Below are 94,180 nucleotides of genomic sequence, written 5' to 3' on the forward strand. Positions count from 1 at the left end.
CCGACTCAATCCGTTCATCGTGATCACCCTGGTCTCCGTTGGCCTGGCACTGCTGGCCGGCATGCCGCCGTCCGGGGTGGTCGGTGCGTACGAGGCCGGTGTCGGTAAAACCCTGGGGCACATCGCGCTGGTGGTGGCGCTGGGCACGATGCTCGGCAAGATGATGGCCGAGTCCGGCGGCGCCGAGCAGGTGGCGCGGACCCTGATCGACCGTTTCGGCGAGAAGAACGCGCACTGGGCGATGGTCTGCATCGCCTTCCTGGTCGGGTTGCCGTTGTTCTTCGAGGTCGGTTTTGTGTTGCTGGTGCCGATCGCCTTTACCGTGGCGCGGCGCGTCGGCGTGTCGATCCTGATGGTCGGTTTGCCAATGGTCGCCGGGCTCTCGGTGGTGCATGCGCTGGTGCCGCCGCACCCGGCGGCGATGCTGGCGGTGCAGGTCTATCAGGCGTCGGTGGGGCAGACGTTGATGTACGCGATTTTGATCGGCATTCCGACGGCGATCATCGCCGGGCCGCTGTACGCCAAGTTCATCGTGCCGCGCATTCAGTTGCCGGCGGAAAACCCGCTGGAACGGCAGTTCCTCGAGCGTGAACCGCGCGACAGCCTGCCGGGTTTCGGCATCACCATGGCGACCATTCTGTTGCCGGTGGTGCTGATGCTGATCGGCGGGTGGGCCAACCTGATTTCCACGCCGGGCAGCGGTTTCAATCAGTTTCTGTTGTTCATCGGCAACTCGGTGATCGCGCTGTTGCTGGCGACCTTGCTGAGTTTCTGGACCCTCGGTATCGCCCAGGGTTTCAACCGCGAATCGATCCTCAAGTTCACCAACGAATGCCTGGCACCCACCGCCAGCATCACCTTGCTGGTGGGGGCCGGCGGCGGGTTGAACCGGATTCTGGTGGATGCCGGGGTCACTGACCAGATCGTCAGCCTGGCCCACGAATTTCACCTGTCGCCGCTGCTCATGGGCTGGTTGTTCGCCGCGCTGATGCGCATCGCCACCGGGTCGGCGACCGTGGCCATGACCACGGCGTCGGGCATCGTGGCGCCGGTGGCCATTGGTCTGGGCTATCCGCATCCGGAGTTGCTGGTGCTGGCGACCGGCGCCGGGTCGGTGATCTTTTCCCACGTCAACGACGGCGGCTTCTGGTTGATCAAGGAATACTTCAACATGAGCGTCGCCCAGACCTTCAAGACCTGGACCGTGCTGGAGACCATCATTTCGGTGGTCGCCTTCGCGTTGACCGTGGGTCTTTCTTACCTGATTTAACCGGAGCCACCTGCCATGGACATCCTCTATCAGATCCGCGCCCGTCAGGATTCCTTCAGCGCCGGCGAAGGACGCATCGCTCGGCTGATGCTCGACGACGTAGGATTTGCCTCTGCCGCCAGCCTCGACGAGCTGGCGCTGAGAGCGGAAGTCAGCACCGCCACGCTGTCGCGCTTCGCCCGCACCGTGGGTTGCCGCGATTTGCGCGACTTGCGTCTGCAACTGGCTCAGGCCAGCGGCGTCGGCAGCCGCTTTCTCGACCCGGCGGGCACACCCGATCAGTCGGCGTTCTACGGGCAGATCGTCGGTGATATCGAGTCCACTTTGCGCCAGCATCTGTCGGCATTCGACGAGTCGCGTTTCGCTGATGCAGTGAAACTGCTGGGCAAGGCGCGGATGATTCATGCGTTCGGCATGGGCGGTTGCTCGACCTTGTGCAGCGATGAACTGCAGGTGCGGCTGGTGCGATTCGGCTACCCGATTTCGGCGTGCCACGACCCGGTGATGATGCGCGTCACCGCTGCCAGCCTCGGCCCCGAACACGCGGTGATTGTTTGCTCGCTGACCGGCATCACCCCTGAGTTACTCGAAGCCATCGAGCTGGCGCGCAGCTACGGTGCACGCATTCTCGCCATCACCCGGGCCGACTCCCCGCTGGCGCAATTGGCCGATGTGTTGCTGCCGCTGCAAGGCGTCGAAACCTCGTTCATCTACAAACCCACAGCGGCGCGCTACGGCATGCTGCTGGCCATCGACGTGCTTGCCACCGAGCTGGCGCTGGCCAATCCTGAAGATAATCAAGAACGTCTGCGGCGGATCAAGCTCGCCCTGGACGATTACCGCGGCGGCGACGATCACTTGCCGCTGGGAGACTGACATGATGTACGACACGCTGATTCGCAACGCCCTGATTATCGATGGCAGCAACACCCCCGGTTACCCCGCCGACGTGGCGATTCTGAACGGTCGCATCGAGCGCATCGGCGACTTGCACGACGCCAGCGCTACCGAAGAAATCGACGCCGCTGGTCGCGTACTGGCGCCGGGTTTCATCGATGTGCACACCCACGACGACACGGTGGTGATCCGCCAGCCGCAGATGCTGCCCAAGCTCAGCCAGGGCGTGACCACTGTCATTGTGGGCAACTGCGGGATTAGCGCTTCGCCAGTGAGTCTCAAAGGTGATCCGCCAGACCCGATGAACCTGCTTGGCACCTCGGCGGCCTTTGTTTATCCGACATTCAGCGACTATCGCGCGGCGGTCGAAGCAGCGAACACCACGCTGAATGTCGCCGCACTGGTGGGGCATACCGCGTTGCGCAGCAATCACCTCGACGACCTGTTCCGCACGGCCACGCCGGATGAAATCAGCGCGATGCGCGAGCAACTGCGCGAAAGCCTTGAAGCGGGCGCGTTGGGTTTATCCACAGGCCTGGCGTACGCCAGTGCCTACTCGGCGTCCACCGATGAAGTGATGCAACTGACCGAAGAACTGACGGCATTCGGTGCGGTGTACACCACCCATTTGCGCAGCGAATTCGAGCCGGTGCTGGAAGCCATGGACGAGGCTTTCCAGATTGGTCGCCACGCGAAATCACCGGTGATCATTTCCCACCTCAAATGTGCCGGCGCGGGTAACTGGGGACGCAGTCCGCAACTGTTGGCATCGCTCGAAGAGGCGGCGAAAACCCACCCGGTGGGCTGCGATTGTTATCCCTACGCGGCGAGTTCTTCGACCCTGGACCTCAAGCAAGTCACCGATGCTCACCGCATCACTATTACCTGGTCGACGCCGCACCCGGAACTGGGCGGTCGCGACCTGATGGACATCGCTGCCGAATGGGGCGTGCCGCTGCTTGATGCCGCTCGTCGACTGCAACCGGCCGGCGCGGTGTACTACGGAATGGATGAGAACGACGTAAGAAGCATCCTCGCGCATCCGTTGTCGATGGTCGGCTCTGACGGACTGCCGGAAGACCCGTTTCCGCATCCGCGCCTGTGGGGCGCATTCCCACGGGTGCTCGGACATTTCAGTCGCGATGTCGGGCTGTTTCCGTTGCACACGGCGGTGCACAAAATGACCGGGTTGTCCGCGGGGCGATTCGGCTTGAAGGAACGGGGCGAAATCCGTGAAGGGCATTGGGCGGATCTGGTGTTGTTTGATCCTGCGACCATTCGCGATGTCGCGGATTTCAATGATCCGCAACGCGCGGCGGAAGGCATCGACGGTGTGTGGGTCAACGGTGTGTTGAGTTACAGCGAAGGCCAGGCGAACGGCAGAAGGGAAGGTCGGTTTCTGGCGCGGGAAGGGGATTTGCGCGCGGGTTTTCATTGATCTTTTGAACTGTTTCACATGGTGGCACATTGCAATTAAAGAAAGCCGTCGCCAAGCCGAAGCGCTGACACTAGCCCAACTACACTCTGGGCCTTTCCAGTCTGGGAGCAACTCCATGAGCTTCGGTAAAACCACCCCGATCCTGCGGATTTTCGACGAAAATAAAGCCGTGGAGTTCTACGTCGACTTCCTCGGTTTCAAGATCGACTGGCAGCACCGTTTCGAGCCGGATTTTCCGCTGTACCTGCAAGTCTCCCGGGGTGAATGCGTGCTGCATTTGTCGGAGCATCACGGTGACAGCACACCCGGTTCGGCGTTGCGCATCGAGACGGATGAGCTGGAGGCGTTTCAGCAGCAATTGCTGGCCAAGGAATACACGTTTTCGCACCCGCAGATTCAGGCAATGCCATGGGGCAGCCAGGACATGACGATTGCCGACCCGTTCGGGAATCGGTTGGTGTTTACCAATGCGATTAGTGTTTGAGACTGGGTTAACACCGAATCACTCGGTTGTTGGTTAGATAGCCTTCGCGAGCAAGCCCGCTCCCACATTGGATCGGCGTCGACCACTTAACCGTGGAACGACGCAGAACAATGTGGGAGCAGGCTTGCTCGCGAATGGACCTTTCACTCACCGCAAAAGTGAATGTCAGACGCGGAAGTGGCTGACCATCATCTGCAACTGATTACCCAACCGTGCGAGTTCAACACTGGATTTAGCGGTTTCATCGCTGGCGGCGGCGGTCTGTTCGGACACGTCGCGTACGTTGATGATGCTGCGGCTGATCTCTTCGGCCACGGCGCTTTGCTGTTCGGCGGCGGCAGCGATCTGCTGGTTCATCGACTGGATGTTGGACACCGTGCGGGTGATGTTTTCCAGTGACACACCGGCCTTGCGGGTCAGGGCGACGCTGCTGTCGGTGAGGGCGCGGCTGTTGTTCATCACCGTCGACACTTGTTGCGTGCCGTTTTGCAGACCGGCCACCAGGCCTTCGATTTCCTCCGTGGATTTTTGCGTGCGCTGGGCCAGGCCACGGACTTCGTCCGCCACCACGGCAAAACCTCGACCGGCTTCACCGGCGCGGGCCGCTTCGATCGCTGCGTTGAGCGCCAGCAGGTTGGTCTGTTCGGCCACGGCCTTGATCACGTCCATGACGCTGCCGATCTTGTCGCTTTCCTGTTGCAGCACGCTCATGGCTTCGGTGGACCGCGCCACCTCGCTGGCCAGGCGTTCGATCTGGGCGATGGCTTCGTTGACCACTTTGTCGCCTTCGCGGGCTTCGCCGTCAGCGGCGGCCGCGGCTTGCGAAGCTTCTTCGGCGTTGCGCGCGACTTCCTGAACGGTGGCGGTCATCTCGTGCATGGCGGTCGCCACCTGATCGGTCTCGATCTTCTGGCTGTTCACGCCGGCGCTGGTTTGCCCGGTCACGGCCGACAGTTCTTCGGCAGCGCTGGCGATCTGGGTCACGCCGTCGCGGATGCCGCTGATCAAGTCGCGCAGAGTCACGCCCATGCGCGCGATGCCTTGCTGCAACACACCGAGTTCGTCGCGGCGAGTCACCTTGACGTCCTGGGACAGGTCGCCGCTGGCGATACGTTCAACCACGGCCAACGTGTCGCGCAGCGGGCCGGTGATCTGACGGGTGATGATCACGGCGGCAATGACGCCCACCAGCAACGCCAGCAAGGTGCTGATCAGTTGCAGGGTGCGCGCTTGTGCGCTTTCGGCGTCACGGCGGTCGAGCTGGATCTGATACAGCTGCTCGCTGAGGGTTACGATGGCGGCGCCCTCATCAGTCATTTCCTTGCGTGCCTGCACCGCATCGCTGCTCGCGGTTTTATAGGCCTGCAAAGCACTGCGGTAATTGCTCAACGCCGTTTCCAGCTGACGCAGGGCGTCCAGCTGCGTGTCGGCGAAATACACATTCAGCTGTTTCAGGCTGGCGATGGCTGCGCCCAGTTGGCCGACGGCTTTCTGCTCGGTCTCGGCGTTGGTGGTCGCGGTGTAGCCACGCACTTCGTAGCGTGCCAGCAGGAACGCTTCCTTGGCGGCCGTGATGGCCTGGAACTGTTCGAAGCGCTGGTCGCTCAGTGGCATTTGCTGCACGTGGGTGCTGATGGCGTTGATCAGCGTGTTGGCAGTTTCCGCGTTGGCACCCATGGTGTCGCGGGCGCTGTTACCGGTGCGGTAGGCGCTGCGCATTTTGTTCAGGGACGTTTTGTAGGCCTCGATGACAGTGCCTTGCTCATTGAGCAGCTTGAGGTTTTCCGGACTCTTGAATTTCACCAGCAGTGCTTGTTGCTGGGCAGAGAATGCGTCAAGGGTGGTCTGCACGTTCTGTGCGGCGGTTTCGTCGCCGTTGGTCAGCATGTATTGCAGGCGAACCACGCGCAGTTTGGTCAGGCCGGCATTGAGCTGGGTGATGTCGCTCATCCAGTTGCTGCGGTCAATCAGGCCGCCCAGGCTTGTCCAGCCAGTCAGGGCGAGGACGCAGGTCAGTGCCAGGACCAGGCCAAACCCCAGGCCCAGTTTCATGTTCACACTGATGTTGCCGAACCAGCTATTCATCAAATTCCTCCAGGAACGTTGCGCTTTAGGTCGTCGGTTGGCTGGAAGATTGTTGTTTTTGGTAGCCAAGGATATGTAGCAGGTCTGTATCGGCAGCAATCACGAGAGCTGAAAGGATTTTGTCGGAGCGATGTGTAACAAGGTTTTGGAGGGCGGTTTAAGCTTTTTTTCACATCGGTTTCACCCCTCGCCAACGCCAGGCTCTCTACCCTCGCGGCATCGAATCAAGTGATGCATGCCGGTGAGGCGGCCTGATGTGGAACTGAGACTGAGTCTGTTCGGGGTAACGCGCTCGATTGATCTGAGCCGTTTTGCCCGCTATCGAAATACTGCGGTGGTGCTGGCCTCCGTGCTGCTGGTGGTTCCGCTGACGGTCTGGCTGTTGCGGCCTGCCGCTGTGCCAGACCTGGCCCACGGCAATGTGGCCGGCGCCCAGGCGTTACTGACCGGTTGGGCCAAGGGCGACCTGATTGTGCTGGTGCGTCATGTCGAGCGCTGCGATCACTCCAAGGCCGCGTGCCTGACTGGCAATGACGGCATTACCGATCGCGCCCGCAGCGTTGCGGTGAGTGTCGGTGCGCAGTTCGAACAGTTGGGGCTGGACAAGGCAGACATCTACAACAGCCCGATGATTCGTACTGCACAGACCGCCAGCTATATGTTCAACAAGGTTGCTGCCAATGAAGACTGGTTGATCAGCTGCAAGGGCACGATGCTGCGCGATGCCCTGGCGCACAAAGTGGCGGGTCGCAATCTGATTCTGGTGACTCACAGCGAATGCATGGCGCAGATTGAGAAAGACCTCAAGTTACCGGCGGCCACCCTAGGCTACGGCGCCTCTTTGTTTATCTCCGCCGCAACACCACAGGTACCGAAAATGCTCGGGTTCATCGAAGCTTCCGACTGGCGCTCGGTGAGCAGCCTGTGAGTATGTCTATGCGCTTTTACTGCCTTAACTTCGGTATTCCGCTGGCCTGCGCAGCCGCGGTTTTCCTGTTGTTCGACATGACAAAAATCGACATCGCGTTCAGCAATCTGTTTTTTGATCCGGTGACCCAGACCTTTCCGCTCGATCAGGTTCACTTCTTTGAAAAGCTCACCCACAAGTGGGCGCGCATCATTCCAAACTGGACCGCTGAAATTGCCTTGATCGGCGCGATGCTGTCGTTTGTCTGGCCGCTGATCAACACGCAAAAGTATCCGCGTCTGAGTCGTTTCCTGGAGCAGAGCAAGGCTGCCCCGGTGCTGCGATTTGCCCACGACCATCGTCGGGATTTTCTGTTTGTGGTGTTCGCGTTTGCCATTTGCACCGGCGTGATTCATTTCCTCAAGTCGCACACCAGCGTGTATTGCCCGATTGAAACGACCCTCTACGGCGGGAAAATTGCCCACATGGAGTGGTACAGCAACTTCCAGCTGTTCAGGGAAGCCGGCGATGGCCGCTGCTGGCCGGGCGGGCACGCTTCGGGCGGGTTCACCATGCTTGCGCTGTACTTTGTTGCTCGCCGTTATCGCTGGCGCTATTCGAAAGCGCTGATGTACGGCTCGCTGCTGCTCGGTTTCGTCTACGGCACGACACGGGTTTTGCAAGGCTGGCACTACATGTCCCATACCTTCTGGGCCGGGATCTTCGTGTGGCTCGCGTGTTTGCTGACCGCGTTGGCGTTTTACGGGCGAGCGCGCCTGGAGCTGCCGGTGCTGCAAAAGCACGAATCGCCGGTGGTTTTAATTCAGTCGACCAGCCTTTCCTGAAGGCAAAAAAAAGCCCGCGGGAGGGCGGGCAAACCGTAGTTTCTTGAATGAGCGAGGGCAATGTACCGGTTGGCGAGGTGCAGGGTGGTGAAGAAAAATTCATGTGGCGCAAAGGCCTTCCACGCTTTTAGCGCTGCGAACGATTATTGGCTTTTTATCCACTCAACAGTAGGTCATACAAAGTGAAACCTTCTGTAGAGTCGTTGGATATGCATTCCCATTCAAAAAAAGCGCTGACCACAACCGAGAGCGCTCAGGACATTGGCGTCAAGATGTAACGTGGAGATGAACAGCATCCGACGCTAAATCCTGTGCGACTCCCCCGACATCACCGTATGCCTGAAATGATGCTACCTAAGCATTACACCCATTGCCCCCGACCGGTCCTGCGATGACCTTGCCGTCAGGTCTGTGATCAACGTCGGTTGCAGCCCTGCGTCGAACGACGCAAACCCCGCCGCCAGGCAGCAAGTCTCGGTCTGAAGACCGCACACCAGCACGCGTTCCACTTGCAAACCGGATAGATAGTCTATGGTTCTGGCGATGGCGCGTAGCCGTGTTTGATGAAAATGCGATCAGCCTGGATCAGGCTTTCATCGTCTGACGCGGGGTGCCAGCCGAGCTGTTTCTGGAAAGATGTCCTGGGCTCGGCTTGGCGTTCCACGGTCGCGACGCTCGGCAGGGTGCCGACAGGAGCAGTGTCGCATGAGTCGTTGTATGTTGACGTGTATTTATTAAATGTCGTCAATTAAATGGCGATTTTTCATGAGTGTTCACCGAGCGACGAGAGATGAGACAAACTATTGACAGTATCCTCTCGATCTCACATTATCGGCGCCGCGTTAGTGGCCTAGCGCCATAAAATCGACGTTGGTACAACAAGCCCCATCCATGATGTTGAACCTTCGAGATTCGGGCGATGTCGCAGTCTCTAGAGTGATGGGCTAAATGCCATCATCCTCGATCAATGATCTACTGAGCTACCGTTTTTGCGGGCGTTACATATGACGTGTCCGTTTGAATCTTCAGGAAGAAACTTCATGCTTGATGGGCGAATACTGGTTACCGGCGGTGCAGGGTTTATTGGGTCACACCTTGTGGAAGCTTTGCTTGGCAAAGGCTACAAGGTTCGCGTATTGGATAATTTGTCGACCGGAAAGGTCGGCAATCTGCCGGTAGGTAATGCCAATCTGAACCTCGTTGTCGGCGATGTGGCGGACGGTGTTGCTGTAGAACAGGCCATGCGTGATTGCACCGCAGTCGTGCATCTGGCGGCGGTGGCCTCGGTACAAGCGTCGGTAGATGATCCGGTCGGCACCCATCAAAGCAACTTCGTCGGCACGCTCAACGTGTGCGAGCACATGTTGAAGTCCGGGATCAAACGCGTGGTATTCGCTTCCAGCGCGGCCATCTATGGCAACAATGGCGAAGGCTCGGCGATTGACGAGGACACCCCCAAGTCCCCGCTCACGCCTTATGCCAGCGACAAACTGGCCAGCGAGTATTACCTGGACTTCTATCGCCGTGAACATGGCCTGGAGCCAGTGATCCTGAGGTTCTTCAATATCTTCGGCCCGCGCCAGGATCCTTCGTCGCCGTACTCCGGCGTGATCAGCATTTTCACCGAGCGGGCCATGGCGCAGCAGCCAGTGGCGATTTTCGGCGATGGCGAACAGACCCGTGATTTCGTTTACGTTGAAGACCTGGTGAGCATTCTCGTGCAAGCAGTGGAAGCGAGCGAGCCGAGCCCCGGCGCGGTGAATGTCGGGCTGGGTCGTTCCACCAGCCTCAACGACCTGATCACCGAGTTGGGGAGCGCCACCAGCAATCCTTTGACGGTGAATTATCAGGCTCCGCGTCAAGGCGACATACGCCATTCGCGCGCCAATAACGCTCGCTTGCTGGAGCGTTTCAAGCTCCCGGCACCGACCTCGATCGGCAACGGTTTAGCGCAGCTTTTACGTAGCTTGTAACCCGCCCGCTCCTCATGTCCGACGTTGAGTAGTATCGGTTCAGTCATTTCAAGAGTGAATTATGGAAATCGTTTTTCGCAGGACGCGTGCCCGCGCGATTGCCAAGCGGCTGCTGGCGGCACTGGCACTTTTCGTGAGCGGACCAGCCGTCCAGGCTTCAGCATTGCCGTCACCTTCCAGCGTGGTTTTTTGGTACGCCGACCAGCCCCCATTGCCCGAGCTGGCTCAGTTCGATTGGGCTGTGGTCGAGCCGGGGCATATGACGGCGAGCGATGTCAAAACCTTGCGCAAGCTGGGCAGCCATCCGTTCGCTTATGTGTCGGTGGGCGAGTTCGATGGCAACAAGGCGGCCATCGACAAGGCGGGGTTGCGTGATGCGGTCAGCCCGGTGCGAAACGACTCCTGGAACAGTCAGGTCATGGACCTCTCCACGCCGGCTTGGCGCGAGTATTTGCTCGGCCGCGCCAAGGCGTTGCAGGCAGAAGGTTATGACGGTCTGTTTCTCGACACCCTCGACAGTTTTCAATTGTTGCCGCAAGCCTCACGGGAAGCGCAACGGGTCGCCCTCGCCAGTCTGCTGCGCGAACTGCACAAGCGTCAGCCGACGCTGAAACTGTTTTTCAATCGCGGATTTGAAGTGTTGCCCGAGCTTGAGGGTGTCGCGGCAGCGGTAGCCTTTGAATCCATGTATGCCGGCTGGGATGCTGCCGCCAAGCGTTATCGTCCGGTGCCGGAGGCCGATCGCCAGTGGCTGCTGGGCGAGTTGCAGCCGTTGCGTGCCAAAGGCATCCCGCTGGTGGCGATCGATTACTTGCCACCTGAGCGTCGTGACGAAGCGCGCAAGCTGGCCAAGCGTCTGCGTGAAGAAGGTTTCATCCCCTTCATCAGTACGCCTGAACTGGACTCGATGGGTATCAGCAACATCGAAGTCCAGCCGCGTCGAATCGCGCTGGTTTATGACCCGCGCGAAGGTGACTTGATCCGCAACGCCGGGCACACACTACTCGGCGGTTTGCTTGAGTACCTCGGTTACCGGGTCGACTACCTGGCCGCCGATGCGCTGCCGGACCATCGTTTCAGTGGCATGTACGCCGGCATCATCACCTGGATGACCAGCGGCCCGCCGCAGGACAGCCCGGCATTCAACCGTTGGCTCGGCAAACGTCTGGACGAGAAAGTGCCGCTGGTGTTTTTCGCCGGTCTGCCCATTGAGGACAAGGTCGTGCTCAAGCGTCTGGGCTTGAATCGCGCGGCGCCCCCGGGCACTCAAGCGTTGACTGTCACCTATCAGGACAAGTCGCTGCTCGGAGCGTTCGAAGCACCGGTGCAACCCCGATCCCGTGACCTGACCGCTGTTTCAGTGCTGCCCAACGGTCCGAAAGCGGCGTTGCTGCTGACCGGTGAAGGTGGTCAGACATTCACCCCGGTGGCAGTGGCCGAGTGGGGCGGTCTGGCCCTTGCGCCCTATATCCTCGAAGTGAACAACGAGCGCAGTCGCTGGATTCTCGATCCGTTCGCGTTCCTGCAAGCCAGCCTGCGTTTGCCGGTACAACCGCGTCCGGATACCACCACGGAAAATGGTCGCCGTATCGCTACCGTGCACATCGATGGCGACGGTTTCCCGTCCCGCGCCGAAGTTCGCGGAACGCCCTACGCCGGCAAACAGGTGCTCGACGACTTCATCAAACCCAATCCATTCCTGACCTCGGTGTCGATCATCGAAGGTGAAATTTCACCGCGGGGGATGTTCCCGTTCCTGGCTCGCGAACTGGAGCCGATTGCGCGTGAGCTGTTTGCCAACCCGAAAGTCGAGGTCGCGACACACACCTTCAGCCATCCGTTTTTCATGCAGCCGGAATTGGCCAGCAAACGCGAGAATTTCAACCCGGAATACGGCTTGAAAATGGCGATACCGGGGTACGACAAAATCGATTTTCGTCGCGAAATATTTGGCTCGCGCGACTACATCAATCAGCAGCTCACCACCCCTGAAAAACCGGTGAAGTTGGTTTTTTGGCCGGGCGATGCGTTGCCGTCGGCGGCGACCATCAAACTGGCCTATGACGCGGGTCTGAAAAACGTCAACGGCTCCGAGACCAAGCTGACCAAGTCCAACCCGTCGCTGACCGGTTTGAATCCACTGTTGCGTCCCACCGAAGGTGGTTTGCAGTACTACGCGCCGATCATCAACGAGAACCTCTACACCAATCTGTGGAAGGGTCCGTATTACGGTTTTCGCGATGTGATCGACACCTTTGAACTGACCGACGGCCCAAGGCGGCTGCGCGGTCTGCACCTGTATTACCACTTCTATTCGAGCACCAAGCAGGCCTCGATCAAGACGATGAACGAGATCTACGGGTACCTGCGCGAGCAGCACCCGATGTCGCTGTGGATGAGTGATTACCTCGATCGTTTGCACGGTCTGTATCAGGCCAGTCTGGCGCAAACGGCCGACGGTGCCTGGCAGGTTCGAGGGATGGACGGGTTGCGTACCTTGCGCCTGGATCCGCAAATGGGCTGGCCGGATCTGCTGCGCTCGCAAGGCATTGCCGGTGTCCGGGATTTGCCGCAGGGGCGCTATGTAGCGTTGAGCAGCGACCACGCGCTGCTGGTCTTGCGTCCTGATCGTGACGACAGACCTTCGCTGGAGGAGGCCAATCTGCCGTTGGTGGACTGGCGTTATCTGGATGACCGTCGGGTGAGCTTTGCGTTCGCCGGACAAGTCGATCTGACCTTCTCGGTGCGTTCGGCAAGCGCCTGTCGGGTTGAAGTGGATGGACAACGTTTCGCGGGCAAGGCATCGGCCGGTCTGTGGACTTTTCAATTACCAATGATGCAGGTGAGTAATGGTCAGCTCCTCTGCGACTAAAACCAAAAGCAGTCGATTGCTCAATCCTTGGGCATTGGCGGTGGTGGCGACCGCCGTCGGTGGTCTGCTGTGGGCGACCTTCCAGCAAGAAGAAGTGTTCCAGCCTGATGGCCGTGAGCCGGATGCCGTCTCGGCCAACTACGCCGAACTGCTGTTGACCGCTCACCCGGATGACGATCACTTGCGTCTGCAATTGGTCGATCTGTTGATCCGCCTCGGCGACTACGCCAAAGCGCGTCAGCACCTGGAAAACTGGCCTGCACCGATACCCGATGTGCAGGCCTATTATCGGCTTGAGCTGGATGCACTGGAGGCTGCGCAGGGTCATGATCCTGCCGTGCAAAAAGCGTTGGTGGAGCGGTTGAAAGGTTTCGATCACCGCCAGTTGCCGGTGCCGCAATTGCAGAACCTGGCCAAACTGGCGCTGGCTCTGCAAGCCCCGGCTTTTGCTGCCAGCGTCTATGACGAAATCGCCAGTCGTGATCCCGGGCAGCGTACCGAGTCCCTTAAATCCGCTGCCCAGTGGTATCTGGCGGGCGAACAACCGGGGCGTGCCGCAGAAATTTACCTTGAGTTGAAAAAGGACAGCCAGCAACCCGCCGAGCGTCTGGAGTACTCGCGACTGGCGTTCAACAGTTTGTTGGCCTCAGGGCAAGGTGATCAGGCGGTGCAAGTGCTCGCCGATGAGCTTGACCAGCTCAAGGATCCGCAGGCTGATGCGGCCTGGCTGGAACAGGGGGTTGATGTCGCCGTTGCCAGCAAACGTTTTGATCTGGCGCAGCAGTTCCTTCAGCGGTGGCGCGTTTTGCAGCCGGATAACCCGAAAATTCTCGAGAAGGATTTCGCTATGCTCCTGGCCCTTGGTGATTTGCCGGGTGCCTGGGAGAGCGGTCAGCAACTGCTGCTGGAACATCCTGATGATCCGTCGTTGCTGGAGCAGATGGCCCACCTTGGCGAATGGCGCGGCGAGAGTGAGGCCGCTCTGGATTACTGGATTCGTTTGCTGAAACTGCGCGAAGACCCGCAAACCCGTGAGCACGCCTGGCGTCTGGCGAGCCAGCAGTTCGACTTTGATCGATCGATCCCGTTGCTGGGCGACATCATGAACCAGCGCGCGTTGACCGACGTTGAACTCGATGCGCTGATCTACGGCCATGAGTCGCGAGGCACTCCGAGTCAGGCCGAAGCCTGGCTGCACGCTTACTTGCGCAAATACCCGAAGCACCGCCTGGCGTGGACGCGATTGCTGCAAAACCTGGAAAATACCGGGCAGTATGCGGTCAAGGCCAAGGTCTATAAGGACTATTCGAAACGCTTTGCGCTGACCACCACCGAGCGCGTCGATTGGGTCGACACCTACCTCAAGCTGTTTGATAACCAGGCCGCGTGGCAGGTGTTGCAGGTCGATAACCGCACGATCACTGATCAGAATTACTGGCGTTCCCGAGCCGCTCTGGCCTGGGACCTGGAACTCGACGAGGAGCTGCGCATTTCCCTGGAGAAAATGCTGGCACTCAAAGGGTCGCTCAACAGCGGCGACGAGAGTCAGTTGATAACGCTATATCGCACCAGCGATCCGCAGCGTGCCTTGGCATTGATGGTCGACAGCTGGAAGCGTACGAAGGACCCGCAGCGTCTGGTCGAGGCCTTGCAGCAAGCCCAGGAATTGCAGGATTGGCCGCAAGTGGTTGCGCTGCTCAAGGACGCCGAGCAATACCCCGAGGCTTATGAGCAAGCTCAGGTTCTGGCGGTTCGCGGAGCCTTGGCGGTGCAGCAGGGGCAAGTCGATGAAGCGCAGCGTTTGTACTTGTTGGGCTTGTCGCGCTACCCCGGCGACAATCTGTTTCGCGAACGCTTGATGTGGCTTTACATCGATCAGGGCAATACCGCTGCGCTCAAACCATTACTGACTCAGTGGAAGACACAGGCTCGCGAAGACCGGATCTTGTGGCTGCCGTTCGCCAGTGCCAGTCAGATGCTCGGCCGAGACAGCGAAGCGTTGGCCTGGTACCGCATGTACCTCAAAAGCAGTCCGAATGACTGGCTGGTGCAGGCTGCCTATGCCGATGCGCTCGACACCGCGGGGTATCAGGACGCCGCCCAGCGTCTGCGTTTGAAGTTATTGCGCAGCCCTGAGGGTGAAGACATCCAACCGACGTCCCAGCGTTACGCGATCTGGTTGCGTCTGATGTCCAGCAGCTATTCGCCAGGCAAGGCGCAGCAAGAAGTGCTGAAGTGGAAAGACGGTTCGCCAGCGATGCTGCAACTGTGGTTCGAGCGATTGCTGGCGCGTCTTGACGCGACAAACCAGGAATCGCAGAAAGACCAATGGCTGGAATGGGCGCGTGGCCAGGGCTTGAAAGTCGACCGCTATGAGCAGATTCAGCAGGCGCTGCGAAGCCGCAACAAGGCACAGGTCGAAACACTGTTGGCCAGTAGCGATCTGAACCCGGCGCAGCGGGCCCAGGCCCTCAGTCGACTTGGGCGCGTCAACGAAGCGCTTGATACCAACCTGTCAGCGCTCGGTGACGAGCAACCCGAGGCCGTGCGCGACCAACTGCGACGTCAGGCCGTGGAAATTCACGAAAGCACGCCGCAAGGTGCGCTGCTGTCGTGGCAGGACCAGGATTTTGGCGGTATTGCGTTCAACGCTCCGCGCCTGCAAATTGCCCACAACCTGGGTGACAAGTGGTACGCCGATCTTGAGCTGGAGCAGGGCACTTACGACGGCGACGACGTACATTCATCGAAAATCGGTGAGGAGCGTAACGCGGCCCTGACCCTGATTCGTCCGGTGGACAACGGCAGTTACAAGCTGTTCGCCGACACCAGTCAGCGCAAGGACGACGACCGCAATGGACTGGGCCTTTCCCGGACCTGGCAGTTGGGCGTCAGTGATGAACTCGAAACCGGTCTGGATTGGCACCGTAAAAGTGAAGACAGTGGCTTGATGCGCGCTTTCGGTCAGCAGGACCGTGTCTGGGTTGGAGGTCGTCATGGCCTGACCGCTCGTGATCAGTTGAGCTGGGAAGTCGCCCGCAGGTCATTCTCCACGCGTGCCGGCGACTCGCTGGGTAACGGCGAGGCACTTAAGCTGGAACTCAATCACACGCTGGAATTCGCCGGTCCCAACTGGACCGTGCGCAGCGGAGTCGACTACCAGCACAACAATGTGAATGACCGCAGGCTGGATTATCTGTCGAGTCGCAACGACGGCCCGGTGATCGTGCCCGATCAGACGCGAGATCCTGAAACCAACGAACTCGACCCCACCGATACGGAAACCGTCATGGGCAGCGACTTGCTGCAAAGTCGCTACGGCCAGCTCTATGTCGGTACGTCCTGGCGTCGCGGCATACCCGGCGCACTGGTTCGCACCAAGCCGCAATACACCTGGCTGGTGGATGTGACGGCAGGCTGGCAATGGCTGGATCAAACTTTTAACTACGGCATCAATACCGGGATCGGTTTTGAAGTGCTGGGTGATGACGAACTGGCCCTGACCTTCGGCTACCAATCCGCGCCACAAGGCGGGGATGGTCAGTCCGGCGGAACACTGGGTGTGAGCTACGGCGTGCGGTTTGGACGCTGATCATGGAATGTCTACGGAGAAAAACTATGCAAGCAATTCGTAATCTGGGCCTGGCGCTCGCCGTCCTGTTCGTCGCCGGTTGCGCCAGCTTCACCGATGAATCCAGCCCGAACCTGCCGCGCAATGCGCAGTGGGGCATCGTGCCAATGATCAACTATTCGCAGACGCCGCAGGCCGGTGAGCGCAGCGAGCAGATCCTGCTCAGTGTGCTCAGCAGCCACGGCTTGCAACCGCGGGTTTACCCGGTCAGCACCCAGGGCGAACAAGCGCTGATGGATGACAACGAGCGTCTGGCTGGCGCCCTGGAATGGGCACGTGAACAGAAACTCGATTATGTGATCGCCGGCAGCGTTGAAGAGTGGCAGTACAAGAACGGCCTGGATGGCGAGCCCGCGGTGGGCATCAGCCTGCGGGTACTCGAAGGCAGCAGCGGTCGGGTACTCTGGAGCAAGAGTGGCGCACGTGCCGGCTGGTCCCGTGAAAGCCTCGCGGGCACCGCTCAAACGGTGCTCGACAAACTTGTCGGCGCCCTTCGGTTCGAGTGATCGCAATGAATTCTCCCCACATGGATTACAGCCTGGCGCCTCAAGCCAGCGGCCCGGTGTCTTGGCTGGAAACGTTTCTGGTCACCGGCGCGGCCATCGGCCTGGGCTTGTGGCTGACCCCTGAAGACCCGTTGCAGGTACACGGCGGGTTCCCCTGGCCGATCCTGGCGCCGCTGCTGCTGGGCGTGCGTTACGGTTTTGTGCGCGGCCTGTTCAGCGCCAGCCTGCTGGTGCTGGCGATGTTCGCCCTGCGCCGCAGCGGACTCGAAGGCTACGCCCAGATCGATCCGTCATTCATTGTCGGCGTGCTGGTTTGCGGGATGCTGGTGGGTGAGGTTCGCGATCAGTGGATGCGGCGCCTGGAGCGGCTGCAGATGGCCAACGAATATCGTCAATACCGTCTCGACGAATTCACCCGGGCGCACCAGATTCTGCGGGTCTCCCACGACCTGCTCGAGCAGCGCGTGGCCGGTAGCGACCAGAGCCTGCGCAGCTCCTTGCTGGGCTTGCGCGAAAAATTGCGGGTGATGCCGGACTCGGGCGATGCGTTGACCGCGCTGGCAGACCCGATCACGTCGATGCTTGGGCAGTACGGCGCGTTGCGCGTGGCCGGTCTGTACGGCGTTGACGAGCGTGAAGAAAATGTCTTGCCTGACGCGTTGGCAACGATCGGCGTGATGGGGCCGTTGGGCACCGAGGACGGTCTGGTCAAGCTGTGCCTGGAGCGCGGCGAACTGGTGAGCGTGCGTCAGGAGTTGATTGATTCCGGCACCTCGGCGCAGTTCTCATCGTTGCAGGCGTGCATCCCGTTGATCGATGCCGAGGGTCGTCTGCTGGCAATCCTGGCGGTTCGGCAGATGCCGTTCTTCGCCTTCCAGGATCGCACCCTGAGCCTGTTGGCGCTGCTCGCCGGGCACATCGCCGACCTGTTGCGCCGTGACCCGCATGTGTTGCAACTGCCCGACGCCGATGCCCAGCAATTCACCCTGCAGCTCAAACGCTCGCTGGTGGATGTCGAGAAACACGCATTGCCGGCCGGGTTGTTTGCCTTTGAAATGACCCGTCCCAACGACGAGCTGACGCGTCTGCTGGAGCGCAGCCAGCGCGGTCTCGATCTGCACTTGCCGGTGCGCAACAATCGCGATCATCAACTGTTGCTGGTGCTCTTGCCGTTGACCAGCCCGCAGGGCACCGAAGGTTATCTGGCGCGTATCAACCTGTTGTTGCATGAGCACTTTGGTATTGAAAGTGACATGGCGAGCCTGGGGGTGCGGGTGATGCCTTTCAATCTGGAGCCTGGTTGTGAACGCGACGGGCTGCGTAATTTCCTGTTCAACGAGTGTGGCCTGAATGATCAGCAAGTGGCTGTTTAGCGGAGCCTTGTTGTTAGAGGCGGGCAGCTGGGCCAGTTTGTGGCTCGCGGCGCCCGAGTTACAACAATTGCTGGTGTTCACCTTAAGCCATGGTCTGGCGTGCGCGCTGTTGTGCGGCGCGGTGTGGCTGTTGTTGCCGGCACGCTACCGTGCGCCGTTGCCCTGGAGCCCTCTGTTCATTTTCAGCCTGGCGTTCTTTGTGCCGGTGATCGGCACGATTGGTGTGGTCGCGTCGATCTTTCCGGCGCTGTACCTGCCGCGCAAACGCGACAAGCAAGCCTGGCAAGCCGTCGGTATTCCGAGCCTGCCGTATCGCGCGCAGCAGCAATTGCATTCGCCGATCTTTGCCGATGGCGGTTTGCAGGATGTGCTGCGCCATGCGCCCGATCCGGATCAGCGTCTGGCCGCGTTGCTGGCCACGCGACGCATGCCGGGCAAGGAAGCGGTGCCGATCCTCAAACTGGCGCTGGGCGATCCCAGCGACGACGTGCGGCTATTGGCGTACTCGATGCTCGACAAGCAGGAAAGCGACATCAACCTGCGTATCCAGATTGCCCTGGGGCAACTGAGCGGCGCCAATGCCAAAAACGCCGGTACGTTGCATGGCACGCTGGCGCGTTGGTACTGGGAGCTGGCGTACCTCGGCCTGGCGCAAGGCAGCGTGCTTGAACACGTGCTCAATCAGGCCAGCGAACACGCCACGCAAGGGCTTGAAGCGGGCGAGGGCGGCGAGCTGTTCTTGCTGGCCGGGCGCATTGCGCTGGAGCGAGGTGATATCGAGCGCGCCGAAATGCTCTTGCATCAGGCCCAGGACAACGGCATGGGCGCTGCTCAGGTGTTGCCGTTCCACGCCGAACTGGCGTTCGAGGCCGGTCGTTATCACGAAATTCCCGGGTTGCTCGAGAAGCTTCCCGAGAAAACCCGCCAGCGGCCACCGCTCGCTGAGCTGGTGAGGAGCTGGACATGAATCACAAGGAAGCGGCGCCGACGGCCGACATCTGTCTGCTGCTCGAAGGCACCTGGCCTTACGTGCGCGGCGGTGTATCGAGTTGGATTCACCAGATGATTCTTGGCCTGCCGGAGCTGACCTTCTCGGTGATGTTCATCGGCGGCCAACGTTCGGCCTACCCGTCGCGGCGCTATGAAATCCCCTCGAATGTGCTGCACATCGAAGAGGTGTTTCTCGAGGATGCGACCCATCCGACCAACACCCGCGGAACGCCGCGGGAGGCTGACCCGCAGCAGTTGCTGGATCTTTATCGTTTCCTGCACCACCCGGACGCGCCGGAGCCCGAGCTGGGGGAGCGCCTGCTCGACTGCATCGCGCAGGGCCGCATGACCCTCGACGACGTGCTGCGCAGCCGCGCCAGTTGGGAGGCGTTGAGCGAAGGGTATCGGCTGCATTGCGCCGACCCGTCCTTCGTCAATTATTTCTGGACCCTGCGTTCGATGCAGTCGCCGTTGCTGATGCTCGCCGAAGCGTCACGTAAAATGCCGCGAGCGCGGATGCTGCATTCGATTTCTACTGGCTACGCCGGGTTGCTGGGGTGCATCCTCAAGCAGCGCTGGAACTGTACCTACTTGCTCAGCGAGCACGGGATTTACACCAAGGAACGCAAGATCGACCTGGCCCAGGCCAGCTGGATTGCCGAGAGTTCCGGGCAGGCGCTCAATCGCAGCCTCGACGCCGGCTCGGGTTACATCCGCACCTTGTGGGTACGCTTCTTCGAACGCATCGGTCAACTGACCTACAACAGCGCCGACAACATCATCGCGTTGTATGACGGCAACCGTCAGCGGCAAATCAAGGATGGCGCCGACCCGACCCGCACCCAGGTCATTCCGAACGGCATCGACCTGCCGCAGTGGACCGCGGCACTGGAATCCCGTGCACCCGGCATTGCGCCCGTGGTGGGCTTGATCGGGCGTGTGGTGCCGATCAAGGACGTGAAAACCTTCCTGCGGGCCATGCGCGGTGTGATCAGCGCCATGCCGGAGGCTGAAGGCTGGATCGTCGGTCCCGAAGAGGAAGACCCGGAATACGTCAGTGAATGCCGCAGCCTGATGGCCAGCCTGGGTCTGGAGGGCAAGGTGCATTTCCTTGGTTTCCAGCGCATCCAGGAGATCCTGCCGAAACTTGGCCTGATGGTGCTCACCTCGATCAGCGAGGCGCAACCGCTGGTGATCCTCGAAGCCTGGGCCGCCGGTACGCCGGTGGTCAGCAGCGACGTGGGTTCGTGCCGAGAATTGATCGAAGGCGGCAGCGCCGAAGACCGCGACCTCGGCCTGGCCGGCAAAGTGGTGGCGATTGCCGATCCACAGGCCACCTGCGCCGCGATCCTCGAACTGCTGCGCAGCCCGCAGCGCTGGCAGGCCGCTCAGGCCAGCGGCTTGTTGCGGGTCAATCGTTACTACACCGAAGCCTTGATGCTGCAGCGTTATCGCGACTTGTATCAAGCAGCCATGGAGAACAATTAAATGGCCGGCATTGGCTTCGAACTGCGCAAGATCCTTTCGCGCGACTCCTACACCGCGACCTTGCACGCCTACATATATGCCGGTCTGATCAGCTCCGGACCCTGGGTGTTATCAATCATCAGCGTGATGCTGGTGGGGATCATCAGCCTGGGCATTGTGATACCCAACACACTGGTGGGGCAGTTTCTGGTGACGGTGACCTATCTGATGGCCACCTCATTGATACTCACCGGTGGCTTGCAGCTGTTCTTCACCCGGTTCGTGTCCGACCGATTGTTCGAGCACCAGTACGAGCAGATCCTCCCCAACTTGTTAGGTATCCTGTTGCTGGTCACGCTCTCTGCCGGCGTGCTGGGCATCATCGTACTGGCCGTGTTGTTCGATCAACCGCTGATCTACCGGGTGCTGGTGCTGTCGAATTTCGTGGTGCTGTGCAACTTGTGGCTGGTGATCATCTTCCTGTCGGGGATGAAGGCCTATAACCGCATTCTGCTGGTCATGCTGGTGGGCTACACGCTGATGGTCGCCAGCGCCTATGTGCTGAGCTTCCTGAAGCTACCGGGCTTGCTGCTGGCGCTGTTGATCGGGCACAGCACGCTGCTGTTTCTGTTCCTCTACGACATCCTGCGCGAGTACCGTGCGGAGAAACTGATCGCCTTCGATTTCCTCGATCGTCGCCACGTTTTTCTCAGCCTGCTCGCCACCGGTTTCTTCTACAACTTCGGCATCTGGATCGACAAGTTCCTGTTCTGGTTCAACCCCGGCACCTCGAACATCGTCATCGGTCCGCTGCGCGCGTCTATCCTGTACGACCTGCCGATCTTCCTCGCCTACCTGGCGATCATCCCGGGGATGGCGGTGTTCCTGGTGCGCATCGAAACCGATTTTGCCGAATGGTATGACCGTCTGTTCCGGGCGATCCGCGAGGGTGAAACCTTGCAGCACATTAGCTCGCTGAAAACCGAGATGACCTTGTCGATCCGTCAGGGCCTGCTGGAAATCTGCAAGGTGCAGGGGCTGACGGTGGTGCTGTTGTTCCTGTTCGCACCGCGTCTGCTGGATTGGCTGGGTATCTCCAGCTACTACTTGCCGCTGTTCTATATCGACCTGATCGGCGTCAGTATTCAGGTGGTGTTCATGGCTTTGCTCAACGTGTTCTTCTACCTGGACAAGCGCACGGTGGTGCTGGAGTTGTGCGTGCTGTTTGCGGTGTTGAACGGGGCGCTGACCCTGCTGAGCATGTACCTCGGCCCAAGCTTCTTTGGCTATGGGTTCACGCTGTCGTTGCTGGCCTGTGTACTGCTCGGGCTGCACCGATTGTCCACGGCGCTGGAAGACCTGGAGTACGACACCTTCATGTTGTCATCGCGCTAACGGTACTTGCGGGTATAAAAAAGAGGCACTGGCGATCATCGCCATGTGCCTTTTTTTTTCGCTTGATGGCTTCCGACTGACGTCACTTGAAAGGCCAAGGTACGCTGCTAACCTTGTCGTGCCACCGGTGTCGGCAGTGAGCTGTCACTGGCCAGCGACATACGATTTGCCAGTCGCGAAAAAGCCATTCTCTCGCAATGGGAAATCGGCGCCGCGCTGGTGCCGGGTGGTGGCCCCATGGCTCGACTGCCGCGGCTGATGAAGCGTGGGCGCGCACTGGAAGTGCTGCTCACCGGCAACGATATCGATGGCGACCTCGCGGAACGCTATGGCTATGTCAATCGTGCGCTACCCGATGCTGCACTCGACGCGTTCGTCGACACCATGGCCCGGCGTATTGCCCGGTTCGACAAGCAGTCGATCACCGACATCAAGCGCCTCGTCGACGCTTCCAGCTTGCCACCGAACGAGGCCATCGCTGCCGAATGGGACGGGTTCATCGGCTCGGTGAAACGTCCGGCGGCGCAGCAACGGATCAAACAATTGATGGAGCTTGGCTTGCAGAAAAATGCGGATATTGAAAAACGCCTGGCGTATCACACCGGCACCCTCGGTGACTGATCAAAACGATCTCGTCTATCAGGAGTTACTGTCATGAGCACTGCATTGGAAACCGTTCTCTACACTGCAAAAACCCACACCGTCGGCGGCCGCACGGGCACCGGCAAATCCAGCGATGGCGAGCTGGACGTGAAATTCAGTTCCCCCGGTTCAGGCAAACCGGGGACCAATCCGGAGCAACTGTTTGCACTGGGTTATTCAGCCTGTTTCATCGGTGCGATACAGGTCGCCGCCGGGAAACTGAAAGTCAAATTGCCCGAGGACACGTCGGTGGATGCCGAGGTGGATCTGGGCAAAACCAGTGGCGGGGATTTTCAGTTGGCGGTCAGGTTGAACGTCAATATTCCTGGCCTGGAGGAGGGCGTGAAACGGGAGTTGGTTGAGGCTGCGCATCAGATCTGCCCGTATTCGCGGATGACGCGCGACGGTGTGAAGGTTGAGTTGAAAGTCGTTTGATCGCTGGATAAAAAATCCAGGCAACAAAAAAGCCGTGAAGCTTCGATTTCTCGATGCTTTACGGCTTGGTTTTACTGAGTCAGGCAGGCCATGGCCTTGGTGATAAGGTGGCGCAATTGAGTCCCCCACTCTGGCGATCAAGTCAGACGGGGCCAGCACAAATTGTTCGCTTTTAACCAATACGCCTACAACTTGAACGTATTTACCACGTTTTTGAGTCGCCCAGCTTCTGAATCCAATTCTGCACAGGCTCTGAGGGTAGAGCCAAGATTGTCATTGGTCTGGCGATTCAACTGGCTGATCTCATGCACATCCCTTGTCAGTTGATCGACGGCTGTTGTTTGCTCTTCAGTCGCGGCAGCGACTGTAAGGCACATCTCATCAATCTCACCGATTTTCGAGACTACTTTCACAAGGCTGGCCCCAGCCTGTTTCGCGACGAGCACGCTTTGGCTGCCGATTTCATTGCTGTGCAGCATGGTTCGGGAAGCCTGGGCGCCGCCGGCCTGTAACGCTTCGATGACCTGGCGAATTTCTTCGGTCGCATTCTGGGTATGATGGGCAAGGTTTCTCACTTCGTCCGCCACAACGGCAAAGCCGCGTCCCGCCTCTCCGGCTCTGGCCGCCTCGATAGCCGCATTCAGGGCCAGCAGATTGGTCTTTGCGGAAATAGTCGAAATGACCTCCAGGACTTTTCCGATGTTGATGGTTTTGGCGTTGAGCTCTTCGATCTGCGAGCGGGTCAGTTCGATATTTGCCTGCAGGTCGCTCATGGCTGTGACTGTGTTCTCGACCAGTTCGCAGGTCGACTCGATCTGCAACCTGGCACTGGAAGCACCTTTGGACGCCGCCGAGGCGCTGGAGGCGATCTCCTGCGCTGCTGCGCCCAGCTCTTCAATTGCGGCAGCCACGCTCGTGGTGTAACCCGATTGGTGTTCCGATTTTTCCATCGAGGAGTCGGACGCCGACAGTACCCGGCGAGTCGCTTCACCCAAGGCATCCGTCGTCGAGGATACTTCGCTGATAGAAGTGTGGATACGATCGCTGAAGCGGTTGAAGCTCATGGCCAGTTGCCCGAATTCGTCCTTCGACAGGATCGACAATCTACGGGTCAAGTCGGCATCGCCTTGGGCGATATCTTCCATCGCGTGGCTGATCGAATGCAGGGGCCTCATGAGCACGCGAATCAGCAGCCCGAGCATCAGCAAAGTGGCCAGGCCCGCAACAGCCGTCGCGATGATCGCGGAGTTGCGGAACGCGGAGACACTGGCCAGGGCCGCTTGTTTGTCGAGCACGATACCGATGTACCAATCCTGCGAAGGCAGGCCGTTGACCGCTGAGAACAGGGTGAATTTGCTGCCATCAACCGACGTGGCTTCGACCAGCCGGTCGCTCAGGGTCAAGGTGTTGCCCGGAAACATATCGGCCAGGGTTTTACCTATCAGCGCCTGGTCAGGGTGAACCAGGATCTTGCCCTCCTTGCTCACCAGAAAGGCGTAGCCGTTGCCATCGAACGCCTGGGCATTGAGTGTTTGCGAGATCGTCTCGATTTTCAGGCTGGCGCCCAGTACCCCGAGTGTTTGCTGCCCGGAAGGGATGGCGACCGCCTGGGTAATGATCCGGTAATCGATCCCTGCGCCTACGTAAGGTTCGGTCATCGCGGCTCCGTTGGCGATAGCGTCCTTGTACCACTGGCGCTGTCGGGCGTCGTAGTCCGCAGGCATTTCCCGTGGCGGATAGATCTGAAGCTTGCCATCACGGGTGCCGGCATACGTGGCAATGAACTGTTCCATAAGCACTTGGTTTTGTAATGTGGCCTGGACGTTTTCGGCCGTAGGGTTGTGCCCGATAAACTCGGCGACGCTTTTCATCAGAATCAGCCGGCCGGTCAGCCAGCTCTGGATGTCATGCGCCATGGAGGCTGCGAGGGCGCGTGTGTTTTGTTCGATTTTCTGCGCGTTGTCTTCGCGCAGGCGAATGTCATTCAACACGGAAAATGAGCAAAACACCGTCATGATCACCAAGGAGGCGATCAGCAATATCTTCTGATTAAATTTGAGATGTCCCATCGTTCACTCTCCGGGTTTGAATCGGTACACCACGTATTCAGGCTGAGGATTCCGGGGTTGGATTATCAACCCCGGGGCCTTGTTACTTGCGAACGCAATTGCCTCCTTGTAAAAAAACGGAGCTGTCAGTTATCCGAAGTTTGCTTTGTTGTACCTGTTAAAACATCGCGTCAGGATAAAAGCGCCCCTGCGGCAGCCAACTTCATGGCGAACCAAATACTTTGACTTGCGTTATTGGTTGGTAAATTTGTCAGGCGTCCAGCACAGGTTGTGGCTGAAAGTTGTCTGGGTGTTTGGCCGTTACCACAATGCCAAGGTGTAACTAAGGATCAGGCGTGTTTCATCCAGGTCATTACCAAAGTTTGACCTGACGGTTGCGTTTCTGACTTTCAGGCCGACGTTTTTCAGCGAACCTGACTGTATGACATAACCAATGTCGGTGTTGCGCTCCCACTCTTTACCGGTGTTGTTGCCGGCGACCAACGCATTGTCTCCCTGGACATAACGACTCATGAACGTCAGCCCCGGGAGGCCCAGCGCGGCGAAGTTGTAGTCATAGCGCAGCTGCCAGGAGCGTTCCTGGGTATTGGCGAAGTCATTGATCTGGACGAAGTTGACCAGGTACGGATCGCTATTGGCAATGTAGGGGAAGGGGTCGTCACCGCTCATGCGTTGATAGGCTGCGGTGAATACGTTGGAGCCCAGGGTGTAGGACACCAGGCCGTTCGCTGCCCGGTTATCAAGGGGGCGAAAGTTGCCGTCGTCGGTGCTTTTCGAATAGCGCAGGTCGAACTTCAGCGACTGTTGCTCGGCGAGGGGGATCTCGTAGACCACACCACCAAAGTACTGCCGATAGACGTTTTCCAGGTTGCCGTAGTACAGGCTGGTGCTCAGGGCCTTGTTGAAACTGTAGGTGCCGCCGGCAAAGCGAAAGTCATCGCTGACGCCGCCAATGCGGTTACCCGTGAAGTCTTGATAATTTGAAGAGCTGTTGAACTTGATTTGCTCCAGCTTGCCGCCTTGCAACATGAGCTTGTCGATGTCCTTCGAAGTCAACAGTGCGCCTTCGAACGTCGCCGGCAGTAAGCGCGTGTCATTGCTCGAGACCACGGGCGTACGGAAGGCGAGTGAGCCGACCTTCAGAATGGTTTCCGATACCTTCGCCTTGGCCGTCAGCTCGAGTTTGGAGTATTCGTCCTGTGAGCCTCGGCCGTTTTTCGAACCAAGGTCCGCCGGCAACAGGCCCGTGCCGCCGGAACCATCACCGCCGTCAAGCTTGATACCGAGCATGCCGACAGCGTCGACGCCCAGGCCCAGAGTACCTGCGGTATAACCCGACTCGAATCGCAACATGGCTCCCTGCGCCCACTCCGCCGCAGAGTCACGTTGGGCGGTGGGCGGTCCGTTACGAAAGTCACGGTTGAAGTAGAAGTTGCGCAGTTCAACGCTGGCCTTGCTGTCGGCAATAAAATCTGCAGATGCCGTGAGTGGGAAAATTAATGCGCAAGTACCCGCGACAGCGAAAGTCGTTTTGATCAACATGCTCTTTATGCTCCAGATAACGGCAGATCTATTGGTTGAGTTTTATCGTTATTTTGAGTGCGCAGTTACATCTACAGTTTTCTGCAGGCAGCACGCGGCAACGGAGTTATTACCCCGTTGTGCGTACTACCGGCGAAAAGAAGAGTGTTTAAATCAATTAATGGTCTTGATGCGGCCAATCACGGAGGCGGCTTCAAAATAGTCACCGGCCTGTTTGGCGATCTGCACCTGACCTTCACAAGGTGCCAGAACCGAGGTTTCCATTTTCATGGCCTCTACAACCGCGATCACTTGCCCGACGCTCACCGACTCGCCGTCTTCGACGACCCAGGTATGCAGATTCCCCGCTACGGGTGTCAGTACCGCCTGTGGATCAGAGACCTCGGAGGGGGCCGTGCTTTCGCTGACGGTGTCCGCTGCGTTCAGGCTGACGCCGCGCAGCAGCGCAGCCGGAAGGCCGAGTTCGTGGCGCTTGCCGTCGATCTCGACAAACGTGCGCAGGATGCCAGGGTCGGCCGATACAACGGCACGTGGGGCGAGAGTGATCTGTTCGGCGAAATCGGTCTCGATCCAGCGCGTGTGTACGGCGAATTTATCGGCACCGGTGAAGTCGTCATGGTCCATCACGGCTCGGTGGAACGGCAGCACCGAGGCGATGCCCTCAATGTTGAACTCAGCCAGCGCGCGCCGGGCGCGGACGATAGCCTGTTCGCGGGTGGCGCCGGTGACGATCAGTTTGGCCATCATCGAATCGAAGGTACTGGGCACTCGCGAGCCGCTTATTACACCGCTGTCCAGACGCACACCCGGGCCAGACGGTGGCAGGAAATCAGTAATATGACCGGGGGTGGGCAGGAAGCCCTTGCCCGGGTCTTCCGCGTTGATGCGAAATTCGAAGCTGTGGCCACGCGGGGTCGGCGTCTTACTGAAGGACAACGGGAAACCGTCGGCGATCCGCAGTTGTTCGATCACCAGGTCAACCCCAGTAGTCTCTTCGGTCACCGGGTGCTCGACCTGCAAACGGGTATTGACCTCAAGGAACGACAGGGTGCCATCCTGGCTAAGCAGGAACTCCACCGTGCCGGCACCGACATAGCCGGCTTTGGCGCAGATATCCTGAGCAGATTGATGAATACGCTGGCGCTGTTCGTCACTGATAAAGGGCGCTGGCGCTTCCTCCACCAGCTTCTGATTTCGCCGCTGCAAGGAGCAGTCCCGCGTGCCGACGACGACGACTTTGCCGTGCTTGTCGGCGAGGATCTGCGCTTCGATGTGCCGAGGACGGTCGAGGAACTGTTCGACATAGCATTCGCCACGACCAAAGGCCGCTTCCGCTTCGCGCACGGCGGAGGCGAACAATTCAGCCACTTCATCCATGCGCCAGGCGACTTTCATGCCGCGTCCGCCGCCGCCAAAGGCCGCCTTGATGGCAATCGGCAGGCCATGTTGTTCGGCAAAGGCCAGTACTTCGGCGGCGCTTTCTACCGGGCCAGGCGTACCGGCCACCAGAGGCGCACCGACCAGTTGGGCAATTTTCCGCGCCTCGACCTTGTCGCCGAGCACGTCGATGGTCTCCGGATTGGGACCGACCCAGATCAACCCTGCGTCGATCACCGCCCGGGCGAAGTCGGCTCGTTCAGACAAAAAACCATAGCCGGGGTGCACGGCATCGGCGCCGCTGCGTTTGGCGACGGCGATCAGTTTGCCGATATCCAGGTAGGTCTCGGTCGGGCGCTGGCCATTCAATGAGTAGGCTTCGTCGGCTTGGCGCACATGCAGGGCGTCGATGTCCGCGTCGGCATAGACGGCGACAGACTGCACGCCGTAGTCGCGGCAGGCGCGGGCGATGCGGACGGCAATTTCACCACGGTTGGCAATCAGTAATTTTTTCATGGAAGTTTTTTCACATCGGCAGTTGAAGAAGAGGCTTCCGTAATGGCTTGAATCTCTTTGAAGCCGTCCAAAGGGTTGAAGCGAATCTGCGCATTGACAGGGATCTGGCCAGCCAGGTCGAGATGGTAGCTGGCGACTGCGGCGATCACCGGATAGCCTCCGGTCAACGGGTGATCGGCGAGAAACAGAACCGGTTGGCCGCTGGCCGGAACCTGAATGGCCCCGACGGAAGTGCCTTCGCTGGGCAACTCTTGGTGGTTGATGCGATCCAGCGGGGTTTCACCGGCCAGACGAATACCGACGCGGTTGGACTGTGAGGTGACGCGCCAGAGTTGGCTGCTCAGGCGCTGGATAGCTTCTTCGGTAAACCAGTCGGTGCGCGGCCCCATCACCACGTCAAGGGTGACGATGTTAGCCGCCGTCGGTAGTTCAAAGGCCGGGGCTTCGTTCAGCGATACGCTGGTGCCGGTGGTCAGTGTGGCAAAGCCCAGTCGGTCGCCGACGGCGAGCGCCGGGGGCCCAACCTGGGCCAGTGTGTCTGTGGACAGACTGCCAAGCACCGGCGTGACTTCAAAGCCGCCTCGAATCGCCAGGTAGCTGCGCAGCCCCGCCAGAGGTGAACCCAGGCTGACACGGTCACCCACATCCAGCTCGATGGGCTGGTAGTTGCTTGCCTGCCATTGCAGGCCACTCGCGTTGGTAATGGTGACCGGGGTTTGCGCTCCGGTGACGGCGATCAAGGCACGGCCATGGCAAACGAAGGCCAGGCCGCCGAGTACCGATTCCACACAGGCCATGTCCGAGCGGTTGCCGACAGCGCGGTTGGCTGCCCGCAGGGCGCCCAGGTCCAGCGCGCCGGAACGGGATACGCCTTGGCCGGTCTGGCCGGGACGGCCCATATCCTGCAGTACGCTGTGCAAACCAGGGGTCATGATTTCCAGATAGGCACCGGTGGGTGTAGCGGCACTTGCCGGTACCGAGGGGGCGGGCAGGCCGCCCGCCGGGAGCGGGCCAGCATCGGTGAACCGCACTTTGTAGCCTGGGCGCAGCAAGGCCGATTCAGCGCGGTTCAGGTCCCACATCTGCAAAGGCGTTACGCCGATGATCTGCCAACCACCGGGGCTGGCTTGCGGATAAACACCGCTGAACTCCCCCGCCAGAGCAACCGCACCTGCGGGTATGCGGGTGCGTGGAGTTTGTCTGCGAGGCACCTGGAAATCGGCACCGCCGGTGAGGTAGGCGAAGCCCGGAGCGAATCCGCAAAAGGCCACGCTGTAGTCATGGGCGGTGTGGCGTTGGACCACCTCGGCGCGGCTGATCCCCAGCAGCGTGGCGACCTCGTCGAGGTCTTCACCATTGTAGTGGACGGGAATTTCCACCCGGCGATGCTCGATCGCGCGGCGCTGGCTCAGGTCCTGGCCAGCGATACAATCAACGAGCGCCTGCTGTGTAATGGCGCTGGGGCGAAACTGGATCAGCAGGGTTCGTGCGGCAGGAATGATTTCTTCCACGCCCGCAATAGGCTCCGCGATCAGGGCGTCGAACAACGCCAGGGTCTCGTCCAGGTCTTTCAATTCGACGAGCAGGGCGTCCAGGTTGACCGGTAGAAAGCGCACGGGAGACTCCTAGACGTGGTAAGTGCTGTCGGGCACATCGGTGATGAACATGTGGCCGGGCGCATGAGTGATCGCAAAGGGCACACCCGAAGCCGCTACCGCAGCCTGTGGCGTCACACCGCAGGCCCAGAAAACTGGAACCTCGCCAGGCTCAATGCGCACGGCGTCGCCAAAATCGGGTCGGCTCAGGTCCTGTATGCCCAGCAGCGCAGGCTCACCGATGTGCACCGGGGCGCCGTGGACGGAGGGATAACGCCCGGAGATTCCACTGGCCTCTGCCACGCGATCGGGCGGGATCGGGCGCATGGACACGACCATTTCACCCTGTAGGCGTCCCGCCGGACGGCAGGCGCGATTGGTACGGTACATGGGCACGTTGCAGCCATCTGCGATATGCCGCACTTCGATGCCCGCTTCTTGCAAGGCGGTTTCAAAGGTAAAGCTGCAACCAATCAAAAACGCCACCATATCGTCGTGCTCAGCCCAGGCTTGGGTGGCGTCGCTGACTTCCTCGACCATTTTTCCGTCCCTCCAGATGCGATACAGGGGGATATCGGTGCGTAGGTCTGCGCCTTCAGCCAGCAGTGTTCTCGGACTGCCCGCATCGCTGACGTCGAGGACCGGGCAAGCTTTCGGATTGCGCTGGGCGTATAGCAGAAAGTCGTAGGCCCATTCGCGCGGCAAGGCGATCAGGTTGGCCTGGGTCATGCCCGGGGCGATACCGGCTGTGGGGGTTACCAGTCCGCCACGATAGGTTTTGCGTGCTTCCTGGGCGGCGGCAATGGCCGACTGGCGGGCGCGGGCGAAAGCATTCATGGACGATCTCCAGCAAAAGGCCGCAGGGACAGGTTGGCGTGCTCCAGGACTCGGCGCAGTTCGCGAGCCATTTCCACGGCAGCGGGACTGTCGCCATGAACACAGATTGAGTCAGCCTGGATTCGGGTTCGACTGCCATCAATGGCCTCGATGGTGCCGTCTTCGACCAGGCGGAGCATGCGTTGGGCCACTATCTGGGGATCGTGCAGCACGGCCCCCGGCTCGCGTCGTGAAACCAGGGTGCCTTGCGGTGTATAGGCACGGTCGGCGAAGGCCTCCGCGACACACTGCAAGCCCTCGTTACGCGCCAACTCAATCAGCTCGGAGCCGGCCAAAGCCACCAGTATCAGCGTGGGGTCGATGGCGCGGATAGCGGCGATCACCGCCAGCGCCTGGCGGCGGTCGTGGGCGATGGTGTTGTACAGGGCGCCGTGGGGCTTCACATAGCGCACCGAGGTGCCCGCGGCCTTGGCCAGGCTTTGCAGCGCGCCGATCTGGTAGATCACGTCGGCAGTCAACTCATCGCTGGCCAGGTCCATGTTTCGTCGGCCAAAGCCCACTTTGTCCGGGTACGCGACATGGGCGCCGATGGTGACGTTTTTGGCTGCTGCGGCTTTCAGTGTCCGCAGGATGCCCGCCGGGTCTCCGGCATGAAAACCGCAGGCGACATTGGCGCTGGTCACGATATCGAGCATCGCGCCATCGTCGCCCATGCTCCAGGCGCCGAAGCTTTCGCCCAGGTCGCTATTGATATCTATCGTTGGCATTCACGTGACTCCTTTTTCGTTATCAGGCTCAGACGACGTTGAGGAAGGCAAAGATCGGCCCAACGGATTTGAATGCCATGTACCAGGTCAGCATGCAGGTCAGGACACCCAGCACCAGGAGCCAGCGTGGGTAATGGTAACCGCCCATGAGGTCGGATCGGCGCCAGCCGACGTAGATGAAGATGCTCAGGCCGATTGGCAATATCAGGCCGTTGAAACCGCCTGCGAAGAGCAGCAGTGCGGCAGGAGCAGTACCCATCAGAACAAAGATCAGCAGCGATAGGGCGATGAAGACTGTGGTGGCGCGGTTGCGCCCCTGCTCAGTGATGTTCGGCTTGAACACGGTGATAAAGGAGATGGAGGTGTAAGCGGCGCCGATCACGCTGGTGATACTGGCAGCCCAGAGGATGAGACCGAAGATGCGCAGGCCGATCTGCCCGGCCGCTGCCTGGAAGGCTTGTGCGGCCGGATTGGCGCCCTGACCCGAGGTGTCGATGACTACGCCGCTGGCAACAACGCCGAGGATGGCGAGAAACAGGATGTAGCGCATGAGGCCGGTGACCAGGATGCCGCTCAGGGCTGCTTTGGTCACTGCCTGGAGGTTTTCTACCCCGGTAGTACCGCGGTCCAGCAGTTTGTGAGCCCCCGCATAGGTGATGTAACCACCCACCGTGCCTCCGACAATGGTGGTAATGGTGGCGAAGTTGATCTGGTCCGGAAGTACGGTCTGGTAGAGGGCTTCACCCAGTGGCGGGTTAGAGGCAAAGGCTACGAACAGCGTCAGGCCAATCATCACCAGGCCCAGCACGACGATCAGCCGGTCGACCGCCAATCCGGCGCGGTGGGAGAGGAAGATGCCGATGGCCAGCAGGGCGCTCAGACTGCCGCCCCATTTTGCATCAAGCCCCATCAGCGCGTTCAGACCCAGCCCGGCACCGGCGATGTTGCCGACGTTGAATACCAGCCCGCCGAAGATCACCAGCACCGCTAGCAGGTAACCACTGCCTGGAATCGCTTTGTTGGCCACATCTGCGGCACGCATTCGGGTCAGGGAGACGATACGCCATACGTTAAGTTGAACCACGAAGTCGATCAGAATCGACGCCAGGATACCGAACGCAAATGCCGCCCCCATCTTGGCTGTGAACGTGGCGGTCTGGGTGATGAATCCAGGGCCGATGGCAGAAGTCGCCATCATGAAAATCGCGGCGATCAAAGAAGCGCGCCGCGCTTTTGTAAACTCTTGAGTGGTCTGTGTCACGGCATCCACGGCATCATTCCTAGGGTGAGAGATACCTTGACAGAGCAATGAGCATGCCAAGAGTCAAGCAAACACCGCGAAATGTAGGTGTATCAATGCTTCTTTGTTGAACAATCCAATTCTCATGGTTGAGCTAACCGCACCAAATTGTTACCTCAGCCTATAAAAGTGCTACTTAATGAAGCGCACCACACGTTTCGTCCTTGTGCCATGCACTGAGCTCTGATGGAATAATGGAGCGGTTTTTCTCACCTTGGATTTTTTATGAATGACGCCTCTCCCGCTCTTCCTCGAACACTGGGAGAATCCATCACCCAAGAAATACGCAGAATGCTGGTCGAGGGTGAACTCGTGCCCGGCCAACGCCTTTCAGAAGCCGCACTGGCCGAAAACCTGGACATTTCGCGGAACACCTTGAGAGAGGCATTCAGAGTCCTGACGCGTGAAGGGTTGCTCAAACACGAACCCAACCGTGGAGTAACAGTTGCGGAGCCTGACATGGCGTCGATTATCGACATCTACAGGGTGCGCCGTTTCATCGAATGCAAGGCAATCGCCCAAGGTTACCCCCAACACCCAGGCACCCTGCACATGCAAGAGGCCGTCGAATTAGGCGTCCGCGCGCGCGAAGCGAAAGACTGGGTAGCGGTCGGCACTGCTAACATGATGTTCCACAAATCAATCGTCGAACTGGCTGACAGTCCGCGCCTGCTCGTTTTTTATGGGCAGATATCGGCTGAATTGCGGTTGGCCTTTGGTCTGCTCAACGATCCCCAATTCCTGCATTTGCCGTTTCTCGATATGAATGCTTCGATACTTCGATGCGTTGAGGAAGGCCGCTCAGACGAGGCGACTATTATGCTGGATGCCTACCTGGTCCAATCGGAACGAACTGTCTTGGCAGCCTATGAGCGCAGCAGGAACCGATAGTCGACTGGATATGCGGTGCAGGTAGGCCTGTAGCACATCACTCTCGGCGTCCGATTATTTACGAGGTTTTGATAACCGGGAATTCCAAACCGCCTGGAACTCAAAAACCAGGAAAGCCCCGCGCAGCCCTGCCCCCCCCTGTAATCACTGGATTTCAGGCACAAAAAAAGACGTCCGTGGACGTCTTTTTTGTTGAAGTGGTGGAGCCGGGGGGATTTGAACCCCCGTCCGCCAGTACTCCGCTGTCGGTACTACATGCGTAGCCGTGTCTATTAAGTTAACCCTCAGCGACCCGACGGGCAGGGTGCTTTGGGCGAGTTGTGTAAGTTTTAGCCGCTTCGTCCACAACGTACTGCACGGCGATTCTGTTCTATATGACAATCACTTTGGGTTTACAGACATCCCCTGATGATTGCTGGACCCGAAGGTACCAGAAGGGAAGGGCTAAGGCTGCTTACGCAGCGAGAGCGTATTCCCCGTAGGTTTCGTCATTGGCAACTATAGAAAGTTGCAACAGTGGATTTACGAGTTCTGTTACCAACTCGGCATGCACCTAAAGTTTCGCAACCGGCGTCGAATCCTAAACGGCCCCGAGCCTGTTGCTCTGTGAATCGAAGTGAGCAACAAGCATGCGTAGTGTACGCCAACGTGGCTCAGAAGGCCACCCGATGCTTGGCGCGAGTGATCATGGGTTGGGATCTTTGCTCAGTTTGCCAGTGACAATGCCTGGGTGGCCTCGGTGACGCATTTTTTGTCGTCCCCGGTAGCTTTTGAAGCTTCGGCGCTGGCCAGCAGTCTTTTGATCTCCATCGTGGTGTTGTCAGGGCTCGCCGGCAGTGCATTCACTTTGGCTCTGAGCTGTTGCAGCTTGCTCGTACACAGGTCGTTGTCCGCTGCAAATACGGGAGAGGACAACAGTGCAGCAGAAATGAGCAAACCAGCGATCGCGGTACGTTTCATGGATATTTCCTTGTCCGGGTAGTCTCGGTGCTGCCTTAGGGAGGGGCTCGGCCGAAGTCGAAAAACAAGCGACGATTGATCGGCCCTACTTAAAAGACTACGACGCGGTGCAGGAATTCGCTTTTCACCCAAAGGCTATGGAAAAAAGGTCGATGCATGCCCAAACCCCAGAAGCAACAAAACCCGCAGTTGGCGGGTTTTGGCTTGTTTCGCATGGGGTGGAGCCATCCTGAGCGCTCTCTGGCCTGTTGCTCTGTGAATCTTAATGAGCAACAAGCCTGCGAGTTGAACTCCAAGAAAGCCCGCCCGAAGGGTGGCATTGTGCCGGGTTATTTATCGCCTTTGTTCGCGTTCTTGATTTGCTGGATAGTTTGTTCGGTCTCGGCGATGCAATCATTTGTCCCTTCCTTGGTGCCCTTTGCCTGATCGGCTTGGGCTTTCTTGACGCTCGCCATAACCTGATCAGCCATCTCCGGAGGAGTCTGGGCCTTGGCATTTTCGATGGTTTTCAAGTTGACCGCACAGAGGTCTTCTGCGGCAAACGAGGGGGACGCCATCAGCGAGACAGTAACGAACAGACCTAACAGTACAGAACGTTTCATGAGTATCTCCTTGAACTGACGGTCCAGGCATTTGCCGGCCATCAGAACGGGCTGCCGAGTTTGGGTAAGGCCCGGCAATGTCCGGGCTTAATCAGTGGACTGCGGCTGTGCATCAGGGTTCTATTTTTCTTCAGAGGGTCCTCGCCCGGGTGACTCGGTCCACCAGATAGACCAGCCCGTGGTAGTCAATTCCACCGTGTTGTGTCAGACCGATCTCACAGGTGCGACTGGTGGAAATCCCTTCGCTGCACTGCTGCACCGCATCCTTGAGCGTGCGCAGCGAATGGGCGTTCAGCTCCGGTGTGGTAAAGCCTTTGTCGCCGGCAAATCCACAGCAGTGAATACCTTCGGGAATGACCACGGATTTGCTGCACTTGCGCGCCAGATCGATCAGTGCCTGACTTTCCCCCAGGTGCTGAGTGCTGCACGTAACGTGCACCGCGATTGGCGTGTCCTGCGGTGTGAATTCGAGCCTGTCCATCAAATGCGTACGGATGAAACGCACCGGATCGTACAAGTCCAGTCGAACATCACCCAGGTCCTGAACCAGGCGCAGCGTGCAAGGGCTGGTGTCGCAGTAGATCGGGTCGAGCCCGCCACGGCTGGCGTGCAGCAACGCGCCAATCAGCTCCTGGCGTTTGTGTTCGGCTTGCTCGGCGTAGCCCTTGGAGGCGAACGGCTGACCGCAGCAGAGGCTGTCCTGATTGTCCGGAAAAACGACCTGGTAACCGGCTTTTTCCAGCAGGCCACGGGTTTTGTCGTACAGCGACATTTGTTCTTTATCACCCGCCGCAGGTCCCATCACCCGCGAGACGCAGGCCGCCAGGTACACCACTCGCGGACGCGCATCCGTCACGGTCGGGCTGAAGCGAATGGCCTTTTCCGGCTGCGGCATGGCATTGGTCCATTGCGGGACGTGACCTTTGGACAGCTTCGTCAGCGTCGCCGAAAGTTTCGCCAGGCGTGGCGCACCCAGCAGCATGCGCGCGCCATTGGCCACATGCAGGGTGAAACGTGCACCTTGCAGTGCGGTGGCGAAATTGCCTTCAAGCCAGTTGGCGGTTTTCGTATGCGTCGCCTTACGGCCGCGAAGCTTTTTCACCAGCTCGCCAGTGTTGATTCCTACAGGGCAACGTTGTGCGCACAAGCCGGTGGCGGCGCAGGTGTCGATGCCTTGGTATTCGTAAGCGGCTTCGAGTTCAGTGGTGTCCACGCCTGAACGTTTCTTCGCCTGAATATCCCGCCAGATCACGATGCGCTGGCGCGGGCTCAGGGTCAGGCCTTTCGAGGGGCAAACCGGCTCGCAGAAACCGCACTCGATGCACTTGTCCACAATCTCGTCGGCGGCCGGCAGCGGTTTCAGATGTTTCAGGTGGATCTGCGGATCGTCGCTGAGCACCACGTCGGGATTGAGAATGCCATTAGGGTCGAGCAGGCGTTTGAGCTGCCACATCAACTGGTAGGCATCGCTGCCCCATTCCAGTTCGACGAAGGGCGCCATATTGCGGCCGGTGCCGTGCTCGGCCTTCAGCGAACCGCCGAATTCCACGGCGACCAATTGCGCGACGTCATCCATGAACGCCTGATAGCGTGCGACTTCTTCCGGGTTGTTGAAGCCCTGGGTGAAGACAAAGTGCAGATTGCCTTCCAGGGCGTGTCCGAAAAGAATCGCTTCGTCGTAGTGATGTTTGTCGAACAGCTCGATCAGACGGTTTACGCCGATGGCCAGTTGTTCCACCGGGAACGTCACGTCTTCGATGATCACCGTGGTGCCGGTTTTGCGCACCGCGCCGACGGCGGGGAAGGTGTCCTTGCGAATCGCCCAGAGACGAGCGTTTTCCACGGGGTCTTCGGTGAAATCGACCTGTTTTTCCACCGGGAATGAGGCCAGCGACGCCATGATTTGCGCCAGTTGCTCGTGCAGCAAAGTGGATGACGCGGCGCGAGATTCGATCAGCAGGGCGCAGGCATTGTTCGACAGATGCTGTACGAAAGCCGGCATGCCGGGTTTGTTCTGCACCGAGCGCAGACTGCGGCGGTCCAACAGTTCCACGGCCGACACCGGTTGGCTTTTCAGCACGGTGACGGCGTTGCAGCAGGTTTCCACATCCGGGAACACGATCAGCGCCGAGGCCTTGTTCGGGTGGTCGATCACGGTGTCGTAAGTCACGGCGCTGATGAACCCGAGCGTGCCTTCGGAACCCACCAGCAAGTGGCTCAAGATATCCACAGGCTCATCGAAATCCACCAGGGCGTTGAGTGACAGGCCAGTGGTATTTTTCAGACGATATTTGTGGCGAATTTTTGCGGCCAGTTCGGAATTGGCGCGGGTCTCGCGGCCCAGTGCCGCCAGACGATCAAGCAGCGTTGCATGGCTCTCGCGAAACGCCGCGACACTCGCTGCATCTTCGGTATCGAGGCGGCTGCCGTCGGCGAGCACCAGGCGAATACCGGCCAGCGTGTGATAGGTGTTTTGCGCCGTACCGCAGCACATGCCGCTGGCATTGTTGGCGACAATGCCACCGATTTTGCAGGCGTTGATCGACGCCGGGTCGGGACCGATCTTGCGCCCGAACGGTGCCAGCCACGCATTGGCCTGCGCGCCGATCACGCCCGGTTGCAGGCGAATTTGCGTACCCTGACCGCGGATTTCTCGACCGTTCCAGTTATCCCCAAGCACGATCAGCACCGAATCGCTGATGGCCTGGCCGGACAGGCTGGTGCCGGCGGCGCGGAAGGTCACCGGGACTTGATCCCGTTGCGCCAGTCCGAGCAGTGCCACCACTTCGTCTTCGGATTCGACACGAATCACCAGTTTCGGAATCAACCGGTAGAAACTGGCGTCGGTACCGAAGGCCAATGTCGACAGCGGATCATCGAAACGTCGCTCTTGGGGGATCAGTTTCTGCGCATCTCGCAGGAAAGCCGCCGGTAGATTCATTGGTCCTCCAGGATCAAAACCACCAGGTCTTTCGGGCCGTGGGCGCCGTAAGCCAGGACTTGCTCGATGTCGGCGGTCTTCGACGGGCCGGAGACCAGCAACGCGTTGGTCGGCATGCCTTGCGCCCACTTGAACTCCTGTTGCACCTGATAGAAGTTGTCGCGGATTTCACTGGCCTTGAGCAGGGCGAAATGCACCGGCGGCACCAGGCTCATCAAGCGCGGTTCTTCCCGCGTCGGCCAGAGAATCAGACTGCCTGTGGCGGCGATTGCTCCGAGGGTCGCGGTCAGACTGGCAGGTGTGTCGTTGAACAGTTCGGCTTTCCATTCTTCAACCGGACGGTCGTAGGATTTAAGCGCGGGCAGGCCAGAATTGTTCGCCCAGTGCTGAGCGATACGTTGACCATGAGGCGTAGTCGGCGCGATCAACAGGCTTGGCAATTGGCGATCGCGCAGCAATTGCGCCAGCAGCGCTGGCCAACCGTCGCCTGATGTCAGATGGATTTCGGTGTGCACCGCTTCCATCAGTTTGCGCAACTGCGGGATCCGTTGCTCGGGTGCATAGGTGTAGGGCGCGGTCACCAGTTCGACATTGAATTCGTCAGGCACGGGCGTGGTGCCAGTCAGGCTGTTGCGTAACTTGGCGAGGATATTTCGTTTGGCGCTCATCAGCGGTCTCCCTGTTTGGCCAGATGCTCGCGGGCCATGTCGTGCAGTGAGCGGGCAGCGGGTTTCGGGGCACTGTGGTTTTGCGTCCACGGGCCGACGTTACTCGGGGCGAGGCTGCGCAGGCGCGTGGCGACAAAGCCGAACAGGCGATACAGCGTCGGCGAGCTGTTGAGTTTCGCCCAGGCATTCCAGATAAAACGCTCCTTGCGCGAATACTTGCTGCCTTGGCCGCGCATGACTTGATGCGGACTGTCCGGGGCTTTGACGTTCTCTTCCCGTAGGCGGCGCAGCAACGCAGGGATAGGAATTTTTACCGGGCAGACTTCTCCGCAAGCACCGCACAGCGAGGACGCACTCGGATGATCCGGCACTTTCGCCAGGCCGACCATGTGCGGGGTGATGATTTTTCCGATAGGCCCAGGGTAAACCTCCCCATAGGCGTGGCCGCCAATTCGAGTGTAGACCGGGCAATGATTCATACAGGCGCCGCAGCGGATGCAGTTCAGGGTCTGGCGCAATTCGCTGTCGGCAAAGGCTTGGCTGCGACCGTTGTCCAGCAGCACAAGGTGCACTTCATGTGGGCCATCGCGTTCATCGTCCTTGCGTGGGCCGGAGATCATGTTGACGTAAGTGGTGATCGGCTGGCCAAGGGCCGAGCGGGTCAGCAGCGACAACAGCGGCACCACGTCACGCAGGTTTTCCACGACTTTTTCGATGCCGGTGACGGCGATGTGCACCGGCGGCACGGTGGTGGTCATGCGGCCGTTGCCTTCGTTTTCCACCAGCAGCAGGGTGCCGGTTTCGGCCACGGCGAAGTTGACGCCGGAGACGCCGATGTCCGCTTCGAAGAATTTCTGCCGCAAGACTTTGCGACCGATCTGAATGAGTTGGTCAACGTCCTTGGTGTATTCCACGCCAAGTTTGTCGTGGAACAAGGACGCGACCTGACCGGCGTTCTTGTGGATTGCCGGCATAATAATGTGTGAAGGCTTCTCGTGGTCGAGCTGGACGATGTACTCGCCCATGTCCGACTCCAGGCATTCAATGCCCTGTTCAGCGAGGAAATGATTCATCTCCATCTCTTCGCTGACCATCGATTTGCCCTTGATCACTTGCCGCCCCTCGTGAGCGCGGATGATCGAGAGGACGATGCCATTGGCTTCGTCCACCGTTTCCGCCCAGTGCACTGTCACACCGTTGCGGATCAGGTTCTGTTCAAGCTGCTCGAGCAGGTCGGGCAGCTTCGATAACGCACGGGCGCGGACACCATTGCCCAGCGCGCGCAAATGTTCTCTTTCATGGGCATCGCTGAAGGACGTTGCCCGTTTTGTCATCAGTGAATCCATCGCAGTGCGAAAGTTGTTTCGCAACTGCTTGTCACCCAATGCCGTGTGAGCGCGGGTGCGGAAATCTTCTTCTACGGCAACCGTAGGAATAATCGCGGAAGCGTTCATTGGCCGCCTCCGGTTCGCTGCCAGAGGAAACTGGCCAGATGCTGACCGCGCAACGCTTCCTTCTGTTTCTCCAGCGAGCCGTTGATGTTCATCAGGCAACCGCAGTCGGCACTGAGTACCTTGTGCGCACCGGATTCCTTCAACGACCGAGTCTTGTCAGCCACCATCGCCCCGGAAATGTCTGGCATACGGACGCTGAATGTCCCACCAAAGCCACAGCATTCACTTTCATGGCCATGGTCGACGCGTTCCACGTTGTCCAGCTGCGCCAACAACTCGCGGCCGTGCAGGTGGGTGTTCATCTCACGACGTGCCGAGCACGAGGTGTGTAACGCCACTTTTACCGGCTCGCCGCTGTCCTTGAGCTGCACCTTGCAGACAAACAACAGAAACTCGGCCAACTCATAAGTCCGGGCGGCCAGCGCCTGAACCTGTTTCAGTGTTTGCGGCTCGTCCTTGAACAAGTCGGCGTAGTGTTCGCGCAACATGCCGGCACACGATCCCGACGGCACCACCACTGGATAGTCGCCAGCGAACAGCGCCAGTTGCGCGCGCGCCACGGTCCGGGCCTGGTCGGTGTAACCGGAGGTGTAGGCCGGTTGCCCGCAGCAGCTTTGTCCTTGCGGGTACTCGACACGAATGCCTTCGCGTTCCAACAGGTGAATCGCATCCATCCCGGCTTCCGGGTAGAACAAATCCACCACGCAGGTCCCGAACAGGTAGACCCGTGACGGTTTTTCGCTGGGATATTGCCGAGGCTCGGGCAGGGGCGGGGCGACGCGGGTCGCGTTCGGCACTGCGTTGTAAAAAAGCTCGCTCATCAGGCGTGTCTCCGGGTGGGCCCGGTTATCCGTCCGCTGAGGCTGCCGAATATAGAGAGTGATTCTTTCAGCAGCCTTACAGACCGGGTTGTGGATAGCTGACGCCGGAATCGTGGTCCGGCGTCGGTTTTTGCTGTTTATCTTGTAGGACTTAGTGCACCAGCATGCCGGTGAACCAGTAGGCCTGAGCCAGGGTGATCAAGCCGACGATCGTTGCAAAGAACAGGCTGTGCTTGAGGGTGAAGCGGAACAGATCCGACTCCTTGCCCACCAGTCCGGTCGCGGCGCAGGCCACGGCGATCGATTGTGGCGAGATCATCTTGCCGGTTACGCCGCCGCTGGTGTTCGCCGCGACCAGCAAGGTGTCGCTGACGCCGATCTGGTGTGCGGTGGTCGCTTGCAACGAACTGAACAGCGCGTTGGACGAAGTATCGGAACCGGTCAGGAACACGCCCAGCCAGCCGAGGAACGGCGAGAAGAACGGGAACGCCGCGCCAGTGCCCGCCAGTACCAGGGCCATGGTCGACGACATGCCCGAGTAATTGGTGACGAAGGCAAACGCCAGCACCATGCCGATGGACAGAATTGGCCAGCGCAGCTCGTAGAAGGTTTCTTTTAAAGTGGTAAGACCAGTTTTGAGGTTGATCTTCAGTACCAGCATCGAGATCAGCGCGGAGAAGAAAATCGCCGTGCCGGTCGCGGAAATCGGATCGAGTTTGAACACGGCTGGAATGGCGGTTGGCGCAGTCACGATCGGTGCAACCTTGATCACCATTTGATCCAGGTGCGGGATCGCGAAGTTGAACACCCAGCTGTACATCGAGCCGCCAGCGGCAAACATTGCCTTGAACGGTTTCAGGGTCCAGATGGTGACCAGCACGGTGAGGATCAGGAACGGCGACCACGCTTTGAAGATTTCACCGAAGCTGTAAGGCGAGGCCACGGTTGTGCGCGGCTGGCCGAAACCACCGGCGCTGGCAGTCACAACGGAGGCCGAGACCGCGCCAGCGATGTGTTGGCCCGCAGCGCGTTTTGGCTGCCAGACTTTCAGGAACAGCGTCAGGGAAATCAGGCTGGCCAGGGCCGAGGTGATGTCCGGCAGCTCAGGGCCGATGAAGTTCGACGTGAAGTACTGGGTGATGGCAAAGCTCAAGCCAGCGACCAGTGCTGCCGGCCAGGTTTCCCGCACACCGCGCAGGCCGTCCATCATGAACACCAGCCAGAACGGCACGAACAGCGACAGCAACGGCAGTTGGCGGCCGGTCATGGCGCCGATCTTGAACGCATCGATGCCGGTCACTTGCCCGGCCACGATGATTGGAATCCCCAAGGCACCAAAGGCTACCGGCGCAGTGTTGGCGATCAGGCACAGGCCTGCGGCGTACAGCGGGTTGAAGCCCAGTCCCACAAGCAGTGCGGCGGTAATCGCTACCGGTGCGCCGAAACCGGCTGCACCTTCAAGGAATGCACCGAAGCAGAAACCGATCAGCAGCACCTGCAAGCGCTGGTCGTCCGTGATCGACAGGACCGAGCTGCGAATCACCTCGAACTGACCGCTCTTGACCGTCAGTTTGTAGAGGAAAACTGCTGCCACGATGATCCACGCAATCGGCCACAAACCGTAGGCGAAGCCATACCCGGCGGCGGCGAATGCCATGTCGACCGGCATCTGGAAAGCGAAAATCGCGACTGCAATGGACAAAGCCAGCGTGATGCTGCCGGCCACGTGTCCTTTGAGCCGGAACACGGCCAATGCCAGAAAGAAAAACACGATGGGAATGACGGCCGCGAGCGCGGAAAAGCCAAGGCTGCCGAGCGGGGTATAGAGCTGTTGCCAGGTTTGCATATGGGGTGGCCCCTAATTGTTGTTGGTCATGCACTGTCAGCGTTCTTGGGTAATTGGTAATACCAATTTACAATCGCTGTTCGCTAGGGTAAAAGCCTTGTAGGCGGTGTGTCAATTTGCCGCCCTAAAACTTTTGTCGAACAAGCGCTCTGGCTCCCGAGTGATGCGCTCGAACAAATGCTGTCGGGTAGGTGCTGGCACAGCGCCGATAGGCCAGAATAGAGAGCCCGGCGAGCCGTCGGGATCGTGGAGATTTGAGTTATGGGGTTTGATCAAATTCGTCAGCGCCGTTTGTCTGACGATATTGTCGAGCGGCTCGAGGGGATGATTCTCGAGGGCACGCTGAAAGCAGGTGAGCGCTTGCCGGCAGAGCGCGCGCTGGCCGAGCAGTTCGGCGTGTCACGCCCTTCGTTACGCGAAGCGATTCAGAAACTGGCGGCCAAGGGCTTGCTGGTCAGTCGCCAGGGCGGCGGAAACTACGTAGTGGAATCACTGGGTACGACCTTCAGTGATCCACTTCTTCATCTGCTGGAAAGCAATCCCGAGGCCCAGCGTGATCTGCTGGAGTTTCGCCACACCCTGGAAGCGTCCTGCGCCTATTACGCTGCGCTGCGTGCCACGGATGTCGATCGCGAGCGGCTGACCGCAGCCTTTAATGAACTGCAGGATTGCTACACGCGTCACGATGAGGTGAGTCGGGCGGAGGAGGGCGCGGCGGATGCAAAATTTCACCTGGCCATCGCCGAGGCCAGTCACAACGCGGTGTTGCTGCACACCATTCGCGGGCTGTTCGATCTGCTCAAGCGCAACGTGGTGACCAACATCGGCGGTATGTACAAACAGCGCACTGAAACCCGCGACATGCTGATCACGCAGCACCGGGAGTTGTACATGGCGATTATCGAAGGAAGGGCGGAGCAGGCGCGAGAAGTCTCAAGCCGACACATTTTGTATGTGCAGGAAGTGCTGGAAGAAGTGCGTCAGGAAGTGCAACGCATGGCCCGGGCGGAGCGGCGCAAGGGGATGTAATTTAAAAAAAACAAAAGATCGCAGCCTTCGGCAGCGCCTACAGGGAAATGCGGATCCCGGTGTAGGCGTTGCCGAAGGCTGCGATCTTTTCGCTAGCGCCGCAACGTTCAGGCAGAAAGATTACTCTTCCTTGCCCTTGTTGCGCACCGCACGTTGCAGCTCGCGACCGGCGTCGCGTTCGCGTTCGGTGTCACGCTTGTCATATTCCTTCTTGCCCTTGCCCAGTGCGATCTCGCACTTGACCATGTGCTTGCTCCAGTACCAGGACAGGCACACGCAGGCGTAACCTTTTTGCTGCACGGCGGCGGCCAGCTTTTCCAGCTCGCGGCGGTTGAGCAGCAATTTTCGGGTGCGCGTCGGGTCAGCAATGACGTGGGTGCTGGCGGTCGTCAGTGGCGTAATGTGGCTGCCAAGCAGCCAGGCTTCGCCATCCTTGAGCAGTACATAACTGTCAACCAGCTGTAGCTTGCTCGCCCGCAGACTTTTTACTTCCCAGCCGGCCAGGACCAGACCAGCCTCGAACCGATGTTCGATGAAGTAATCGTGTCGCGCCTTTTTATTTTGCGCGATGGTCCCTGTTGGGTGTTTCTTCTGTTTAGCCATAGGGGCGGCATTATAGGGAGTTGCAAGCGAGTCGGCTACGGTGACGCAGCGTGCTTGAGCAGGTTGATTGAATCCCGGACAATGCGCCCTCTTTTTTCAATGCTGGGACGTGGTAACGATGTCGACAGACAAGGTTTCTGTCCACGGCAGTTGGGCTAGCCGCTGGGTCTTCATACTCGCCGCGACCGGTTCGGCCGTGGGCCTGGGTAGCATCTGGAAGTTCCCGTACATGGTCGGGGTCTACGGCGGCGGTGCGTTTGTGCTGATGTTCCTGGCCTGTATCGCACTGATCGGCGTGCCGGTCATGCTGGCGGAAACCCTGATCGGCCGGCGTGCCCGGCAAAGTCCCGCCAACGCGTTGAAGGTGCTGGCGCTGGAGGCGGGGCATTCGGGCAAGTGGTCCTGGGGTGCGTTCGCCGGGATGATCACAGCGCTGCTGATCCTGTCTTTCTATAGCGTTGTCGGCGGCTGGTCGCTGGATTACATCATCGACATGGGGCGCGGTGATTTCCAGGGTGTAACGCCTGATCAGGTCGGCGCGTACTTTGGCAAGGTGATCGCCGATCCATGGCGCCTGACACTTTGGCACACGATTTTTATGCTGCTGTCCGCCATTGTGATCGCCAAAGGCGTCGTTGCCGGGCTTGAACGCAGCCTGCGGATCATGATGCCGTTGCTCTTTGTGATGATCCTGGTGCTGCTGGGTTACAGCATGACCACCGGCCATTTCATGGAGGGCGTGCATTTCATGTTCGACTTCCACCCGGAAAAAGTCCTCGACGGTTTGTTGCCCGCCATGGGGCATGCGTTCTTCTCCCTCAGCGTAGGCGTGGGTTCGATCATGATCTACGGCGCTTACATGCCGAAAGACTCGTCGATTTCAGGCACCGTCGTCGGAGTAGCGCTGCTCGATACCTTTGTTTCTCTCGTGGCCGGCCTGGCGTTGTTTCCCATAGTGTTTGCTGCCGGCCTGAATCCGAGTGAAGGCCCTGGCCTGATGTTCGTCAGCCTGCCATTTGCCTTTGGCAACGTAGCGTTTGGCCAGTTGATGGGCGTAGTGTTCTTCGTGCTTGTAGCGATTGCGGCCTGGAGTTCGGCGATTTCGTTGCTGGAGCCGATGGTGGCTTACCTGGTTGAGCGTACTAAAGTCAGTCGCGCCTGGGTGACGTTCTGGCTGGCATTCACATGCTGGTTCGTCGGTCTTGGGACTGTGTTTTCCTTCAATATCTGGAAGGAAGCCAAGTTTTTCGTGAACGAAGGCGGGATGTTCCATCTCTATCAATGGGGTGCGGCCGGCGGCCTGGATTTCTTTGGCGTGATCGATTTCTTCACCTCGCGGATCATGCTGCCTCTCGGTGGTTTGTGTTTCGTGGTGTTTGCGGGCTGGGTGATGGGGCGTGAAGCGGTGCGCGACGAGTTGTCGATCCGCAGCCCCATGCTGTTCAATCTGTCCCTGTTTTTGATGCGCTATGTAGCGCCCATCGGCATTCTCGTAGTGTTTGCCGCCCAGCTGTGGAAGTGACGCTGACATGACGACACACATTCAACGTTCGGCCCTGCTGCCGTATCCGGCGCAAGCGCTGTATGACTTGGTCAATGACGTGGCGCGTTACCCGGAGTTTCTGCCGTGGTGCTCGTCGGCCGAAGTCCTGGAAAGCTCTATCGAGCACATGCGTGCAAGCGTTGGTGTGGCCAAAGGTGGCCTCAGCCAGCATTTCGTAACGCGCAACACGCTGGTGCCCGGGCAATCGATCGAAATGAATCTCGAGGAAGGTCCGTTCACTCAGTTGCACGGCATCTGGGTGTTCAAGGCGTTGACCGACAAGGCCTGCAAGATCAGCCTGGACCTTTCGTTCGACTATGCAGGGCCGATTGTCCGCGCAACGTTGGGGCCATTGTTCAATCAGGCGGCCAATACGCTGGTGGATGCATTCTGCCAGCGCGCCAAGCAGATGCATGGTTGAGGTCGTGATCGAAGTCGAGGTGGTGTATGCCGCCGTTGATCGTCAGGTGCTTCTAAGTGTGACCGTGCCAGCGGGGACGACAGTGCGGGCGGCTTTGCTGGCGTCGGGGGTAGATCGCGAGTTTCCTGAGCTGGACCTGGCTGAATGCCCTGTGGGGATATTCGGCAAGGTGGTCATCGATCCTGATACTCGTCAGCTACAGGCGGGGGATCGCATCGAGATTTATCGACCGCTGCTGGCCGATCCGAAAGAGGTTCGCCGGCTTCGTGCCGCCAAGGCTGCCGAGGCCAAAGCGCGGAATCAGTGATGTGCCAAACGGCAGACAATAAAAAACCCGGACATTCCGGGTTTTTTATTGCGTCGCAAATTATTGCGGCGAGGTTTCCAGCGGTTCTGGCGTCGGGACCGGTACGGTTTCTACGCCGTCTACGTCCTTCTGGATCTGATCCAGCAACGAACCCGGCTTGACCGGTTTTTCCGGTTTCGGCTTCTCGGCGTTTTCTGCAGGTGCGGTCACGGTAGTGCCGCTGTCCTTGCCGAGAATGGCTTCGTCCCGGCTCACGCCTGGCATGAAATCACCGGAGAGGCTGACAAGTTGGTCATTTGGGTTGAAGATAACGCTAATGCGTTCCTGTTGGCGTTCACCGCCACCCGGTTGCAGGCTATACAGATAATCCCAGCGATCGGCATGGAACGTGTCGGTCAGCAGAGGGTTGCCCATGATAAACCGTACTTGCCGACGGGTCATTCCCGGGCGTAACTGGTCTATCATGTCCTGCGTGACGACATTGCCCTGCTGGATGTCGATTTTGTAAACCCCGGGGAATGAACAACCGGCGAGTGCGAGCAGTCCCACAAAGGTGAAACTGGTTAGCAAGAGCTTGGTGTTTTGCATCGGTGGGCGACTTCCACTATCTTGGCTGGGACAACGTAAACGCCGATCATACCCGCATTAAGAGAAGCTGCGAAGCAGCATCGCGAGAAAGCTGACCATGGTTGAAAATAGCGAACTACGCAAAGCCGGCCTCAAAGTGACCCTTCCACGGGTCAAGATTCTGCAAATGCTCGATTCCGCCGAGCAACGCCACATGAGTGCCGAGGATGTTTACAAGGCGCTGATGGAGGCTGGTGAGGACGTCGGTCTGGCCACGGTTTACCGTGTACTGACCCAGTTCGAGGCAGCTGGCCTTGTGGTGCGGCACAACTTCGACGGAGGCCATGCGGTCTTCGAGCTGGACGACGGCAAGCATCACGACCATATGGTCAACGTCGAGACCAGTGAAGTGATCGAATTCTTCGACGAAGAAATCGAGCGCCTGCAGAAAGCGATCGTCGACAAGTATGGCTTCGAGATGGTTGATCACAATCTTGTGCTGTACGTGCGCAAGAAAAAGTAAGCATGTCGCGCGAACTTCAGGTTCGCGAAACGAGCGAAGGCGACCCCAGGGTCGCCTTCGTGCTTTCTGCCGGCCTTAGATGTTTTGCGGCCTTCGCTGGTTGGCACTCGGCCTCCTGTAGGCGCCGGCTTGCTGGCGATGGTCGTTGACGATAACGCGTAGGATCTGATTAAACGCGGCGCATCCATCGCCAGCAAGCCGGCTCCTGCATGTCTCGCGTGCGAAGCTTAGATTTTTGCGGTAACGACCATTTTTTTCGCGTGGGCCAGGGATTCCTTGGTCAAGTCGATGCCGCCCAGCATCCGTGCGACTTCTTCGACGCGATCATTCTTGCTGAGCTTGGAGACGGCCGTGTGGGTCGCATCCTCGCCACGCACCTTGTGCACAAATAGATGCTGATGACCCTGCGCCGCCACTTGTGGCAAGTGAGTCACCGTCAACACCTGCCCGCGCTCGCCAAGGCGACGCAGCAGCTGGCCGACAATCTCCGCAGTCGGTCCGCCGATACCCACGTCCACTTCGTCAAATACCAGTGTCGGTACGCGTGAGGTCTGCGCGGTGATCACCTGAATCGCGAGGCTGATCCGCGAGAGCTCGCCGCCCGAGGCTACTTTTGCCAAGGCTTTCAAGGGCTGGCCGGGGTTGGCGCTCACCAGCAGCTCTACCTGTTCGAGCCCGTTGGGTAGCAACTCATCGCTGCTGTTGGGGCGCAGTTCGATGGTGAAGCGACCTCCGGGCATGCCCAGTCGCTGAATTTCCTGCTCCACGGCGCTGGCCAGACTGCTGGAGGCTTGATGGCGCAGGTCGCTGAGTTCTCGAGCCTTCTCCTGGTAATGGCGAGCATAGGACGCCAGCTCATCGCTCAGTCGTTCGATGGATTCGTCGTTCGCATTCAACGTTTCGATTTCATCCAGCAACCGCTGCTGCATTTCGGCCACTTCGGTGGGCTGGATGCGGTGTTTGCGCGCCATGGTGTAGATCGCATCGAGGCGTTCTTCCAGGTATTGAAGACGCGCCGGGTCCGCATCGAAGTTGTCGAGAAAGCGATTCAGCTCGCCCACGGCTTCTTCAACCTGGATCTGTGCACTGGTCAGCAAACTGCTGGCTTCGCCCAGCGCGCCAATCGAGTTGTTCACGCTCGACAGCCGATTCAGGCTGGCGGTCAGGGCATTCAGGACATTGCCGGAATCACTTTCGCTGCACTGCTCGACCACTTGTCGGCAGATTCCCAGCAGGGTTTCGGCGTTGGTCAGGTTCTTGTGTTCCTGCTCCAACTGCTCCAGTTCGTTTTCGCCGAGGCCGAGGTTTTCCAGCTCTTCGAGTTGATAGCTCAGCAATTGATGGCGTGCGCGCTGCTCATCGCCGGAGTTGGACAGGCGCTCCAGCTCCTGACGGGTCTGGCGCCAGCGCTGGGCGGCAAGCTGAACCTGACGGGCAAGGTCGGTGGCACCGGCATACTCGTCGAGCAGGCGTCGGTGAGTGTCGGTCTTGAGCAGGGATTGGTGTTCGTGCTGGCTGTGGATATCAATCAGTAGTTCGCCCAGGGACTTGAGATCACCGAGCGGGCAGGGCGTGCCGTTGATATAGCCGCGCGAACGTCCTTCGGCAGTGATCACCCGGCGAAGGATGCATGGGCCATCGCTTTCGAGGTCGCGCTCGGCCAGCCAGGCACTGGCTTCAGGAATGTCGACCAGGTCGAAGGTGGCCAGGATGTCGGCCTTGTCGGCACCGGGGCGGACGACGCCACTGTCGGCGCGATCGCCCAGAGTCAGGCCCAGGGCGTCGAGCATGATCGACTTCCCGGCGCCGGTTTCACCCGTGATCACGCTCATCCCGCGATCGAGTTCGAGATCGAGATGTTCGACGATGGCATAGTTGTGTACGGACAGGTGCACCAGCATAAAGGCCGCTCCCAGGCTTTAGGTCTGGTTATTTATACAGTGTTTTATTTGCGCCTGACAATGCCCTCGCTTAGCTCGATTTGCTTGATCCGACGAAATCGTTAGCCCATTGAGGAATGACAATGCAGCTGTTTTTTGTAGGGTTAATCATAACGAGCCCCTTGAAGCTGATTTTTGCGGCCCCATATACCGGGACAGAAGCGCGAGTTGAGCTCGCGGACGAAATTGAAAGGAGAAATCTATGGCTGACGAACAGACAGTGGATACGCAAAATCTAGACGCCGATCAGGCTGCCCAGGACTCGGGTGGTGATCTGGCGGCCCGTGTACAAGTGCTCGAAGAGCAACTGGCTGGCGCCCAGGATCAGGCTTTGCGTGTAGCAGCTGATCTGCAGAACGTCCGCCGCCGCGCCGAGCAGGATGTAGAAAAAGCGCACAAATTCGCCCTGGAAAAATTCGCAGGCGATTTGCTGCCGATCATCGACAGCCTGGAGCGTGGCCTGGAGTTGTCCAGCCCGGACGACGAAAGCATCCGTCCAATGCGCGAAGGCATCGAGCTGACCCTGAAAATGTTCCAGGACACCCTGAAGCGTTATCAGCTGGAGGCGATCGATCCGCATGGAGAACCGTTCAACGCCGTTCAACATCAGGCAATGGCCATGCAGGAAAGCGCCGACGTCGAGCCGAACAGCGTGCTCAAGGTGTTCCAGAAGGGCTATCAGCTCAACGGTCGTCTGCTGCGCCCGGCCATGGTCGTGGTCAGCAAGGCCCCTGCGCCAGTTTCGCCTTCTATTGACGAGCAGGCTTGAAATTAGCCGCAAGGCCCCCATTTAGAAGTCAAGCGTTTAAGTGCTACCGCAGTTAGCCACCACTGCTGCGGCAACCAAATCCAAAGTTTCGGGAGAGTGAACATGGGCAAAATTATCGGTATCGACCTGGGGACTACCAACTCCTGCGTCTCCGTGCTTGAAAACGGCGTAGCCAAAGTAATCGAAAACGCTGAAGGCGCGCGTACCACGCCGTCGATCATCGCTTACGCGAACGATGGCGAAATTCTCGTTGGCCAGTCGGCCAAGCGTCAGGCTGTGACCAATCCGCACAACACCCTGTATGCGGTGAAGCGTCTGATCGGTCGTAAGTTCGACGAAGAAGTCGTACAGAAAGACATCAAGATGGTCCCTTACAAAATCGCCAAGGCTGACAACGGCGACGCGTGGGTAGAAGTCAACGGCCAGAAAATGTCGCCGCCACAAATCTCGGCTGAAATTCTGAAGAAAATGAAGAAGACCGCCGAAGACTACCTCGGCGAGCCAGTGACCGAAGCGGTGATCACCGTTCCGGCCTACTTCAACGATAGCCAGCGTCAGGCGACCAAAGACGCCGGCCGCATCGCGGGCCTGGACGTTAAACGTATCATCAACGAACCGACCGCAGCCGCTCTGGCTTACGGTATGGACAAGGCGAAAGGCGATCACACCGTGATCGTTTACGACTTGGGCGGCGGTACTTTCGACGTTTCCGTGATCGAAATCGCTGAAGTCGATGGCGAGCACCAGTTCGAAGTATTGGCCACCAACGGTGACACGTTCCTGGGCGGTGAAGACTTTGACATTCGTCTGATCGACTACCTCGTCGACGAATTCAAGAAAGAAAGCGGCATGAACCTCAAGGGTGATCCGCTGGCCATGCAGCGCCTGAAAGAAGCCGCTGAAAAAGCCAAGATCGAACTGTCCTCGAGCATGTCGACCGACGTGAACCTGCCGTACATCACTGCAGACGCTACCGGTCCTAAGCACTTGAACGTGAAAATCTCCCGCGCCAAGCTCGAAGCGCTGGTAGAAGACCTGGTTCAACGCACCATCGAACCTTGCCGCATCGCTCTGAAAGACTCCGGCATCGACGTTGGCGCCATCAACGACGTGATCCTGGTCGGCGGTCAGACCCGTATGCCATTGGTTCAGAAGCTGGTGACCGAGTTCTTCGGCAAAGAAGCACGTAAAGACGTGAACCCGGACGAAGCCGTTGCCATGGGTGCTGCCATCCAGGGCGCCGTATTGGCCGGTGACGTGAAAGACGTTCTGCTGCTCGACGTCAGCCCGCTGACCCTGGGTATCGAAACCATGGGTGGCGTGATGACCGCGCTGATCGAGAAAAACACCACGATTCCTACCAAGAAATCGCAAGTGTTCTCGACTGCCGACGACAACCAGGGCGCCGTGACCATTCACGTGCTGCAAGGCGAGCGTAAGCAAGCCGCTCAGAACAAGTCCCTGGGCAAGTTCGACCTGGCCGAGATTCCACCAGCACCACGTGGCGTGCCACAAATCGAAGTGACCTTCGACATCGACGCCAACGGCATCCTGCACGTCGGCGCGAAAGACAAGGCTACCGGCAAGACTCAGTCGATCGTGATCAAGGCCAACTCCGGTCTGTCCGAGGAAGAGATTCAGCAGATGATTCGCGATGCTGAAGCCAATGCCGAGGAAGACAGCAAGTTCGAAGCGCTGGCAGCAGCCCGCAACCAGGGCGATGCACTGGTTCACTCGACTCGCAAAATGGTCGCAGACGCTGGCGATAAAGTGACTGCTGAAGAGAAGACTGCAATCGAAGCTGCCGTGGTTGCCCTGGAAGCCGCCGTCAAAGGCGACGACAAGGCTGCCATCGAAGCCAAGGTTGAAGAGCTGTCGAAAGTCTCCGCTCCAGTGGCGCAGAAGATGTACGCCGAACAGGCCCAGCCTGCTGAAGGCGCTGCACCGCAAGGCGAATCGGCTGAGAAGGCCGACGATGTTGTCGATGCCGAGTTCGAAGAAGTCAAAGACCACAAGTAAGTTAGTGGTCGCCCGGTTGACTGCCTTAAGGCGGTGACTGGTAGGATGTCGCCGCGCGGGAGCTTGCTCCCGCGTTGGCGTGTCTGGAGTACACGAATTTTTACAGCATGCGACAGCGTTCGTGTGTTGGCGGTATGGCCGAAGATGCTCCTGCTTTTCGAGCCGACAGTACTGCAATGAATCAAAGACCAGGATCGTTGAATTGACGTGAGTTGGGTCCGGGCCTGTATTGGGGCTCAACGAGTTTGACGAGGCTCAGGAGAGGTTTGTCGAACGTCCTTAAGAGTGCAAAGACTTATGGCAAAGCGTGACTATTACGAAGTATTGGGTGTTGAGCGTGGCTCGAGCGAAGCGGACCTGAAGAAGGCCTACCGTCGCTTGGCGATGAAGCACCACCCGGACCGTAATCCCGATGACAAAGCGTCGGAAGAGATGTTCAAAGAGGCCAATGAGGCCTACGAAGTGTTGTCCGATTCCAGCAAGCGCGCGGCGTACGACCAGTATGGTCATGCCGGTGTCGACCCAAGCATGGGTGGCGGCGGTGCCGGGTTTGGCGGTCAGAATTTCTCCGACATCTTTGGCGATGTCTTCAGTGATTTCTTCGGTGGCGGTCGCGGCGGTGCTCGTGGCGGCGCCCAGCGCGGCAGCGACCTGCGTTACACCCTGGAGCTGAATCTGGAAGAAGCGGTGCGCGGTACCACCGTTAACATCCGCGTTCCGACACTGGTCAACTGCAAGCCATGCGATGGCTCGGGTGCCAAGAAAGGCTCCTCGCCGGTCACCTGCCCGACGTGCGGCGGTATCGGTCAGGTCCGCATGCAGCAAGGTTTCTTCTCGGTGCAGCAGACCTGTCCGCGCTGCCATGGTCAGGGCAAGATCATTTCCGATCCGTGCACTTCCTGCAACGGTGACGGTCGCGTTGAAGAGTACAAAACACTTTCCGTGAAAGTGCCGGCCGGTGTCGACACGGGTGATCGCATTCGTCTGTCCGGCGAAGGCGAGGCGGGTGCTCAGGGCGGTCCGACTGGCGACCTGTACGTGGTGATCAATGTGCGCGAGCACGCGATCTTCCAGCGCGATGGCAAGCACCTGTTCTGCGAAGTGCCGATCAGCTTCGTCGATGCGGCGCTGGGTGGCGAGCTGGAGATTCCGACCCTCGATGGGCGGGTCAAACTGAAAATCCCAGAAGGGACTCAGACCGGCAAACAATTCCGTGTGCGCGGCAAAGGTGTTGCGCCCGTGCGTGGTGGCGGTGCCGGCGACCTGATGTGTCGTGTGGCGGTCGAAACCCCGGTCAACCTGGGGCGTCGTCAGCGCGAATTGCTGGAAGAGTTCCGCAGTTCTCTGGCGGACGATAACAGCCATTCGCCGAAAACCACCGGTTGGTTCGAAGGCGTGAAGCGCTTCTTTGGCGACCTGTAAGGAGTGAGCATGCGACGTATAGCTGTGATGGGCGCTGCTGGCCGCATGGGCAAAATCCTGGTCGAAGCCGTGCAGCAGCGCGCGCCGCTGACCGGCCTGACCGCTGCCATCGTGCGCCCCGGCAGCACGCTGATTGGTGTGGATGCCGGTGAGCTGGCTTCGTTGGGGCGTATCGGCGTACCGCTGTCCAGTCATGTGGAAGCGGTGGCTGAAGAGTTCGATGTGTTGATCGACTTCACGCTCCCGGAAGTCATGCTGAAAAACCTGGCGTTCTGCCGTAAGGCAGGCAAGGCCATGGTGATCGGCACGACCGGTCTGGACGCTGCGCAGAAGCAGTTGCTGGTTGAGGCGGGCAAGGACATTCCTATCGTGTTCGCGGCCAACTTCAGTGTCGGGGTGAACCTGTCGCTGAAGCTGCTCGACATGGCTGCTCGTGTGTTGGGCGATGATGCGGATATCGAAATCATCGAGGCTCACCATCGGCACAAGATCGATGCACCTTCAGGCACGGCCCTGCGCATGGGTGAAGTGATTGCCAGTGCGCTGGATCGTGATTTGCAGAAGGTGGCGGTCTACGGGCGTGAAGGTCACACCGGTGCGCGTGAGCGTGAAACGATCGGTTTTGCGACTGTGCGCGGCGGGGATGTGGTGGGTGATCACACAGTGCTGTTCGCCTGTGAGGGGGAACGCCTCGAAATCACGCACAAGGCGTCGAGTCGCATGACATTCGCCAAGGGCGCGGTGCGTGCGGCGTTGTGGCTGGACGGTCGCGAGCCTGGTCTTTACGACATGCAAGACGTGCTTGACCTGCGTTAAGATGCACCCGAAACCGGGTTCCAGCCCAGCGTTGGACCCGGTTTTATTACGCCAAGCGACGTCCTGTCGCATTCTCCGGCCTTTAAGGCTCATTGGCGGTAGACCAAAAATGCCTTTTTCTGTAAGCTACAGCTTTAGTGTGTCCACTAAAAGCGCGCAGAATAATTCAGTGAAGAAGCGGGGTGACGTGTCCATACGTCACTCCGCTTTTTTACAACCTGCGATCGCCCTTTCAGGCTTTATTTACGGGAGGTCTTCTTGACTAAGCCAGCCATACTCGCCCTTGCTGATGGCAGCATTTTTCGCGGCGAAGCCATTGGAGCCGACGGTCAAACCGTTGGTGAGGTGGTGTTTAACACCGCAATGACCGGCTATCAGGAAATCCTTACCGATCCTTCCTACGCCCAACAGATAGTTACCCTGACTTACCCGCACATCGGCAACACCGGCACCACGCCGGAAGACGCCGAGTCCGACCGCGTCTGGTCCGCTGGCTTGGTTATCCGCGACCTGCCGCTGGTTGCGAGCAACTGGCGTAACACGATGTCCCTGTCCGACTACCTGCAAGCCAACAACGTTGTGGCCATCGCCGGTATCGACACCCGCCGCCTGACGCGCATCCTGCGTGAAAAAGGCGCGCAGAACGGCTGCATCATGGCCGGTGACAACATTTCCGAAGAAGCCGCCATCGCCGCCGCTCAGGGTTTCCCTGGCCTCAAAGGCATGGACCTGGCGAAAGTCGTCAGCACCACGGAGAAGTATGAGTGGCGTTCGACTGTGTGGGATTTGAAAACCGACAGTCACGCGACTATCGAAGCCTCCGAGCTGCCGTACCACGTGGTTGCCTATGACTACGGCGTCAAGCTGAACATCCTGCGCATGCTGGTCGAGCGCGGTTGCCGCGTGACCGTGGTGCCGGCTCAAACGCCTGCTGCTGACGTGCTGGCGATGAAACCGGACGGCGTGTTCCTGTCCAACGGCCCTGGCGATCCGGAGCCTTGCGACTACGCGATCCAGGCGATCAAGGATGTGCTGGAAACCGAGATTCCGGTCTTCGGTATCTGCCTCGGTCACCAACTGCTGGCCCTGGCCTCCGGCGCCAAGACCCTGAAAATGGGGCACGGCCACCACGGTGCCAACCACCCGGTCCAGGATCTGGACAGCGGTGTGGTGATGATCACCAGCCAGAACCACGGTTTTGCGGTAGACGAAGCGACCCTGCCAGCCAACGTTCGCGCGATTCACAAATCGCTGTTCGACGGCACCCTGCAAGGTATCGAGCGTACCGACAAGAGCGCCTTCAGCTTCCAGGGTCACCCTGAAGCCAGCCCTGGCCCGAACGACGTAGCACCACTGTTCGATCGCTTCATCAACGAAATGGCCAAGCGACGCTGATCGCTCGCTTTGATGCAGCAAAGCCTGAGGGTGGTCCCGACACCGGCGACCCCTCAGGCTTCACAGATTGAACAAGACGGCTTGCCGACTGACCTGCGGATTTGAGTGACAAACCCATGCCAAAACGTACAGACATTAAAAGCATCCTGATTCTCGGCGCTGGCCCGATCGTTATCGGCCAGGCCTGCGAATTCGACTACTCCGGCGCCCAGGCCTGCAAAGCCCTGCGCGAAGAGGGTTACCGCGTCATCCTGGTGAACTCCAACCCAGCGACCATCATGACCGACCCGGACATGGCCGACGCCACCTACATCGAACCGATCAAATGGCAGACCGTTGCCAAGATCATCGAGAAAGAGCGTCCGGACGCGCTGCTGCCAACCATGGGTGGCCAGACCGCCCTGAACTGCGCCCTGGATCTGGAGCGCGAAGGCGTCTTGGAGAAGTTCGGCGTAGAAATGATCGGTGCCAACGCCGACACCATCGACAAGGCTGAAGACCGTTCGCGCTTCGACAAGGCCATGAAGTCCATCGGCCTGGATTGCCCGCGTTCGGGTATCGCCCACAGCATGGAAGAAGCCAACGCAGTGCTCGAGAAGCTGGGCTTCCCGTGCATCATCCGTCCGTCCTTCACCATGGGTGGTACAGGTGGCGGTATCGCTTACAACCGTGAAGAGTTCGAAGAAATCTGCGCCCGTGGTCTGGATCTTTCGCCAACCAAAGAACTGCTGATCGACGAATCCCTGATTGGCTGGAAAGAGTACGAGATGGAGGTTGTCCGCGATAAGAAGGACAACTGCATCATCGTCTGCTCCATTGAAAACTTTGACCCGATGGGCGTGCACACCGGTGACTCGATCACTGTTGCGCCGGCACAGACCCTGACGGACAAGGAATACCAGATCATGCGTAACGCCTCCCTGGCGGTACTGCGCGAGATCGGCGTGGAAACCGGTGGTTCCAACGTCCAGTTCGGCATCTGCCCGGACACTGGTCGCATGGTGGTCATCGAGATGAACCCGCGGGTATCCCGTTCCTCGGCCCTGGCTTCGAAAGCCACCGGTTTCCCGATTGCACGGATCGCTGCAAAGCTGGCGATCGGCTATACCTTGGACGAGCTGCAGAACGAAATCACCGGGGGCGCTACTCCGGCGTCGTTCGAGCCGTCGATCGACTACGTCGTCACCAAGCTGCCGCGTTTCGCCTTCGAGAAATTCCCGAAAGCCGACGCACGCCTGACCACTCAAATGAAGTCGGTCGGTGAAGTCATGGCCATCGGCCGGACCTTCCAGGAATCCCTGCAGAAAGCCCTGCGCGGCCTGGAAGTTGGCGTTTGCGGCCTCGACGAGAAGCTCGACCTGAGCAATCCGGAAAGCATGAGCATCCTCAAGCGCGAACTGACCGTGCCGGGCGCCGAGCGCATCTGGTACGTGGCTGACGCATTCCGCGCCGGACTGTCGGTCGAAGACATCTTCGGCATGAACATGATCGACCCGTGGTTCCTGGTACAGATCGAAGATCTGATCAAGGAAGAAGAGAAGGTCAAGACCCTGGGTCTGGCCAGCATAGACCGCGACCTGATGTTCAAGCTCAAGCGCAAAGGCTTCTCGGACATGCGTCTGGCCAAGCTGCTGGGCGTGACCGAAAAAGCTTTGCGTCGCCACCGTCACAAGCTGGAGATCTTCCCGGTCTACAAGCGCGTTGACACCTGCGCGGCCGAGTTCGCCACCGACACCGCCTACATGTACTCGACTTACGAGGAAGAGTGCGAAGCAGCGCCGTCGGGCCGCGACAAGATCATTATCCTTGGCGGCGGTCCAAACCGTATCGGCCAGGGCATCGAGTTCGACTACTGCTGCGTACACGCGGCACTGGCCCTGCGCGAAGACGGTTACGAGACCATCATGGTCAACTGCAACCCGGAAACCGTTTCCACCGACTACGACACCTCCGATCGCCTGTACTTCGAGCCAGTGACTCTGGAAGACGTGCTGGAAATCTGCCGGGTCGAGAAGCCGAAAGGCGTGATCGTCCAGTACGGCGGCCAGACCCCGTTAAAACTGGCTCGCGCCCTGGAAGAAGCCGGCGTGCCGATCATCGGCACCAGCCCCGACGCCATCGACCGTGCCGAAGACCGTGAGCGCTTCCAGCAGATGGTTGAGCGTCTGAACCTGCGTCAGCCGCCAAACGCCACCGTGCGCAGCGAAGACGAAGCGATTCGTGCCGCTGCCAAGATCGGTTACCCGCTGGTGGTGCGCCCGTCCTACGTACTGGGCGGCCGTGCGATGGAAATCGTCTACGAAGAAGAAGAGCTCAAGCGCTACCTGCGTGACGCAGTGAAAGTGTCCAACGACAGCCCGGTGCTGCTCGACCACTTCCTCAACTGCGCCATCGAAATGGACGTGGATGCGGTCTGCGACGGCACCGATGTGGTGATCGGCGCGATCATGCAGCACATCGAGCAGGCTGGCGTTCACTCCGGTGACTCCGCGTGCTCCCTGCCGCCGTACTCGCTGCCTGCCCACATCCAGGACGAGATGCGCGAACAGGTCAAGAAGATGGCCCTGGAACTGGGCGTGGTCGGCCTGATGAACGTTCAGTTGGCGCTGCAAGGCGAAGACATCTACGTCATCGAAGTCAACCCGCGCGCTTCTCGTACCGTGCCGTTCGTGTCCAAGTGCATCGGTGTTTCCCTGGCGATGATCGCAGCACGCGTCATGGCCGGTAAAACCCTGAAGGAAATCGGCTTCACCAAGGAAATCATTCCGAACTTCTACAGCGTGAAAGAGGCGGTGTTCCCATTCGCCAAATTCCCTGGCGTGGACCCGATCCTCGGTCCAGAGATGAAGTCCACCGGTGAAGTGATGGGCGTGGGCGACACCTTCGGCGAAGCATTTGCCAAAGCTCAAATGGGTGCCAGCGAAGTGCTGCCGACCGGCGGTACCGCGTTCATCAGCGTGCGTGACGACGACAAGCCACTGGTTGCAGGTGTGGCCCGTGATCTGATCAACTTGGGCTTCGAAGTGGTCGCCACTGCCGGTACTGCCAAGCTGATCGAAGCCGCAGGCCTGAAAGTGCGTCGTGTGAACAAGGTGACCGAGGGGCGTCCGCACGTGGTCGACATGATCAAGAATGACGAAGTCACTCTGATCATCAACACCACCGAAGGTCGTCAGTCGATCGCTGATTCCTACTCCATTCGTCGTAATGCCTTGCAGCACAAGATCTACTGCACCACCACCATTGCTGCTGGCGAAGCTATCTGCGAAGCGCTGAAGTTCGGTCCCGAGAAGACCGTGCGCCGCTTGCAGGATCTACACGCAGGATTGAAGGCATGATCAAATACCCAATGACCGTCAAGGGCGCTAAAGCCCTGGAAGAAGAACACGCTCATCTGACCAAGGTCGTTCGTCCGAAACTCAGTCAGGACATCGGTACGGCCCGCGAGTTGGGTGACTTGAAGGAAAACGCCGAGTACCACGCTGCCCGCGAGCAGCAAGGTATGGTCGAGGCGCGGATTCGTGACATCGAAGGCCGGATTCAGAATCAGGTCATCATCGACGTCACGACCATTCCTCACACCGGCAAAGTGATCTTCGGCACCACCGTTGAAATCGCCAACGTCGAAACGGATGAGCGCGTCACTTACCACATCGTGGGTGAGGATGAGGCTGACTTCAAACTCGGCAAGATTTCGGTAGGTTCGCCATTGGCCCGCGCCTTGATTGCCAAGGAAGAGGGGGATGTGGTCGCCGTGAAAACGCCAGGTGGCGTTATCGAGTACGAGATTGTCGAAGTTCGCCACATCTAACCGCAGGCGCCCGCTTCGTGCGGGCGCGATGCTTTGGAAGCTGACTCAGATGTTGTGGGTCGGTGGCCTGTGGCTGTTGCATATCGGTCTGCTGCCGGTGCTGGGCCGAATTGGCCTGGCGCCGCTGCTGATCGACGAAATTGCAGGCATGCTGAACTCGCTGATGGTGGGGTTCGCCGCAGCGTGCGTGATTTTTCAGGCTTTGGTGCTGGTTCAGGCCGAGGGCCTTGCCAGTCTATGGCGCGATATTCGTGGGCAACTGCTGATGATGGTGCTGTATGCGTGCGCGATGTATGTCGCGGTGCGTGTCGGTTGGCCGGATGCGGTGCGTTGGCAGGTGTTCAGTTATCTGGTTCTGGGTTTTTCCGGGTTGGTGCTGGTGTTGCAGCCCGTGCCGGGATGGAGTGGCAGGGTGCGCGAAGCACACCCTTGACCCTTGCCATCATTTGAAGCGATGGACGTTCGACAGCTGCTTGTTGACGCTGAAGTTCTTGCGGTAAATCAGTGCCATCTTGCCGATGACCTGAACCAGATCCGCTTTGCCGGCCTTGCAGAGCTCTGCAATGGACGCCAGGCGCGATTCGCGATCGAGGATGTTGAGCTTGATTTTGATCAGCTCGTGATCCGCCAAAGCGCGTTCAAGTTCGGCTAACACACCTTCAGTCAAACCGTTGTCAGCCACAATCAACACTGGTTTCAGATGGTGGCCAATGGATTTGTACTGTTTCTTCTGCTCTTGAGTGAGCGGCATAATCTGACCCTTTAGTCTGGATTCTGTAAAATGGCGGCCATTTTACCCGAGGGTTCGTGGATCCGCCCAATTAATCACGACCCTTATCATCGAGGTGCCCAATGGCGCGTTCCAAGACAAGCCTTGGTTGGCTGAAAAGACATGTCAATGATCCCTATGTGAAGCAGGCGCAGAAGGATGGTTACCGCTCGCGTGCGAGTTACAAGCTTCTGGAGGTCCAGGAGAAATACAAACTGATCCGTCCGGGTATGAGCGTTGTCGACCTGGGGGCGGCGCCTGGCGGCTGGTCGCAGGTCACTAGTCGGCTGATCGGCGGTCAGGGTCGTCTGATCGCCTCGGACATCCTGGAAATGGACAGCATTCCGGACGTGACTTTCATCCAGGGTGACTTCACCCAGGACGAAGTGCTCGCTCAGATCCTTGAAGCCGTGGGTAATTCGCAGGTGGACCTTGTGATTTCCGATATGGCCCCCAATATGAGTGGTACGCCTGAGGTGGATATGCCAAAAGCCATGTTTCTATGTGAGCTGGCGCTTGATCTGGCGGCTCGGATACTCAAGCCGGGTGGTAATTTCGTGATCAAGGTGTTTCAGGGCGAAGGGTTTGATGCTTATGTGAAGGACGCTCGTCAGAAATTCGACAAGGTCCAGATGATCAAGCCGGACTCGTCCCGTGGCAGTTCCCGCGAGCAATACATGCTGGCTTGGGGCTACCGCGGCCGTAGTGAGTAAATCGAGGTTTTTTTGCGGGTCGATAGGATTTTCGTATTTCGTCCCGTGAGCATTAGCGAATATTGTGTAGAAAGTGTTTCACAAAGGGTTACAGACGGCGCCTGCCAGAGCCGTAGGTAATGTAGTAAGTTAGGCCGGTGAATATCATGCGAAGCGCGCGCCATTAGCGGAGCTTGCTTCAGAGGGTAGTTAATTGAACGATATGGCAAAGAATCTGATCCTGTGGTTGATCATCGCGGCTGTCCTGGTGACGGTGATGAACAACTTCTCCAGCCCTAACGAGCCGCAGACCCTCAACTATTCCGACTTCATCCAGCAGGTCAAGGATGGCAAGGTCGAGCGCGTAGCCGTTGATGGCTATGTGATTACCGGTAAGCGCAACGATGGCGACAGCTTCAAGACCATCCGTCCCGCTATCCAGGACAACGGTCTGATCGGCGACCTCGTGGACAACCACGTGGTAGTCGAAGGCAAGCAGCCTGAGCAGCAAAGCATCTGGACTCAACTCCTGGTCGCGAGCTTCCCGATCCTGGTGATCATTGCCGTGTTCATGTTCTTCATGCGCCAGATGCAGGGCGGCGCCGGAGGCAAGGGCGGGCCGATGAGCTTCGGCAAGAGCAAGGCGCGCCTGCTCTCCGAAGATCAGGTGAAAACCACTCTGGCTGACGTTGCCGGTTGCGACGAAGCGAAGGAAGAAGTCGGCGAACTGGTCGAATTCCTTCGTGATCCGGGCAAGTTCCAGCGTCTGGGTGGTCGCATTCCCCGTGGCGTGCTGATGGTCGGTCCTCCGGGTACCGGTAAAACCTTGCTGGCCAAGGCGATTGCCGGCGAAGCCAAAGTGCCGTTCTTCACCATTTCCGGTTCCGATTTCGTCGAAATGTTCGTCGGCGTCGGTGCCAGTCGTGTTCGCGACATGTTCGAGCAGGCCAAGAAGCACGCGCCATGCATCATTTTCATCGATGAAATCGACGCCGTCGGTCGCCATCGTGGTGCCGGCATGGGCGGTGGTCATGACGAGCGTGAGCAGACCCTCAACCAGTTGCTGGTAGAGATGGACGGCTTCGAAATGAATGACGGCATCATCGTCATTGCCGCAACCAACCGTCCGGACGTACTTGACCCTGCGTTGCTGCGTCCGGGCCGTTTCGACCGTCAGGTCGTGGTCGGTCTGCCGGATATCCGCGGTCGTGAGCAAATTCTCAAGGTCCACATGCGCAAAGTGCCAATGGGCGACGACGTTGCTCCGGCGGTGATTGCTCGTGGTACGCCTGGCTTCTCCGGTGCTGACCTGGCCAACCTCGTGAACGAGGCGTCGTTGTTCGCTGCCCGTACCGGCAAGCGCATCGTTGAAATGAAAGAGTTCGAGCTGGCCAAAGACAAGATCATGATGGGCGCAGAGCGCAAATCCATGGTCATGTCCGAGAAAGAGAAGCAGAACACCGCTTATCACGAAGCAGGCCATGCCATTGTTGGTCGCGTCGTGCCAGAGCATGATCCGGTCTACAAGGTGTCGATCATCCCGCGCGGTCGTGCGCTGGGTGTGACCATGTTCCTGCCGGAAGAAGATCGTTACAGCCTGTCCAAGCGTGCATTGATCAGCCAGATCTGCTCGCTGTACGGCGGCCGTATCGCAGAAGAAATGACCCTGGGCTTCGACGGTGTGACCACTGGTGCCTCCAACGACATCATGCGTGCCAGCCAGATTGCGCGGAACATGGTGACCAAGTGGGGTCTTTCGGAAAAACTCGGTCCGTTGATGTATGCCGAAGAAGAGGGCGAAGTGTTCCTCGGTCGCGGCGGCGGTGGTCAGAGTGCAAGTTTCTCCGGTGAGACAGCCAAGCTGATCGACTCCGAAGTACGCAGCATCATTGATCAGTGCTACGGCACGGCCAAACAGATCCTCACGGATAACCGTGACAAGCTCGACGCCATGGCCGATGCCCTGATGAAGTATGAAACGATCGATGCTGATCAGATCGACGACATCATGGCGGGTCGTACGCCTCGCGAACCTCGCGACTGGTCGGGCGGCACCGGTTCTTCCGGAACACCTCCGGCAGTGCAGGATCCGCGTCCAGAAACACCGATCGGCGGTCCGGCTGCTGACGTTTAAGGTTTGAAATGACTTTTGTTCAGTCCTCGACCCGGTTGCCTTGCGGCAACCGGGTTCTTGATTTGGCCCAGACGCATGTCATGGGCATTCTCAATGTCACTCCTGATTCCTTTTCCGACGGCGGCCAATACAGCCAGCTCGATGCGGCCTTGCGCCACGCTGAGGCAATGGTGTTGGCTGGCGCGACGCTGATTGATGTCGGCGGCGAATCGACCCGGCCCGGTGCCAGGGCGGTTTCGCCCCTCGAAGAGCTGGAGCGTGTAGCGCCGATCGTTGAGCGCATCAATCGCGAGCTGGATGTGATCATCTCGGTCGATACCTCTACGCCAGCCGTCATGCGCGAAACCGCGCGGCTGGGGGCGGGTTTGATCAATGACGTCCGCGCGTTGCGCCGAGAAGGCGCACTGGACGCGGCGGCGGACACCGGTTTACCGGTCTGTCTGATGCATATGCTTGGTGAGCCGGGCGACATGCAGGACGATCCGCATTATCAGGACGTGACCAAAGAGGTGGGCGAGTTTCTCGCCGAGCGAATGGCGCAGTGTGCATTGGTCGGAATTCCGGCTGAGCGGATCATTCTGGACCCGGGTTTCGGCTTCGCCAAAAACTTGCAGCACAATCTAAGTTTGTTCAAACATATGGAAGCCCTGCATGTCTTCGGGCGCCCTCTGTTGGTCGGGGTTTCGCGCAAGAGCATGATAGGTCAGGCCTTGAATCGCCCGGTCGGAGAGCGACTGCATGGCAGCTTGGCACTCGCGGCGCTGGCTTCATTCAAGGGTGCGCGTATATTGCGCGTCCATGATGTGGCCGAAACCGTCGATGTGGTGCGAATGATCGCTGCAGTGGAATCAGCCGAATAAGAATGATGGAGTACTTATGACTAAGAAATACTTTGGTACCGACGGGATTCGTGGTCGGGTCGGCGAATATCCGATTACTCCTGAATTCATGCTCAAGCTAGGCTGGGCTGCAGGTATGGCGTTCCGCAAAATGGGCGCCTGCAAGGTGCTGGTGGGTAAGGACACCCGGATCTCCGGGTATATGTTCGAATCGGCGCTCGAGGCCGGGCTGACTTCGGCGGGTGCCGACGTGATGCTCCTGGGCCCGATGCCGACCCCTGCCATCGCTTATCTGACGCGTACTTTCCATGCCGAAGCCGGAATCGTGATCAGCGCTTCGCACAATCCTCATGATGACAATGGCATCAAGTTTTTCTCCGGAAAGGGTACCAAGCTGCCTGATGAAGTCGAGCACATGATCGAAGAATTGCTCGACACTCCGATGACCGTTGTTGAGTCGAGCAAGATCGGCAAAGTGTCGCGAATCAATGATGCTTCGGGCCGTTATATCGAGTTTTGCAAGAGTAGCGTGCCGACCGGTACCAGCTTTTCGGGTCTGAAGATCGTGATCGATTGCGCTCACGGTGCGACCTACAAGGTAGCGCCGAGCGTGTTCCGCGAGCTGGGGGCCGACGTTGTCGTGCTTTCTGCACAGCCGAACGGCCTCAATATCAATGACAACTGCGGTTCCACCCATATGGGGCAGTTGCAGGCTGCCGTGCTGGCTGAGCACGCCGACCTGGGGATTGCTTTCGACGGTGATGGCGATCGGGTTCTGATGGTCGATCACACAGGCGCCGTCGTCGATGGTGACGAACTTTTGTTCATCATTGCTCGCGACCTGCATGAGCGTGACCTGTTGAAAGGCGGCGTGGTCGGGACATTGATGAGTAACCTCGGGCTGGAACTGGCCCTCGCGGATCTGTCGATTCCCTTTGTACGTGCGAACGTCGGTGACCGTTACGTGATCGCGGATCTGCTGGAACGCAACTGGCTGGTGGGTGGTGAGAACTCGGGCCATATCGTTTGCTTCAATCACACCACCACCGGTGATGCGATCATTGCAGCGCTGCAGGTGCTGATGGCGTTGAAGACGCGCTCCGAGGGGCTGGCTCAAGCCCGTCAGTCCTTGCGCAAGTGTCCTCAGGTGTTGATCAATGTGCGTTTCGGTGGTGGTGCGAGCCCGCTGGATCATCCGTCGGTCAAAGAGGCCAGCGAGCGCGTGACCAAAGCCATGGCGGGCCGTGGGCGCGTGCTGTTGCGCAAGTCCGGTACGGAGCCGTTGGTACGAGTTATGGTCGAAGGCGAGGACGAAACACAGGTTCGCGGCTACGCCGAAGAGCTGGCAAAACTGGTTACTGAAGTTTCTGCCTGAATTCGGCTTGCCAGCCATGATTGTGTTGGGTAACATCTGCGCCCACTTTGACCGACGAGGTACAGCATGCGTCGCCCTATGGTAGCTGGTAACTGGAAGATGCACGGTACCCGCGCCAGCGTCGCTGAGCTGATCAAAGGCTTGCGTGATTTGGCCTTGCCGAGCGGTGTTGATGTAGCGGTATTCCCGTCTTTCTTGCATGTCAATCAAGTGATTGATGGTCTGGAAGGGAGGTCGATCAAGGTCGGCGCGCAGAACGCTGCGGTGGAATCCAAGCAAGGTGCATTGACTGGTGAAGTTGCGCCGAGTCAGTTGGCTGATGAAGGTTGTTCCCTGGTGCTTGTCGGGCATTCCGAACGCCGCCAGATCATCGGCGAGAATGATGAAACACTGATTCGCAAGTTCGCAGCGGCACAGGAATGTGGCTTGATTCCCGTGTTGTGCATAGGGGAAACCCTCGAGCAGCGTGAAGCCGGTAAAACTCTTGAAGTTGTCGGGCATCAGCTTGGCAGCGTCATCGAGAAGCTGGGTGTCGGTGTTTTTGCAAAGGCAGTAATCGCTTACGAGCCGGTCTGGGCCATTGGCACCGGGCTGACTGCTTCGCCGCAACAGGCGCAGGATGTGCATGCAGCCATTCGCGCTCAGTTGGCGGCAGAGAATTCTGAAGTTGCACAAGGTGTGCGACTTCTATACGGCGGCAGCGTGAAGGCGGCCAATGCGGTCGAACTGTTCGGCATGCCGGATATCGATGGGGGGCTCATTGGTGGAGCTTCCCTGAATGCAGATGAGTTCGGTGCGATTATTCGCGCCGCGGGAAACTGAAAAAATGCTGGAAACAGTCGTAGTCGTTTTTCATCTGCTGGGTGCATTGGGCGTAGTTGCTCTGGTATTGCTGCAGCAGGGTAAAGGTGCGGATGCTGGCGCGTCTTTCGGAGCAGGTGCTTCAAATACTGTGTTCGGAAGCCAAGGTTCCTCTACCTTTCTTAGTAAGTTTACTGCTATACTTGCCGCCGGTTTCTTCATAACCAGCTTGGGGTTAGGTTACTTTGCTAAAGAGAAGGCTCACCAGCTGACTCAAGTAGGTTTGCCAAGCCCGGCAGTGTTGGAAGTTCCAAAGCAACAACCGGCTTCTGATGATGTTCCGGTGCTTCAAGAGCAAAAGTCGGCTACTCCAGCGACTGACGTACCTCCAGCTCAAGAGCAGAAGTAAGAAGGGTTTCAAACTTTGTATTGCCGAGGTGGTGGAATTGGTAGACACGCAACCTTGAGGTGGTTGTGCCCATAGGGTGTAGGGGTTCGAGTCCCCTTCTCGGTACCAATTATCAGGAGAGCCCGCTGTTGCGGGCTTTCTTGTAGGTGGAAGGTTACATTGACCCTGTAAGGGATCGGTCGTATACTTCCGCCCCAGCTTTGTCGCGGGGTGGAGCAGTCTGGTAGCTCGTCGGGCTCATAACCCGAAGGTCGTCGGTTCAAATCCGGCCCCCGCAACCAGTTTAAGGAGCCCCTTTTAAGGGGCTTTTTGTTAGCTGGACACTTTCTACGCCGCTGTTCGACGGCGTTTCAAGGATGGGCGTTTCGCCCATTTTTTTATTTTGCATAGCATGCACATACATGCACGAGGGGGTTCAGGTGTCGAGCAAGCTAGAAGAGTTGCAGGCCTTGTTGGCCCCGGTGGTCGTGGCCCTAGGCTATGAATGCTGGGGTATTGAGTTCTCGGCTCAAGGTCGCCACTCAATGTTGCGCGTTTATATTGATAAAGAAGGCGGCGTGCTGGTGGACGATTGCGCCATCGTCAGCCGTCAGATCAGCGGTGTTCTGGATGTTGAAGATCCAATCGCCGTTGAATACACCCTTGAAGTTTCCTCGCCTGGCATGGAACGCCCGCTGTTCACTATTGAGCAGTTTGCAAAATTTGCCGGTGAACAAGTGAAGATCAAGCTGCGCTCGCCTTTTGAAGGACGACGCAACTTTCAGGGCCTTCTGCGCGGTGTAGAAGAGCAGGACGTCGTGGTGCAGGTAGAAGACCATGAATTCCTGTTGCCGATCGATATGATCGACAAGGCCAACATTATTCCCAGTTTTGACTGAGACGCGGATCCCGCGGATCCAATGGCTTGCGAAAGGCGAGGCGTACGATGAGCAAAGAAGTACTGCTGGTTGTTGAGTCGGTATCCAATGAAAAGGGCGTACCGGCAAACGTAATTTTTGAAGCGCTGGAGCTGGCTCTGGCCACCGCTACCAAAAAGCGGTTTGAGGACGAAGTCGATCTGCGTGTGGAAATCAATCGCCACACCGGTGCTTACGAGACCTTCCGTCGCTGGACGGTTGTCGAAGAAGCAGACCTGGACGATCCGGCCATCGAAACCTGGCCGAGCAAGGTTGCCGAAACGCATCCTGGCGCCAAGGTTGGCGATGTAGTCGAAGAAAAAATCGAATCCATCGAGTTCGGCCGTATCGCTGCACAGACTGCCAAGCAAGTCATTGTGCAGAAAGTTCGCGAAGCCGAGCGTGCTCAAGTCGTTGACGCCTATCGCGAGCGCCTGGGGGAAATCATCTCCGGCACTGTGAAGAAAGTGACCCGCGACAACGTGATCGTCGATCTGGGCAACAACGCCGAAGCGTTGCTGGCTCGTGAAGACATCATCTCTCGCGAAACCTTCCGGGTTGGTGTGCGCCTGCGTGCACTGCTCAAGGAAATCCGCACCGAGAATCGCGGCCCGCAGCTGATCCTGTCGCGTACCGCGCCGGAAATGCTGATCGAGTTGTTCCGCATCGAAGTGCCGGAAATCGCTGAAGGCCTGATCGAAGTAATGGCTGCCTCCCGTGACCCGGGTTCGCGCGCCAAGATCGCGGTCCGCTCCAAGGACAAACGCATCGACCCGCAAGGCGCTTGCATTGGTATGCGCGGCTCGCGCGTCCAGGCAGTGTCGGGTGAGTTGGGCGGTGAGCGTGTGGACATCGTCCTGTGGGACGACAACCCGGCTCAGTTCGTGATCAATGCAATGTCGCCGGCTGAAGTGGCGGCAATTATCGTTGACGAAGATGCCCATGCAATGGACATCGCCGTTGGCGCAGACAATCTGGCTCAGGCCATCGGTCGTGGTGGTCAGAACGTGCGTCTGGCTAGCCAATTGACTGGCTGGACCCTGAACGTGATGACCGAATCGGACATCCAGGCTAAGCAGCAAGCAGAAACCGGCGACATCCTGCGCAACTTCATCGACGAGCTGGAAGTCGACGAAGACCTGGCACAGGTGCTGGTAGATGAAGGCTTCACCAGCCTGGAAGAGATTGCCTACGTACCGTTGGAAGAAATGCTCAACATCGACGGCTTTGACGAAGAAACCGTCAACGAGCTTCGCGCTCGTGCCAAGGATCGTTTGTTGACCAAAGCCATCGCTACTGAGGAAAAGCTGGCAGACGCCCATCCGGCCGAAGACCTGCTCTCGCTTGAGGGTATGGACAAGGATTTGGCGATGGAACTGGCGGTGCGCGGCGTAATTACCCGCGAAGACCTGGCCGAGCAGTCTATTGACGACCTGCTCGACATCGACGGCATTGACGATGATCGTGCCGGCAAGTTGATCATGGCCGCCCGAGCCCACTGGTTCGAGTAATTAGGCGCGGCCTGAGGAGAGAAGTGCATGACGCAAGTCACGGTGAAACAACTGGCCGATGAGGTCAAAACACCGGTAGAGCGCCTGTTGCAGCAGATGCGTGAGGCAGGTCTGCCGCACACCGCCGCCGAAGAACATGTGACTGACAGTGAGAAGCAATCTTTGCTGACTCACTTGAAAAGCAGCCACAAGGCGAAAGTGGAAGAACCACGCAAGATTACACTGCAGCGTAAAACCACCAGCACCTTGCGTGTTGCTGGCAGCAAAAGCATCAGTGTTGAAGTCCGTAAAAAGAAAGTTTTCGTACAGCGCAGCCCGGAAGAAATCGAAGCCGAGCGCAAACGCGAACTGGAAGAACGTCGCGCAGTAGAAAATGCTGCCCGTCAGAAGGCTGAAGAAGAAGCCAAGCGTCGCGCCGAAGAAGAAGCGCGTCGCCAGCCTGCTGCTGCGCAAACCGCTTCCAACGACGCCGTTGCAGCGCCGGTTGCAGTTGCCGAACCCGTACGTGAAAGCGCACCGGTTGTTGCAGCTGCCCCTGCTCCGTCTGCTGACGTTCGCAACAAGCAGAACGAACAGCGCCGTCCGGACAAACCACGTGCCGACGATAACAATCGTCGTGGCAGTGGCGATGGCGAGCGCAAAAACGCTCCACATCGTGCTTCGGTCAAAGAGAAAGCGCCTGCTCCACGTGTTGCGCCACGTACTACCGACGAAGAAAGCGATGGCTTCCGTCGTGGTGGTCGCGGCAAGGCCAAGCTGAAGAAACGCAACGCTCACGGTTTCCAGAGCCCAACCGGCCCTGTAGTGCGCGAAGTGAAGATCGGCGAGACCATCACTGTTGGCGATCTCGCCCAGCAGATGTCGGTCAAGGCTGCTGAAATCATCAAGTTCATGTTCAAACTGGGTACTCCAGCGACCATCAACCAGGTACTGGACCAGGAAACTGCCCAACTGGTTGCTGAAGAGCTGGGCCACAAAGTGACCCTGGTCAGCGACACCGCCCTGGAAGATTCCCTGGCCGAGTCCCTGAAGTTTGAAGGCGAAGCGTTCTCCCGAGCTCCGGTCGTGACCGTAATGGGCCACGTTGACCACGGTAAGACCTCGCTGCTCGACTACATCCGTCGTGCCAAGGTAGCTGCAGGCGAAGCCGGCGGTATCACCCAGCACATCGGCGCGTACCACGTTGAAACCGAACGCGGCATGGTTACCTTCCTCGACACCCCGGGTCACGCCGCGTTTACCGCAATGCGTGCTCGTGGTGCCAAGGCGACCGACATCGTGATCCTGGTGGTTGCAGCGGACGACGGCGTTATGCCGCAGACCGTTGAAGCTGTTCAGCACGCGAAGGCTGCCGGTGTTCCGCTGGTTGTAGCTGTGAACAAAATCGACAAGCCGGGCGCCGATCTCGATCGCATCCGTAGCGAGCTGTCGGTTCACGGCGTGACTTCGGAAGAGTGGGGCGGCGACACCCCGTTCGTATCGGTTTCGGCGAAAGTCGGTACTGGCGTGGACGAGTTGCTCGAAGCTGTTCTGCTGCAAGCCGAAGTTCTGGAACTGAAAGCAACTCCATCGGCTCCAGGTCGTGGCGTTGTGGTTGAATCGCGTCTCGACAAAGGTCGTGGCCCGGTTGCAACCGTTCTGGTTCAAGACGGTACCCTGCGCCAAGGCGACATGGTGCTGGTCGGTTCGAACTATGGCCGTGTACGTGCCATGCTCGACGAGAACGGCAAGCCAATCAAAGAAGCCGGTCCTTCCATCCCTGTCGAGATCCTCGGCCTGGACGGTACTCCGGATGCTGGCGACGAGATGAGCGTAGTTGCTGACGAGAAGAAAGCCCGTGAAGTGGCTCTGTTCCGTCAAGGCAAGTTCCGCGAAGTCAAGCTGGCCCGTGCTCACGCCGGCAAGCTTGAAAACATCTTCGAGAACATGGGTCAGGAAGAGAAGAAGACGCTCAACATCGTCCTCAAATCCGACGTCCGTGGTTCGCTGGAAGCGTTGAACGGTGCCTTGAACGGCCTGGGTAACGACGAAGTGCAAGTGCGTGTTGTCGGTGGCGGTGTCGGTGGTATCACCGAGTCCGACGCCAACCTGGCACTGGCCTCCAACGCTGTACTGTTCGGCTTCAACGTGCGTGCCGATGCCGGCGCTCGCAAGATCGTCGAGCAGGAAGGTCTGGATATGCGTTACTACAACGTGATCTACGACATCATCGAAGACGTCAAGAAAGCCCTCACCGGTATGCTGGGCAGCGATGTTCGCGAGAACATCCTGGGTATCGCTGAAGTGCGTGACGTGTTCCGTTCGCCGAAGTTTGGCGCGATCGCCGGTTGCATGGTGATCGAAGGTGTTGTTCACCGTAACCGTCCAATCCGTGTACTGCGTGAAGACATCGTTATCTTCGAAGGCGAGCTGGAATCCCTGCGCCGCTTCAAGGATGACGCTTCCGAAGTACGTGCCGGCATGGAATGCGGTATCGGCGTGAAGAGCTACAACGACGTCAAAGTCGGTGACAAGATCGAAGTCTTCGAGAAGGTTCAGGTTGCTCGCAGCCTCTAACTCGCGCACTTCAAGGGCCACGCCAAGCCGCCGCATGCAAATGCGCGGCACGGCGTCAGGACTCTAAACGCAACGCCCGGTCTGGCTTTTGTCAGGCCGGGCGTTTGCCGCTTTCAGACCCTTCGGGTTTCACCGTGGGGCAGTAACAGGTAACAAGACATGGCAAAAGAATACAGCCGTACCCAACGTATCGGCGATCAGATGCAGCGTGAGCTGGCACAGCTGATCCGTCGTGAAGTCAAAGACCCGCGCGTTGGCCTGGTCACCATTACCGCTGTTGAAGTCAGCCGTGACGTCGGTCACGCCAAGATCTTCATCACCGTGATGGGTCAGGACAACGCCGAAGACATCGCGCAGAGCATCAAGGTGCTCAACTCCGCCGCCGGTTTCCTGCGCATGCAGTTGGCCCGCGAAATGAAGTTGCGCAGCGTTCCGCAGTTGCACTTCCACTACGACGAAAGCGTCGTGCGTGGTGCGCACCTGTCGGCCCTGATCGAGCGTGCGGTGGCTGAAGACAATCAGCACCCGGTTGCGGCAGAAGCCGAAGACACCAAGGAGTAATCGGTGGCTCAGGTCAAACGTATCCGTCGTAACGTCAGCGGCATAATCCTGCTCGACAAACCGCTGGGGTTCACCTCCAACGCGGCGTTGCAGAAGGTCCGCTGGTTGCTGAATGCCGAGAAGGCCGGGCACACCGGCAGTCTCGATCCGCTGGCCACCGGCGTTTTGCCGTTGTGCTTCGGTGAGGCCACCAAGTTCTCGCAATACCTGCTCGACTCCGACAAGGGTTACGAAACCCTGGCGCAACTGGGCAAAACCACCACCACGGCGGATGCCGAAGGTGAAGTTTTGCAGGAACGCCCGGTGACCGTTGGTCGATCCGATGTCGAAGCGGTACTGCCGAAATTTCGTGGGCAAATCAGTCAGATACCGCCGATGTACTCGGCGCTCAAGCGTGATGGCCAGCCGCTGTACAAGCTGGCACGTGCAGGCGAAGTAGTGGAGCGCGAACCGCGTTCTGTTACTATTGCGCGCTTGGAATTGCTGGCCTTTGAAGGTGATACTGCGCGACTTGCGGTGGATTGCAGCAAAGGTACCTATATCCGCACCCTGGTGGAGGATATCGGTGAGCAACTCGGTTGTGGTGCTTACGTTGCAGAGTTGCGACGTACCCAGGCCGGGCCTTTCACGCTGGCGCAGACGGTCACGCTTGAAGAGCTGGAAGCGGTACATGCCGAAGGCGGCAACGAAGCGGTCGATCGCTTCCTGATGCCATCGGACAGCGGCCTGCTGGATTGGCCACTGTTGCAATTCTCGGAGCACAGCTCGTTCTACTGGCTCAACGGCCAACCGGTACGAGCCCCGGATGCACCGAAGTTCGGCATGGTACGGGTACAGGATCACAACGGTCGCTTCATCGGTATCGGTGAAGTGAGCGAAGACGGGCGCATCGCGCCGCGTCGACTGATTCGGTCAGAATGACCGGACGAGGGTGGCTGTTAACAGGCACGGTCACTTCCTCATTTTTAGATACAGGGATTTGTCCCTGGCCTGTTGAAGCTGTTTTTCTGAAACAGTTTCCTGATAAAAGGATTGCCTCATGGCTCTCGACGTTCAAGAAAAAGCTCAAATCGTAGCTGACTACCAGCAAGCTGTTGGTGACACTGGTTCGCCAGAAGTGCAAGTTGCACTGCTGACCCACAACATCAACAAACTGCAAGGTCACTTCAAGGCCAACGGTAAAGATCACCACTCCCGTCGTGGTCTGATCCGCATGGTAAACCAGCGCCGTAAGCTGCTGGACTACCTGAAAGGCAAGGATCTGGGCCGTTACCAGGCTCTGATCGGTCGCCTGGGTCTGCGTCGCTAACAAGCGATTGCGCTAGAGGTTGGTTGTCTGTCGTACGTCAGTGGGTTTTCCGCTGGCGTATGGCAGGCTCCCAGCCTCAAGTTTTATCTGGATACACGTTTTACCCTGGACAGGCGTTGGGCCGATTCCCGACATTGCCCAAGAATTTCGCAAGAAGACAAGTTCCCCAAGAGCCACAAAAGAAGGTAGGACACCGTGAACCCGGTAATCAAAAAATTCCAGTTCGGTCAGTCGACCGTTACCCTCGAGACTGGCCGCATCGCCCGTCAGGCCTCCGGCGCAGTATTGGTCACCGTTGACGACGACGTCAGCGTATTGGTGACCGTAGTCGGTGCCAAGCAAGCCGATCCAGGCAAGGGCTTCTTCCCTCTGTCCGTTCACTACCAGGAAAAGACTTACGCTGCCGGTAAGATCCCTGGCGGTTTCTTCAAGCGTGAAGGCCGTCCTTCCGAGAAAGAAACCCTGACTTCCCGACTGATCGACCGTCCGATCCGTCCGCTGTTCCCTGAAGGCTTCATGAACGAAGTGCAGGTTGTCTGCACCGTCGTTTCCACCAGCAAGAAGACCGATCCGGACATCGCTGCGATGATCGGTACCTCGGCTGCTCTGGCCATCTCCGGCATTCCTTTCGATGGCCCGATCGGCGCTGCCCGCGTTGCGTTCCACGAAAGCACCGGCTACCTGCTGAACCCGACTTACGAACAACTGAAAGCGTCGAGCCTGGACATGGTCGTTGCCGGTACTTCGGAAGCCGTTCTGATGGTTGAATCGGAAGCCAAAGAGCTGACCGAAGACCAGATGCTGGGCGCAGTACTGTTTGCTCACGACGAGTTCCAGGTTGTGATCAACGCTGTCAAAGAACTGGCCGCCGAAGCTGCCAAGCCGACCTGGACCTGGGCTCCACAGCCAGAAGCCACTGCTCTGCTGGGCGCTATCCGTGCCGAGTTCGGCGAAGCGATCTCCCAGGCTTACACCATCACCGTCAAAGCCGACCGTTATGCACGTCTGGGCGAGCTGAAAGACCAGGTGGTTGCCAAGCTGTCCGGTGAAGAAGGCCAGCCGACTTCCGCTGAAGTCAAAGCTGCTTTCGGCGAAATCGAATACCGCACCGTTCGCGAAAACATCGTTAACGGCAAGCCACGTATCGACGGCCGCGACACCAAGACCGTACGTCCTTTGAACATCGAAGTCGGTGTTCTGCCAAAGACCCACGGTTCGGCACTGTTCACCCGTGGTGAAACCCAGGCTCTGGTTGTTGCAACACTGGGCACCGCCCGTGACGCACAGCTGCTGGACACCCTGGAAGGCGAGAAAAAAGACCCGTTCATGCTGCACTACAACTTCCCTCCGTTCTCGGTAGGTGAATGTGGTCGCATGGGTGGCGCTGGTCGTCGCGAAATCGGTCACGGCCGTCTGGCCCGTCGTTCCGTTCAGGCCATGCTGCCTGCCGCCGACGTGTTCCCGTACACCATCCGTGTTGTGTCGGAAATCACCGAGTCCAACGGTTCGAGCTCCATGGCTTCGGTCTGCGGCGCTTCCCTGGCCTTGATGGACGCCGGCGTTCCGATGAAGGCACCGGTTGCCGGTATCGCGATGGGTCTGGTTAAAGAAGGCGAGAAATTCGCCGTCCTGACCGACATCCTGGGTGACGAAGACCACCTCGGCGACATGGACTTCAAAGTAGCCGGTACCGCCAAAGGCGTGACCGCGCTGCAGATGGACATCAAGATCAAAGGCATCACCGAAGAAATCATGGAGATCGCTCTGGGCCAAGCCCTGGAAGCGCGCCTGAATATCCTCGGTCAGATGAACCAGATCATTGGCCAGTCGCGTACCGAACTGTCGGAAAACGCTCCGACCATGATCGCGATGAAAATCGACACCGACAAAATCCGCGATGTCATCGGTAAAGGCGGCGCGACCATTCGTGCGATCTGTGAAGAGACCAAGGCTTCGATCGACATCGAAGACGACGGTTCGATCAAGATCTTCGGCGAAACCAAGGAAGCGGCTGAAGCAGCACGTCAACGCGTTCTGGGCATCACCGCAGAAGCTGAAATCGGCAAGATCTACGTCGGTAAGGTTGAGCGCATCGTCGACTTCGGCGCATTCGTCAACATCCTGCCAGGCAAGGATGGTCTGGTTCACATCTCGATGCTGAGCGACGCTCGCGTTGAGAAAGTGACCGACATCCTGAAAGAAGGCCAGGAAGTGGAAGTGCTGGTACTGGACGTGGACAACCGCGGCCGTATCAAGCTGTCCATCAAAGACGTCGCAGCAGCCAAGGCTTCGGGCGTTTAATCACCCCCACGCCTGACCGCTTCAACGTTGTAAAAATGCCCCGCAGTGAAAACTGCGGGGCATTTTTTTGTCTGTGAAACAGGGCATGAAGTTGCTGGCTTTCGAACCCGGTGCTAGGTTTAGCCCACCGCCCGTGTAGCTCAGCCGGTAGAGCAGCGCACTCGTAACGCGAAGGTCGCAGGTTCGATTCCTGTCTCGGGCACCATCCCCTCCGTTTATTTCACCTTTCTGCTCAAATCTTCAACGCTGCGTTTGAGCTGATCCAGTTGATTGTCCTGATCGCTGACTTCCCGCTTGAGGCTGGACAGGTCGCTGGCGCTCGAGCTGGAATTCGATCCGGCGCTGCGCTTTAGATCTTCCACCTGGCTGGCAAGCCTTTTCAGGTCGTTTTCCTGTTCGTTGACGGTGCGCTTGAGATCACTCACTTCGCTGGAGCTGGAGTTCGAACTTGCGCTCGAGCCGCTGCTGCGTTTGAGATCGTCCATCTGACTGGCAAGTTTTTTCAGGTGGTTGTCCTGTTCGCTGGCCGTACGCTTGAGTTCGCTGACTTCACTGGAACTGGAACTGGAGCTGGAACTCGACGTGCTATTGCGTTTGAGTTCATCCACGGCCTTGGCGAGGTTTACCAGGCCGGTGTTCTGTTCGCTGACCGTGCGTTTGAGGTCGTTAACTTCGCCAGCGCTGGAGCTGGAGCTTGAGCCGCTGTTGCGTTTTAACTCGTCCATGGCCTTGGCGAGGTTTTTCAGCGCCGTTTCCTGTTCACTGACGGTGCGCTTGAGTTTGTCCACTTCGCTGGCAGTCGAGCTCGAACCGGACAGCGTGTTCTTTTTCAACTCTTCGATGAGCCGCGCCTGTGCACTGACGGTTTTCTTCAGCTCTTCCAGATCTGCCGTATCGGTTTTAACTACTCTTTGTAATCTTTCCACGTCCTCGATACTGATACCGGATCTGACCATCACGTCTGTGCCGTAATAGTTGTGGAAAACGAGGAATTTATCGGAAGAGTTTGCGCTGTCGGATTTGTACTCCAGACCTGCTTGAACCGAATCGGGCATTGCCAGGGTGCCGAGAAGAAGGGCGGTCATGCCAGTTGCAGGCAGGATGGACGAAAGCTTGGAAAAATTGCGCATCACCGGGTTCCTTGTGAAGTGCCTAGATGGCACATCGCTATGACTTTACCTTTTGAATGTTGTTCCGGGGTAGCGAAGGAAAATTTGCAGAAAGCCCGATCAGCGGTTTTTTTGTAGATTTGATGTAAAAGTCCATATAAATCGTCGACCAAACGTCCTATATTCGGACGTTGAACACGTACCACTTTGCAGTTTTCAAATGATCCACGAATGGTTCTGAAGGCCAGACAAACCGGGCTTCACACGGTTTCTCTGCGTCAGAGAGATCCTTGATGATCCAGATCCATCTTCCATTCCCCCGATCAGCGAGAACGACATGACCGTTAAAGAATTGACCCAGGAAGCCAGGCACGAAGAAGCGCTGAAGAAGTACTTGCTTGAATCGCCCCAGCTAGCCGAAGAGATCAAAGACCTGCCCGCCGACGATCAGAAAGACCAGATTCAGTGGGCGTTCGAGGATGAAGCGGAAGCCCAGGGATTGCAGCCGTGGGAACTGACGCTCAAGTACACCTCGAGCCCGGAAGAATTCGAGGCGGCGCGCCTCGCGCTGCACAAGGAGGCGGCCGAGGTATTGGGCGTCGAGTGGGAAGAGTACTGCGAGATGAACAATCTGGTGGTCTGACCCTTGTAGGAGCCGGCTTGCTGGCGAAGGCGGCGTAACGGGTAAACCGCGTCGCCTGGATCGCCAGCAAGCCGGCTCCTACAGTTTCATGCCGTTCAGGAAATTTCAGAGGCTTAAACGCATCGACAGATCGACAGCCTTCACATCCTTGGTCATTGCACCAATCGAAATGTAATCCACCCCGGTTTCGGCGATCGGTAGCAACGTGCTCTCGTTGATGCCGCCGCTGGCTTCCAGTTTTGCCTTGCCGCCGTTCAGGCGCACGGCTTCGCGCATGTCATCCAGGCTCAACTCGTCGAGCATGATGATGTCTGCACCGGCCGCCAGGGCCTCCTTCAGCTCCGCCAGGCTTTCCACTTCGATCTCCACCGGCTTGCCCGGGGCAATCTTGTGCGCGGCGTTGATCGCTTCAGGGATGCCACCGCAGGCGGCGATGTGGTTTTCCTTGATCAGGAAGGCGTCGTACAAGCCGATGCGGTGGTTGTGGCAACCGCCGCAGGTCACGGCATATTTCTGTGCCAGACGCAGTCCCGGCAGGGTTTTACGGGTATCGAGCAGCTTCACCTGCGTTTCGCCAACGAAATCCGCCAGGTATTGCGCGCGCGTGGCCACGCCGGACAGCAATTGCAGGAAATTCAGTGCACAGCGTTCGCCTGTCAGCAGTGAGCGCGCGGGGCCTTCGAGGTGGAACAGGGCCTGATTGGGCTTCACCCGTTCGCCATCGCGCACCTGCCAATGCACGGCCACTCGCGGGTCCAGTTGCCGGAACACGGCATCGACCCAGGCGGTGCCGGCGATGACAGCGGCGTCGCGGGTGATGATGGTGGCTTTGGCCAGGCGTTCGGCCGGGATCAGCTGCGCAGTGATGTCGCCGCTGCCGATGTCTTCACGCAACGCACGGCGCACGTTGGCTTCGATTTCGGCGGTCAGATCGGCGAGACGTAGATTCGGCATAACGGGCTCCACAAACAAAGTGGCCCGATTATAGGGCCATGGCGCAGGGCAACCCAAGGCGTGAGAGACCTTCCGGTCGCTCTGAAACCTGTATTTGGTCGATTTGCCCGAGCAATTGGCGCTAAGCGGCGGTCAATCCGGAACGTCTGTTTCAATACGAAGTAAAGAGTCCGCTGGCAGACGGGACGTCTTTTGCAAGATAATGCGCCTTTCATTTGACGTCATAGCTTTGACGTAAATATGTATCCCGAATTTTTGAATGACAGCGGATGGGCAGTGTCCACTGTTGAGCGCGGTTGTGAGGCCGGCGCACCGAATCTACCGACGCATCACCGTTTCAGGAGACCAGGATGCACAACGACGGGAATGTAGTGCCTTTGCACAAGGCGCCTACCGATCAGGCGACACCTTCGCCGCTCGCCCGTGTGCCTGTGATTCTGCTTCAGGTTCGCGACAAGGCTGCGCTGCAGCTCAGGCATGGTTTGCAGGAGCTGTTCGATAACGCCGACGACACGCTGTTCGAAATGGCTGACCGCGCCCGAAACGATGTCGAGCAGAACCTCTTTTTCCAGGCCATGCGCGACTTGCGCCTCAAGCGCAAAAGTATCGAGCGGGTGTTTCTCGAACAATTCCTCGAGGCGTTTGTCGGGCTCGCCCGAAACGACACGGCCAGGTCTGCCTTGCCCCGGACACTGACCTTCGACACCTCGACTGCGCAGTTCGGCGATGACCTGGAGCGCAGCGTGGCGGTGGAAGCCATGGTCAACAAGGTGCTGAGCCGGGACGGTTTCGGTCTCGATCAACTGACCGCTCGGCTCAGCATGCTGCTGGGCAAGAAGCTGGTGGCTCAGCACAACCCGCTGGGCCCGGCGATGCTGTGTGACTATTTCATGCAGGCCGGGCGTAATCTGGGGGTGGAGATCAAGGTCAAGCTGATCATCCTGAAGCTCTTCGAACGCTATGTGCTCAGCAACACCGACGAACTCTATACCGAAGCCAATCAACTGCTGATCGCCACCGGCATATTGCCCGAACTCAAGCCCGCGCCGACGCGGCGTGCGACCGATCGGGCGGAGGCCAGTGTCCGTGCCGAGCCCCTCGAAGCCGGTATCGATCCCGGTAGCATGCCGGTCGACGACGGCGTGCAAGAGGTTTTCGCGGCGCTGCAGGAGCTGCTGTTCCACGTACGCGGCAGTGTCGCGCCGACGCTGGAAGTCAGTGGCACGGCCCAGCCGATTTCCACTCGCGACCTGCTGCGCCTGCTCTCGCATTTGCAACAATACGTGCCGGCGCCGGCCGCCCAGGACGATTTCGACCTGCGCAACCAGCTTGAACAACTGCTGACCCGGGTCAGCGTCAAAAGCGGCAAGTCACGCGTGGTGGGTGTGGCCGATGAGGACGTGATCAACCTGATCGCCATGCTGTTCGAATGCATTCTGGATGACCGCAATCTGCCGGATTCTCTCAAGGCGTTGATCGGCCGCTTGCAGATCCCGATGCTCAAAGTGGCCGTGCTCGACAAAAGTTTCTTCAGTCGCAGCAGTCATCCGGCCCGCCGTCTGCTCAACGAAATCGCCGCAGCGGCCATGGGGTGGGGCGAATGTGATGACCATCAGCGCGACAGTCTGTACCTGCGTATCGAGCAAGTCGTACAGCGCTTGTTGAACGATTTTGTCGATGATCCGGCCATCTTTTCCGAACTGCTGGCGGATTTTCTCGCGTTCACCAGCGACGAGCGTCGTCGCAGCGAGCTGCTGGAACAACGCACCCGCGATGCCGAGGAAGGCCGCGCCAAAACCGAAATGGCCCGTCAGCGCGTCGAACAGGCGCTGAACCAAGTGCTGATGGGCAAGGTTCTGCCGCAGCGGGTAGTGGCGTTTGTCCAGGAGGCCTGGAGCCAGGTGTTGTTGCTGACCTGTCTCAAGCACGGCGATCAGTCGGCCGAATGGCATACCGATGTGCAAACCATGGAACAACTGGTCTGGAGCGTCCAGCGCCATGCCGAACCTGACGCGAGCCTGCGCCTGTTGGCGTTGGTGCCGGGGTTGCTCAAGTCCTTGCGTGACGGGTTGAGCAGCGCGGCATTCGATCCGTTTGCCACCGGCGAGTTTTTCAGTGAACTGGAAAGCCTGCACGTTCAGCTGTTCGAACGTCCGGATCAGACACCGGCATCCACCCGCGAAGCCGATGCGCCGGTGATGGTGCAAGTGCAGGAAGAAGTCGTTCTGCGCACCGCCGACGAAGGGGTGGTGGCGCCGACCTCGGTACGCTTGCCGACGGATGATGCGAGCCTTGTTCAGGTTGATCAACTGCACCCGGGCTGCTGGGTCGAGTTTCAGGAGGACGAGGATCACACCCTGCGCTGCAAACTGACGGCGATCATCGAGGCCACGGGCAACTACATTTTCGTCGACCGCACCGGGATGAAAGTCCTGGAGCGCAGCCGTACCGGCCTGGCCCTGGATTTTCGCGGTGGCGTGGTGCGAATCCTGGACGATACCTTGCTCTTCGACCGGGCGCTGGAGTCGGTGATTGGCAACCTGCAGCGTCTCAATCGCGGCAAGTGATCGCGCGGCGGGGGGCTATCGCGGCATACTGGGCGCCAACACAGTCGACGTTGAAGGAACCTGTATGCAGTTGGACCCCGCGAGCGGTTGGTGTCAGGGCGTGAATGTCTGCCCTTCACCCAACTTCAATGCGCGCCCCACGGGCGAAATTTCCCTGCTGGTGATCCACAACATCAGTCTGCCGCCGGCGCAGTTCGCCACCGGCAAGGTGCAGGAATTTTTCCAGAACCGGCTGGATGTCACAGAGCATCCCTACTTTGAAGGGATCGCCGACCTGCGGGTGTCCGCGCACTTTCTGATTGAGCGTGACGGCACTGTCACTCAGTTTGTCTCCTGTCTTGAGCGTGCCTGGCATGCCGGCGTGTCGTGTTTCGACGGCCGGGAAACCTGTAACGATTTTTCCGTGGGCATCGAGCTCGAGGGCACGGATGATCTGCCGTTCACCGACGCTCAATATGAGGCGTTGACGGCCCTGACCTTGCAGCTGCAAAGCACTTTCACGGCCATCACCGCACAGCGCATCTGTGGACATAGCGATATCGCGCCGGGGCGCAAGACCGATCCGGGGCCGGCGTTCGATTGGGCGCGCTATCGCGCCGCCCTGGCTAAAGAGGAACAAGAATGAGTTTTCTGGTGTTGCTGTTGGCGGTGTGGATCGAGAAATTCTCGGCGTTGCGCCATCGGATTCAACGTGACGGCGGCTGGGTGCGCGAGCTGCACAAGCTTGAAGTCAACCCGCGTCTGGCCGACCGTCCGTGGTTGATATTGGTGATTCTGGTGTTGCTGCCGGTGGCGCTGCTGGGCTTGCTACTGGTGGTTCTGGAACCGGTGGCTTACGGACTGTTGGCGTTGCCGGTGCATTTACTGGTGGTCATCTACAGCCTGGGGCGCGGCGATCTGCTGGCCGGTCTCGGGCCGTTTCGCGATGCCTGGCGCCGGGAAGACTTGCAGGCCGCCGCTCACGTGGCAAAGCGCGACCTGGATATTTGCGCCGACAGTGGCGAACAATTGCTGGAACGGGTGGAAGGGCATCTGCTCTGGGAGGCTTACCAGAGCTTTTTTGCGGTGATTTTCTGGTACTTCCTGTTGGGTCCGGTGGCGGCGTTGAGCTATCGACTGCTGGCACTTGCCGAAGAGCATGGGCAGAGCCTGGCTGTTGTCGAGCGCGCCGCACAATTGCGTCACGCGTTCGATTGGGTCCCGGTGCGTCTGCTGGCGGCCAGTTTTGCGTTGGTCGGCAACTTTGTCGCGGTCAGCCGGGTGATGCTGCACGAACTGCTGAACTGGAACATCAGCGCCGCCCAGTTGATCGAGAAGGTCGGGCTGGTGGCCGGTGAAATTCCTGCACCGGTGGTCGGGCCGGACGGCATCAACAGTCTCGACCGGATCTGGGAATTGCTGCTGCGAGCGGCGGTGCTCTGGTACGCCGGTTTTGCGCTGTGGACCGTCCTTCCCTGAACACCGAGTCCCGTGTAGGCGCCGGCTTGCTGGCGATGGATGCGCCTCGGTGTTTGAGCAACACCGCGTTGATGCTATCGCCAGCAAGCCGGCTCCCACAGGGGCAGTGTTGGCAAGGCGCCTTGTGACCGGCAGGTCCGCTGCGAATGCCGTTAACCTTAAGTTACAAAACCTCCCGCCGATTTAAGCTATACAGAGATAGCACTGAATAGTGGCTATCTGCTGCCTGCCTGTGCCTGCCAATAAAAATAAGAATGCAAAGGGAGACTTCCAGTGAAGAGCTTGCTCTATCCCGCCGTCGCGCTAATGAATCGCCTGAGCTTCGGCATGAAGTTCAGCCTGATCAGCGTTCTGTTCCTGGTGCCGATGCTGGTGACCAACTTTTACCTGGTGCGCGATTCCTATCGTGAATTCCAGGGCACTCAGGTCGAACTGCAGAGCCTCGACCTGCTGGGCAGCAGCCTGACCTTGCGACGTGGCCTGGAAACCCTGAACAACCTGGTGCAGATCAACGTTTACCTTGGCCAGTCCGGCAAGGCTGGCAATGTCGAGACCAAAATCAGCGCCCTGGAACAAAGCGTCCTGGCCCGTCTGGAAGGGCTTGCTGCAATGACCACTGATCCGGAGCAGATAGCGGTTTTCGATGGTAAACGCGATGAAATGATCACTGCGTTCAAGGCCCAGCAAGCAGAAAACTCCCTGCAAAGCAAAAGTGCGCTGATCGGCAAATTGCTCGGCAACGCACAGATTTTCAGCCAGATCATCGCCAGTCAGGCCGGTTTGAGCCGGGACAGCCAGAGCGACATGCGTCAGCTCACTGAACTCATTACCAACGTCACACCGCCCGTCACCCAGACGTTGGGCGATGGCCGCGCGATGGGCGCCTACTCGCTGGGGCAAGGGTTCCTCAATTCGTCGTCGAGCACCCGTTTCGAAGAGTTGCTGGCGCAGATCGAAAAGCTGCAGGCCGAGTACGGACTGAAGTTGCAGGACGCGCTGGGCTCAAGCAAAGCGGCGCGTGAAACCTTGGCCGCGCAGGCCGAAAGCAGTAAGGCGACGCTGAAAAAAGCCAGTGAACTGTTCGAAGAACAAGTGGTGATGGCCGACACCCTCGATGCGCCGTGGCAGGACTTCTACGATCAGGTCACCGGCCTGATGGACCAGACTTACCAACTCAACGAAGCCACCCTGAAATTTCTCGACACCCAATTGCAACAGCGACTGGCCCAGAACCGCACGCACATGGTCCTGCAGGCCGTCGCGTTGTCGGTGGTATTTGTGCTGATCTTCTACCTCTACGGCGGCTTCTACGCCTCGACCCGCACCACCCTCAAGCGTCTTGGCGCGATGATGGACAAGGTGGCGGCCGGTGACATGACCGTGACTTTCAACGCCAACAGCCGTGATGAACTGGGCGAGTTGGGCGAGGTGTTCAACGGCACCGTGAAGAAAATCCATGACCTGATCGAGCGTGTCGGCCACACCGTCGGTGAAGTCGAGCGTCAGGCCGGTCAGGTCGAGAACGTGTCGGCCCAGAGTAACCAGGCCGTCGCGGGTCAGCGCACACAGATCGAACAGGTCGCCACGGCCATGAATCAGATGTCGGCCACGTCACTGGAAGTGGCTCGCAGTGCTGCGGCGGCGGTCAGCAGCGCCCACAGTGTCAACGACGAGACCATCAGCGGGCGCGGTCTGGTGGAATCGCAACAGGGCAGCATTGCCGCATTGGCCAGCGAGATCGACCAATCGGTGGGGGTGATCAATCAACTGGCCAGTGACAGCCAGTCCATCAGCCGCGTGCTGGAGGTGATCAAGAGCATCGCCGAGCAGACCAACCTGCTGGCGCTCAACGCGGCCATCGAAGCGGCGAGGGCGGGCGAGCAGGGTCGAGGTTTCGCAGTGGTGGCGGACGAGGTCCGGACTTTGGCCAAACGCACCCAGCAATCCACTGAAGAAATCGAACAGATGATCACCAAACTACACAGCGGTGTCGGTGCGGCGGTGAAGGCCATGGGCACCAGCCATCAAATGGCCAGTGGCACGGTGGGACAGTCGGAAAAGGTCCAGCAGGCGCTGGAAAATATCCTCGGCGCGGTAGGAATGATCGTCGACCAGAACCAGCAGATCGCTGCTGCCGTGGAACAACAGACTGCCGTGGCGCACGACATCGACCAGAACATCGTCGAGATCAACCGTGCCGGCGAGCGCACTGCCGAAGGTGCGCACCAGACCGAAAACGCCAGTCGGGCGTTGTCGGCTCAGGTGGTGGAATTGAAACAGCTGATCAGCGCGTTTCGGGTCTAGAGAGCACACAGAAACCAATGTGTGCGGGCTTGCTCGCGAAAGCGGCGTAACATTCAACAGAAATGTCGACTGTCACGCCGCTCCCACAGTTTTTTGTGCACTGTCTGTAGTAATTATTACCTCCCCGCGTCGGCAATATCCGGTTTTCCCCCAGGCTCTGGCATTTGGTCTTCAATGAAGGATGATCCACAACCCTGACCTACCCTGAGGAGGCTCGGTTATGTCCTTTGCTACAACTGGAATCCAGGGGCACTGTGCCCATTGCGGGAGCACGCGGCTACTCGAACCCTGGCAACTCAACGCCATCGCAATCAACGAAGCATTCTCTTGTTCCCACTGCCACAAAGCCTTGCAACTGAGCGACCCAACGCAGATCCGGCGCATCAAGTCCCTCGACTCACTCGCGATGTTGCGGGCGAGTACGTTGGTGATGGTTTGCACCGCGCTGCTGGTGGCGTTGGTGATGGAGTGGGTCGGGTTGCTCAGCGTGGTCGAGCAATTGAATTTCTCGCTGGTGGCAATTCTGATCTACTGCGGCGTTGTTCAGTACGCGAGGCATCGGCAGCACATCACGTTGATTCTCGATGCAGCAAAGGCTCACGCCGATTGACTACCAGTTGAACAGCTCACAGGCATTGGCCGTGCTCGCGGCGGCCAGTTGCTCAGGGCTGATCGCCATGATTTTCGCCAGCGCCTCGCAGATCGCCGGCAGATGCGCCGGGCTGTTGCGTTGACCGGGAAACATGGCCGGCGCCATGTCCGGTGAGTCGGTTTCCAGCACCACCGATTCCAGCGGCAGCTCGGCCAGCACGCGGTGCATGCGCAACGCCTGCGGCCAGGTCGCCGCGCCGCCGAGGCCCAGTTTGAAGCCGAGCCTGATGTACTCGCGGGCCTCTTCCTTGCTGCCGGCGAAGGCGTGAATGATGCCCGCGCGTTTCAACTTGAAGCGCTTGAGCGTGGCAATCACCGCCGCATGGCTGCGCCGCACATGGATCAACGCCGGCAGATTGAAGTCCGCTGCCAGTTGCAGTTGTGCGTCGAACAACGTCTGCTGGCGTTCACGATCGAGGGTTTCGATGAAGTAATCCAGGCCGATCTCGCCCACCGCACACAGCTGGCGGTGATCGGCCAGGCGGGTCAGCCAGTCACCCAGTTCGCGTAAATCTTCAGGGCGATGATCATCCAGATACACCGGGTGCAAACCGAATGCCGCGTGCAGATCGGGATCGCTCAGCACCAACTCCCAGACTCGCTGCCAATTGGCCTGATAAACCCCCAGCACCACCATCCGCCGCACACCGAGGGCGCGGCTCTCACTGAGCAGCGCCTGACGATCCTCGTTGAAGTCCGGAAAATCCAGATGAGTGTGGGTGTCGATCAGCTCCACGGTTCAGTCCTGGCGAATACGCTGCTTGAAGGTCCGCGCGATGGCCTGCACGCCGGGCTGGTAATCGGACTGCTCAATGGCCGCGAGGGCCAATTGCAGCGCTTTGTCGGCGATCAACTGGTGCTGCTGGGCCATGGCGTTGACCGGCAGTGGCAGGAAGTCCAGCAACTGCGTATCACCGAATGTGCCGAGGCGCAGCGGGCGGGTTTTCAGCGGGAAGTCGTGCAAGGCGTCGAATACGCCCTGAAGCAACACGTAGGAAGTGGTCACCAACGCATCCGGCAAATGACCCAGGCGCTGGAGCATTTCTTCCATCAACTGCTTGCCGCACTCGCGGCTGAACGATTCGCCGTGTTCGATGAGGATTTCGCCTTTGAACCCGGCCAGAGCTTCCTTGAACCCTGCCGCCCGCTCCTGGCTGATGCTCAGTTCAGGGCGTGCGCCAATCAGGGCGATCTGCTTGGGCAGCGGGTCGAGCAGGCTGCGCGTCAGTTGCAGGCTGGCTTCGCGATCATCGCTGATCACCGAGCAGAAATGCTCAGGCTCCATGACCCGGTCGATGGCGATGATCGGGATACCCTTGGCTTGCAACTGACGGTAACTGTCGTCACCGGTCGGCAGGCAACTGGCGACGATCAACGCGTCGCAACGACGGGCGCGGAACAGTTGCAGCAATTGGCGTTCGCTGTCCGGCGCGTCGTCGGAACTGGCGATCAGCAACTGATAGCCGCGCGCCCGGGCACCTTGCTCCAGCAGTTTGGCGATTCGTGCGTAACTGGGGTTTTCCAGGTCCGGCAGAATGAAGCCCAGCGTGCGGGTGTGCCGACTGCGCAGCCCGGCCGCCTGGGGGTTGGGCGTGAAGCCATGCTGCTCGACGACCGCGCGCACGCGCTCGACGGTGGCGCTGCTGATGCGTTGCTGTTCGGCCTTGCCATTGATGACATAACTGGCGGTGGTCACGGACACACCGGCCAGTTGGGCGATATCACTGAGTTTCAACTCGGGTTTCCTTGTTTGTCGGCCGACATTTTCGCCAATCCTACCCGATTCAGGCAGGCAACTATTGTCGCAGCCAATCCGACAAGTTGGACTTCAAGGATGGGACATTATCGAGTAACGTGCCAATCATTCTAGATTAAACGTTTCAGCAAGCGTATTTTCTACGTTCAGGTGCATTTTGGCCGGTTCTGCCGTGAAACCGCCAAAAGTGATGATTAAGCGCCTAAGCTGACTCATTCAAAACAATACCTGGCACCTCAAGGTGCCAAAAAGGAGAAAGCATGCTCGAGCTCACGATAGAGCAGATTTCCATGGGCCAATCGGCCGTGGACAAGTCCGCAGCGTTGCATCTGCTGGCACACCATCTGGTCGCCGATGGCCTGGTGGCGGAGGGTTATCTCGCCGGTTTGCAAGCACGCGAAGCCCAGGGCTCGACCTTTCTCGGTCAAGGTATTGCCATCCCCCACGGTACGCCGGAAACCCGCGACCAGGTGTTTTCCACCGGCGTGCGGCTGATGCAGTTTCCCGAAGGCGTGGATTGGGGCGACGGTCAGATTGTCTACCTGGCGATCGGCATCGCCGCAAAATCCGATGAACACTTGCGGCTCCTGCAGCTGCTGACCCGCGCCCTCGGCGAGACCGATCTGGGCCAGGCCCTGCGTCGCGCCGCTTCTGCCGAAGCCTTGTTGAAACTGCTGCAAGGCGCGCCGCAGGAACTGGCGCTGGATGCACAGATGATCGGCCTGGGCGTGTCGGCCGATGACTTCGAAGAACTGGTCTGGCGCGGTGCCCGTTTGCTGCGACAGGCAGATTGTGTGAGCAATGGTTTCTCCGCGGTGCTGCAACAGGTCGAGGCGCTGCCACTCGGCGATGGCTTGTGGTGGTTGCACAGCGAACAAACGGTCAAGCGTCCGGGCCTGGCCTTCGTCACCCCGGATAAACCGATGCGTTATCTCGGTCAGCCGCTCAGCGGCCTGTTCTGTCTGGCCAGCCTCGGCGAGGCGCATCAGGCCCTGCTCGAACGCCTTTGCGCGCTGCTGATCGAAGGCCGTGGCCATGAACTGGGGCGCGCCACCAGCAGCCGCAAAGTGCTCGAAGTGCTCGGCGGTGAACTGCCGGTAGACTGGCCGAGCGCGCGCATTGCGCTGGCAAACGCCCACGGTTTGCACGCGCGCCCGGCGAAAATCCTCGCGCAACTGGCGAAGAGTTTTGAAGGCGAGATTCGTGTGCGCATCGTCGACGGACAGGACAGCGCCGTGTCGGTGAAGAGCTTGAGCAAGTTGCTCAGCCTCGGCGCCCGTCGCGGTCAAGTGCTCGAATTTGTCGCCGAGCCGAGCATTGCCGCCGACGCCTTGCCAGCCTTGCTGGCCGCGATCGAAGAAGGCCTGGGTGAAGAAGTCGAGCCATTGCCCGCCGTGAGCCAGCAGCGCGAAGTCGTTGCGGATGTGGCTGAAGTGCTGCTCGCTCCGGCGTCCGGCAGTCTGGTCCAGGCCATCGCCGCAGCGCCGGGCATCGCCATCGGCCCGGCGCATATTCAGGTGCTGCAAACCATCGATTACCCGCTGCGCGGTGAGTCCGCCGCCATTGAGCGCGAGCGTCTCAAGCAAGCGCTGGCAGACGTGCGCCGCGACATCGAAGGCTTGATCGAACGCAGCAAATCCAAAGCCATTCGCGAAATCTTCATTACCCACCAGGAAATGCTCGACGACCCGGAATTGACCGATGAAGTCGAAACTCGCCTCAAACAGGGCGAAAGTGCCGAAGCGGCGTGGATGGCGGTGATCGAAGCGGCGGCGAAGCAACAGGAGTCGCTGCAGGACGCCTTGCTCGCCGAACGCGCGGCAGATTTGCGTGATATCGGCAGACGCGTGCTGGCGCAACTGAGCGGCGTCGAAACCCCGAGTGAACCCGATCAACCGTACATTCTGGTGATGGACGAAGTCGGTCCTTCCGACGTGGCGCGTCTCGATCCAACCCGCGTCGCCGGCATTCTCACCGCCCGTGGCGGCGCCACCGCGCACAGCGCCATCGTCGCCCGCGCGCTCGGCATTCCGGCATTGGTCGGCGCGGGTGCGGCGGTGTTGCTGCTGGCGCCGGGTACGCCGTTGCTGCTCGATGGCCAGCGCGGTCGCTTGCATGTGGACGCTGACACGGCGACCTTGCAGCGCGCCACCGAAGAGCGTGACACCCGCGAGCAACGCTTGAAGGCGGCTGCCGAACAACGTCATCAACCGGCACTGACTACCGACGGGCACGCGGTGGAGGTGTTCGCCAACATCGGTGAAAGCGCTGGTGTCACCAGCGCAGTGGAGCAGGGCGCTGAAGGCATCGGCCTGCTGCGTACCGAACTGATTTTCATGGCCCACTCGCAGGTGCCGGACGAAGCGACTCAGGAAGTCGAATACCGCCGCGTGCTCGATGGCCTCGCCGGTCGGCCGCTGGTGGTGCGCACCCTCGACGTCGGCGGCGACAAACCGCTGCCGTATTGGCCAATCGCCAAGGAAGAAAACCCCTTCCTCGGCGTGCGCGGCATTCGTCTGACCTTGCAGCGTCCGCACATCATGGAAGCGCAATTGCGTGCCCTGCTGCGTGCCGCTGATAACCGCCCGCTGCGCATCATGTTCCCGATGGTCGGCAGCGTCGACGAGTGGCGGCAGGCGCGGGACATGACCGAACGGCTGCGTCTGGAAATCCCGGTGGCGGACCTGCAACTGGGGATCATGATCGAGGTGCCGTCGGCTGCGTTGCTGGCGCCGGTGCTGGCCAAAGAGGTCGACTTCTTCAGTGTCGGCACCAACGACCTGACTCAATACACCCTGGCCATCGACCGTGGTCACCCGACCCTGTCGGCCCAGGCTGACGGCTTGCACCCGGCGGTGCTGCAACTGATCGACATCACCGTGCGCGCAGCCCATGCCCATGGCAAGTGGGTCGGCGTGTGCGGCGAGCTGGCGGCCGATCCGCTGGCGGTGCCGGTGCTGGTCGGTCTTGGTGTGGACGAATTGAGCGTGTCGGGCCGCAGCATTGCCGAGGTCAAGGCGCGCATTCGCGAACTCAGCCTGGCCCAGACCCAAACCCTTGCTCAACAGGCGCTTGCCGTGGGCAGCGCAAATGAAGTGCGCGCATTAGTGGAGGCCCTGTAATGGCCAAGATCCTGACCCTGACCCTCAACCCGGCGCTGGACCTGACGGTGCAGTTGCCGCGCCTTGAGCCCGGTCAAGTCAATCGCAGCGACGAGATGCACACCCACGCCGCCGGTAAAGGCGTGAACGTGGCGCAGGTGCTGGCGGACCTTGGGCATCAGCTCACCGTCAGCGGTTTTCTCGGCGAAGACAATCTTCAAGCGTTCGAAACCCTGTTTGCCAAGCGCGGTTTCGTCGATGCGTTTATCCGGGTCCCCGGCGAAACCCGCAGCAATATCAAACTGGCTGAACGAGATGGGCGCATCACTGACATCAACGGCCCGGGGCCAATGGTCAGTGAGTCCGCGCAGCAGGCGTTGCTGGATCGACTGGATCAGATTGCGCCGGGGCACGATGCGGTTGTCGTTGCCGGCAGCCTGCCTCAAGGCATCAGTCCCGAGTGGTTGCAGGCGCTGATTTTTCGCTTGAAAAACCTTGGCTTGAACGTTGCACTGGACACCAGTGGCGAAGCGTTGCGAGAAGCACTCAAGGCCGGTCCGTGGTTGATCAAACCGAACACCGAAGAACTGGCCGAAGTGCTCGGTTGCGAAGTGATTTCGGTCGCGGCTCAAGCCGAAGCGGCGAGCCGCTTGCACGCGCAAGGCATCGAGCACGTGGTGATTTCCCACGGTGCCGATGGCGTGAACTGGTTCAGTGTCGGCGCGGCGATGCATGCCACGCCACCCAGGGTCAGCGTCGCCAGTACGGTGGGCGCTGGTGATTCGTTGCTGGCCGGCATGCTTCATGGTCTGCTCAGTGCCGACACGCCGGAACAGACCCTGCGCACCGCCACGGCGATTGCCGCGATGGCGGTGACCCAGATCGGTTTCGGGATCGGCGATGCGACCCAGTTGGCGCGGCTCGAACAGGGTGTGCGCGTGCGCCCCCTGACAGAACAATAAGAGGGTTTGTCATGAAATTAGCCATTGTTACGGCCTGTCCGAACGGCATGGTCACCAGTGTGCTGTGCGCCCGTTTGCTCGATGCCGCGGCGCAGCGGCAGGGCTGGAGCACCAGCGTCGAAGTGGTGGACGCGGCGCACCCGGAACGCCAATTGTCGGCGGCCACGATCGAGGCTGCCGAGTGGGTGTTGGTGGTGACCAGCGTACCGGTGGACATGTCACGATTCGTCGGCAAGCGCGTGTTCCAAAGCACCCCGGCACATGCTCTGCAAGATGTTGAAGCGGTACTGCGACGCGGTGCTGAAGAGGCTCAGGTCTACGTCGCAGACGAAGTCGTCGCCGAACCTGTGGCCGTCACGAAAAACGCCCCGCGCCTGGTCGCAATCACGGCGTGCCCGACCGGTGTTGCTCACACCTTCATGGCTGCCGAAGCCTTGCAGCAAGCGGCGAAACGTTTGGGGTATGACCTGCAGATCGAAACCCAGGGTTCGGTTGGCGCGCGCAATCCGTTGAGCGCGACGGCGATTGCCGATGCTGACGTGGTGCTGTTGGCGTGCGATATCGAAGTCGCGACCGAGCGTTTTGCCGGCAAGAAAATCTACCGTTGCGGCACGGGCATCGCGTTGAAGCAAGCCGAGGCAACGCTGAACAAAGCGCTGGCCGAAGGCAAACAGGAAAGCGCCGCGACCGGTGCCAAAGGCCCGGCCAAACAAGAGAAGACCGGCGTCTACAAACACCTGCTGACGGGCGTCTCGTTCATGCTGCCGATGGTGGTGGCAGGCGGTCTGATGATCGCGTTGTCGTTCGTGTTCGGCATCACCGCGTTCAAGGAGGAAGGCACACTCGCCGCCGCCCTGATGCAGATCGGCGGCGAGACCGCGTTCAAACTGATGGTGCCGCTGCTGGCGGGTTACATCGCCTACTCGATCGCCGACCGCCCGGGGCTTGCGCCGGGAATGATCGGTGGTCTGCTGGCAAGCACGTTGGGCGCCGGTTTCATTGGCGGGATCATTGCCGGTTTCATCGCCGGTTACGCGGCGCAGGCGATCAATCGGTATGCGCGTTTGCCGCAAAGCCTTGAGGCGTTGAAACCGATCCTGATCATCCCGTTGCTGGCGAGCCTGTTTACGGGATTGGTGATGATCTATGTGGTCGGCAAACCGGTGGCCGGGATGCTTGCGGGGCTCACGCATTTCCTCGACAGCATGGGCACCACCAACGCGATTCTGCTGGGCGTATTGTTGGGCGGGATGATGTGCGTCGACCTTGGTGGGCCGATCAACAAGGCGGCCTATGCGTTCTCGGTGGGGCTGCTGGCGTCGCAGAGTTATGCACCGATGGCCGCGACGATGGCTGCCGGGATGGTGCCGCCGATTGGTCTGGGCATCGCCACGTTCATCGCCCGACGCAAGTTTGCCCAGGCCGAACGTGAAGCCGGGAAAGCGGCGTTGGTGTTGGGGCTGTGCTTTATCTCCGAAGGCGCGATCCCGTTTGCCGCCAAGGACCCGCTGCGGGTGATTCCGGCGAGCATCGCCGGCGGCGCGCTGACCGGTGCGTTGTCGATGTATTTCGGCTGCAAGCTGATGGCGCCGCACGGTGGATTGTTTGTGTTGGCGATCCCGAATGCGATCAACCATGCGCTGCTTTATTTGCTGGCGATTGTGGCCGGGAGTTTGCTGACGGCGGTGGTGTATGCGGTGGTCAAGCGGCCGGAGGTTGTTGACCTGGCAGTAGAGCCCGTCAGCGCATAACCCGTCATTGTAGGAGCCGGCTTGCTGGCGATGGCGTTTTTGAAATCGTCATCGCCAGCAAGCCGGCTCCTACAAGGTTGTGGCGATCACCAAAATTGTGGACGACTCTGATCCTGTGGCAGCGGGCTTGCCCGCGATGACGTCCGCTGACGGCGGTGGTGTATGCGGGTTGTTGACCTGGCAGTAGAGCCTGTCAGCGCATAACCCGTC

General features: G+C 59.1%; 74 protein-coding genes, 3 tRNA genes, 1 other RNA gene and 3 pseudogenes. 55 read left to right on the plus strand and 26 right to left on the minus strand.

The window, feature by feature from the left end; translation table 11 throughout:
• The 4 genes from PMI01S_RS19955 to PMI01S_RS19970 all read left to right on the plus strand — a co-directional run.
• The coding region (locus PMI01S_RS19955; RefSeq protein WP_084321803.1) for a GntT/GntP/DsdX family permease at positions 1-1,270 on the plus strand (1,270 nt) is incomplete at its 5' end.
• A 15-nt stretch (positions 1,271-1,285) separates the two neighbouring features.
• Entirely contained in the window at positions 1,286-2,146 is an 861-nt protein-coding gene (locus PMI01S_RS19960; protein WP_084321804.1) for a MurR/RpiR family transcriptional regulator, read from the plus strand.
• A gap of 1 nt (position 2,147) precedes the next feature.
• On the plus strand, positions 2,148-3,605 hold the full coding sequence (locus PMI01S_RS19965) for an N-acyl-D-amino-acid deacylase family protein (protein ID WP_084321805.1): 1,458 nt from the start codon (positions 2,148-2,150) through the stop codon (positions 3,603-3,605).
• Positions 3,606-3,720: 115 nt separating this feature from the next.
• Positions 3,721-4,089: a glyoxalase superfamily protein gene (locus tag PMI01S_RS19970; RefSeq protein WP_084321806.1), complete on the plus strand. Its 369-nt coding sequence runs from the start codon at positions 3,721-3,723 to the stop codon at positions 4,087-4,089.
• Between the two features lie 165 nt (positions 4,090-4,254).
• Here PMI01S_RS19970 and PMI01S_RS32625 read toward each other — a convergent pair whose 3' ends face one another.
• Together PMI01S_RS32625 and PMI01S_RS32630 are read right to left on the minus strand one after the other, a co-directional pair.
• Entirely contained in the window at positions 4,255-5,118 is an 864-nt protein-coding gene (locus PMI01S_RS32625) for a methyl-accepting chemotaxis protein (protein ID WP_414879634.1), read from the minus strand.
• Positions 5,113-6,174 (minus strand): annotated as a pseudogene (locus PMI01S_RS32630) (methyl-accepting chemotaxis protein); the annotation flags it as partial. The pseudogene PMI01S_RS32630 and the gene PMI01S_RS32625, both read right to left, overlap by 6 nt.
• A gap of 256 nt (positions 6,175-6,430) precedes the next feature.
• Between PMI01S_RS32630 and pmrG the strand changes: the two are divergent.
• Positions 6,431-7,102 carry a lipopolysaccharide core heptose(II)-phosphate phosphatase PmrG gene (gene pmrG, locus PMI01S_RS19980; protein WP_084321808.1) on the plus strand — a complete coding sequence of 224 codons (672 nt, stop codon included), beginning with the start codon at positions 6,431-6,433 and terminating at the stop codon, positions 7,100-7,102.
• 2 nt (positions 7,103-7,104) lie between these two features.
• Positions 7,105-7,926, plus strand: a complete 822-nt coding sequence (locus tag PMI01S_RS19985) for a phosphatase PAP2 family protein (RefSeq protein ID WP_084321809.1) — start codon at positions 7,105-7,107, stop codon at positions 7,924-7,926.
• Positions 7,927-8,276: 350 nt separating this feature from the next.
• On the opposite strand, the pseudogene PMI01S_RS19990 reads toward PMI01S_RS19985, so the two are convergent.
• Positions 8,277-8,623, minus strand: a pseudogene (locus PMI01S_RS19990) (isochorismatase family protein); the annotation flags it as partial.
• 343 nt (positions 8,624-8,966) lie between these two features.
• Between PMI01S_RS19990 and PMI01S_RS19995 the strand changes: the two are divergent.
• The 10 genes and pseudogenes from PMI01S_RS19995 to PMI01S_RS20040 all read left to right on the plus strand — a co-directional run bounded on the left by PMI01S_RS19995 (position 8,967) and on the right by PMI01S_RS20040 (position 23,210).
• Positions 8,967-9,899, plus strand: a complete 933-nt coding sequence (locus PMI01S_RS19995) for an NAD-dependent epimerase/dehydratase family protein (RefSeq protein ID WP_084321810.1) — start codon at positions 8,967-8,969, stop codon at positions 9,897-9,899.
• A 61-nt stretch (positions 9,900-9,960) separates the two neighbouring features.
• Positions 9,961-12,771: a bifunctional glycoside hydrolase/polysaccharide deacetylase family protein gene (locus PMI01S_RS20000; RefSeq protein WP_084321811.1), complete on the plus strand. Its 2,811-nt coding sequence runs from the start codon at positions 9,961-9,963 to the stop codon at positions 12,769-12,771.
• Positions 12,749-16,363: a tetratricopeptide repeat protein gene (locus tag PMI01S_RS20005; protein WP_084321812.1), complete on the plus strand. Its 3,615-nt coding sequence runs from the start codon at positions 12,749-12,751 to the stop codon at positions 16,361-16,363. The genes PMI01S_RS20000 and PMI01S_RS20005 overlap by 23 nt, the downstream gene beginning before the upstream one ends.
• A 26-nt stretch (positions 16,364-16,389) precedes the next feature.
• Entirely contained in the window at positions 16,390-16,908 is a 519-nt protein-coding gene (locus PMI01S_RS20010) for a penicillin-binding protein activator LpoB (protein ID WP_084321813.1), read from the plus strand.
• A 5-nt stretch (positions 16,909-16,913) separates the two neighbouring features.
• Positions 16,914-18,281: a PelD GGDEF domain-containing protein gene (locus tag PMI01S_RS20015; RefSeq protein ID WP_084321814.1), complete on the plus strand. Its 1,368-nt coding sequence runs from the start codon at positions 16,914-16,916 to the stop codon at positions 18,279-18,281.
• Positions 18,259-19,248: a HEAT repeat domain-containing protein gene (locus PMI01S_RS20020; RefSeq protein WP_084321815.1), complete on the plus strand. Its 990-nt coding sequence runs from the start codon at positions 18,259-18,261 to the stop codon at positions 19,246-19,248. Before PMI01S_RS20015 ends, PMI01S_RS20020 begins: the two co-directional genes overlap by 23 nt.
• A complete protein-coding gene (gene pelF / locus PMI01S_RS20025) occupies positions 19,245-20,759 on the plus strand; it encodes a GT4 family glycosyltransferase PelF (RefSeq protein ID WP_084321816.1) in 1,515 nt (504 codons plus the stop codon). The genes PMI01S_RS20020 and pelF overlap by 4 nt, the downstream gene beginning before the upstream one ends.
• A complete protein-coding gene (pelG, locus tag PMI01S_RS20030) occupies positions 20,760-22,133 on the plus strand; it encodes an exopolysaccharide Pel transporter PelG (RefSeq protein WP_084321817.1) in 1,374 nt (457 codons plus the stop codon).
• A gap of 132 nt (positions 22,134-22,265) precedes the next feature.
• Positions 22,266-22,754: pseudogene (locus PMI01S_RS20035) on the plus strand (enoyl-CoA hydratase/isomerase family protein); the annotation flags it as partial.
• Between the two features lie 33 nt (positions 22,755-22,787).
• The gene (locus PMI01S_RS20040; RefSeq protein WP_084321818.1) at positions 22,788-23,210 is read left to right on the plus strand and encodes an organic hydroperoxide resistance protein; all 423 of its coding nucleotides are present in this window, start codon (positions 22,788-22,790) and stop codon (positions 23,208-23,210) included.
• A 185-nt stretch (positions 23,211-23,395) separates the two neighbouring features.
• Here PMI01S_RS20040 and PMI01S_RS20045 read toward each other — a convergent pair whose 3' ends face one another.
• The 7 genes from PMI01S_RS20045 to PMI01S_RS20075 form a co-directional block, all read right to left on the minus strand.
• Entirely contained in the window at positions 23,396-25,279 is a 1,884-nt protein-coding gene (locus PMI01S_RS20045) for a methyl-accepting chemotaxis protein (RefSeq protein ID WP_084321819.1), read from the minus strand.
• 300 nt (positions 25,280-25,579) lie between these two features.
• Complete coding sequence (locus PMI01S_RS20050; RefSeq protein ID WP_084321820.1) at positions 25,580-26,821, minus strand: OprD family porin; 1,242 nt, start codon at positions 26,819-26,821, stop codon at positions 25,580-25,582.
• 153 nt (positions 26,822-26,974) lie between these two features.
• Positions 26,975-28,714, minus strand: a complete 1,740-nt coding sequence (locus PMI01S_RS20055; protein ID WP_084321821.1) for an acetyl/propionyl/methylcrotonyl-CoA carboxylase subunit alpha — start codon at positions 28,712-28,714, stop codon at positions 26,975-26,977.
• A complete protein-coding gene (locus tag PMI01S_RS20060) occupies positions 28,711-30,330 on the minus strand; it encodes a 5-oxoprolinase subunit B/C family protein (RefSeq protein ID WP_084321822.1) in 1,620 nt (539 codons plus the stop codon). Before PMI01S_RS20060 ends, PMI01S_RS20055 begins: the two co-directional genes overlap by 4 nt.
• 9 nt (positions 30,331-30,339) lie before the next feature.
• Complete coding sequence (locus PMI01S_RS20065) at positions 30,340-31,146, minus strand: putative hydro-lyase (RefSeq protein ID WP_084321823.1); 807 nt, start codon at positions 31,144-31,146, stop codon at positions 30,340-30,342.
• Positions 31,143-31,913 (minus strand): LamB/YcsF family protein, encoded by a 771-nt coding sequence (locus PMI01S_RS20070; protein ID WP_084321824.1) that lies wholly within the window; start codon positions 31,911-31,913, stop codon positions 31,143-31,145. The genes PMI01S_RS20065 and PMI01S_RS20070 overlap by 4 nt, the downstream gene beginning before the upstream one ends.
• Before the next feature lie 28 nt (positions 31,914-31,941).
• Entirely contained in the window at positions 31,942-33,174 is a 1,233-nt protein-coding gene (locus tag PMI01S_RS20075; RefSeq protein WP_084321864.1) for an NRAMP family divalent metal transporter, read from the minus strand.
• Positions 33,175-33,438: 264 nt separating this feature from the next.
• On the opposite strand from PMI01S_RS20075, the gene PMI01S_RS20080 reads away from it, so the two are divergent.
• Positions 33,439-34,104, plus strand: coding sequence for a GntR family transcriptional regulator (locus tag PMI01S_RS20080; protein WP_084321825.1), 666 nt, complete (start codon positions 33,439-33,441; stop codon positions 34,102-34,104).
• A 198-nt stretch (positions 34,105-34,302) separates the two neighbouring features.
• On the opposite strand, the gene ssrA is transcribed toward PMI01S_RS20080, so the two are convergent.
• The 8 genes from ssrA to PMI01S_RS20120 all read right to left on the minus strand — a co-directional run bounded on the left by ssrA (position 34,303) and on the right by PMI01S_RS20120 (position 43,396).
• Positions 34,303-34,696, minus strand: a transfer-messenger RNA (tmRNA) gene (gene ssrA, locus PMI01S_RS20085).
• Between the two features lie 113 nt (positions 34,697-34,809).
• Entirely contained in the window at positions 34,810-35,064 is a 255-nt protein-coding gene (locus PMI01S_RS20090; RefSeq protein WP_084321826.1) for a PA2433 domain-containing protein, read from the minus strand.
• 329 nt (positions 35,065-35,393) lie between these two features.
• The gene (locus tag PMI01S_RS20095) at positions 35,394-35,666 is read right to left on the minus strand and encodes a PA2433 domain-containing protein (protein WP_084321827.1); all 273 of its coding nucleotides are present in this window, start codon (positions 35,664-35,666) and stop codon (positions 35,394-35,396) included.
• 130 nt (positions 35,667-35,796) lie between these two features.
• Positions 35,797-38,607: an FAD-binding and (Fe-S)-binding domain-containing protein gene (locus PMI01S_RS20100; protein WP_084321828.1), complete on the minus strand. Its 2,811-nt coding sequence runs from the start codon at positions 38,605-38,607 to the stop codon at positions 35,797-35,799.
• On the minus strand, positions 38,604-39,275 hold the full coding sequence (locus PMI01S_RS20105; RefSeq protein WP_084321829.1) for a LutC/YkgG family protein: 672 nt from the start codon (positions 39,273-39,275) through the stop codon (positions 38,604-38,606). The genes PMI01S_RS20100 and PMI01S_RS20105 overlap by 4 nt, the downstream gene beginning before the upstream one ends.
• Positions 39,275-40,729, minus strand: coding sequence for a LutB/LldF family L-lactate oxidation iron-sulfur protein (locus tag PMI01S_RS20110; protein WP_084321830.1), 1,455 nt, complete (start codon positions 40,727-40,729; stop codon positions 39,275-39,277). Before PMI01S_RS20110 ends, PMI01S_RS20105 begins: the two co-directional genes overlap by 1 nt.
• Positions 40,726-41,550 carry a (Fe-S)-binding protein gene (locus PMI01S_RS20115; protein WP_084321831.1) on the minus strand — a complete coding sequence of 275 codons (825 nt, stop codon included), beginning with the start codon at positions 41,548-41,550 and terminating at the stop codon, positions 40,726-40,728. Before PMI01S_RS20115 ends, PMI01S_RS20110 begins: the two co-directional genes overlap by 4 nt.
• A gap of 151 nt (positions 41,551-41,701) precedes the next feature.
• On the minus strand, positions 41,702-43,396 hold the full coding sequence (locus PMI01S_RS20120; RefSeq protein ID WP_084321832.1) for a lactate permease LctP family transporter: 1,695 nt from the start codon (positions 43,394-43,396) through the stop codon (positions 41,702-41,704).
• A 261-nt stretch (positions 43,397-43,657) separates the two neighbouring features.
• On the opposite strand from PMI01S_RS20120, the gene PMI01S_RS20125 reads away from it, so the two are divergent.
• Positions 43,658-44,425 (plus strand): GntR family transcriptional regulator, encoded by a 768-nt coding sequence (locus PMI01S_RS20125; protein ID WP_084321833.1) that lies wholly within the window; start codon positions 43,658-43,660, stop codon positions 44,423-44,425.
• A 120-nt stretch (positions 44,426-44,545) separates the two neighbouring features.
• Here PMI01S_RS20125 and smpB read toward each other — a convergent pair whose 3' ends face one another.
• Positions 44,546-45,028: an SsrA-binding protein SmpB gene (gene smpB, locus PMI01S_RS20130; protein ID WP_008029800.1), complete on the minus strand. Its 483-nt coding sequence runs from the start codon at positions 45,026-45,028 to the stop codon at positions 44,546-44,548.
• A gap of 118 nt (positions 45,029-45,146) precedes the next feature.
• On the opposite strand from smpB, the gene PMI01S_RS20135 reads away from it, so the two are divergent.
• From PMI01S_RS20135 to PMI01S_RS20145, 3 genes are read left to right on the plus strand one after another with little or no spacing between them, the layout of a single operon-like run.
• Entirely contained in the window at positions 45,147-46,550 is a 1,404-nt protein-coding gene (locus PMI01S_RS20135; protein WP_084321834.1) for a sodium-dependent transporter, read from the plus strand.
• 7 nt (positions 46,551-46,557) lie between these two features.
• Positions 46,558-46,992 (plus strand): type II toxin-antitoxin system RatA family toxin, encoded by a 435-nt coding sequence (locus PMI01S_RS20140; protein ID WP_084321835.1) that lies wholly within the window; start codon positions 46,558-46,560, stop codon positions 46,990-46,992.
• Positions 46,985-47,299 (plus strand): RnfH family protein, encoded by a 315-nt coding sequence (locus tag PMI01S_RS20145; RefSeq protein WP_084321836.1) that lies wholly within the window; start codon positions 46,985-46,987, stop codon positions 47,297-47,299. The genes PMI01S_RS20140 and PMI01S_RS20145 overlap by 8 nt, the downstream gene beginning before the upstream one ends.
• A gap of 60 nt (positions 47,300-47,359) precedes the next feature.
• On the opposite strand, the gene PMI01S_RS20150 is transcribed toward PMI01S_RS20145, so the two are convergent.
• Positions 47,360-47,887 (minus strand): outer membrane protein assembly factor BamE, encoded by a 528-nt coding sequence (locus PMI01S_RS20150; protein ID WP_084321837.1) that lies wholly within the window; start codon positions 47,885-47,887, stop codon positions 47,360-47,362.
• Positions 47,888-47,984: 97 nt separating this feature from the next.
• Between PMI01S_RS20150 and fur the strand changes: the two genes are divergently transcribed.
• The gene (gene fur, locus PMI01S_RS20155; RefSeq protein WP_003197684.1) at positions 47,985-48,389 is read left to right on the plus strand and encodes a ferric iron uptake transcriptional regulator; all 405 of its coding nucleotides are present in this window, start codon (positions 47,985-47,987) and stop codon (positions 48,387-48,389) included.
• A gap of 227 nt (positions 48,390-48,616) precedes the next feature.
• On the opposite strand, the gene recN is transcribed toward fur, so the two are convergent.
• On the minus strand, positions 48,617-50,290 hold the full coding sequence (gene recN, locus PMI01S_RS20160) for a DNA repair protein RecN (RefSeq protein ID WP_084321838.1): 1,674 nt from the start codon (positions 50,288-50,290) through the stop codon (positions 48,617-48,619).
• A gap of 241 nt (positions 50,291-50,531) precedes the next feature.
• Between recN and grpE the strand changes: the two genes are divergently transcribed.
• The 8 genes from grpE to PMI01S_RS20200 all read left to right on the plus strand — a co-directional run bounded on the left by grpE (position 50,532) and on the right by PMI01S_RS20200 (position 60,994).
• On the plus strand, positions 50,532-51,098 hold the full coding sequence (grpE, locus tag PMI01S_RS20165; protein ID WP_084321839.1) for a nucleotide exchange factor GrpE: 567 nt from the start codon (positions 50,532-50,534) through the stop codon (positions 51,096-51,098).
• Between the two features lie 102 nt (positions 51,099-51,200).
• On the plus strand, positions 51,201-53,117 hold the full coding sequence (gene dnaK / locus PMI01S_RS20170) for a molecular chaperone DnaK (RefSeq protein ID WP_017336462.1): 1,917 nt from the start codon (positions 51,201-51,203) through the stop codon (positions 53,115-53,117).
• A gap of 297 nt (positions 53,118-53,414) precedes the next feature.
• The gene (gene dnaJ, locus PMI01S_RS20175) at positions 53,415-54,539 is read left to right on the plus strand and encodes a molecular chaperone DnaJ (protein ID WP_084321840.1); all 1,125 of its coding nucleotides are present in this window, start codon (positions 53,415-53,417) and stop codon (positions 54,537-54,539) included.
• Between the two features lie 9 nt (positions 54,540-54,548).
• On the plus strand, positions 54,549-55,355 hold the full coding sequence (dapB, locus tag PMI01S_RS20180; RefSeq protein WP_084321841.1) for a 4-hydroxy-tetrahydrodipicolinate reductase: 807 nt from the start codon (positions 54,549-54,551) through the stop codon (positions 55,353-55,355).
• Positions 55,356-55,613: 258 nt separating this feature from the next.
• Positions 55,614-56,750 (plus strand): glutamine-hydrolyzing carbamoyl-phosphate synthase small subunit, encoded by a 1,137-nt coding sequence (carA, locus tag PMI01S_RS20185; RefSeq protein ID WP_084321842.1) that lies wholly within the window; start codon positions 55,614-55,616, stop codon positions 56,748-56,750.
• A 116-nt stretch (positions 56,751-56,866) separates the two neighbouring features.
• Positions 56,867-60,088 (plus strand): carbamoyl-phosphate synthase large subunit, encoded by a 3,222-nt coding sequence (gene carB, locus PMI01S_RS20190; RefSeq protein ID WP_084321843.1) that lies wholly within the window; start codon positions 56,867-56,869, stop codon positions 60,086-60,088.
• Positions 60,085-60,561, plus strand: coding sequence for a transcription elongation factor GreA (greA, locus tag PMI01S_RS20195; protein ID WP_019651075.1), 477 nt, complete (start codon positions 60,085-60,087; stop codon positions 60,559-60,561). Before carB ends, greA begins: the two co-directional genes overlap by 4 nt.
• A 28-nt stretch (positions 60,562-60,589) precedes the next feature.
• A complete protein-coding gene (locus PMI01S_RS20200) occupies positions 60,590-60,994 on the plus strand; it encodes an MFS transporter (protein ID WP_084321844.1) in 405 nt (134 codons plus the stop codon).
• A gap of 9 nt (positions 60,995-61,003) precedes the next feature.
• On the opposite strand, the gene PMI01S_RS20205 is transcribed toward PMI01S_RS20200, so the two are convergent.
• Complete coding sequence (locus PMI01S_RS20205) at positions 61,004-61,312, minus strand: YhbY family RNA-binding protein (RefSeq protein ID WP_017336468.1); 309 nt, start codon at positions 61,310-61,312, stop codon at positions 61,004-61,006.
• Positions 61,313-61,413: 101 nt separating this feature from the next.
• Here PMI01S_RS20205 and rlmE point away from each other — a divergent pair, with 101 nt between their 5' ends.
• The 16 genes from rlmE to PMI01S_RS20285 all read left to right on the plus strand — a co-directional run bounded on the left by rlmE (position 61,414) and on the right by PMI01S_RS20285 (position 76,919).
• Complete coding sequence (gene rlmE / locus PMI01S_RS20210; protein WP_007900501.1) at positions 61,414-62,043, plus strand: 23S rRNA (uridine(2552)-2'-O)-methyltransferase RlmE; 630 nt, start codon at positions 61,414-61,416, stop codon at positions 62,041-62,043.
• 202 nt (positions 62,044-62,245) lie between these two features.
• Complete coding sequence (ftsH, locus tag PMI01S_RS20215; RefSeq protein WP_084321845.1) at positions 62,246-64,156, plus strand: ATP-dependent zinc metalloprotease FtsH; 1,911 nt, start codon at positions 62,246-62,248, stop codon at positions 64,154-64,156.
• Between the two features lie 8 nt (positions 64,157-64,164).
• Positions 64,165-65,016, plus strand: coding sequence for a dihydropteroate synthase (gene folP, locus PMI01S_RS20220; RefSeq protein WP_084321846.1), 852 nt, complete (start codon positions 64,165-64,167; stop codon positions 65,014-65,016).
• A 16-nt stretch (positions 65,017-65,032) separates the two neighbouring features.
• Positions 65,033-66,370, plus strand: a complete 1,338-nt coding sequence (gene glmM, locus PMI01S_RS20225; protein WP_084321847.1) for a phosphoglucosamine mutase — start codon at positions 65,033-65,035, stop codon at positions 66,368-66,370.
• Between the two features lie 66 nt (positions 66,371-66,436).
• Entirely contained in the window at positions 66,437-67,192 is a 756-nt protein-coding gene (tpiA, locus tag PMI01S_RS20230) for a triose-phosphate isomerase (RefSeq protein ID WP_084321848.1), read from the plus strand.
• Positions 67,193-67,196: 4 nt separating this feature from the next.
• Positions 67,197-67,580 (plus strand): preprotein translocase subunit SecG, encoded by a 384-nt coding sequence (gene secG / locus PMI01S_RS20235; protein ID WP_084321849.1) that lies wholly within the window; start codon positions 67,197-67,199, stop codon positions 67,578-67,580.
• Between the two features lie 22 nt (positions 67,581-67,602).
• Positions 67,603-67,688, plus strand: a tRNA-Leu gene (locus PMI01S_RS20240).
• Between the two features lie 96 nt (positions 67,689-67,784).
• Positions 67,785-67,861: transfer RNA gene (locus PMI01S_RS20245), tRNA-Met, on the plus strand.
• Between the two features lie 138 nt (positions 67,862-67,999).
• Entirely contained in the window at positions 68,000-68,458 is a 459-nt protein-coding gene (rimP, locus tag PMI01S_RS20250) for a ribosome maturation factor RimP (RefSeq protein WP_010463487.1), read from the plus strand.
• 47 nt (positions 68,459-68,505) lie between these two features.
• Positions 68,506-69,987, plus strand: a complete 1,482-nt coding sequence (nusA, locus tag PMI01S_RS20255; RefSeq protein ID WP_007900474.1) for a transcription termination factor NusA — start codon at positions 68,506-68,508, stop codon at positions 69,985-69,987.
• A 27-nt stretch (positions 69,988-70,014) separates the two neighbouring features.
• Positions 70,015-72,543, plus strand: coding sequence for a translation initiation factor IF-2 (gene infB, locus PMI01S_RS20260; protein ID WP_084321850.1), 2,529 nt, complete (start codon positions 70,015-70,017; stop codon positions 72,541-72,543).
• A 159-nt stretch (positions 72,544-72,702) separates the two neighbouring features.
• Positions 72,703-73,104 carry a 30S ribosome-binding factor RbfA gene (gene rbfA, locus PMI01S_RS20265; RefSeq protein ID WP_008149016.1) on the plus strand — a complete coding sequence of 134 codons (402 nt, stop codon included), beginning with the start codon at positions 72,703-72,705 and terminating at the stop codon, positions 73,102-73,104.
• Positions 73,105-73,107: 3 nt separating this feature from the next.
• A complete protein-coding gene (truB, locus tag PMI01S_RS20270; RefSeq protein WP_017336477.1) occupies positions 73,108-74,025 on the plus strand; it encodes a tRNA pseudouridine(55) synthase TruB in 918 nt (305 codons plus the stop codon).
• Positions 74,026-74,143: 118 nt separating this feature from the next.
• Positions 74,144-74,413, plus strand: a complete 270-nt coding sequence (rpsO, locus tag PMI01S_RS20275; protein WP_003176135.1) for a 30S ribosomal protein S15 — start codon at positions 74,144-74,146, stop codon at positions 74,411-74,413.
• Positions 74,414-74,608: 195 nt separating this feature from the next.
• Positions 74,609-76,714, plus strand: a complete 2,106-nt coding sequence (gene pnp / locus PMI01S_RS20280) for a polyribonucleotide nucleotidyltransferase (RefSeq protein ID WP_007900459.1) — start codon at positions 74,609-74,611, stop codon at positions 76,712-76,714.
• 129 nt (positions 76,715-76,843) lie between these two features.
• Positions 76,844-76,919: transfer RNA gene (locus PMI01S_RS20285), tRNA-Thr, on the plus strand.
• Positions 76,920-76,929: 10 nt separating this feature from the next.
• On the opposite strand, the gene PMI01S_RS20290 is transcribed toward PMI01S_RS20285, so the two are convergent.
• Positions 76,930-77,844, minus strand: coding sequence for a coiled-coil domain-containing protein (locus tag PMI01S_RS20290; protein WP_084321851.1), 915 nt, complete (start codon positions 77,842-77,844; stop codon positions 76,930-76,932).
• 316 nt (positions 77,845-78,160) lie between these two features.
• Between PMI01S_RS20290 and PMI01S_RS20295 the strand changes: the two genes are divergently transcribed.
• A complete protein-coding gene (locus PMI01S_RS20295) occupies positions 78,161-78,466 on the plus strand; it encodes a DUF6388 family protein (RefSeq protein ID WP_084321852.1) in 306 nt (101 codons plus the stop codon).
• Positions 78,467-78,571: 105 nt separating this feature from the next.
• Here the strand turns inward: PMI01S_RS20295 and nadC are convergent, their stop codons facing one another.
• Positions 78,572-79,420 (minus strand): carboxylating nicotinate-nucleotide diphosphorylase, encoded by an 849-nt coding sequence (nadC, locus tag PMI01S_RS20300; RefSeq protein ID WP_084321853.1) that lies wholly within the window; start codon positions 79,418-79,420, stop codon positions 78,572-78,574.
• A 350-nt stretch (positions 79,421-79,770) separates the two neighbouring features.
• Here nadC and PMI01S_RS20305 point away from each other — a divergent pair, with 350 nt between their 5' ends.
• The 5 genes from PMI01S_RS20305 (at position 79,771) to PMI01S_RS20325 (ending at position 86,359) form a co-directional block, all read left to right on the plus strand.
• A complete protein-coding gene (locus PMI01S_RS20305) occupies positions 79,771-81,987 on the plus strand; it encodes a DUF1631 domain-containing protein (protein WP_084321854.1) in 2,217 nt (738 codons plus the stop codon).
• 64 nt (positions 81,988-82,051) lie between these two features.
• Positions 82,052-82,612: a 1,6-anhydro-N-acetylmuramyl-L-alanine amidase AmpD gene (gene ampD / locus PMI01S_RS20310; RefSeq protein ID WP_084321855.1), complete on the plus strand. Its 561-nt coding sequence runs from the start codon at positions 82,052-82,054 to the stop codon at positions 82,610-82,612.
• Positions 82,609-83,445: a regulatory signaling modulator protein AmpE gene (ampE, locus tag PMI01S_RS20315; RefSeq protein WP_084321856.1), complete on the plus strand. Its 837-nt coding sequence runs from the start codon at positions 82,609-82,611 to the stop codon at positions 83,443-83,445. Before ampD ends, ampE begins: the two co-directional genes overlap by 4 nt.
• A 1,599-nt stretch (positions 83,446-85,044) precedes the next feature.
• On the plus strand, positions 85,045-85,749 hold the full coding sequence (locus PMI01S_RS32475; RefSeq protein WP_371850930.1) for a methyl-accepting chemotaxis protein: 705 nt from the start codon (positions 85,045-85,047) through the stop codon (positions 85,747-85,749).
• A gap of 220 nt (positions 85,750-85,969) precedes the next feature.
• Positions 85,970-86,359 (plus strand): hypothetical protein, encoded by a 390-nt coding sequence (locus tag PMI01S_RS20325; RefSeq protein WP_084321858.1) that lies wholly within the window; start codon positions 85,970-85,972, stop codon positions 86,357-86,359.
• On the opposite strand, the gene PMI01S_RS20330 is transcribed toward PMI01S_RS20325, so the two are convergent.
• Positions 86,360-87,136, minus strand: a complete 777-nt coding sequence (locus tag PMI01S_RS20330; protein WP_084321859.1) for a TatD family hydrolase — start codon at positions 87,134-87,136, stop codon at positions 86,360-86,362.
• 3 nt (positions 87,137-87,139) lie between these two features.
• Positions 87,140-88,135 carry a catabolite repressor/activator gene (gene cra / locus PMI01S_RS20335; RefSeq protein ID WP_084321860.1) on the minus strand — a complete coding sequence of 332 codons (996 nt, stop codon included), beginning with the start codon at positions 88,133-88,135 and terminating at the stop codon, positions 87,140-87,142.
• A 281-nt stretch (positions 88,136-88,416) separates the two neighbouring features.
• Between cra and ptsP the strand changes: the two genes are divergently transcribed.
• Genes ptsP through PMI01S_RS20350 form a run of 3 tightly spaced genes read left to right on the plus strand, consistent with a single transcriptional unit; the run spans position 88,417 to position 93,970 of the window.
• Entirely contained in the window at positions 88,417-91,278 is a 2,862-nt protein-coding gene (ptsP, locus tag PMI01S_RS20340) for a phosphoenolpyruvate--protein phosphotransferase (protein WP_084321861.1), read from the plus strand.
• Positions 91,278-92,219, plus strand: coding sequence for a 1-phosphofructokinase (gene pfkB, locus PMI01S_RS20345; RefSeq protein WP_084321862.1), 942 nt, complete (start codon positions 91,278-91,280; stop codon positions 92,217-92,219). The genes ptsP and pfkB overlap by 1 nt, the downstream gene beginning before the upstream one ends.
• An 11-nt stretch (positions 92,220-92,230) precedes the next feature.
• Positions 92,231-93,970 (plus strand): PTS fructose-like transporter subunit IIB, encoded by a 1,740-nt coding sequence (locus PMI01S_RS20350; RefSeq protein ID WP_084321863.1) that lies wholly within the window; start codon positions 92,231-92,233, stop codon positions 93,968-93,970.
• The last annotated feature ends 210 nt before the right edge of the window (positions 93,971-94,180 follow it).

This window comes from Pseudomonas migulae NBRC 103157, from assembly GCF_002091715.1.
GTDB classification, from domain to species: domain Bacteria; phylum Pseudomonadota; class Gammaproteobacteria; order Pseudomonadales; family Pseudomonadaceae; genus Aquipseudomonas; species Aquipseudomonas migulae_A.

Excerpts from the sequence above, each read along its gene's own strand:
- PMI01S_RS19960 (WP_084321804.1), top strand. The coding sequence starts at position 1,286 with ATGGACATCCTCTATCAGATCCGCGCCCGTCAGGATTCCTTCAGCGCC.
- smpB (WP_008029800.1), bottom strand. The coding sequence starts at position 45,028 with ATGGCTAAACAGAAGAAACACCCAACAGGGACCATCGCGCAAAATAAA.
- PMI01S_RS20090 (WP_084321826.1), bottom strand. The coding sequence starts at position 35,064 with ATGAAACGTACCGCGATCGCTGGTTTGCTCATTTCTGCTGCACTGTTG.
- fur (WP_003197684.1), top strand. The coding sequence starts at position 47,985 with ATGGTTGAAAATAGCGAACTACGCAAAGCCGGCCTCAAAGTGACCCTT.
- PMI01S_RS20095 (WP_084321827.1), bottom strand. The coding sequence starts at position 35,666 with ATGAAACGTTCTGTACTGTTAGGTCTGTTCGTTACTGTCTCGCTGATG.
- ampD (WP_084321855.1), top strand. The coding sequence starts at position 82,052 with ATGCAGTTGGACCCCGCGAGCGGTTGGTGTCAGGGCGTGAATGTCTGC.
- PMI01S_RS20295 (WP_084321852.1), top strand. The coding sequence starts at position 78,161 with ATGACCGTTAAAGAATTGACCCAGGAAGCCAGGCACGAAGAAGCGCTG.
- pelF (WP_084321816.1), top strand. The coding sequence starts at position 19,245 with ATGAATCACAAGGAAGCGGCGCCGACGGCCGACATCTGTCTGCTGCTC.
- nusA (WP_007900474.1), top strand. The coding sequence starts at position 68,506 with ATGAGCAAAGAAGTACTGCTGGTTGTTGAGTCGGTATCCAATGAAAAG.
- PMI01S_RS20120 (WP_084321832.1), bottom strand. The coding sequence starts at position 43,396 with ATGCAAACCTGGCAACAGCTCTATACCCCGCTCGGCAGCCTTGGCTTT.
- PMI01S_RS20325 (WP_084321858.1), top strand. The coding sequence starts at position 85,970 with ATGTCCTTTGCTACAACTGGAATCCAGGGGCACTGTGCCCATTGCGGG.
- PMI01S_RS20205 (WP_017336468.1), bottom strand. The coding sequence starts at position 61,312 with ATGCCGCTCACTCAAGAGCAGAAGAAACAGTACAAATCCATTGGCCAC.
- PMI01S_RS20145 (WP_084321836.1), top strand. The coding sequence starts at position 46,985 with ATGGTTGAGGTCGTGATCGAAGTCGAGGTGGTGTATGCCGCCGTTGAT.
- carB (WP_084321843.1), top strand. The coding sequence starts at position 56,867 with ATGCCAAAACGTACAGACATTAAAAGCATCCTGATTCTCGGCGCTGGC.
- PMI01S_RS20110 (WP_084321830.1), bottom strand. The coding sequence starts at position 40,729 with ATGAACGCTTCCGCGATTATTCCTACGGTTGCCGTAGAAGAAGATTTC.
- ampE (WP_084321856.1), top strand. The coding sequence starts at position 82,609 with ATGAGTTTTCTGGTGTTGCTGTTGGCGGTGTGGATCGAGAAATTCTCG.
- grpE (WP_084321839.1), top strand. The coding sequence starts at position 50,532 with ATGGCTGACGAACAGACAGTGGATACGCAAAATCTAGACGCCGATCAG.
- PMI01S_RS20135 (WP_084321834.1), top strand. The coding sequence starts at position 45,147 with ATGTCGACAGACAAGGTTTCTGTCCACGGCAGTTGGGCTAGCCGCTGG.
- ptsP (WP_084321861.1), top strand. The coding sequence starts at position 88,417 with ATGCTCGAGCTCACGATAGAGCAGATTTCCATGGGCCAATCGGCCGTG.
- PMI01S_RS20140 (WP_084321835.1), top strand. The coding sequence starts at position 46,558 with ATGACGACACACATTCAACGTTCGGCCCTGCTGCCGTATCCGGCGCAA.
- PMI01S_RS19965 (WP_084321805.1), top strand. The coding sequence starts at position 2,148 with ATGATGTACGACACGCTGATTCGCAACGCCCTGATTATCGATGGCAGC.
- PMI01S_RS20070 (WP_084321824.1), bottom strand. The coding sequence starts at position 31,913 with ATGCCAACGATAGATATCAATAGCGACCTGGGCGAAAGCTTCGGCGCC.
- PMI01S_RS20115 (WP_084321831.1), bottom strand. The coding sequence starts at position 41,550 with ATGAGCGAGCTTTTTTACAACGCAGTGCCGAACGCGACCCGCGTCGCC.
- secG (WP_084321849.1), top strand. The coding sequence starts at position 67,197 with ATGCTGGAAACAGTCGTAGTCGTTTTTCATCTGCTGGGTGCATTGGGC.
- greA (WP_019651075.1), top strand. The coding sequence starts at position 60,085 with ATGATCAAATACCCAATGACCGTCAAGGGCGCTAAAGCCCTGGAAGAA.
- PMI01S_RS20050 (WP_084321820.1), bottom strand. The coding sequence starts at position 26,821 with ATGTTGATCAAAACGACTTTCGCTGTCGCGGGTACTTGCGCATTAATT.
- PMI01S_RS19985 (WP_084321809.1), top strand. The coding sequence starts at position 7,105 with ATGTCTATGCGCTTTTACTGCCTTAACTTCGGTATTCCGCTGGCCTGC.
- PMI01S_RS20290 (WP_084321851.1), bottom strand. The coding sequence starts at position 77,844 with ATGCGCAATTTTTCCAAGCTTTCGTCCATCCTGCCTGCAACTGGCATG.
- PMI01S_RS20010 (WP_084321813.1), top strand. The coding sequence starts at position 16,390 with ATGCAAGCAATTCGTAATCTGGGCCTGGCGCTCGCCGTCCTGTTCGTC.
- PMI01S_RS20150 (WP_084321837.1), bottom strand. The coding sequence starts at position 47,887 with ATGCAAAACACCAAGCTCTTGCTAACCAGTTTCACCTTTGTGGGACTG.
- PMI01S_RS20045 (WP_084321819.1), bottom strand. The coding sequence starts at position 25,279 with ATGGGACATCTCAAATTTAATCAGAAGATATTGCTGATCGCCTCCTTG.
- PMI01S_RS20000 (WP_084321811.1), top strand. The coding sequence starts at position 9,961 with ATGGAAATCGTTTTTCGCAGGACGCGTGCCCGCGCGATTGCCAAGCGG.
- dapB (WP_084321841.1), top strand. The coding sequence starts at position 54,549 with ATGCGACGTATAGCTGTGATGGGCGCTGCTGGCCGCATGGGCAAAATC.
- PMI01S_RS20305 (WP_084321854.1), top strand. The coding sequence starts at position 79,771 with ATGCACAACGACGGGAATGTAGTGCCTTTGCACAAGGCGCCTACCGAT.
- PMI01S_RS20125 (WP_084321833.1), top strand. The coding sequence starts at position 43,658 with ATGGGGTTTGATCAAATTCGTCAGCGCCGTTTGTCTGACGATATTGTC.
- PMI01S_RS20055 (WP_084321821.1), bottom strand. The coding sequence starts at position 28,714 with ATGAAAAAATTACTGATTGCCAACCGTGGTGAAATTGCCGTCCGCATC.
- PMI01S_RS19970 (WP_084321806.1), top strand. The coding sequence starts at position 3,721 with ATGAGCTTCGGTAAAACCACCCCGATCCTGCGGATTTTCGACGAAAAT.
- PMI01S_RS32475 (WP_371850930.1), top strand. The coding sequence starts at position 85,045 with ATGTCGGCCACGTCACTGGAAGTGGCTCGCAGTGCTGCGGCGGCGGTC.
- PMI01S_RS32625 (WP_414879634.1), bottom strand. The coding sequence starts at position 5,118 with ATGGGCGTGACTCTGCGCGACTTGATCAGCGGCATCCGCGACGGCGTG.
- pelG (WP_084321817.1), top strand. The coding sequence starts at position 20,760 with ATGGCCGGCATTGGCTTCGAACTGCGCAAGATCCTTTCGCGCGACTCC.
- PMI01S_RS20015 (WP_084321814.1), top strand. The coding sequence starts at position 16,914 with ATGAATTCTCCCCACATGGATTACAGCCTGGCGCCTCAAGCCAGCGGC.
- PMI01S_RS20020 (WP_084321815.1), top strand. The coding sequence starts at position 18,259 with ATGATCAGCAAGTGGCTGTTTAGCGGAGCCTTGTTGTTAGAGGCGGGC.
- dnaK (WP_017336462.1), top strand. The coding sequence starts at position 51,201 with ATGGGCAAAATTATCGGTATCGACCTGGGGACTACCAACTCCTGCGTC.
- PMI01S_RS20040 (WP_084321818.1), top strand. The coding sequence starts at position 22,788 with ATGAGCACTGCATTGGAAACCGTTCTCTACACTGCAAAAACCCACACC.
- tpiA (WP_084321848.1), top strand. The coding sequence starts at position 66,437 with ATGCGTCGCCCTATGGTAGCTGGTAACTGGAAGATGCACGGTACCCGC.
- rpsO (WP_003176135.1), top strand. The coding sequence starts at position 74,144 with ATGGCTCTCGACGTTCAAGAAAAAGCTCAAATCGTAGCTGACTACCAG.
- rbfA (WP_008149016.1), top strand. The coding sequence starts at position 72,703 with ATGGCAAAAGAATACAGCCGTACCCAACGTATCGGCGATCAGATGCAG.
- rlmE (WP_007900501.1), top strand. The coding sequence starts at position 61,414 with ATGGCGCGTTCCAAGACAAGCCTTGGTTGGCTGAAAAGACATGTCAAT.
- PMI01S_RS20080 (WP_084321825.1), top strand. The coding sequence starts at position 33,439 with ATGAATGACGCCTCTCCCGCTCTTCCTCGAACACTGGGAGAATCCATC.
- PMI01S_RS20200 (WP_084321844.1), top strand. The coding sequence starts at position 60,590 with ATGCTTTGGAAGCTGACTCAGATGTTGTGGGTCGGTGGCCTGTGGCTG.
- nadC (WP_084321853.1), bottom strand. The coding sequence starts at position 79,420 with ATGCCGAATCTACGTCTCGCCGATCTGACCGCCGAAATCGAAGCCAAC.
- glmM (WP_084321847.1), top strand. The coding sequence starts at position 65,033 with ATGACTAAGAAATACTTTGGTACCGACGGGATTCGTGGTCGGGTCGGC.
- folP (WP_084321846.1), top strand. The coding sequence starts at position 64,165 with ATGACTTTTGTTCAGTCCTCGACCCGGTTGCCTTGCGGCAACCGGGTT.
- dnaJ (WP_084321840.1), top strand. The coding sequence starts at position 53,415 with ATGGCAAAGCGTGACTATTACGAAGTATTGGGTGTTGAGCGTGGCTCG.
- pfkB (WP_084321862.1), top strand. The coding sequence starts at position 91,278 with ATGGCCAAGATCCTGACCCTGACCCTCAACCCGGCGCTGGACCTGACG.
- ftsH (WP_084321845.1), top strand. The coding sequence starts at position 62,246 with ATGGCAAAGAATCTGATCCTGTGGTTGATCATCGCGGCTGTCCTGGTG.
- PMI01S_RS20065 (WP_084321823.1), bottom strand. The coding sequence starts at position 31,146 with ATGAATGCTTTCGCCCGCGCCCGCCAGTCGGCCATTGCCGCCGCCCAG.
- PMI01S_RS20350 (WP_084321863.1), top strand. The coding sequence starts at position 92,231 with ATGAAATTAGCCATTGTTACGGCCTGTCCGAACGGCATGGTCACCAGT.
- PMI01S_RS20100 (WP_084321828.1), bottom strand. The coding sequence starts at position 38,607 with ATGAATCTACCGGCGGCTTTCCTGCGAGATGCGCAGAAACTGATCCCC.
- recN (WP_084321838.1), bottom strand. The coding sequence starts at position 50,290 with ATGCTGGTGCACCTGTCCGTACACAACTATGCCATCGTCGAACATCTC.
- PMI01S_RS19995 (WP_084321810.1), top strand. The coding sequence starts at position 8,967 with ATGCTTGATGGGCGAATACTGGTTACCGGCGGTGCAGGGTTTATTGGG.
- PMI01S_RS20105 (WP_084321829.1), bottom strand. The coding sequence starts at position 39,275 with ATGAGCGCCAAACGAAATATCCTCGCCAAGTTACGCAACAGCCTGACT.
- PMI01S_RS20005 (WP_084321812.1), top strand. The coding sequence starts at position 12,749 with ATGGTCAGCTCCTCTGCGACTAAAACCAAAAGCAGTCGATTGCTCAAT.
- infB (WP_084321850.1), top strand. The coding sequence starts at position 70,015 with ATGACGCAAGTCACGGTGAAACAACTGGCCGATGAGGTCAAAACACCG.